The 115343-nt window shown below is 31.7% G+C and carries 114 protein-coding genes and 1 other RNA gene (1 of these 115 running past the window's edge); 49 read left to right on the forward strand and 66 right to left on the reverse strand.

The window, feature by feature from the left end:
* From AC3IF2_RS11340 to AC3IF2_RS11350, 3 genes are all read right to left on the reverse strand, one after another.
* A protein-coding gene (locus AC3IF2_RS11340; protein WP_489167365.1) for a DUF6265 family protein crosses the window boundary here: on the reverse strand, window positions 1-370 show its 5' portion. It extends 137 nt beyond the left edge of the window; 370 of the gene's 507 nt are visible here — the first part of the coding sequence; its start codon is at window positions 368-370; its stop codon lies beyond the left edge, outside the window.
* A gap of 28 nt (window positions 371-398) precedes the next feature.
* Complete coding sequence (locus tag AC3IF2_RS11345; protein WP_489167367.1) at window positions 399-1811, reverse strand: MBL fold metallo-hydrolase; 1413 nt, start codon at window positions 1809-1811, stop codon at window positions 399-401.
* Window positions 1812-1882: 71 nt separating this feature from the next.
* Window positions 1883-3607 carry a SulP family inorganic anion transporter gene (locus AC3IF2_RS11350; RefSeq protein ID WP_489167369.1) on the reverse strand — a complete coding sequence of 575 codons (1725 nt, stop codon included), beginning with the start codon at window positions 3605-3607 and terminating at the stop codon, window positions 1883-1885.
* Between the two features lie 50 nt (window positions 3608-3657).
* On the opposite strand from AC3IF2_RS11350, the gene AC3IF2_RS11355 reads away from it, so the two are divergent.
* A complete protein-coding gene (locus tag AC3IF2_RS11355; protein ID WP_489167371.1) occupies window positions 3658-3897 on the forward strand; it encodes a MoaD/ThiS family protein in 240 nt (79 codons plus the stop codon).
* Window positions 3898-4011: 114 nt separating this feature from the next.
* On the opposite strand, the gene AC3IF2_RS11360 is transcribed toward AC3IF2_RS11355, so the two are convergent.
* Window positions 4012-4287 (reverse strand): DUF3817 domain-containing protein, encoded by a 276-nt coding sequence (locus tag AC3IF2_RS11360; RefSeq protein WP_489167373.1) that lies wholly within the window; start codon window positions 4285-4287, stop codon window positions 4012-4014.
* A 66-nt stretch (window positions 4288-4353) separates the two neighbouring features.
* Here AC3IF2_RS11360 and AC3IF2_RS11365 point away from each other — a divergent pair, with 66 nt between their 5' ends.
* Complete coding sequence (locus tag AC3IF2_RS11365) at window positions 4354-4779, forward strand: molybdenum cofactor biosynthesis protein MoaE (protein ID WP_489167374.1); 426 nt, start codon at window positions 4354-4356, stop codon at window positions 4777-4779.
* Here the strand turns inward: AC3IF2_RS11365 and AC3IF2_RS11370 are convergent, their stop codons facing one another.
* From AC3IF2_RS11370 to AC3IF2_RS11405, 8 genes are all read right to left on the reverse strand, one after another.
* Window positions 4780-6549 (reverse strand): MutS-related protein, encoded by a 1770-nt coding sequence (locus AC3IF2_RS11370; RefSeq protein ID WP_489167376.1) that lies wholly within the window; start codon window positions 6547-6549, stop codon window positions 4780-4782.
* The gene (locus AC3IF2_RS11375) at window positions 6549-7649 is read right to left on the reverse strand and encodes a ThiF family adenylyltransferase (protein WP_489167378.1); all 1101 of its coding nucleotides are present in this window, start codon (window positions 7647-7649) and stop codon (window positions 6549-6551) included. Before AC3IF2_RS11375 ends, AC3IF2_RS11370 begins: the two co-directional genes overlap by 1 nt.
* Window positions 7650-8483 carry a DUF1835 domain-containing protein gene (locus tag AC3IF2_RS11380; protein ID WP_489167380.1) on the reverse strand — a complete coding sequence of 278 codons (834 nt, stop codon included), beginning with the start codon at window positions 8481-8483 and terminating at the stop codon, window positions 7650-7652.
* 3 nt (window positions 8484-8486) lie between these two features.
* Complete coding sequence (locus AC3IF2_RS11385) at window positions 8487-9614, reverse strand: NTP transferase domain-containing protein (RefSeq protein ID WP_489167381.1); 1128 nt, start codon at window positions 9612-9614, stop codon at window positions 8487-8489.
* The gene (moaC, locus tag AC3IF2_RS11390; protein ID WP_489167383.1) at window positions 9607-10083 is read right to left on the reverse strand and encodes a cyclic pyranopterin monophosphate synthase MoaC; all 477 of its coding nucleotides are present in this window, start codon (window positions 10081-10083) and stop codon (window positions 9607-9609) included. Before moaC ends, AC3IF2_RS11385 begins: the two co-directional genes overlap by 8 nt.
* A gap of 2 nt (window positions 10084-10085) precedes the next feature.
* Complete coding sequence (locus AC3IF2_RS11395) at window positions 10086-11276, reverse strand: molybdopterin molybdotransferase MoeA (RefSeq protein ID WP_489167385.1); 1191 nt, start codon at window positions 11274-11276, stop codon at window positions 10086-10088.
* Between the two features lie 66 nt (window positions 11277-11342).
* Complete coding sequence (gene moaA / locus AC3IF2_RS11400; RefSeq protein WP_489167387.1) at window positions 11343-12338, reverse strand: GTP 3',8-cyclase MoaA; 996 nt, start codon at window positions 12336-12338, stop codon at window positions 11343-11345.
* Between the two features lie 53 nt (window positions 12339-12391).
* On the reverse strand, window positions 12392-13621 hold the full coding sequence (locus tag AC3IF2_RS11405; protein WP_489167388.1) for a 3-deoxy-D-manno-octulosonic acid transferase: 1230 nt from the start codon (window positions 13619-13621) through the stop codon (window positions 12392-12394).
* Between the two features lie 93 nt (window positions 13622-13714).
* Between AC3IF2_RS11405 and AC3IF2_RS11410 the strand changes: the two genes are divergently transcribed.
* From AC3IF2_RS11410 to rfbB, 3 genes are read left to right on the forward strand one after another with little or no spacing between them, the layout of a single operon-like run.
* Window positions 13715-14827 carry a DegT/DnrJ/EryC1/StrS family aminotransferase gene (locus AC3IF2_RS11410; protein WP_489168008.1) on the forward strand — a complete coding sequence of 371 codons (1113 nt, stop codon included), beginning with the start codon at window positions 13715-13717 and terminating at the stop codon, window positions 14825-14827.
* A gap of 9 nt (window positions 14828-14836) precedes the next feature.
* Window positions 14837-15847, forward strand: a complete 1011-nt coding sequence (gene galE / locus AC3IF2_RS11415) for a UDP-glucose 4-epimerase GalE (protein ID WP_489167390.1) — start codon at window positions 14837-14839, stop codon at window positions 15845-15847.
* Window positions 15848-15849: 2 nt separating this feature from the next.
* Window positions 15850-16896: a dTDP-glucose 4,6-dehydratase gene (gene rfbB, locus AC3IF2_RS11420; RefSeq protein ID WP_489167392.1), complete on the forward strand. Its 1047-nt coding sequence runs from the start codon at window positions 15850-15852 to the stop codon at window positions 16894-16896.
* 81 nt (window positions 16897-16977) lie between these two features.
* Here rfbB and AC3IF2_RS11425 read toward each other — a convergent pair whose 3' ends face one another.
* The 4 genes from AC3IF2_RS11425 to AC3IF2_RS11440 form a co-directional block, all read right to left on the reverse strand.
* Entirely contained in the window at window positions 16978-18714 is a 1737-nt protein-coding gene (locus tag AC3IF2_RS11425) for a TonB-dependent receptor (protein WP_489167393.1), read from the reverse strand.
* A gap of 46 nt (window positions 18715-18760) precedes the next feature.
* Complete coding sequence (locus AC3IF2_RS11430) at window positions 18761-21787, reverse strand: tetratricopeptide repeat protein (RefSeq protein ID WP_489167395.1); 3027 nt, start codon at window positions 21785-21787, stop codon at window positions 18761-18763.
* A 163-nt stretch (window positions 21788-21950) separates the two neighbouring features.
* Entirely contained in the window at window positions 21951-23177 is a 1227-nt protein-coding gene (locus tag AC3IF2_RS11435; RefSeq protein ID WP_489167397.1) for a peroxiredoxin family protein, read from the reverse strand.
* The gene (locus AC3IF2_RS11440; RefSeq protein ID WP_489167399.1) at window positions 23162-24241 is read right to left on the reverse strand and encodes a Kelch repeat-containing protein; all 1080 of its coding nucleotides are present in this window, start codon (window positions 24239-24241) and stop codon (window positions 23162-23164) included. The genes AC3IF2_RS11435 and AC3IF2_RS11440 overlap by 16 nt, the downstream gene beginning before the upstream one ends.
* 92 nt (window positions 24242-24333) lie before the next feature.
* Here AC3IF2_RS11440 and AC3IF2_RS11445 point away from each other — a divergent pair, with 92 nt between their 5' ends.
* Together AC3IF2_RS11445 and AC3IF2_RS11450 are read left to right on the forward strand one after the other, a co-directional pair.
* Entirely contained in the window at window positions 24334-25005 is a 672-nt protein-coding gene (locus AC3IF2_RS11445; protein ID WP_489167401.1) for a cell division ATP-binding protein FtsE, read from the forward strand.
* 9 nt (window positions 25006-25014) lie between these two features.
* Window positions 25015-25899, forward strand: a complete 885-nt coding sequence (locus tag AC3IF2_RS11450; RefSeq protein WP_489167403.1) for a glycosyltransferase — start codon at window positions 25015-25017, stop codon at window positions 25897-25899.
* Here the strand turns inward: AC3IF2_RS11450 and AC3IF2_RS11455 are convergent, their stop codons facing one another.
* Window positions 25900-27012: a glycosyltransferase gene (locus AC3IF2_RS11455; protein WP_489167405.1), complete on the reverse strand. Its 1113-nt coding sequence runs from the start codon at window positions 27010-27012 to the stop codon at window positions 25900-25902.
* Window positions 27013-27067: 55 nt separating this feature from the next.
* Window positions 27068-27469 carry a hypothetical protein gene (locus AC3IF2_RS11460; RefSeq protein ID WP_489167407.1) on the reverse strand — a complete coding sequence of 134 codons (402 nt, stop codon included), beginning with the start codon at window positions 27467-27469 and terminating at the stop codon, window positions 27068-27070.
* Between the two features lie 219 nt (window positions 27470-27688).
* Between AC3IF2_RS11460 and AC3IF2_RS11465 the strand changes: the two genes are divergently transcribed.
* Genes AC3IF2_RS11465 through preA form a run of 7 tightly spaced genes read left to right on the forward strand, consistent with a single transcriptional unit; the run spans window position 27689 to window position 37132 of the window.
* On the forward strand, window positions 27689-29155 hold the full coding sequence (locus AC3IF2_RS11465; RefSeq protein WP_489167409.1) for a CoA-acylating methylmalonate-semialdehyde dehydrogenase: 1467 nt from the start codon (window positions 27689-27691) through the stop codon (window positions 29153-29155).
* A 21-nt stretch (window positions 29156-29176) separates the two neighbouring features.
* Window positions 29177-30511 (forward strand): aminotransferase class III-fold pyridoxal phosphate-dependent enzyme, encoded by a 1335-nt coding sequence (locus tag AC3IF2_RS11470; protein WP_489167411.1) that lies wholly within the window; start codon window positions 29177-29179, stop codon window positions 30509-30511.
* Window positions 30511-32202 carry an NCS1 family nucleobase:cation symporter-1 gene (locus tag AC3IF2_RS11475; RefSeq protein WP_489167413.1) on the forward strand — a complete coding sequence of 564 codons (1692 nt, stop codon included), beginning with the start codon at window positions 30511-30513 and terminating at the stop codon, window positions 32200-32202. Before AC3IF2_RS11470 ends, AC3IF2_RS11475 begins: the two co-directional genes overlap by 1 nt.
* Before the next feature lies 1 nt (window position 32203).
* Window positions 32204-33589: a dihydropyrimidinase gene (gene hydA / locus AC3IF2_RS11480; RefSeq protein ID WP_489167415.1), complete on the forward strand. Its 1386-nt coding sequence runs from the start codon at window positions 32204-32206 to the stop codon at window positions 33587-33589.
* An 11-nt stretch (window positions 33590-33600) separates the two neighbouring features.
* On the forward strand, window positions 33601-34467 hold the full coding sequence (locus AC3IF2_RS11485) for a nitrilase-related carbon-nitrogen hydrolase (RefSeq protein ID WP_489167417.1): 867 nt from the start codon (window positions 33601-33603) through the stop codon (window positions 34465-34467).
* 3 nt (window positions 34468-34470) lie between these two features.
* Window positions 34471-35796, forward strand: coding sequence for an FAD-dependent oxidoreductase (locus tag AC3IF2_RS11490; RefSeq protein WP_489167418.1), 1326 nt, complete (start codon window positions 34471-34473; stop codon window positions 35794-35796).
* A gap of 4 nt (window positions 35797-35800) precedes the next feature.
* Window positions 35801-37132, forward strand: coding sequence for an NAD-dependent dihydropyrimidine dehydrogenase subunit PreA (gene preA / locus AC3IF2_RS11495; protein ID WP_489167420.1), 1332 nt, complete (start codon window positions 35801-35803; stop codon window positions 37130-37132).
* A 105-nt stretch (window positions 37133-37237) separates the two neighbouring features.
* On the opposite strand, the gene AC3IF2_RS11500 is transcribed toward preA, so the two are convergent.
* A complete protein-coding gene (locus AC3IF2_RS11500) occupies window positions 37238-37798 on the reverse strand; it encodes an MORN repeat-containing protein (RefSeq protein WP_489167422.1) in 561 nt (186 codons plus the stop codon).
* Between the two features lie 156 nt (window positions 37799-37954).
* Between AC3IF2_RS11500 and AC3IF2_RS11505 the strand changes: the two genes are divergently transcribed.
* Both AC3IF2_RS11505 and AC3IF2_RS11510 read left to right on the forward strand, forming a co-directional pair.
* A complete protein-coding gene (locus AC3IF2_RS11505; RefSeq protein ID WP_489167424.1) occupies window positions 37955-38473 on the forward strand; it encodes a TlpA family protein disulfide reductase in 519 nt (172 codons plus the stop codon).
* A gap of 4 nt (window positions 38474-38477) precedes the next feature.
* Window positions 38478-39125, forward strand: coding sequence for a thioredoxin family protein (locus tag AC3IF2_RS11510; protein WP_489167425.1), 648 nt, complete (start codon window positions 38478-38480; stop codon window positions 39123-39125).
* Between the two features lie 57 nt (window positions 39126-39182).
* On the opposite strand, the gene AC3IF2_RS11515 is transcribed toward AC3IF2_RS11510, so the two are convergent.
* From AC3IF2_RS11515 to ssrA, 11 genes are all read right to left on the reverse strand, one after another.
* On the reverse strand, window positions 39183-39473 hold the full coding sequence (locus tag AC3IF2_RS11515) for a hypothetical protein (protein WP_489167427.1): 291 nt from the start codon (window positions 39471-39473) through the stop codon (window positions 39183-39185).
* A gap of 37 nt (window positions 39474-39510) precedes the next feature.
* Window positions 39511-40356: a hypothetical protein gene (locus AC3IF2_RS11520; protein ID WP_489167429.1), complete on the reverse strand. Its 846-nt coding sequence runs from the start codon at window positions 40354-40356 to the stop codon at window positions 39511-39513.
* 163 nt (window positions 40357-40519) lie between these two features.
* Window positions 40520-40810 carry a hypothetical protein gene (locus AC3IF2_RS11525; RefSeq protein WP_489167430.1) on the reverse strand — a complete coding sequence of 97 codons (291 nt, stop codon included), beginning with the start codon at window positions 40808-40810 and terminating at the stop codon, window positions 40520-40522.
* A gap of 133 nt (window positions 40811-40943) precedes the next feature.
* On the reverse strand, window positions 40944-41744 hold the full coding sequence (locus AC3IF2_RS11530; RefSeq protein WP_489167432.1) for an AfsR/SARP family transcriptional regulator: 801 nt from the start codon (window positions 41742-41744) through the stop codon (window positions 40944-40946).
* A 6-nt stretch (window positions 41745-41750) separates the two neighbouring features.
* Window positions 41751-42263, reverse strand: a complete 513-nt coding sequence (locus AC3IF2_RS11535; RefSeq protein WP_489167434.1) for a hypothetical protein — start codon at window positions 42261-42263, stop codon at window positions 41751-41753.
* A 10-nt stretch (window positions 42264-42273) separates the two neighbouring features.
* Window positions 42274-43275: an NAD(P)H-dependent glycerol-3-phosphate dehydrogenase gene (locus AC3IF2_RS11540; RefSeq protein WP_489167435.1), complete on the reverse strand. Its 1002-nt coding sequence runs from the start codon at window positions 43273-43275 to the stop codon at window positions 42274-42276.
* Window positions 43276-43289: 14 nt separating this feature from the next.
* Window positions 43290-46538, reverse strand: a complete 3249-nt coding sequence (locus AC3IF2_RS11545; protein WP_489167437.1) for an HAD-IB family hydrolase — start codon at window positions 46536-46538, stop codon at window positions 43290-43292.
* A 66-nt stretch (window positions 46539-46604) separates the two neighbouring features.
* Window positions 46605-47768, reverse strand: coding sequence for a PGAP1-like alpha/beta domain-containing protein (locus AC3IF2_RS11550; protein ID WP_489167439.1), 1164 nt, complete (start codon window positions 47766-47768; stop codon window positions 46605-46607).
* A gap of 2 nt (window positions 47769-47770) precedes the next feature.
* Window positions 47771-48703, reverse strand: coding sequence for an alpha/beta hydrolase (locus AC3IF2_RS11555; RefSeq protein ID WP_489167441.1), 933 nt, complete (start codon window positions 48701-48703; stop codon window positions 47771-47773).
* Window positions 48703-50529: a WS/DGAT/MGAT family O-acyltransferase gene (locus AC3IF2_RS11560; protein ID WP_489167443.1), complete on the reverse strand. Its 1827-nt coding sequence runs from the start codon at window positions 50527-50529 to the stop codon at window positions 48703-48705. The genes AC3IF2_RS11555 and AC3IF2_RS11560 overlap by 1 nt, the downstream gene beginning before the upstream one ends.
* A gap of 81 nt (window positions 50530-50610) precedes the next feature.
* Window positions 50611-51009: a transfer-messenger RNA gene (gene ssrA, locus AC3IF2_RS11565) on the reverse strand.
* A 140-nt stretch (window positions 51010-51149) separates the two neighbouring features.
* On the opposite strand from ssrA, the gene AC3IF2_RS11570 reads away from it, so the two are divergent.
* The 3 genes from AC3IF2_RS11570 to AC3IF2_RS11580 all read left to right on the forward strand — a co-directional run bounded on the left by AC3IF2_RS11570 (window position 51150) and on the right by AC3IF2_RS11580 (window position 53034).
* Complete coding sequence (locus AC3IF2_RS11570) at window positions 51150-52355, forward strand: NAD(P)-dependent oxidoreductase (protein ID WP_489167445.1); 1206 nt, start codon at window positions 51150-51152, stop codon at window positions 52353-52355.
* Complete coding sequence (locus tag AC3IF2_RS11575) at window positions 52356-52583, forward strand: DUF3820 family protein (RefSeq protein ID WP_489167446.1); 228 nt, start codon at window positions 52356-52358, stop codon at window positions 52581-52583. It abuts the gene before it with no gap.
* Window positions 52584-52668: 85 nt separating this feature from the next.
* Window positions 52669-53034, forward strand: a complete 366-nt coding sequence (locus AC3IF2_RS11580) for a SnoaL-like domain-containing protein (RefSeq protein ID WP_489167447.1) — start codon at window positions 52669-52671, stop codon at window positions 53032-53034.
* A 34-nt stretch (window positions 53035-53068) separates the two neighbouring features.
* Here AC3IF2_RS11580 and AC3IF2_RS11585 read toward each other — a convergent pair whose 3' ends face one another.
* Complete coding sequence (locus AC3IF2_RS11585) at window positions 53069-53647, reverse strand: hypothetical protein (RefSeq protein ID WP_489167449.1); 579 nt, start codon at window positions 53645-53647, stop codon at window positions 53069-53071.
* Between the two features lie 68 nt (window positions 53648-53715).
* Between AC3IF2_RS11585 and AC3IF2_RS11590 the strand changes: the two genes are divergently transcribed.
* Window positions 53716-54081: a DUF1801 domain-containing protein gene (locus AC3IF2_RS11590; RefSeq protein ID WP_489167450.1), complete on the forward strand. Its 366-nt coding sequence runs from the start codon at window positions 53716-53718 to the stop codon at window positions 54079-54081.
* 3 nt (window positions 54082-54084) lie between these two features.
* Here the strand turns inward: AC3IF2_RS11590 and AC3IF2_RS11595 are convergent, their stop codons facing one another.
* From AC3IF2_RS11595 to gldA, 3 genes are read right to left on the reverse strand one after another with little or no spacing between them, the layout of a single operon-like run.
* Window positions 54085-55047: a transglutaminase domain-containing protein gene (locus tag AC3IF2_RS11595; protein ID WP_489167452.1), complete on the reverse strand. Its 963-nt coding sequence runs from the start codon at window positions 55045-55047 to the stop codon at window positions 54085-54087.
* 56 nt (window positions 55048-55103) lie between these two features.
* Window positions 55104-55922, reverse strand: coding sequence for a 3-deoxy-8-phosphooctulonate synthase (gene kdsA, locus AC3IF2_RS11600; RefSeq protein WP_489167454.1), 819 nt, complete (start codon window positions 55920-55922; stop codon window positions 55104-55106).
* Between the two features lie 24 nt (window positions 55923-55946).
* Window positions 55947-56840, reverse strand: coding sequence for a gliding motility-associated ABC transporter ATP-binding subunit GldA (gene gldA, locus AC3IF2_RS11605; RefSeq protein ID WP_489167455.1), 894 nt, complete (start codon window positions 56838-56840; stop codon window positions 55947-55949).
* Window positions 56841-56995: 155 nt separating this feature from the next.
* Between gldA and AC3IF2_RS11610 the strand changes: the two genes are divergently transcribed.
* From AC3IF2_RS11610 to AC3IF2_RS11635, 6 genes are all read left to right on the forward strand, one after another.
* Window positions 56996-57841: a prephenate dehydratase gene (locus tag AC3IF2_RS11610; protein ID WP_489167457.1), complete on the forward strand. Its 846-nt coding sequence runs from the start codon at window positions 56996-56998 to the stop codon at window positions 57839-57841.
* A 242-nt stretch (window positions 57842-58083) separates the two neighbouring features.
* Window positions 58084-58920, forward strand: coding sequence for a prephenate dehydratase (locus AC3IF2_RS11615; protein WP_489167458.1), 837 nt, complete (start codon window positions 58084-58086; stop codon window positions 58918-58920).
* Window positions 58910-60061: a pyridoxal phosphate-dependent aminotransferase gene (locus AC3IF2_RS11620; RefSeq protein WP_489167460.1), complete on the forward strand. Its 1152-nt coding sequence runs from the start codon at window positions 58910-58912 to the stop codon at window positions 60059-60061. The genes AC3IF2_RS11615 and AC3IF2_RS11620 overlap by 11 nt, the downstream gene beginning before the upstream one ends.
* Window positions 60058-60915 carry a prephenate dehydrogenase gene (locus AC3IF2_RS11625; protein WP_489167462.1) on the forward strand — a complete coding sequence of 286 codons (858 nt, stop codon included), beginning with the start codon at window positions 60058-60060 and terminating at the stop codon, window positions 60913-60915. The genes AC3IF2_RS11620 and AC3IF2_RS11625 overlap by 4 nt, the downstream gene beginning before the upstream one ends.
* Window positions 60916-60920: 5 nt before the next feature.
* Window positions 60921-62000: a chorismate mutase gene (locus tag AC3IF2_RS11630; RefSeq protein ID WP_489167463.1), complete on the forward strand. Its 1080-nt coding sequence runs from the start codon at window positions 60921-60923 to the stop codon at window positions 61998-62000.
* A 36-nt stretch (window positions 62001-62036) separates the two neighbouring features.
* Window positions 62037-62753, forward strand: a complete 717-nt coding sequence (locus tag AC3IF2_RS11635) for a glycosyltransferase (protein WP_489167465.1) — start codon at window positions 62037-62039, stop codon at window positions 62751-62753.
* 58 nt (window positions 62754-62811) lie between these two features.
* Here AC3IF2_RS11635 and lysM read toward each other — a convergent pair whose 3' ends face one another.
* On the reverse strand, window positions 62812-63267 hold the full coding sequence (lysM, locus tag AC3IF2_RS11640; RefSeq protein WP_489167467.1) for a peptidoglycan-binding protein LysM: 456 nt from the start codon (window positions 63265-63267) through the stop codon (window positions 62812-62814).
* Window positions 63268-63435: 168 nt separating this feature from the next.
* Between lysM and upp the strand changes: the two genes are divergently transcribed.
* The gene (gene upp / locus AC3IF2_RS11645; protein ID WP_489167469.1) at window positions 63436-64086 is read left to right on the forward strand and encodes a uracil phosphoribosyltransferase; all 651 of its coding nucleotides are present in this window, start codon (window positions 63436-63438) and stop codon (window positions 64084-64086) included.
* On the opposite strand, the gene AC3IF2_RS11650 is transcribed toward upp, so the two are convergent.
* The gene (locus AC3IF2_RS11650; protein ID WP_489167471.1) at window positions 64081-65004 is read right to left on the reverse strand and encodes a DUF6427 family protein; all 924 of its coding nucleotides are present in this window, start codon (window positions 65002-65004) and stop codon (window positions 64081-64083) included. The genes upp and AC3IF2_RS11650 overlap by 6 nt on opposite strands.
* Window positions 65005-65045: 41 nt before the next feature.
* On the opposite strand from AC3IF2_RS11650, the gene AC3IF2_RS11655 reads away from it, so the two are divergent.
* The 5 genes from AC3IF2_RS11655 to AC3IF2_RS11675 all read left to right on the forward strand — a co-directional run bounded on the left by AC3IF2_RS11655 (window position 65046) and on the right by AC3IF2_RS11675 (window position 67783).
* Window positions 65046-65243 (forward strand): DUF6341 family protein, encoded by a 198-nt coding sequence (locus tag AC3IF2_RS11655; protein WP_489167473.1) that lies wholly within the window; start codon window positions 65046-65048, stop codon window positions 65241-65243.
* Between the two features lie 28 nt (window positions 65244-65271).
* Window positions 65272-65943, forward strand: a complete 672-nt coding sequence (trmB, locus tag AC3IF2_RS11660) for a tRNA (guanosine(46)-N7)-methyltransferase TrmB (protein WP_489167475.1) — start codon at window positions 65272-65274, stop codon at window positions 65941-65943.
* A 2-nt stretch (window positions 65944-65945) separates the two neighbouring features.
* On the forward strand, window positions 65946-66557 hold the full coding sequence (locus AC3IF2_RS11665) for a LysE family transporter (RefSeq protein ID WP_489167477.1): 612 nt from the start codon (window positions 65946-65948) through the stop codon (window positions 66555-66557).
* Complete coding sequence (locus AC3IF2_RS11670; RefSeq protein WP_489167479.1) at window positions 66554-66886, forward strand: MGMT family protein; 333 nt, start codon at window positions 66554-66556, stop codon at window positions 66884-66886. Before AC3IF2_RS11665 ends, AC3IF2_RS11670 begins: the two co-directional genes overlap by 4 nt.
* 114 nt (window positions 66887-67000) lie before the next feature.
* Window positions 67001-67783, forward strand: coding sequence for a THC0290_0291 family protein (locus AC3IF2_RS11675; protein ID WP_489167480.1), 783 nt, complete (start codon window positions 67001-67003; stop codon window positions 67781-67783).
* Here the strand turns inward: AC3IF2_RS11675 and AC3IF2_RS11680 are convergent.
* The gene (locus AC3IF2_RS11680) at window positions 67773-68921 is read right to left on the reverse strand and encodes a cystathionine gamma-synthase (RefSeq protein WP_489167481.1); all 1149 of its coding nucleotides are present in this window, start codon (window positions 68919-68921) and stop codon (window positions 67773-67775) included. The two genes, AC3IF2_RS11675 and AC3IF2_RS11680, sit on opposite strands and share 11 nt — an antisense overlap.
* Window positions 68922-69066: 145 nt before the next feature.
* On the opposite strand from AC3IF2_RS11680, the gene AC3IF2_RS11685 reads away from it, so the two are divergent.
* The gene (locus AC3IF2_RS11685; protein WP_489167483.1) at window positions 69067-69414 is read left to right on the forward strand and encodes an arsenate reductase family protein; all 348 of its coding nucleotides are present in this window, start codon (window positions 69067-69069) and stop codon (window positions 69412-69414) included.
* A 1-nt stretch (window position 69415) separates the two neighbouring features.
* On the opposite strand, the gene AC3IF2_RS11690 is transcribed toward AC3IF2_RS11685, so the two are convergent.
* Both AC3IF2_RS11690 and AC3IF2_RS11695 read right to left on the reverse strand, forming a co-directional pair.
* On the reverse strand, window positions 69416-70018 hold the full coding sequence (locus AC3IF2_RS11690) for a DUF4254 domain-containing protein (protein WP_489167485.1): 603 nt from the start codon (window positions 70016-70018) through the stop codon (window positions 69416-69418).
* A 3-nt stretch (window positions 70019-70021) separates the two neighbouring features.
* A complete protein-coding gene (locus tag AC3IF2_RS11695; RefSeq protein ID WP_489167487.1) occupies window positions 70022-70717 on the reverse strand; it encodes a DUF8457 domain-containing protein in 696 nt (231 codons plus the stop codon).
* Between the two features lie 104 nt (window positions 70718-70821).
* On the opposite strand from AC3IF2_RS11695, the gene AC3IF2_RS11700 reads away from it, so the two are divergent.
* The 7 genes from AC3IF2_RS11700 (at window position 70822) to AC3IF2_RS11730 (ending at window position 75921) form a co-directional block, all read left to right on the forward strand.
* On the forward strand, window positions 70822-71457 hold the full coding sequence (locus AC3IF2_RS11700) for a thymidine kinase (protein ID WP_489167489.1): 636 nt from the start codon (window positions 70822-70824) through the stop codon (window positions 71455-71457).
* Window positions 71458-71460: 3 nt separating this feature from the next.
* Entirely contained in the window at window positions 71461-72567 is a 1107-nt protein-coding gene (gene alr / locus AC3IF2_RS11705; RefSeq protein ID WP_489167491.1) for an alanine racemase, read from the forward strand.
* Between the two features lie 51 nt (window positions 72568-72618).
* The gene (mscL, locus tag AC3IF2_RS11710) at window positions 72619-73020 is read left to right on the forward strand and encodes a large conductance mechanosensitive channel protein MscL (RefSeq protein WP_489167493.1); all 402 of its coding nucleotides are present in this window, start codon (window positions 72619-72621) and stop codon (window positions 73018-73020) included.
* A gap of 121 nt (window positions 73021-73141) precedes the next feature.
* Window positions 73142-73678 carry an RNA polymerase sigma factor gene (locus AC3IF2_RS11715; RefSeq protein WP_489167494.1) on the forward strand — a complete coding sequence of 179 codons (537 nt, stop codon included), beginning with the start codon at window positions 73142-73144 and terminating at the stop codon, window positions 73676-73678.
* Window positions 73679-73691: 13 nt separating this feature from the next.
* Window positions 73692-74432 carry a HEAT repeat domain-containing protein gene (locus tag AC3IF2_RS11720; protein WP_489167496.1) on the forward strand — a complete coding sequence of 247 codons (741 nt, stop codon included), beginning with the start codon at window positions 73692-73694 and terminating at the stop codon, window positions 74430-74432.
* Between the two features lie 15 nt (window positions 74433-74447).
* Window positions 74448-75197 (forward strand): DUF4097 family beta strand repeat-containing protein, encoded by a 750-nt coding sequence (locus tag AC3IF2_RS11725; protein ID WP_489167498.1) that lies wholly within the window; start codon window positions 74448-74450, stop codon window positions 75195-75197.
* Between the two features lie 7 nt (window positions 75198-75204).
* Window positions 75205-75921, forward strand: coding sequence for a DUF4097 family beta strand repeat-containing protein (locus AC3IF2_RS11730; RefSeq protein WP_489167500.1), 717 nt, complete (start codon window positions 75205-75207; stop codon window positions 75919-75921).
* Window positions 75922-75956: 35 nt separating this feature from the next.
* Here the strand turns inward: AC3IF2_RS11730 and AC3IF2_RS11735 are convergent, their stop codons facing one another.
* The 10 genes from AC3IF2_RS11735 to AC3IF2_RS11780 form a co-directional block, all read right to left on the reverse strand.
* Window positions 75957-76172: a DUF6515 family protein gene (locus AC3IF2_RS11735; RefSeq protein ID WP_489167502.1), complete on the reverse strand. Its 216-nt coding sequence runs from the start codon at window positions 76170-76172 to the stop codon at window positions 75957-75959.
* 68 nt (window positions 76173-76240) lie between these two features.
* The gene (locus tag AC3IF2_RS11740) at window positions 76241-76798 is read right to left on the reverse strand and encodes an MOSC domain-containing protein (RefSeq protein ID WP_489167504.1); all 558 of its coding nucleotides are present in this window, start codon (window positions 76796-76798) and stop codon (window positions 76241-76243) included.
* Window positions 76795-78288, reverse strand: coding sequence for a GH3 auxin-responsive promoter family protein (locus AC3IF2_RS11745; protein ID WP_489167506.1), 1494 nt, complete (start codon window positions 78286-78288; stop codon window positions 76795-76797). The genes AC3IF2_RS11740 and AC3IF2_RS11745 overlap by 4 nt, the downstream gene beginning before the upstream one ends.
* A 3-nt stretch (window positions 78289-78291) precedes the next feature.
* On the reverse strand, window positions 78292-79155 hold the full coding sequence (locus AC3IF2_RS11750) for a M23 family metallopeptidase (protein WP_489167508.1): 864 nt from the start codon (window positions 79153-79155) through the stop codon (window positions 78292-78294).
* Between the two features lie 67 nt (window positions 79156-79222).
* Window positions 79223-79807 carry a nicotinate (nicotinamide) nucleotide adenylyltransferase gene (nadD, locus tag AC3IF2_RS11755; RefSeq protein WP_489167510.1) on the reverse strand — a complete coding sequence of 195 codons (585 nt, stop codon included), beginning with the start codon at window positions 79805-79807 and terminating at the stop codon, window positions 79223-79225.
* Window positions 79804-80415, reverse strand: coding sequence for a guanylate kinase (gmk, locus tag AC3IF2_RS11760; RefSeq protein ID WP_489167512.1), 612 nt, complete (start codon window positions 80413-80415; stop codon window positions 79804-79806). The genes nadD and gmk overlap by 4 nt, the downstream gene beginning before the upstream one ends.
* 145 nt (window positions 80416-80560) lie before the next feature.
* A complete protein-coding gene (locus AC3IF2_RS11765; protein WP_489167514.1) occupies window positions 80561-81418 on the reverse strand; it encodes a YicC/YloC family endoribonuclease in 858 nt (285 codons plus the stop codon).
* Between the two features lie 39 nt (window positions 81419-81457).
* On the reverse strand, window positions 81458-82357 hold the full coding sequence (locus tag AC3IF2_RS11770) for a DMT family transporter (RefSeq protein WP_489167516.1): 900 nt from the start codon (window positions 82355-82357) through the stop codon (window positions 81458-81460).
* 69 nt (window positions 82358-82426) lie between these two features.
* Entirely contained in the window at window positions 82427-83035 is a 609-nt protein-coding gene (locus AC3IF2_RS11775) for a superoxide dismutase (protein WP_489167517.1), read from the reverse strand.
* A gap of 116 nt (window positions 83036-83151) precedes the next feature.
* Window positions 83152-84423, reverse strand: coding sequence for a hydroxymethylglutaryl-CoA reductase, degradative (locus tag AC3IF2_RS11780; protein ID WP_489167519.1), 1272 nt, complete (start codon window positions 84421-84423; stop codon window positions 83152-83154).
* Window positions 84424-84580: 157 nt separating this feature from the next.
* On the opposite strand from AC3IF2_RS11780, the gene AC3IF2_RS11785 reads away from it, so the two are divergent.
* From AC3IF2_RS11785 to AC3IF2_RS11800, 4 genes are all read left to right on the forward strand, one after another.
* Complete coding sequence (locus AC3IF2_RS11785; protein ID WP_489167521.1) at window positions 84581-86791, forward strand: S9 family peptidase; 2211 nt, start codon at window positions 84581-84583, stop codon at window positions 86789-86791.
* Window positions 86792-86804: 13 nt separating this feature from the next.
* Entirely contained in the window at window positions 86805-88190 is a 1386-nt protein-coding gene (locus AC3IF2_RS11790; RefSeq protein WP_489167523.1) for a peptide MFS transporter, read from the forward strand.
* Between the two features lie 67 nt (window positions 88191-88257).
* Window positions 88258-90042: a peptide MFS transporter gene (locus AC3IF2_RS11795; protein ID WP_489167525.1), complete on the forward strand. Its 1785-nt coding sequence runs from the start codon at window positions 88258-88260 to the stop codon at window positions 90040-90042.
* Between the two features lie 88 nt (window positions 90043-90130).
* The gene (locus AC3IF2_RS11800) at window positions 90131-90676 is read left to right on the forward strand and encodes a thioredoxin family protein (RefSeq protein WP_489167527.1); all 546 of its coding nucleotides are present in this window, start codon (window positions 90131-90133) and stop codon (window positions 90674-90676) included.
* A gap of 24 nt (window positions 90677-90700) precedes the next feature.
* Here AC3IF2_RS11800 and AC3IF2_RS11805 read toward each other — a convergent pair whose 3' ends face one another.
* A complete protein-coding gene (locus tag AC3IF2_RS11805) occupies window positions 90701-92377 on the reverse strand; it encodes an ABC transporter ATP-binding protein (RefSeq protein WP_489167529.1) in 1677 nt (558 codons plus the stop codon).
* 115 nt (window positions 92378-92492) lie between these two features.
* On the opposite strand from AC3IF2_RS11805, the gene AC3IF2_RS11810 reads away from it, so the two are divergent.
* Window positions 92493-94352, forward strand: coding sequence for an ABC-F family ATP-binding cassette domain-containing protein (locus AC3IF2_RS11810; RefSeq protein WP_489167531.1), 1860 nt, complete (start codon window positions 92493-92495; stop codon window positions 94350-94352).
* Here AC3IF2_RS11810 and AC3IF2_RS11815 read toward each other — a convergent pair.
* The gene (locus AC3IF2_RS11815; RefSeq protein ID WP_489167533.1) at window positions 94349-95062 is read right to left on the reverse strand and encodes a 3'-5' exonuclease; all 714 of its coding nucleotides are present in this window, start codon (window positions 95060-95062) and stop codon (window positions 94349-94351) included. The two genes, AC3IF2_RS11810 and AC3IF2_RS11815, sit on opposite strands and share 4 nt — an antisense overlap.
* A 78-nt stretch (window positions 95063-95140) precedes the next feature.
* Window positions 95141-95488, reverse strand: a complete 348-nt coding sequence (locus AC3IF2_RS11820) for a T9SS type A sorting domain-containing protein (protein ID WP_489167535.1) — start codon at window positions 95486-95488, stop codon at window positions 95141-95143.
* Window positions 95489-95686: 198 nt separating this feature from the next.
* Here AC3IF2_RS11820 and AC3IF2_RS11825 point away from each other — a divergent pair, with 198 nt between their 5' ends.
* Together AC3IF2_RS11825 and AC3IF2_RS11830 are read left to right on the forward strand one after the other, a co-directional pair.
* The gene (locus AC3IF2_RS11825) at window positions 95687-96373 is read left to right on the forward strand and encodes a response regulator transcription factor (protein WP_489167537.1); all 687 of its coding nucleotides are present in this window, start codon (window positions 95687-95689) and stop codon (window positions 96371-96373) included.
* A 273-nt stretch (window positions 96374-96646) separates the two neighbouring features.
* Window positions 96647-97414: a sensor histidine kinase gene (locus AC3IF2_RS11830; RefSeq protein WP_489167539.1), complete on the forward strand. Its 768-nt coding sequence runs from the start codon at window positions 96647-96649 to the stop codon at window positions 97412-97414.
* Here the strand turns inward: AC3IF2_RS11830 and AC3IF2_RS11835 are convergent.
* The 14 genes from AC3IF2_RS11835 to rnpA all read right to left on the reverse strand — a co-directional run bounded on the left by AC3IF2_RS11835 (window position 97379) and on the right by rnpA (window position 113551).
* A complete protein-coding gene (locus tag AC3IF2_RS11835; protein ID WP_489167541.1) occupies window positions 97379-98428 on the reverse strand; it encodes a glycosyltransferase in 1050 nt (349 codons plus the stop codon). The two genes, AC3IF2_RS11830 and AC3IF2_RS11835, sit on opposite strands and share 36 nt — an antisense overlap.
* A gap of 2 nt (window positions 98429-98430) precedes the next feature.
* Entirely contained in the window at window positions 98431-99705 is a 1275-nt protein-coding gene (purD, locus tag AC3IF2_RS11840; protein WP_489167543.1) for a phosphoribosylamine--glycine ligase, read from the reverse strand.
* A gap of 49 nt (window positions 99706-99754) precedes the next feature.
* The gene (locus AC3IF2_RS11845; RefSeq protein ID WP_489167545.1) at window positions 99755-100513 is read right to left on the reverse strand and encodes a glycosyltransferase; all 759 of its coding nucleotides are present in this window, start codon (window positions 100511-100513) and stop codon (window positions 99755-99757) included.
* A gap of 2 nt (window positions 100514-100515) precedes the next feature.
* Window positions 100516-101826 (reverse strand): undecaprenyl-phosphate glucose phosphotransferase, encoded by a 1311-nt coding sequence (locus tag AC3IF2_RS11850; RefSeq protein WP_489167547.1) that lies wholly within the window; start codon window positions 101824-101826, stop codon window positions 100516-100518.
* Between the two features lie 43 nt (window positions 101827-101869).
* Window positions 101870-102964, reverse strand: coding sequence for a glycosyltransferase (locus tag AC3IF2_RS11855; protein ID WP_489167549.1), 1095 nt, complete (start codon window positions 102962-102964; stop codon window positions 101870-101872).
* Window positions 102964-103863 (reverse strand): O-antigen ligase family protein, encoded by a 900-nt coding sequence (locus tag AC3IF2_RS11860; RefSeq protein ID WP_489167551.1) that lies wholly within the window; start codon window positions 103861-103863, stop codon window positions 102964-102966. The genes AC3IF2_RS11855 and AC3IF2_RS11860 overlap by 1 nt, the downstream gene beginning before the upstream one ends.
* Before the next feature lie 436 nt (window positions 103864-104299).
* A complete protein-coding gene (locus AC3IF2_RS11865; RefSeq protein ID WP_489167552.1) occupies window positions 104300-105364 on the reverse strand; it encodes a glycosyltransferase family 4 protein in 1065 nt (354 codons plus the stop codon).
* Window positions 105361-106602: an O-antigen ligase family protein gene (locus tag AC3IF2_RS11870; protein ID WP_489167554.1), complete on the reverse strand. Its 1242-nt coding sequence runs from the start codon at window positions 106600-106602 to the stop codon at window positions 105361-105363. Before AC3IF2_RS11870 ends, AC3IF2_RS11865 begins: the two co-directional genes overlap by 4 nt.
* Complete coding sequence (locus AC3IF2_RS11875) at window positions 106599-107855, reverse strand: oligosaccharide flippase family protein (RefSeq protein WP_489167556.1); 1257 nt, start codon at window positions 107853-107855, stop codon at window positions 106599-106601. Before AC3IF2_RS11875 ends, AC3IF2_RS11870 begins: the two co-directional genes overlap by 4 nt.
* A 47-nt stretch (window positions 107856-107902) precedes the next feature.
* Window positions 107903-108634 (reverse strand): class I SAM-dependent methyltransferase, encoded by a 732-nt coding sequence (locus AC3IF2_RS11880; RefSeq protein ID WP_489167558.1) that lies wholly within the window; start codon window positions 108632-108634, stop codon window positions 107903-107905.
* A 60-nt stretch (window positions 108635-108694) separates the two neighbouring features.
* Window positions 108695-109729 carry a hypothetical protein gene (locus AC3IF2_RS11885; RefSeq protein ID WP_489167560.1) on the reverse strand — a complete coding sequence of 345 codons (1035 nt, stop codon included), beginning with the start codon at window positions 109727-109729 and terminating at the stop codon, window positions 108695-108697.
* Window positions 109730-109752: 23 nt separating this feature from the next.
* A complete protein-coding gene (locus tag AC3IF2_RS11890) occupies window positions 109753-111429 on the reverse strand; it encodes a DUF6909 family protein (RefSeq protein WP_489167562.1) in 1677 nt (558 codons plus the stop codon).
* A gap of 78 nt (window positions 111430-111507) precedes the next feature.
* A complete protein-coding gene (locus AC3IF2_RS11895) occupies window positions 111508-113142 on the reverse strand; it encodes a S41 family peptidase (RefSeq protein ID WP_489167564.1) in 1635 nt (544 codons plus the stop codon).
* Between the two features lie 25 nt (window positions 113143-113167).
* Window positions 113168-113551, reverse strand: a complete 384-nt coding sequence (gene rnpA, locus AC3IF2_RS11900; protein ID WP_489167566.1) for a ribonuclease P protein component — start codon at window positions 113549-113551, stop codon at window positions 113168-113170.
* A gap of 90 nt (window positions 113552-113641) precedes the next feature.
* Here rnpA and AC3IF2_RS11905 point away from each other — a divergent pair, with 90 nt between their 5' ends.
* The gene (locus tag AC3IF2_RS11905; protein WP_489167568.1) at window positions 113642-114820 is read left to right on the forward strand and encodes an acyl-CoA dehydrogenase family protein; all 1179 of its coding nucleotides are present in this window, start codon (window positions 113642-113644) and stop codon (window positions 114818-114820) included.
* Window positions 114821-114839: 19 nt separating this feature from the next.
* Complete coding sequence (locus AC3IF2_RS11910; protein WP_489167569.1) at window positions 114840-115241, forward strand: hypothetical protein; 402 nt, start codon at window positions 114840-114842, stop codon at window positions 115239-115241.
* Window positions 115242-115343 lie beyond the last annotated feature (102 nt).

A 115343-nucleotide genomic window follows, 5' to 3' on the forward strand; every position in this document is an offset into this window, starting at 1 on the left:
CCAATGGAAAATCTACAGTTTCATCTTTGGTTTCCCATCCTTTTAAATCTGCATGAAAATGTTTCAATTGTAAAATCAAAGATTCTTTTATTTCTCTGATAATTTCAATTTCATAAAAGGACACTTTTCCGTTATTAATTAACTTAAAAGTTGCCATCATAGAATCTCCTGATGGTTCGCTCCAGTTTTCTTCAGTTATACCTCCAAATGCTTCTCCCTTCCAGTTACCGGCTATCCAGGCAACTTCTGTAAGTTTGGCTTTTGGTGAAGCTGTTAAGCTGTCTAAACTGTAAATATGTTCCGTAACCTTAGTTTGGGCACTAATACTAAAAGTTAAAGTGATTGCGAAAAATAGAATAGAGTATTTCATGATCTAATATATTTATACTAAAGACGAATTACTTTAAAGTTGTTGGACAAACATACTCTGTTTTTTTAATCCCTGTACTCTTTATAGCTCCATATCCTCCAGCAACATCAATTACATTATGAAAACCTCTTGCTTTTAAAATAGAAGCTGCAATTACCGAGCGATAACCTCCAGCACAATGTACATGGAATTTTTTATCCGCTGGAAATTCAGAGATATGTTGATTGATAAAATCTAATGGAGTATTCGATACACCTTCTATATGTTCGCTTTTATATTCGCCTGGTTTTCTAACATCAAAAACTAAGGCATTTTGTTCATTTATTCTTGCTTCTAATTCTTTAGCAGAAATAGATTCTAACGAATCTATTTCTTTACCAGAATTTTTCCATGAAACAAAGCTTCCATTTAAATAGCCAATGGTATTGTCGAAACCAACACGAGACAATCGTGTAATTGTTTCTTCTTCTCTCCCTTCTGGTGCTACTAGCAAAATTGGCTGTTCTATATCCATAATTAAAGCACCGACCCATGGTGCAAATCCACCATCAATTCCAATAAAAATTGAACGAGGAATAAACCCATTTATAAATTCTGATTGATGACGTACATCTAATACCAAAGCATCCGTTTCGTTGGCTAATCTTTCGAATTCATCTGGGCTCAATGGTTTGACTCCTTTATCTAGTACTTTATCAATACTTTCATAACCTTCTTTGTTTAACTTAACGTTTAAAGGAAAGTATTGTGGCGGTGGTAACAAACCATCTGTCACTTCTTTTACAAATTCTTCTTTGGTCATATCATCTCGCAATGCATAATTCGTTAGCTTTTGATCACCTATTGTACCCACAGTTTCTTTACTCAAATTCTTACCACATGCAGAACCCGCTCCATGAGCTGGGTATACGATTACATCATCTGCCAAAGTCATAATTTTAGTTCGTAAGCTATCATACAATATACCTGCCAATTCTTCTTGAGTCATACTAGCAGCTTTTTGCGCTAAATCAGGTCGCCCTACGTCACCTAAAAACAAAGTGTCTCCACTAAAAATAGCATGATCGTTACCGTTTTTATCCTTTAATAAATAAGTAGTACTTTCTATGGTATGTCCAGGAGTATGTAGTGCTGTAATGGTAATATCACCAATCTGAAAAACTTCACCATCCTTAGCAATATGTGAATCGAAAGATGTTTGAGCTGTTGGTCCATAAACAATCTTTGCTCCTGTTTTTTCAGCTAAAGTTACATGACCACTAACAAAATCAGCATGAAAATGCGTTTCGAAAATATATTTGATTTTAGCATTGTCTTTTTGAGCTCTTTTAATATATGGTGCTACTTCCCGTAAAGGATCAACAATTGCAACTTCTCCATTACTTTCTATATAATAAGCTCCTTGTGCTAAGCACCCTGTATATATCTGTTCAATTTTCATAATCTTTTCTTTATACTACAAATTTAATGACTATTTCTACTAATGAATCTGATTTTTGTCATAAAATACTGTTAATCAAGATTAACTTGATTCACATATTTGGTATACTTTCTTTCTTTCTTTTCTTTTTTATGATAGTAATCAACAGCCTCTTGAATGCTCATAAAGAAGTTCTTAGCTCCTATTTTCTCAATTAAGTTACTTTTTGCGAGAGCATCTCTTACGGGACCTTTAACACTAGTGATGTAAACCTCAATTCCTTTTTTATAATACTTTTCTTTTAATTCACTTAACGTAGATGTACCGGTGCTATCGATGCTGTTTATAACCTCAGCATCTATAACAATTGCTTTTAAATCATCTCCTTTAGCCTTAGCAAATTCATCTATTTTCTCTTTAAAATAATTGGCATTGGCAAAATATAGACGAGCATCAAAACGAACAATCAAGATTTCAGGATGTTCTTCTACATCATCGAATCGTGAAATATTTCTATAAAAATGTGTTGTTCCAGGTACTTTACCAAGTACAGCCATATGTGGCATTGATGATTCAAAAATTACAGAAAAAATGGAAACTAAAACCCCAACAATTATCCCTTCTTTTACCCCAATAGTTAAGGTTACAATAAAGGTTACCAGCATCATTAAAAAATCTTTTCTATTAGTTTTCCAAAGGAATTTGATGTCATCAATTTTAATCAAACTAAACACTGCAACAATAATAATTGCCGCCAAAACTGTATTTGGCAAATAATAAAAAACTGGAGTTAAAAACAACAGTGTTAATGCTACAAATAGTGCAGCAAAAGCATTTGCCATAGGGGTTTTAGCCCCAATTTCTTTATTAAGAGCTGACCTGGCAAAACTACCTGAAGATGTGTACGAACTCATGGTAGATCCAACAATATTACTCATGCCTAAAGCTATTAATTCTTGATTGGCATTCAGTTTTGGTTTTGTATAATCTTCATCAATCGCTTTTGCTATTGAAATTGCCTGTAGAAATCCTGTAAAGGCCAATGTTAATGCTAATGGGATCAATTTGTAAAAAAGATCATAATTTAAAGTAGGAATTTCAAAAGCAGGCAAACCTTTTGGTATCTCTCTTACTATTTCTATACCACCAAAATAATCTTTGAATGAGCTTACTAGTAAAATTCCTAAAATGACCACAATCAAAGGTCCTGGTATTCTTCGATTTACTCTTCTTAAGCTATACACTATTAAAATAGATATTCCTCCTAACAATAAACTTTTTAAATGAATAGATGATAAGCTATTAAAAATATCGAAGATCAGGTTTTGAATTCTATTACTGCGCTCTATATCAATCTTCAATAATCCTTTAAATTGGTTAAAACCAATTATAAGTGCAGCAGCAGTTACAAATCCTGTTAAAACAGGTTTAGACAAAAAGTTTACTATGAACCCTAACTTAAAGACACCTACAATTACTTGAATACATCCTGTAATTAAGGTTAGTGCAAAAACAACTGCAATATAGTTTTCCGGCTTTACCGATGCAATCGCCGAAACTCCAGCAGCAATAATTAACGAATCAATAGCAATTGGACCCGTTGCTAACTGTCTTGATGTGCCAAAAATGGTGTATAATATTTGCGGAATCAACGCCGTATATAATCCATAAATTGGTGGCAAACCTGCAATTAATGCATAGGCTATGCCTTGTGGAATTAATATAATACCAACCGTAAGACCAGCAATAAAATCACCTTTTAAAAAAGAAAAAGAATAATTAGGGAGCCAATCGAGTATTGGTATATATTTTTTCAATCAGTTAGTTATTATGTAACAAATGTAGCAGATTTTAATAACTTTGAATTATGAAGATACAAGTGTTATTTTTTGGTATTACCAGGGATATTATTGGTAAAGGTGCTGTTGATTTCGATGTCTCGGAAAGTACTTCGGTTTATGATTTAAAACAGCAATTGAAACAACAACATAACGAACTAAATAATTATAATTTTTCTGTAGCGGTTAACGAAGCTTACACTGAAGAAGGTCAGGTTTTAAAAGATAATGATATTGTTGCTTTGATACCTCCTGTTAGCGGAGGATAGTTCTCATTTCTAGTGAAATTCCAATATATTTAGTATCTAGAAGTAAAAAACATGAAATTTATTTGTTTTCGATACATCAAATCAAAGATTTGACACTCAAACTGACATAAATTTCTAAGCGCGTAAATACTTTTTATCTATATAAAAAGTACCAAAAGGAATAATTGACGCCACTAGTACTGTCCAAAAAGTTTTTTTATCCCATTTTAATTCACTTTTTAGTAAAAAAGCTAGCGCTATATAAGCAACAAATAATAAACCATGCGGCATCCCTAATAGTTTTACATAGGTTTCGTCACCACCAATATATTTAATTGGTGTTGCAATAAACAGTAACAAAATATAAGATAGTCCTTCTAAAATACTTACTACTCTAAATGTATTCTTCATGATTGTATTATTTCGACTGCAAAAGTACAACCCGATTCGCTAACTTTGTAGTGAAATTTGTTAAAAATGGGTAATAATAGTTCTGTTAAAATAACTTCAGATAAACTTAATTTGCAAGCGTGCTATGAGTTTGTACAAGACGCTTCTTGCGGCGGCATTGCTTTGTTTGTTGGTACGGTTAGAAACTTAACGCTGAATAAAGAAGTAACACTATTAGATTTCTCTACTTATCAAGCTATGGCTTTAAAAGAAATGCAAAAAATAGCTGATAAAGCGTTGGTAGATTTTGATGTTTTAAAGATTGCTATTCATCACGCAGAAGGAAAGCTCAATATTGGTGATATACCTGTTATTATTGCAGTTTCTGCGCCACATAGAAAAGCTGCTTTTGCTGCTTGTCAATATGCAATTGATACGTTAAAAGAAACAGTGCCTATTTGGAAAAAAGAGCATTTTATAGATGGTGAAGTATGGGTAAATGCTACGCCTTAATTAAACAATCTCCATCTTTTTTAGTAAAAACGAAGCATTCATATTTTTACAAATACCCTCTTTGAGCTTATAATCAAAATGAAGTTCATTATTGATGATTTCGGCATCAAAATAATAGTTTTTAACTTCGTTTAAATCTTTTTCTATTTCGCATAAACTCAAATCGTGTGTAGCGATAATCCCTGTAGAATTAGAATCAACCAATTTTTGCACAAATTTCTTTGAACCAATAGCTTTATCGGTACTATTGGTTCCTTTTAAAATTTCATCTAAAATGATAAAATAGTCCTCATTTTTAATTTCTTCAACTATAAACTTTAAACGTTTTAACTCAGAAAAGAAATACGATTCATCATCAGCCAGTGAATCTGAAGTTCGCATACTTGTTATCAGTTTAATTGGCGAATAGTCAAAAGACTTTGCACAGACAGGTAAACCGATATTAGCCATTAAAATCCCCAAAGAAACTGTGCGTAAAAAAGTACTCTTGCCAGCCATATTCGCGCCTGTAATAATAAAAAACTGCTGATTTTCAATTTTAAAATCATTATTTATTCTTTGTTCTGATCTCAATAACGGATGCCCTAAATGTTCTGCATTAATAACATCTGAATCACTATTTATTGACGGAAAAACATATTCTGGGTGATTAAATGCAAAGTTAGCTAATGAATTTTGTGCATCAAAAAAAGCAATCACTTCAAACCAACTTTCCACTTTAGATGCATATTTTAAAATCCATTTTTCAACTTTAAAGGCTTCATGTGTATCTCTTAAGAAAAACGCGTTACCCAATATGACAATAATCACATTGTTTCGTTGATCTAACGCATCCAATACCTTAGAGAATTTTGCAAAAATTACTGAAGCTTTTAACTTTTCGGTCTTAATTTCATGTTGCTTTTGCTGTAAAAGTGCTGCTGAAAATGTTTCAGATTCTATTTCATTTAATAGTTTGTGGTATTGCTTAAAAGTGTCTTTTGCCTTATCTGCTTCTTGGTAAATAGTATTTACTCTTTTAAAATAGATTCCTGAAACTCCAAGGCCTACAAAAAACCAAAGTAATATGGTCGAAAAAGGAAGTACACTAAAGCTTAATAACGTAATTAAGATTATAGAAATAACAGAGAAAATTAAAGGCAAATACGTAATAAATGATGGAAAAACAGCTTTGTAGTTTGTCATCCATGACGTTATCGATTTCGCAGAATGCTGCACTTTTACTAAACGTGCAATTGCAGAGAATTGCTGCCTCCATTTTGGCTTTGCAGATAACTCTTTAATCGCTTCTTGTTTTTCTTCAATTTCTAAAATATTGTTTGAAGTTAATAATAAAGCTAATCTCTTTCTGCCTTCATCGATAGTGGTTCTATTAGTATATTGAAAGAAAGATCCTCTACCAAAAAGGTCTATATCGTAACTATAAAAATGTGTTGGATCAATAAATTCTCTACCTTCATCTAACTTTAAATAATTTCCTTCTAAAGCATCAATTTCAACTTGATTGATTTTAATTAATTCTGTTGTTAGATCTCTTTTGTATTGTAAATCTGTATGGCGTAATAATAAATACACAAAAATTGAAATTCCTAGCAAGGCTATGAAGCCCATTATAGTATAATTACCGAAAAAGAAATAGATTCCGAAACCTGTAAGTAAAAATACTAGTAATCGTAATGTGCTCGAAGTTGTTAATTGCTTTTTTAACACAGCTAATTCGTTTGTAAATTTCTGTTTTTCTGTACGGTAAAACTCTTTTGGATGCTGCATTAGTAACTTGTAATTCCACCTTTAAGGCTCAACACATTTAGGTGAGGATGCTTTGCTTTTATTCGTTGTGTGGCAATATAGCTCGAAATCCCTTTGTTGCAAACGATCACATACTCGTTATCCTTTACAAAATCTTGTTGCTCAACATTCAATACCGATAATGGTATTTTTTGTCGAACCTGAAACGGTAATTTGGTGTTTTTGTCTTCTATAACAGAAATTATATTTAGATTTCTAGATGCCTCGCCATGCAGTAATTTTTGTCGTAATGCTTTCGCGGAAATTAGCAGCGATTCTTCTTGAAGTTCACAATTAGGATCGTGATATGTTTCTGTTTTAAACAGTTCTTCTATTTTCTCTTTACTAAAGGATTTTTTAAGCTTCATTTTAAACTGAGAGCTCTCTAAACTATTGTAGATCAATAATTCATTAACTAGTGGTTTACCTATACCAGTGACTAATTTTAAAACTTCATTGGCCTGCATTAAACCTATAATACCAACTATGGTATTTAATGTCCCAACCTCAGAGCAATTCGGCACTCTTTGCTTTGACATTTCAGGAAATGCATCCCTCAAATTGGAGGCATAGGTTGTTTTGGAAATCTTAATATTAAAGCTGGAAACATAACCATCGAACTTGTAGAGAGAACCATAAATCAAAGGTATATCTTTTAACACACAAGCATCATTAAGTAAATATTTTATTGGTAAGCTATCGGTACAATCTACTATATAATCCGCTTTAGAAATTAAGTTAAAAACATTCTTTTTAGAAACAGGGGTTTTACTAGTAGTTACTTTTACAAAAGGTGAAATTGTGTTTATATGAGCTGCCAATACTTCTGCTTTCGACCTACCAACATCTTCTGTTTTGTAGAATACTTGACGGTGTAAATTTGACTCAGAAACTTCATCAAAATCTACTAAATGTAAATACCCAATTCCACTTGCGGCCAAGTAAACCGCCGCCGCATTTCCAAGCCCACCACAACCAACCACAACAACTTTAGTCTGCAATAATTTTTGCTGACCTTCTTTACCAATTTCTTGCAAAGTAGTTTGTCTTAGATATAGCTCTTCTTTTGTAACCTTCTTCATTTATGCTAATACTTCTTTCCCTTTTTTATTTAAAAAATATATACTCTCCTTTATATCATAATAATCTTTCAAATCATTTAATCGTACTACATATTGTAAGTCACCAAACCCATTTACTGTTTCATTCCTTTGCCAATGTAAGAGTTCTCTAATAATACTTTTCTTATCATACTTGCCGTTTTTAATTATTCTTAATGTATTATAGGCAATTGAATCTAATCCATTGGTTTTCTCTAAATTCTTTAAATGCTGTTTGATAGCTACATCTAAATATTTGAGTTTGTAATTTTTCTTAAAATTGAATTTCTCTAAATCATCTTTATTTCCTTCAACATATACATTCCAACATTCATTAACAAATAAGAGGTCATTCTGCGAAATTTTTACTTTTTTTTCATACAAATTTTGATATTCTTCAGGTGAGTAATCTGCCAAAGTTTGCCAACCTTCTCTTCCTTTTTCTTTACCAACACAAATCAAGTAATACGAAATATCTTTTTTATAATGTTTTAGCAAATAAGAACACAAAGCCATTAAATTGACTTGGCAAAAAAGATCATATTCAAACCAAAGTACCACTTCTTTATAATCGGATAAATCTTCAATTGCTATGAGTTCTTTGATCGTTTTATCGTAATATTCTAGCTTATCTACTTTTAGTTCTTTTTCGAAAAACTCGTATCGTTTCATCCAAAACTCGTCGCTGCCAACATCTCTAACCAAAGGCCCATCACATAATAGTTCACGCCAGATTATAGAATCTCCTCCAAGTTCACTTTTCTGTAAAAAATACGAAGTACTATCACCATTTAAAATATGAACAGTCGAATTCATTGATTATGCTTTTTGAGCAATTTCCTTAAGTGCCGCCTCGTATTCTTCAGGGGTATTTACATTACGGATCAAATCATCGTCAACTTCTACAACCTCTACATCTGAATTGATCAATACTTTACGTGGACATGAATAGCCCTGCGCCAAATAACTCAATAAAATAGGATAGGCCTTTGGTTCATAGATCGTAATGATTGGTTCTACAAACTCTTTTGATTTTCCTTTTACTGCTGTTGCTACTTTTGAAGGATTACGGTTTTTAAGAAGTTCTTTTATTAAATCATTATTTACAAAAGGTAAATCTGTAGCAAGTACTAACCAAGCTTTATTTGGGTCTTTCATAAAAGCTGAACAGATCGCCCCAAAAACACCTAAACCAATGAATTTGTCTTGAATTATTTGGTAATCGTCTAAATTTTGATCTTCAGCTAATGAAACATACGTGTTAAGTAAGTTACTTTCTAACAATTCAAACGTATGTGTTAATTGCGGCTTACCATGATACTTAATTTTGGTTTTATCTTGACCCATACGCTGACTTTTTCCTCCGGCTAAAACCAATCCTTGAATTGGAGCAATAGTTTCTTGAATTAAATTATCAATATGTTTCGCAATAGCATCAGTCTCATCAATATGATATGATCTAAGGTTTTTTATAGAAGGATATTTCTCTACTAGAAAATCAAAATATGTAGCATCATCATTTAATTTTACAACAAATTGAATTCGATCTAATTGCTCAAGCCTTTTTTTAACCGAAGCCTCTTTTTCATTATCTAATATGAGGATTTGTTTCGCTCCCTTATAGTGATTACCGTTGATAAAAAGCAGGTCATAATCCGAAAAGCGAATACGTTCATTATATTCATTTAATTCATGCTGTGTTGTAACCGATAAATTACCCGAATGGTGCGCAGTAAATTCATCTAAAATAGGTGCTTCAATTGTATCAGAATGCGAAGCATCTAAATAACCAATTTTAGCTCTTTTTTGTAGTTTTTTACTGATTTTTTGAACAAAATCAGTAATAATTGAGCATTTTGCACCCAAAATAGCAATTTCGTTAGGCGCAAAATTATCATTAATTCTGCGTTCTAACTTAGTATGCTTATGATGTTTTATATCACCCATTTTTGATATCTGATTTACCACCTGTTTTTTCAACTAATTTCACTTCTTTAATAGTCATATTTTGTGAAATAGACTTACACATATCGTAGACTGTAAGTGCTGTAATCGAAGCTCCTGTTAAGGCTTCCATTTCGACACCTGTTTTACCCTCAATTTCAACCGAACAAAGGATTTCGATATTCTCGTTATCTAAAATATTGATATCAATATCTACTCCATTAATCATTAATGGATGGCACATTGGTATTAAATCTGATGTTTTTTTAACCGCTTGAATTCCGGCAACAATAGCTATTTGAAAAACAGGCCCTTTCTTTGTTGTTAATTCATCATCTACAAGTCTAGAAATAATTTCGTTACCTAAAAACATTTCTGCTCTGGCAACTGCTGTGCGTTTAGTGACTTTTTTATCACCAACATTCACCATTTTGGGTTGATTTTTATCTGTTATATGCGAAAAATCACTCATTATTATCTAAAAGTTATTAGCGGGTAGACTTCACCTGCTTTAAAATTAGTTTTATCTGCTGACAATTCTAAAAACCCATCTACGTCTACTAAATTAGCTAAATCTCCTGAACCATTACCCATAACCGGTTTTGCGACTTTAAGCCCATCGTTATACCGAAGTTTCACTTGTAAAAAATAAGTTAACGACGGTTTAAATTCAAAATCTTCTCCTAAAATTGCCTGATTACCTCCGTTATACGGAATACCAACAGATTTTTTATACCATGGATAAAAATACTTTAAACATCCTACAAATGTTGATACAGGGTTTCCTGGAAAAGCAAAAACGCTTACACTATCCTTTTTGCCATACCAAAAAGGCTTTCCTGGGCGTTGCGCTACCTTATGAAATAATTTTTGCACACCTAGTTCACTTAAAACTTCTGGTAAAAAATCAAACTTTCCTTTACTCACCGCTCCGCTAAATAACAAAACATTATAATCATTTAAATACTGATCTATTTTTTGCTTTAAGATATCCTTATCATCCTTAATATGATCTGTTTCTGCTTTAATATTTAAATTCCGCAGTAGAGAAACAAGTGTATAAACATTGCTCCTTCTTATTTGATGTTGCAATGGCTTTTCGTTAACATCAACTAGCTCATCACCCGTAGAAATAACCATCACTTTAGGCTGCTGGGCAACTTTAACTTTTGATTTACCCACTGTACTTAAAACACCTATTTCTGAAGCTGAAATTAATGTGTTTTTCCTAATAAGTATATCATTTTGTTTTCGATCTTTTCCTCTTAAATGGACATTCTGTCCGTTAGAAACAGCATCTATATTTAGTACTGCAGTACCATCTTTAATAGTTATATCTTCGTAACGAATGACCATATTGGTATTCTTAGGTAATATAGCGCCTGTCATAACTTCTAGACAATTCTCTGAATTCTCTAAAGTTTGCTTCTCGGCTCCAGCCGCTTGAATTCCTTCAATTTTAAAGTTTCTGTTTCCTTTCTCGAAAGCAGTATAATTAATTGCTATACCATCCATACTCACACGATCGAATGGTGGAAAGTCTCTGTCTGCCAAAATAGCTTCTTTTAAAACACTGTTTTGAGCATCTAAAAAAGAAACTTCTTCAACACCAAAGTCTTGGGTATTGTCAAGTATAATATCTAATGCTTGCTGTGATGAGATCATTTTTAAAAATAGATTCCTGCCTGCGCAGGAATGACATTATTATATTTTCAAATTATCTAATTAAAGTTATCCTCCTATTGTAGACATACTTTCAGAAACGTTTTTGTTTTGTTTTCGATTGGCTTCTGCTACAAAGCCATTTTCGGGTTTGTCTTTAACAATCGACAAAAACAATTCTTTTAAACCTTCATTACTTGCTCCTTTACGGATAAAGTCTCGTACATTAAAAACACCTTCATCAAACAAGCAATTCTTAAACATGCCAGTTGCAGTAATACGAATGCGATTACAGTCACCACAAATTGTTCTGGTAAAAGCAGGAATAATTCCAAATGTTCCTCTATAGTTTTGAACTTTAAAATTCTTGGAAGTTGAAGATTTTTCTGAAATCAACGGTTCAATATTCTTAAAATTTGATTGAATTTCTGTCAAAATCTTATCGTAATTCCAAGTTTCTTTTATTTCTCGCTGACCTGTTCCGTTAAATGGCATTTCTTCAATAAAGCGAACTGCAATATCTTTTTCTTTTGTCAGCTCAACAAAGTCTTTAATTTCATGTGTATTTACACCAGATTGAACAACTATATTCAACTTTAGGTTAAGTGAACTTTGTTCTAATAGCTCTAATGTTTTATAGACCTCATCAAAAACATCACGTCGTGTTATTTTCGCAAAATTTTCTCGATCCAAACTATCAATGCTTAAATTAATTGACTTAATCTTGAGTGACTCTAGTTTTTCGATATGATTAGAAATAAGCGCTCCATTTGTAGTGATATTGATTTCATCTAGCTGGTCATTAAAAGAAAGTATCTCTAAAAACTTGATGAAATCTTTTCGCACAAAAGGTTCACCTCCCGTTAAACGGACTTTATTCACACCTAGCTCACTTAAAGTACGTGTTATTCTGTACATTTCTTTGTAAGTAAGTAGATCTTTTCGGTCAACAATATCAATTCCATGTGCAGGCATACAATACTGACAGCGCAAATTACAACGATCTGTAACCGCCAATCTTAGGTACGAGATTTGCCTACCGAAATTATCTTTTAACTCACTCATAATGGAAGATGCAAGTTACAAAAGAAATTAGGAAGAAAATTGTTAAAAGCTTCTTAGTTTTCTAGCAAATAAGTAAGAACTTTATCTGATGCGCCAGTATTTTCTTTTACATAATTGCCTGCAATTTTTCCTTTCTCTTTTGCAAGGCTTTTGTTTTTATAAAGATTCTTTATTGTAGTACTAAATTCCGACTTATTATTAACGGCTAAACAAGCCCCTAACTTCACCAATTCTTTTGCTTCGTTAAACTTCTCATATTGCGGTCCAATTACAATTGGAATCCCATAAGTTGCTGGTTCTAAAATATTATGCAACCCAGTTTTAAATCCACCACCCACATAAGCAACGTCGGCGTAACTATAAACTTTAGTTAATATACCAATTGAATCAATTATCAACACCTGATTCTCTTGTGTCTGTTTATTATTTGAAAAAAGTGCGGTTTCTTTATTAAAGGATGCTTTTAATTTCTCTATGTCTTTAGGGTTTATATTATGAGGGGCAATTATAAATTTTTCATCTTCTGAAGCCTCATTATTTATATAATCAATAAGTAATGATTCGTCCTCTGGCCAAGTGCTTCCCGCTACCAATACATGTTTACTATTTACAAAATTTTCAATCTCTTTTATTGAATTATCTTGATTTAAAATATCATAAACTCTATCAAAGCGTGTATCTCCGCTGATTGTGACATTATTAAAACCAATACTATTTAATAAATTTTTCGAGGATTCATTTTGAACAAAAAAATGATCGAAAGTATGCAGAGATTTCAGCATCCATTTACCATAGGGTTTAAAAAAGGGCTGGTCTTTTCTAAAAATACCTGATACTAAAATAGTCTTAATGTTTGCTTTTTTGAGCTCTCTTAGTAAGTTTGGCCAAAATTCATATTTAACAAAAATTGCAGCTTTTGGTTTTACTAAATCAATAAACTTTTTCACATTAGCTGTTGTATCCAATGGTAAATAGCAAACCACATCCGCGTAAGCGTAATCCTTACGAACTTCATACCCTGAAGGCGAGAAAAAAGTAACTAATATTTTAAAGTTTGGCTTAAGAGATTTTAGTTTTTCAATAATCGGTCTCCCTTGTTCAAATTCTCCTAATGACGCGCAATGGAACCAAATTATATGGTCATCAGATGAAATTTCATTTTTTAAATAAGAAAAAACGTCTTTTCTTCCTTTAACAAAGAGGTTAATTTTTTTATTAAAAACTGCTATGAATTTCAATAAAAAAGAAGTGATATAGATAGCTATATTATATAAAAAATACATTGACGTTTGCTAAAATATAAATTTAGCCTAAGAGCACTCAAATAATTCGTATTTTTGTGCGTTTACGATTCAAAACTAACTATGAATATACCTATGGTTGACCTTAAAGGTCAGTACGAAAAAATTAAAGATCAGGTTGATAAAGCAATAATTGATGTCGTTGAATCTTCTGCTTTTATCAATGGCCCGCAAGTAAAAAGCTTTCAGAAAAATTTAGAAGACTATTTAGGTGTTAAACATGTGATACCTTGTGCTAACGGAACGGACGCTTTACAAATTGCAATGATGGGTCTCGGTTTAGAACAAGGTGACGAGGTAATTACCGCTGATTTCACATTTGCTGCGACTGTAGAAGTGATTGGTTTGCTAAAGTTAACGCCTGTGCTTGTTGATGTAGAAAGAGACACCTTTAATATCGATATTGATGCTCTTAAAAGAGCAATTACTCCTAAAACAAAGGCAATTGTACCTGTTCATTTATTCGGACAATGCTCTAACATGGAAGCTGTATTAGCAATTGCAAAAGAGAATAATCTGTATGTTATTGAAGACACAGCCCAAGCAATTGGTGCAGATTATACTTTTTCTGATGGAACTAAGAAAAAAGCTGGAACAATGGGTGAAGTAGGCACTACATCTTTCTTCCCATCAAAAAATTTAGGCTGCTATGGTGATGGTGGTGCTATATTTACTAATGATGATGACTTAGCTCATACGCTAAGAGGAATGGTAAATCACGGTATGTATAAACGTTATTATCATGACGTGATTGGTGTAAATTCTCGCTTAGATACAATTCAGGCGGCGGTTTTAGATATTAAATTACCTCATCTAGATGAATATTGCAATGCTAGAAGAAAAGCCGCTGAGTATTATAATAATGCTTTCGCGGAAAATGATAAAATTGAAACTCCTGTAACAAGTGATTTTACAACACATGTTTTTCATCAGTATACCTTAAAGTTAAAAGGTATTGATAGAGATGCTCTTCATAAGCATTTATTAGAACAAGGCATTGCAAATGCTATTTATTATCCTGTACCATTGCATGCTCAAAAAGCTTATAAGGATAGTCGCTATAAGGAAGGGGATTTTAAAATAACAAATGAATTAGTGCAAACAGTAATTTCTTTACCGATGCATACAGAATTTCAAGAAGAAGAGTTAAAATTTATTACGCAAACTGTGCTTGATTTTGTAAACTAAATAATTTCTGTGAAAAAGATTTTAGTAACTGGTGGTTTAGGTTTTATTGGATCTCATACTGTAGTTGAACTACAAAATGAAGGTTTTGAAGTTATTATTATTGATGACTTATCTAATTCTTCTATAGAAGTTCTTGACCGAATTACTTCAATTACTAATATAAAACCAGAATTTGTTCAATTAGATCTAAAAGATCAAAATTCTTTAAAACAATTTTTCAAAAAGCATACTGGTCTATCAGGTGTTATTCATTTTGCAGCTTCTAAAGCTGTGGGAGAAAGTGTTGAGAAGCCCTTATTGTATTATCACAATAACATTTCTACTCTTGTGTATTTGTTAGAGGAAATGTTAACCAATAATATCTCTAACTTTATTTTCAGCTCATCGTGTACTGTTTACGGTCAAGCTGATGAATTACCTATAACAGAAAATGCCCCGACCAAACCGGCTGAATCCCCTTATGGAAACACAAAAAAGGTTAGTGAAGACATTTTAAAAGATACAGCTAAAGCTACTAACTTAAATTCAATAGCATTACGCTATTTTAATCCAATTGGAGCACATGAAAGTGCTAAAATTGGTGAATTGCCAATTGGAGTTCCTCAAAATCTGATTCCATATGTTACACAAACCGCTGCAGGAATTAGAGAAGAATTATCTGTATTTGGAGGAGATTATCCAACAGAAGACGGCACTGCAATTCGTGATTATATTCACGTAGTTGATCTAGCAAAAGCACATATTGCAGCTTTAAACAGATTGCTAGAAAGCAAGAATAAAGCTTCTTTTGAAGTTTTTAATGTTGGCACAGGTAAAGGATCCTCTGTACTTGATGTGATTAATGCCTTTGAAAAAGTATCAAATCGTAAGCTCAATTACAAAATTGTCGACCGTAGAGAAGGCGATATAACTGCTGCATATGCCGATACTTCATTGGCAAATAAAGAATTAAATTGGGAAGCTAATCTTTCTTTAGGTGAGGCTCTTGCCTCAGCATGGAAATGGCAATTAAACTTATAAGAATGAAGAAGATATTAATTACTGGTGGTGCGGGATTTATAGGATCACATGTAGTTCGATTATTTGTAAAAAAATACCCTAGTTATCACATTTATAATCTGGATGCCTTAACCTACGCAGGAAATTTAGAAAACATCAACGATGTTGCTCAAGCTGATAATTATACTTTTGTAAAAGGAGATATAAAAGATGGTGATTTTTTAAATGACCTATATAATAAGTATCAATTTGATGCAGTTATACATCTTGCTGCTGAGAGTCATGTAGATCGTTCAATTACTGATCCAAATGCTTTTATAGAAACTAATGTAATAGGTACAGCAAATTTGATGAATGCTTTTAGAGATAGTTGTGGTGACAGTTATGAAGGTAAATTATTTTATCATGTTTCAACTGATGAAGTTTATGGCTCTTTAGGAAAAACTGGGCTGTTTACAGAAACAACATCTTACGACCCTCAATCACCATATGCAGCTTCTAAAGCGTCTTCAGATCATTTAGTTAGAGCGTTTGGTAATACTTATAAGATGCCATTTATTATTAGTAACTGCTCAAATAATTACGGGGCTAATCAGTTTCCTGAAAAATTAATTCCATTGTTCATTAATAATATAAAGAATAATAAATCATTGCCTGTTTATGGTGATGGTCAATATACGCGTGATTGGTTATTTGTTGAAGATCATGCTAAGGCGATTGATCTAATTTTCCATAAAGCAAAACATGGAGAAACTTATAATATTGGTGGTTTTAACGAATGGACGAATCTTAATCTTATTCACCTATTGTGCGAGCAAATGGATGAAAAATTAAGTCGTGAAAAAGGATCATCAGCCAAATTAATTACATACGTAAAAGATAGAGCAGGACACGACAGACGTTATGCCATTGATGCATCTAAACTAAACAAGGAATTAGGTTGGGAGCCTTCTGTAACTTTTGAAGAAGGTTTGTCGAAAACTATAGATTGGTATTTAGAAAATGAAAATTGGCTTAATAATGTAACTTCTGGAGCTTATAAAGAATACTACACTAAAATGTATTCTTAATGTCACTTAAGCAGCGTTATGTAAAAAGGGAAAAGGAGTAAAACACACAACGCCACTTAAAATGACTATTTTTTTATACTATCAAAAATCGAATTTATAGGTCAACCCCGCAAAGAACTGTAAGCCTTGCACTTCAAAGTTCGTGTATTTTTGGTAATTACTTCCAAAAACATTGTTAACTTTTGCAAAAGCTGTTAGTCTATCTGTGAATTTATAACCTCCGTTAAGATTTAAATCCATATAATTTCCGTTAGTAATAGCAATTGATTCTGGTTGCGTAATTACATTCGGAATTAAGAAAGTAACCTCGTCTTTTCGTTCGCCAACAAAAAATAGATTTGCTCCAGCAAACCATTTATCGTTGGTATAATTAGCAAATGCCGTTGCTCTTAATTCTGGTAAGTTCCAGGCTTCTGCTTGATTAGTCGTAGAAAAGCTATTAAACTCTACATTTCCGCCAAACTTTAACGTTTTAGAAAAGTCTACACTTACTTCCGCGAAAGCATACATCGTCTTTATATCATCATAAACTACTTGAAATGAATTGGCTGCTTCATAACCCTTTACAACAATATCATCGCCATCTGTTTTTGATGGATTTAATTTAAATAATGGCTTCGCTTTTTCACTTTTATAACCTCCTTTAAGATTGTAGCCAACGTTTGAAGCTAGCTTACCTTTTAGGCCTCCATAAGCATTGTATTGCTCATCCGTTCTTAACACATTTAAAGTTGGTGAAACAAATGAATTTTCATTAGTAAAACCTCTAAATGAGTTTTGATGTAAATCACCAACAACGCCTGCATAAGCCGTTAATACCTGGTCTATTAAAATATATGAAGCTGTTATTTTAGGATAAATAAATCCTTTACTTTCGCTAACCCCAGATGCAGCACTATAAACTAAATTTGCTCCTAAATTAATCGTTAAATTATCTCTTAACACTTCAAAATTAGGATTAAAACCAGCATTAAAATAAGTATAGCTTAAATCGTCTGTAGCTTGATAATTTTGAAAGAATTTACCTCTTAAAAATTCTATCCGTGCTTCTGCATTAATCAATTCTGTTACTATAGGAAATTCGATTTTAGGTTTTGCCAACAAATAAATTTCTGAACTAGCTTCGTCATCTGTAAAGCTATAAGCCTCAACTGTTCCTCCTTGAAAGAAAGAATCTTCATAATTAACCATTCCACCAAGGTAAACATCGGTATAGCTTAAATCTTCTGTGATATTATTAATTACATCTGACGTATAGTTTATCTCGTCAGACAAACCATACCAATTATATTTTTGTAATCTAAAACCGCCATTTAATTGCCAATCGAAATCACGCTCCTCTTGCTTATAAAACAAATCTATTCTGGCATCTGAAAAATCATCATCTAAAACTACGTCGTCAATTCCTCCTTTAGATGAATGATAATTAATAAATCCACCAAAATTATTATATCGGGTGTTACTGGTTCTAAAAAAAGCTTCAGCTTGGGGTGTGCCAAAATTACCAAATCCTCCAGTTATAAAGTTATCATAAACAGGAGCACTAGGGTCTACACGAAGTACTTTTGCTTTTCCTTTAGCAGGAGTAAAAGTTGAGGCCACTGGAATCGAAAAAATAGAATAACTCACACTTTTTTTCTTCGTAATAGTTGAATCATTTATTTCTGGATTTGCCTTAATCTTAAATGCATCTGAAACCGTAGGCGAATATGGTCTAACTACATTAATTACCTCGGTATCAATGGTGTCTTTTTGTCTTTTTTGAGCAAAAGAAATTGATGCAATTAATATGAATATGATTAAAATTTTATGTTTCATGTTTCTTTTTGATTCTTCGTTAACACTCAGAATGACAAGTTGATTTTTAGTTTCCGTCTGGGTTTACAGACTCATTGGTTTTAGATTCTTCAGTTTTTATACGTTGTAATTCAGCTTTAGCTTCTTGCACAACATCATCATAATCTTTAAAATTCTTAATTACACTCTCTAAAATATAGGTTGCTTGAAATGCATCATCTAACTCATAAAAATTCTTAGCCATAATGATCAATCCTTTCGCTCCAAAATATTTGTAAGCTGCGTAATCTGAAACTAATTTTTGTACAACTGTATTAGAATTTTTGTAATTGCCTTCTTTGTTTTTAAAATAAGCATCATAATACAATGACTCTGCCTTTAACTCACCACTAGCAATTTTTTCTACTTCTTTATAAGCTTGTTGCGCTTTAGCCTCATCACCTGTTTTAAAAGCTGATCTAGCAATAATAATCTTGGCATCTGAACGCACACGCTTTTCTAATTTTGGACGTTTTAGAACTTTTTCTGCATAAGAAACAGCATCTTCGTAATGTTCTAATGCGTAATGCCCTTTCATTAAATTACTTTGAGCAAAAGTGATATTTTGAGGAAAATCTGCTTGTTCCTCTAAACGCTCAAGTACTGGTATTGCTAGCTTCCAATTATCACCTTCTAAGTAGACTTGAGCAAGTTTTGATAAAGCCTGCTCAGTAAATTCATTCCGCTCTTGGTCTATTACATATTGGTAATGTCTGGTAGATTCTGATTGTTGTTTTTCTGCAAATAAAGATTCTGCTAAGTAGAAATTAGCATTTAAAGCATGTGCCCCATTAGGAAAACGTTCTATATATTTTCTAAATGCAGAAATTGCTCTTTTTCTATTATTTTGTAAATATTGTTTTTCGGCAGATTCGTACATATCATTATCAAGATCATTATCTGTAACCTCAACAAAATCGATATCTTTTACCCAATCTGCGTATTCATCTACACGGCCTAAATCGACATAAACCTGACGTGCGTTTGCTACTGCCTGCTTAGCTTCATCTGTATTGGGGTATTCTTTTACAACACGTCTGTACTTATCTAGTGCCTGATTATCTTGCTCTACATTATAATAAATCAATCCTTGTTTTAATAATGCCTTCGGCACATACGAACTACGTTTGTAATATTTCATTAAGTTATCGTATGCCTCAATTGCTTCATCTGTTTTATTAGCTTTTGTGTATGAATTCCCTAACTCATAATAAGCATCGTCTCGTAAAGATGAACCTCTATGTGTCGCCAAAAACTCTGTGAGATCAACTATTTTATCATCGTTTTTACCTATCAAACCATAACTCATAGCGCGCTGAAAATGTGCGTAGTCTATTGCTTGTCCTTTTGCATTAATAACCTTGTTATACTCGTCTATCGCTCTTCTATATTTGCTATCTACAAAATAAGTGTCTCCTAGACGAACTTGGCTATCGCTTAATCGCCCTTCATCACTAGGGCTTGAGCTTATATAATTTCTGAATTTATTTCCAGCTTGACTGTAATCTTTCAATTTAAAATGCACATAACCCAAGTTATAATCTAGTTGTCCACTTTCTGAAAGATCAGCTACATCGTTCATGTTTTCAAACTGAGTAAAACCAACCAATGCATCATTGTAATTTGTTTGCTGATAATCGGCTTCGGCTTTCCAATAGGTACTTCTAGCCGTTATTTTAACATCTCGGGGTTCATTAATAGCAATGTCGAAATGTTCTTTTGCCCCATCTAGATCGTCTTCATTAAACAACTGCATACCTCTATACAATGCTACTTTTTGATATGTTTTTCTATAATCAGCATCTTTTTTATCTTTTAATGCTTCGAGTGCTCCAGCGAAATCTTTTGAGGTGACATAAGCACTTATCTGTAATGCCTCTATTTCATCTTTTACTTCAGATTGAGGATATAGATCCAAATATTCTTGTAAAACATCTGGCACACTTTTGTATGGATTACCTACTTCGTAACTCAACTTAGCATAGTTTAGCCATGCATCTTTCTTAATATCATTATTAAACTCCATTGAAGATGCATTTCTAAATGCATTTAGAGCTTCTGTTTTTTGTTCTGTTTTTAAATAACACTCTGCCAAATGATAATAGGCGTTTTGTGCAACTGCATCATTACCTCCAACAATTTTATTGAAATATGAAATGGCATTCTCGTAATCTTTTTGCTTATAATATGCGTATCCTAAATAATAATAATCAGTATTCTTAAATCTACGACGCTTTCCTTTATAATCTAATAAATAAGGAATCGCTTCTTCATACTTTTCTAAGTTGAAATAACTTTCACCAATAATTTTTGATATTTCTGAATGTTGATTTCTATCTGCCTTAGCTAGAAAAGGTTTTGCCACTTCGATAGCTTCTTTAAACTCGCCAGTCTTGAATTTGATGTTTGCCATATAGTAAGGTACATCATCACCTAACTCTGAATCATCGGCTATTTCACTCAAATAGCGATTAGCATTATCGAAATCATCAGCTTGATACGCTATGAATCCATAATAGTATTTTGCTTGCGAACCGTATTCGTGAGAGTTTAACAGTTTCTGAAAATATTCTTTAGATCGTTTATAACTACGAACCGCAAATAAACCATAAGCATACTTAAAATTATAATCTTCTTCTTGACCAATCGATAAATTTCGAGTTTCTACACGACCATACCATTTTAGAGCGTAAGGATAATTGGCATTTTTAAAATAATAATCACCTACTTCTAAAAATGCAGTATTCTGTTTTGTACTTGTTGGATAACGTTCTACAAAATCACGCATCATTTTATCACCATCACTATCGCCCAATTGTATCGTGCTAAAAGCAGCATAATACTCACAATTCGCTTTGTGCTCAGAATCGTTACTAAAATCTGATTTTACTTTATTAAATAAGTGTTTAGCAGCTACAAAATCTCTATTATTATAGAGTTCTACCGCATGATTGTATTCTTTAAGTGAGTTTGTATAAATGTCAGATTTCTGAGCAAAAACTAAAAAAAAAGAGAACGCGAAAAAGATTGCCAAAAGGCGATTACTATGCTTCATTTTGAGGGTATCTTTTTTAAGCACGATAAAATGTATCATACCTAAATTAAACAACGCTTAATTATTTTGAAATTGTATAATTGTTAATTAAAATAACATTTTGTTAAGAAAAAAATGTTAAAATTAACGATAGCTGAAATACATATATCGCGCCAAAGTGTCTTTATTCAGAAATTAATTGATTCATAAAGTTATTGAAATCATCTACAAAATCTTCATAATATTTATCAGTTGCAGGTCCAGAAAAACCCGTATGGATTCTGCGGACTTCTCCTTTTTTATCAATAAATATAGTGGTTGGAAAAGATAACACATGATTAAGCATCGGTAATGTTTTAGCTGCTGTTTCTTTATCGTAAACACCAGCGATTACATAATCATAATCGACATTGTATTTCTCTTTCATTTTTTCTACGCGAGCTTTAGCATACTCGAAATTATCTTTGGCTTCGTATGCCAAGCCAATAATTTCTACGCCTTTATCCTTATTCTTATTATACCAATCTGAGTAGAATATGGTTTCGTCCATACAATTAGGGCACCAGGTTCCAAAAATTTGTAATAGCACTACTTTATTTTGATATTTTTCATCGTTTAGAGTAACAGAATTTCCATCTAACCCAGGGAATGAAAACTCTACTTTGTTATAACCTTCTTTTAAAAAGGTTAATTTATCTGCATCTGTCAGTTTTGCATTTTCATCTTTATATCCTGTAAACGTAGCTCGATAATCTTTACCAGATAAGAATTCACCTTTAATAGAGTCTCCTTCTACAGCGGTATTGAATATAAAAGCATGATTCCCATCGAATGTATATAGACTCATAGACTCATCTGATGCTTTACCTTCCAAATAACGATAGTCTCCTGTTTCCGTTAAAAAAGTGCCTTTCATGAGATCTCCTTCTTGTTTGAAAATCCCTACAGCAGGAAACGTCTTACCGTCATCTTCTGTAAACATGATCTGCCATTTACCATCAAAATTTGAGGAGCTTTTTAAATCGTCAAATCGCTTAGTTTTATTATGGGTTGCGGTAAAAGGTAGTTTATAATTCTCTTTATAGTTCTTAATATAGTAACCATTTAATGAATCTTCATTTATTTTAGCTTTTAAGTCGATATCAAAAATATGTAACCTTATAAATAATGAGTCATCAACTATATTAACTTCATCTAAAGCAAAATTCTCTTCTGCATTAATTAAATTAATTGTATAATCTTCATTAGCTTTTAAAATTTCGAAATTAAAAGGTAATTTTTGATCTTGCATGTGTATTTCACCTCGCCAAATACCTTCATTTAATTCAACTGATTTTATCTCTTTTTTACATGAAAATGATAATATTGCTAAAAAGATGATAGCTATAGGCTTTATTATTTGTCTGTCCATTCTAATAAATATACTTTGTTGCTTACTTGTTGGTTTTTTTCTATGCCTCCAACAATGATTTTTGTTGAGTCGTTAATTTCTGCGATTCCTCTCAAATCCATTGGAAATTTATTTGAAAAATCTTGCTTAAACTTTCCATTCTTATAAATTAAATCTCGATTCGAAGGACTCACTTTGCCTGAACCATTATATGCAATAGGATTATAATTATAGGTAATTGTGCTACCGCCGATCCAATGCAGCGAATTTTTAACTGAAGTTGAAGCCATACGATAACCAACTATTGACGAATCTAAAACCTGATGCGACCATGAAATCTCTGATGGAATTTCTGGATTTATTACTCCTTTTCGTAACACATTCTGAATAGGATAATACTTACCCATAGAGGCTCCGCCAAAATAGAAAATAGTATCGCCAACTATAGTTCCTGAAGCTCCAAAAGATTTATACGTGTGATTATTTGGTGTCGGTGTACCCTGAGTCCAGTAGTTATTTTTAGGGTCATATATCTGCACATTAGGCATGTTTTCTTTATCTGACCAACCTGTAACAACATATATCAATTTGTTTCGCCATACGGCCTGTACTTGATCATCTATTGGAACCGGAACTGGAGCACCATCTTCTAAAAAACGGTTATTTGTAATATCATATCGGTGAACTTTATTAGAAGACAATTCTGTATGATCTTTAAATACATGATAACCTCCAATAATATAAATGGTATCTTTTACTCTGCTCGCTGCACTGGCAATTTTACCGAGCGTGTCTGGTAGATTAGTTATTCTTTTCCAAACTTTATTTGTGACATTGTATTTATATGATCGTAAATGTATTCCTGTATATTCTTTGCTGCTATCCAATCCTGCAAAAGAATAAACATACGGTTTACCATTAATAAACCCCTCAGAAACAGCATTGTTTGTTATCGCTTCTGGTATATTCTTTAATAATTGAACTTTCCAATTTTTTGGTAGTTCTTCTTGCTCTCTATTACAGCTTAAAGTACATAGCGCAAGTGCCATAACAAGAAAAAATATTATTCTTTGTGATGCTTTCATAAAATCAAATATAGAATTATTAGCATTCTAAAAATGCCTTTTATTATTTAAAATTTTAACAGTAAGTTTGTAACTTCAAATTACAAAATTGTATGCCTAAACCCATTTTACATCTTAAAAACGCCTTTATTTTTCAGCAAGAAAATATGGTTCTATCTGATATTAGTTTAGATGTTTTTGAAGGTGACTTTATGTATTTAATCGGTAAAACCGGAAGTGGAAAGAGTAGTTTGATGAAAACTCTTTATGGAGATTTACCATTGCAAAAAGGTGAAGGAAACATTGTCGGGTTCGATCTACCTAAATTGAAGGAAAAGGACATCCCTTACTTACGCAGAAAATTGGGTATAGTATTTCAAGATTTTAAATTATTGAATGACAGAAATGTACATGATAATTTATTATTTGTTTTAAAAGCTACTGGTTGGAAAGATCTTGGAAAAATGAAAATAAAAATTAATGAGGTATTAGAAAAAGTAGGCATGAAAACCAAAGGATTTAAAATGCCTTTTCAGCTTTCTGGTGGTGAACAGCAAAGAGTTGCAATTGCTCGTGCTCTATTAAATGACCCTGAATTGATTTTAGCTGACGAACCTACTGGGAATCTTGATCCGAAAACTTCTCTAGAAGTTATGAGTGTTTTAGAAGATATAAGTAAAAGTGGTAAAACCATTTTAATGGCTACACATGACTATGCTTTGATCCTAAAATATCCTCACAAGACTATAAAATGTGAGGGAGAAAAGGTTTTTGAGGTAGTTTGATCTAATCTTGTGATTTCAGTTCTCATACCAACATACAACTATAATTCCTTTGACCTAGTCAAAAAAATTCACGTCCAATTAATAAACTCTAATTTAGAGTTTGAAATCATTTGCTTTGATGATGCTTCAAACAGTGAATTAAACACAAAAAACGAACAAATAAATACATTAAGTTTTTGCAAATTCAAGGTGTTAAATGAAAATATTGGAAGAAGTAGGATTAGAAACTTGTTAGCTGAGAATGCTAAATATGAAAAATTACTTTTTTTGGATGGTGATGTTATTCCTAAAAAGTCAACTTTTATAAATGATTATTTAAATAAAAAAGATAAACGAGTTTTATGTGGAGGCGTGTTATATGTAGATCAAAAACCTGAAAAATCAAAATTATTACGATGGGTTTATGGTAAAAACCGAGAAGAAATAAAAACTTATATAAGGAATACAAATTCATATCGATATTTTTTTTCTTCAAATTTCCTTATCGATAAAATAACTTATAATCAAGTTAAATTTAACGAAGATATTGTTGATTACGGATATGAAGACCTTCTTTTCTCTAATGATCTAAAAAATAGAGGGATAGAAATTAAGCATATTAATAACCCCATTATTCATTTGGGTCTTGAAGACGCCTATACATTTATTAATAAAACAAATAAAGGCATTAAAAATTTATTGAAGCTTTACAGAAAAGGATTAATAAAAAAACAAAATGTGAAATTATTGCACTTCTATTCTAAGCTACAATCGACTAGATTAACAAGACCTTTTGCATTTTTCTTTAAAGTCACTAAAAATTCACTTGAAAAGAATTTAACTTCTAACAGACCATTTTTGTTTTTATTTGATTTTTATCGATTGGGATATTTATGTAGTATCGCTAAAAAATGATCATTTTAAATTATTAAATATCTCCCTTAGTTTTATCGACTCTTTTCCCCAAGTATATTTTTCAGAAGTTTTTTTTACATTAAGCTTATATTCTTCTATTAAAGCTTGATTATTTATAATCCCTGAAATTTCTTTTGCCATTTTTTTTGGTTCTTGGCTTTTTACAACAAAACCAATCTTGTTTTCCTTAACCAAGTTAGCTACTACCTTTCTATTAGAAACTATTAAAGGAGTTTGAGCTTGTATGTAATCAAACACTTTATTAGGCAAAGCATATTCATAATTAAGGTTTGTTCCTTTATCTAAAGAAAGTCCAAAATCTGCAATTTGAGTATATTTCATCAATTCGTCATAGGGCATTTTATCCTTAATAAAAACGCTATTACTTAAATTTAGACTCTTAACCATTTGCTTTAACCTATCAAAAACATCTCCTCCTCCAATAATATATAAAATAACATTTTCAAGGTATTGCATCATTTCTACAGCTTCTTCTGCACCACGATCAATATTAATCCCAGATCCTTGTAAAATGAGCATTTTTTTATCACCTTTTATGATCTTAGAAAAGTCTTCTTCAATTTCATTCAACTTGTATTTAGCAGCAATATTTCTGATAACCTTTACATCAACTTTATACTTATTCTTATATATTTCAGCTATAGTTTTGTTAACCGTATATACATTTTTAAGTTTTGGTAAAATATTCTTTTCTATAAATTCCCATACCGCCTTTATTCTTGGTCTACTTACAAGCTCTGGTATTTCAGTAAACAATTCATGACTATCATAAACTAATTTTTTTCTAGAGATCTTACTCACTAAAAAATTGGGCAATAAGGTATCAAGGTCATTTGCTAATAAAATGCCTTTTTTGATAAAAAGAAGTTTTAAAAATAGCCTCAAGTTATATTCAGCGTAAAATAAAAATCCTTTATTAAAAAGCAATTGCATTCTAACTGTCTTATATGGCCTAGATATTGGTAAACTTTCTGGTAATTTTCTTCCAATTAGTAAAACTTCATAATTCATTTCTGTTAAAACGGCACAGACTTTAGCTACTCGTTGGTCGGTAACAAGATCATTAGTAACAGAAACTAGTATTCGCTGCAAAACAGGTTAAATTGATTTAAGCGAATGTAAAAAAAATTATGTGAGCGAAAAATGTTTAATAAAGAGGTCTACCACAAAAATCATAACCTTTTAGAATTTTCATTTCTCCTTGTAGGTTATCTAAATGCTGCTTAGCATATGGTGAAAAGTTTGTGAATTTTGGTATAGATTGGTTTAAGTGATTTAAATTAATAATTGGAGCATACTCATTTGTTATCTCCCCAAATTTCCAAGTTTCTTTTTCTTCTTTTATCGGAAACTCTACATAAGAAATAAAGGATAAAACTGGGCTTTTATTTACCTTAGTATAAAAATTAGTTGACGTGAATTTATAATCTTCATTTTTACTTTGTTCTAAAATTAATGTAAAATCAAATTTCTTATCAAATACTAATTCTTGAGACCAACTTGTAAGAGATAAAAACAAAATAATTAAAAGGAGTGCCGTTCTTTTCATCGTTAAATTATTTCAAATAAATATATCAAAAATCACACCATAAATCCTCTAAATATCTGTCGTTATTATTATGAATATATTTCAAATAGATTATTATTTTTATATATTTGATAAACATTGAAGCAAAAAATTGCTTTTTTACAGATGTTTAATTCCGACCAAAAGTCAATCACATCTTATTTATTAAAAAAATAACAACACATTAAATCTACTAGTGTTATGGAGGCAATTGCGAAACAACCAGAGGTAAAGAATTTTATAAACGGAAAATTTGAAAGAAACGGACATAATTCTATGGATGTAATGAGCCCGTTAGACGGGAGTGTTATTTCAAATTTACCTTTATCAACCTATAATGATGTTGATGAAGCGGTCAAAGCTGCTGCAAAAGCTTTTCCTGAATGGTCGTCTATGACTTTTAAAGAAAGGGTTCAGATATTTTTTAAGTATCGATCGCTATTAGAAAAGCACATGGATGAATTAACAAACCTTGTTCATATTGAAAACGGAAAAACCTATGGCGAAGCCAAAGCAGAAGTAGAAAAGAGTATGGAATTGTGTGAGTTTGCTGTTTCTATTCCACAAATCATTGTCAATGAAATTCAGGAAGTGAGCAAAGGTGTTGAATGTAGAATTGAGCGCAAACCTTTAGGCGTAGTTGCGTGTATTACACCATTTAATTTTCCGAATATGGTACCGCATTGGACAATGCCTAATGCTTTGGTTTTAGGAAATACCATGGTGATGAAACCTTCAGAACTAGTTCCTTTAAGTACTATGCGTATGGCTGAATTACTAAAAGAAGCTGGTCTCCCTGATGGTGTTTTTAATATAGTAAATGGTGGTAAAGAAGTCGTTGAGGCCATTTGCGATCACCCAAAAATTGAAGCTGTTTCTTTTGTTGGCTCCACAAAAGTGGCAAAAATTGTATATAAGCGTGCTACTTCAAACCTAAAAAGATGTGTAGCGCTTGGTGGCGCAAAAAATCATTTATTGGTGTTGCCAGATGCTAATCCTGAAATGACTGCCAACAACGTAGTGGCATCTATGTCGGGTTGTGCTGGTCAACGTTGTATGGCTGCTTCGGTTATGGTAGGTGTTGATAATGTACAGCACATTATTGATAAAATGGTCGACGAGGCTAAAAAAATAGTTCCTGGTGATAATTTAGGTTCTGTAATTAGTGCTGAAGCTAAAGAACGTATAGAAAGTTATATCGCTGAAGCGGAAAAAAATGGAGCTAAGATTTTGCTTGATGGAAGAAATACAACCGTAAAAGGAAAAGAAGATGGTTTCTATGTTGGGCCTACAATAATTGATTATGTAACGACAGATATGTCGGTAGCCCGAGAAGAAATTTTTGGCCCTGTAATTTCCATACTTCGTGCTAAAAACTTAGATGAAGCAATTGAAATTGAAAACGGTTCTAATTATGGTAATGCAGCAGCTGTGTTCACACAAAGTGGTGGTTTGGCCAAACAAGTGATGGAGCGCGCCAGTGCAGGAATGATCGGTGTAAATATAGGTGTGCCCGTTCCACGTGAACCCTTTTCTTTTGGAGGCTGGAACGAATCTAAATTTGGTGTTGGTGATATTACTGGAAGGAGTTCTATTGAATTTTGGACTCAAAATAAAAAAACAACTACTAAATGGAATCCTGAAGCGCAAACCAATTGGATGAGCTAATAATTTAATGAAATCAACTTAATGGATAACCAACAAATCATAAAAAACAATCTTGATTACACGCTCTTTTCTTGGTCAAAGCAAGGGGGTTTAAACCTTATAAATGCTTCCCATGCTAAAGGATCATATATTTACGATAGAGATGGTAAAAAATATTTGGATTTTTCCTCTCAATTAATGAATGTAAATATTGGTCATGGCAACCAACGTATTACGGAAGCTGTTGCCAAACAAATGCAAGAAGTGAGCTACGTCTATCCTGGTATGGCAACTGATATTCGTGGTCAATTAGGTAAAAAAATAGCCGAAATAACTCCTGGTAATCTTACCAAAACGTTTTTCACGTTAGGTGGAGCTGAAGCTATTGAAAACTCGATCAAATTAGCCAGAATTTATACTGGTAGACATAAAATAATTACACATTATAGAGCATATCATGGTGCAACCTACGGTGCTGCTTCGGCAGGAGGTGATCCTAGAAAATTTCCCATAGATAGTCAGGCAATGCCAAATGTAGTCCATGTCGAAAATCCATACGCGTATCGTTGTCCTTGGAACTCTTCTTCAGAAGAAGAATGTGGTGAGCGTGCCATTGCACACTTAGAGCGTGTGGTAAAATTTGAAAACCCGGATAGTATTGCTGCTATTCTCTTTGAAGGAGAATCGGGTTCTTCAGGGTGTATCAAATATCCACCAATGTATTTAAAGAAGGTAAGAGGGTTATGTGATAAGTATGGTATTCTTTTTATTGATGACGAAACCATGAGTGGTTTTGGTAGAACCGGAAAAATGTTTGGCATAAATCACCACGATGTGGTGCCAGATATAATGGTAATGGCTAAAGGGTTAACTTCAGGTTATTTACCCTTAGGCGCCATGGCTATAACTGATACTATTGCAAATCATTTTAATGAAAACCCTATGCTATTAGGGTTGACCTATTCAGCACACCCTATTTGCTGTGCAGCTGCTTTAGAAAATCTAAAAATTATCGAAGAGGAGAATCTAGTTGAAAAAGCTGCTGAAATGGGTAAATACATTGAAGTTGAAGTTGAAAAATTAAAAGCAAAACATCCTTCTATTGGTGATTTCAGAAATACAGGATTATTAGGTTGTATAGAACTTGTAAAAAATAGAGAAACAAAAGAACCTACAACACCTTGGAATGCCAAGCCAAGTGAAATGGAAGCCACATTAAAAATGGCTGCCAAAATTCGAGAATTGGGTATGTTCACCTTTGTTCGATGGAACTGGATTTTCATTGCTCCACCATTAAATGTATCTAAAGAAGACGTTGATAAAGGTTTAGAAATTATTTCTCAAACAATTTCTATAGCTGATCAATACTGTAACTAATGAGTAAAGATATTGTAGAATTACACGAAGATGTTTCTAATTCGCCATTATATAGCGAAGATTTAGCACCTGTACCTCCACATGAACGTACTTGGAGTAAATGGCACTTAGCTGCTATTTGGGTGGGTATGGCAGTTTGTATTCCAACTTATTTATTGGCTTCTTATATGATTAAAACAGGATTGAACTGGTATGAGGCCTTAATTATTATTGGTTTAGCAAATCTAATCATTACTGTGCCTATGGTTCTTAATGGCCATGCAGGCGTAAAATACGGCATTCCATTTCCGGTAATCGGGCGAGCATCCTTTGGTACCAAGGGAGTCCATTTAGCATCTGTCGCTAGGGGAATTATCGCCTGTGGTTGGTTTGGTGTACAAACATGGATAGGCGGCCTCGCGATCTATGCTATTTTTAACGCCATTACTGGTTCAACAGGAGAATTAGGGTTATCCATAGGTAAATTCGTTGGTTTTGCCGTTTTCTGGATTATCAACATGTATTTTATCTGGAAAGGAACCGAAAGTATCAAATGGCTTGAAACCTATTCTGCTCCCATTTTAATTATCATGGGTCTGGTTTTAATTTATTGGGGTTATAGTCAAGCTGGTGGTTTTGGAATTGTATTGAAACAAAGTCAACAGTTGGAAAATGCAGCTGCCACAATTACTTCTCATGAGGACGAGGGTTATTCAACCATTTCATTTTTAACGTTAGATGTGTTAAACAACAAGGATGGAAGTTTAAAAGTAAATGAATATAAAATTGTTTCGGACGAAAATAGTTCTTGGGAAAATATTGTAAATAATCCAGTGCTAATTTCTAATACTGAAAATGTAAAAGTGCAATTCAGAAATACTGAAGGTGGTTCTGAAGTTTTATCAAGTGTTGTAACGGCAAACCTTATAAATAATTCTAATTCATCTTCAGGGAGTAAACTATGGAGTTATCTGCTATGGCTTACGGCTATGGTTGGCTTTTGGGCAACCATGTCAATTAGTATTGCTGATATTACACGTTATGCTGCCACTCAAAAAGATCAGGTAGCTGGTCAATTTACAGGATTGCCATTAACCATGATGCTCTATTCGTTTGTAGGCATTTTTGTAACCTGTGCTGCCGTGATAAATTTTAAAGATGTTTTGATCGCTGATGACGCGCCATGGGATCCAGTATCCTTAATTGCGCGATTTAAGAATCCTACTGTAGTTATAATCGCTCAAATATTTATGATTATCGCAACCTTAAGTACCAATATTGCGGCAAATGTAATTGCTCCATCAAATGCATTTTCCAATTTATGGCCTAAAAAAATTAGTTTTAGAACTGGTGGAATCATAACTGGTATCATTGGTATACTCATTATGCCATGGTGGTTATTAGATGTCATTACTACGTTTTTAATAATAGTAAGTGGTTTGTTAGGCCCTGTTTTAGGAATTATGATCGCCGATTACTTTTTTATCCGTAAAAAGAACATGGATCTCGCCGAGCTATTTAAAGTAGATGGAATTTATTCATATGGAAAAACTGGTTTTAATCGAGCAGCGATGATTTCGCTATTTGTGGGGGTTTCTTTGGCTTTAGTAGGTTATTGGGTACCATCTTTAAATTTCTTATATTCATTGTCTTGGTTTACAGGATTTATCATATCATTTATTTTGTATTTACTATTAATGAAGAAAGCATAATATGTCTATACTTATAAAAAATGGCCATGTTGTTACGGCCTCCGAAAGTTATAATGCCGATGTTTATATTGAGGGTGAAAAGATTATTGCTATCGGTCAAAATCTTACTCATAAAGCGAATAAAACTATTGATGCATCTGGTAAACTGGTTTTCCCTGGAGGGATAGATCCTCATGTACATTTAGATATGCCTTTTATGGGGACTTGTTCTAGCGATGATTATGAAACCGGAACTCGTGCTGCCTTACATGGTGGTACAACTATGGTTATCGATTTTATTCTGCAAACCCAAGGCGATACATTATATAACGCTTTAAAGACATGGCAACAGAAGTCAGAAGGTAAAGCTATTGGTGATTATTCGTACCATATGGCGGTAACAGATTTTAATGATGATGTAGCCAAAGAGGTTGTTCAAATGATTGAAAAAGAAGGTATTATTTCCTTTAAGACTTTTATGGCTTACAAAGGTGCTTTAATGATCGATGATGGGCAGATGGTACAACTTATGAAAGTGGTAAAAAAACATGGTGGACTGGTAACTGTGCATGCTACCAATGGTGATATGATAGATTCATTAATTGCTAAGAATAGAGCAGAAGGAAACTTGTCGCCATTATATCACTATTTATCACAACCAGAAGTTACCGAAGCAGAAGCCTCAGCTCGATTTACAGATATGTTACATTATACTGATTGTCCAGGATACATTGTGCATATGACATGTGAAGGCGCATTAAACGCTGTTCGTACCGCGACGAAACGAAATCAAAAAGTATTTGTAGAAACCTGTACTCAATATCTAATGTTGGATGCTTCACTTTATGAAAAAGATTTTGAAGGTGCTAAATGGGTTATGAGTCCTCCTTTGCGGGAAAAGAAAGATCAAGAAGCACTTTGGTCTGGTATCAATCAAGGTTTAGTGCAAGTTGTAGGTACAGATCACTGTCCATTTATGTGGGAACAAAAGAAAATGGGTAAAGATGATTTCTCAAAAATACCAAATGGGCATCCTGCTATAGAACATCGTATGGAATTGCTATATTCTGAAGGTGTTCACAAAGGAAAAATCTCATTAACAAAATATGTAGAAGTAGCCTGCACCAATGCAGCAAAAATATTTGGCATGTATCCCAGAAAAGGAACCATTGCTATTGGTAGTGATGCTGATATTGTAATTTTTGATCCTAAAAAAGAGCATACGATTTCTGTAGAAACACATCATATGAATTGTGATTATTCAGCGTATGAAGGGCAAAAAGTGGTAGGTAAAACAGATACAGTAATCCTTAGAGGAGAAATTGCTATAGAAAATGAAGAGTGTAAATTAAAAGCCGGTCATGGTCAATTTATTTCAAGAGGAAAAACATCAAAAACAGTAATTTAGAAAAGAATATTATGCCAAGAAAAGTAAAATCAGGATTGATACAAATGAGTCTTCCAATGACAGAAGGTGAAGGAACGATTCAAGAAATTATGAATGCTATGTATGATAAACATATACCGTATATAGAAGAAGCTGGTAAACAAGGTGTTCAGATCTTATGCTTACAAGAAATTTTTAACACACCCTATTTCTGCCCAGGTCAAGATAGAAAATGGTATGCGTCTGCAGAATCTGTCCCTGGTCCAACAACAGAAAAAATGCAAGTACTCGCTAAAAAGTACGATATGGTCATTATAGTACCTATTTATGAAAAGGAGCAAGCGGGTATTTTATACAATACAGCAGCTGTAATAGATGCTGATGGAACTTATCTCGGAAAGTATAGGAAAAATCATATTCCTCATACTACAGGGTTTTGGGAGAAATTTTTCTTTAAACCTGGTAATTTAGGTTATCCTGTTTTTCAAACAAAATATGCTAAAGTTGGGGTTTATATTTGTTATGATCGTCACTTCCCTGACGGAGCAAGAGTATTAGGCTTAAACGGTGCAGAAATTGTATACAATCCTTCAGCAACAGTAGCTGGATTGAGTGAATATTTATGGAAACTCGAACAACCTGCACATGCTGCCGCTAATGGTTATTTTATGGGTTGTATTAATCGTGTTGGTGAAGAAAAACCTTGGAATTTAGGGAAGTTCTATGGGCAATCATATTTTGTAGACCCTAGAGGTCAAATATTTGCAGAAGCATCACGTGATGATGATGAATTATTGGTTGCTGAATTCGATTTAGATCTAATTGAAGAAGTACGTTCTACTTGGCAATTCTTTAGAGATCGAAGACCTGAAACATATGGAAAATTAACTGAGCTTTAAAATATGGCAGAATATAAAAGACCTACTACACAAGAGGAGTTTGATAAAAACTTCAAACAGAAAAAACAGTTAATGAACGATACCGAAGCGTATTATGAAAGTTCTCGCTGTTTATTCTGTTATGACGCACCTTGTGTACAGGCTTGCCCTACTCATATCGATATTCCATTGTTTATAAAGCAAATACATACAGATAATGTAACGGGTGCGGCGAAAACCATTTTCGATGCTAATTGGCTTGGCAACGCCTGTGGAGTAGTCTGTCCAACAGGTGTTTTATGCGAAGGTGCCTGTGTATATAACCATCAAGATGTACCGCCTATTCAGATTGGTCGTTTGCAAAATTATGCAACTAATAAAACGATTGATGCTGACAAAACACTTTTTAAAGTCGGTAAGTCAAATGGAAAGAAGATTGCTGTAATTGGAGCTGGGCCAGCTGGTATTGCATGTGCTTGTGAAGCCAGAACCTTTGGTTTTGAGGTTGATATTTATGAAGCCAAAGAAAAACCTTCTGGTTTAACCGTTTATGGAATTGCCCCATATAAAATAACAAACGAAGAGGTTTTAAAGGAGATTGACTATTTACAAAATCAGTTGGGTTTTCAAATTCGTTATGAATCACCTATCAACTCAAAAGAGCAGTTAGCACAACTAGAAAATGATTACGACGCTATATTCTTAGGTGTTGGATTAGGACAAACTCGTGAATTACAGTTAGAAGGTGAAGATAAGCAAGGTGTTGTAGGTGCCGTAGAATTTATCGAAGAACTACGTATGAAACAACATCATATCTCTGTTCCTGACAAAGTGGTTGTAATAGGTGGAGGAAATACCGCGATGGATGCTGCTTCAGAATCAGCGCGGATGGGCGCCAGAAAAACTGTTTTAGTGTATAGAAATGATAAAGAACGTATGGGTGCCTATGGTTTCGAGTATGATCTAGCGATTAGTTCTGGTGTTGATAGTCTTTTTAATGCTACACCGATTGAAATTATTGGCGACAATCATGTTGAAGGTGTAAAGTTCTTAAAAACTAAATCAATTGATGGTCAGTTAAAAGAAATTGATGAAAGTGAGTTTATTATTGCTTGCGATCTAGTTATTAAAGCTACGGGGCAAGCAAAACAAGGGCATTTTTATGAGCTCATTGAAAACCTCAATATCGACAACAAAACAAGAATAAAGGTGAATGAACATTTTCAAACATCAAATGCGATGTATTTTGCTGGTGGAGACGCCATTAATGGTGGTGCAGAGGTTGTAAATGCAGCCTATGATGGTAAAATGGCAGCTCAAGGAATGTTTCAACATCTAATTAAAAATTAAGATTATGATCGATTTATCTATAAATTTTGCAGGAATTAAAGCTCCTAATCCATTTTGGTTAGCATCTGCGCCGCCAACAAATTCAGGGTATCAGATCATGAAAGCTTTTGACGCAGGTTGGGGAGGTGCTGTTTGGAAAACATTAGGTGTACCGGTAGTAAATGTCTCAAGTCGTTATGGATCAGTAAACTATCGAAACACCCGTATGATGGGATTCAATAATATCGAGTTGATCACCGATCGTCCATTAGCGGATAATCTTAGAGAAATTGAAGAGGTTAAAAAATATTTTCCAGATCATGCTGTGATTGCTTCACTAATGGTAGAAAGCAAGGCTGAATGGGAGCAGATTATCAAAGATGTTGAAAATGCTGGAGCAGATGGAATTGAATTAAATTTCGGTTGCCCTCATGGAATGTGTGAACGCGGTATGGGTTCCGCCGTTGGCCAAGAACCAGAAGTGTTAGAAACTATAGTTGGCTGGGTAACAAAGGCTGCTAATATTCCCGTTATTACAAAATTAACGCCGAATATATCTGAAATTACTGACTCTGGTTTAGCAGCCGTTAAAGGTGGTACAGATTCTATTTCATTAATAAACACTATAAAAAGTATTGTAGGTATTGATCTTGATACTTATGCTCCTTATCCAATTGTTGATGGCAAAGGTTCTAATGGTGGTTATTGCGGTCCTGCGGTAAAACCAATTGCTATGCATATGATTCGAGAACTAGCACAGCATCCTGAAATTAACAAAGTGCCTATTTCTGGCATCGGAGGTGTAGAAACTTGGCGTGATGTGGTAGAGTTTATTTTGTTAGGAGCAACTTCAGTTCAAGTCTGTACAGCTGTAATGCACTACGGTTTTGGAATTGTTCGTGAAATGGAAGCTGGTTTACGTCAATTTATGGAAGAAAAAAATTATAATACTATTTATGATTTTGCCGGAAAAGCTTTACCAAATGTAACAGAGTGGAAACACCTCAACTTGAAACATAAAGTTGTAGCTGAAATCAACTCGGATAAATGTGTGGGTTGTGAATTATGCTATATTTCTTGTGATGATGGCGCCCATCAAGCAATAGCGTTATCAGAAGATCCATTAAATAGGATACCAAGCATTATAGAAGAGAACTGTGTTGGCTGTAACTTATGTTCTCTGGTTTGCCCTGTAGAAGATTGTATTACTATGGTTAAACGAGATGATGGAACTCAACATATAACTTGGGATGAGCGCACTCAAAATGATGATATTCCTGTAACCTTTGATGATGATAGGGCCGGTGGTAAAGGGCATTATGTTCCAAAACCTACAGACGCCCTTAAGGCAAAATAAAAAACCCACCTTCGTTAAAAGGCGGGAAATTGCTATGAAAAAGATTTGTAAATCGAATGATTTACAACTTTTATAGTCGTAAAGTTATAAAAAAACTTACACTTTTTATTTTTCTGGTTTGTGTTTATATGTTTCCTGGTTAACTCCAGTTCCACTCACGTATTCGTTATTGTGATATCTTCCTCCTATATTAACACTTTCTTTATAGTAAAAATTGGCAATACCATGTTTTAAATTATTTTGCCATGTTCCTTCATAAATTGTTCCATTGGTATAATAATAAATTCCATAACCACTTCTAATACCATGACTATAGTTTCCCTTATATTTTGAGCCATCATTCCAAATGTATGTTCCTTGTCCATGGCGTTTGTCATTATCCCATACACCCGAGTAAGTATCTCCATTATTCCATGTGAATTTTCCAAAACCATGTCGCAAACCATTTTTCCAATCTCCTTCGTAAGTTCCACTAGTATATTGCATCACTCCTTTTCCTTCCTTACAATCACCATTTACACATGTTGGTTTTTTAACTTTCGTTTTAACTTCTTTAACCTTAGGTAGAGAATCTTCTAGATCACTTTCATTAACTGCTACAGAATTATTAGTCTGAGCAATCATAATTATTGGGAAAGCGAATAAAAAAAAGAATAGCTTTTTCATGATAAATTTGTTTATATAAATGTTAACGTAATTTATAGTGCTTTAGTATACTTGATAATCATTGAAAATGAATTAGTTATAATTCTGTTAAACTTTAAAATTTTATTCTTTTACAGGAGTATAAATTTTTAATTTAGCAAGAATCAAAATTGAATAATGTTAAAAAATCTTTTTTTAGTAGTTTTTGTAATCATATTAGGCTCTTGTAAAGGAGAAAAAGAAAGCGAAAAAATTACCACCTTAGAATCAAATCGTACCATAGAAACAGTTGATTTTAGTGGGTTAGAAACATTTCTAAATAAAAAAGATGATAAAACCTATGTGGTTAATTTTTGGGCTACTTGGTGTAAACCGTGCATAAAAGAATTGCCTTACTTTCAAGAGTTAGAGAAAGCTTATGAACATGATGAGTTAAAGGTGTTATTAGTTAGCTTAGATTTTCCTGAAAAATTAAATGACAAATTAATTCCTTTTGTTGAAAAGCATAACCTAACTCCAGAAGTATTATTATTAGATGCTCCAAATGAAAATGAATGGATTCCTAAAGTTGATTCAACATGGTCTGGTGCAATACCAGCCACAATAATTTATAACAAAAATAAAAGAACTTTTTACGAGCAATCTTTTACTAAAGAAGAATTATTTAAAGAAGTAGAAAAATTCACAAAAACTTAAAATTATGAAACACTTAAAACCTATTTTACTAATTGCGGTAATAGCTATTATGTCTGCTTTTACATTCGTAGAAAAAAATATAGAACTAGGAAACGGATACGAAATTGGTGACATAGCAACAGATTTTAAACTTAAAAATATTGATGGTAAAGTGGTGTCTATGGCAGATTATAAACATGCCAAAGGATTTATAGTTGTTTTTACCTGTAATACCTGTCCATATTCTGTAGCTAATGAAGATCGTTTAATTGCTTTAGATAAAAAATACAAAAACAAAGGATATCCTGTAATTGCTATAAATCCTAATGACCCCTCTGTACAACCAGGTGATAGTTTTGAACTAATGAAACAACGAGCTAAAGAAAAAGGGTTTACTTTTCCTTATTTATTTGATGAAGGACAAAAAGTATATCCTGCTTATGGAGCAACGAGAACTCCACATGTTTATATTTTAAAACGTGAGGATGAAAGATTGAAAGTAAAATATATAGGTGCTATTGATGACAGCTCAAGAAATGAAGCTAATGTGAAAGCCAAATATGTAGAAAATGCGCTAGATAAGTTACTGAGCAATAAAGAAGTAAAAATTACTAATACAAAAGCCATAGGGTGTTCAATTAAAGTGAAGAAAACTTCTAATGGTTTAGATTAATTTATAAAAAAAGCCAAGCAAAATTGCTTGGCTTTTAATTTTTGAATAAAGATCAAATTAAGCGAAAAGCTTAGTAACCTTTTTTCTTCCGTATTTGTATTGACCTTTAACTGTTTCTAATGCATCAAATACTAAATCTTGTTGATTAGAAGCTAATTTGAAACCTCCGTTAATTGCTTTTTTAACAACTTTTTGCCATTGATCAGCAATGGTTAACGATTCTGTTACAATCTCATCTGTTGTATTTAAAGCAAACTCATTTGAGTTTTTTATAGCCTTTTTTGTTGCATTAAAAGCATTATTAATTCTAGTCTTAATAGCTACTTTCTTTGTTCTTTTTGTACTCATTTTATCCGTTTTTTATAATTTAAATCTCTAAAAAGATTTATTTTTTTAATAATTCTTTAGCTTGTGTTTTCCATTCAGATGCGTTATACATCTTAGTGTTCATGCCTGCATCGGTTAATATTTTTTCAACACTCTTTAAAGTAGCGCTAGCTAATCCTTTGTAAGAAGTGATACCAGCAGCATTTAAAGTAGCTTCCATTTTAGGTCCAATACCTTTGATCTCTTTAAGATCATTCTTTTCAGCTACTTTTTTCTCAACTTTCTTAGTAGCAGTTTTTTTAGGAGTTACCTTCTTCTTTGTTGGAGTTTTCTTAGCTTCTGGTTTAATGACTTTTTCTACTTTTTCTTGAACGTCTTCTATTACATCTTCTACCTTTTCTTTTACGTCTTCAGCAGCTTCTTTCACATCTTCGGTAACATCCTCTACTTTGTCTTTTACATCTTCGATTGTTTCATTTAATTCCTTTTTTAGTTTATCAGCCATTTTTTCAGCTTTTTTAACATAAGGATTTTTTGAAATTTCTTTCTTTAGTTTATCAGCAGTTTTTTCAGCTTTCTCAACTAAAGGATGACTTGTTACCATTTTTTTAGCTTGCTCGATCATTTTAGGATCGTAACCCACTAAGTTTTTTAATCGATCAGTTCCATGCTCTAATTGACCTTTTATTGTCTCTGCTGTATCAACAACCATATTGATCTGTTGTTTAGATAATGGTTCTGCTTTCTTGATCAATTTAGAAGTTAACTTTTGCCATTTTTCTCCAGTTTTAACTGTAGTTTCAATGGCATTGAAAGAAGCGTCAATTAAGTCATTGTTTATTTTCTTAACGATCTTTTTAGCGTTCTCTAATTTTTTTGATTTTTTACTTTTCTTAGCTGTCATAATATATTGTTTATGTGTTTATTCTTTTATTTATAGTGCAAATGTAATTATGTGTAGTTACAAATGAGTTGCAATCAACTCTCATACTTTTTCTTTTAATAAAAAAAGGTCAAGAATCTAATTAGAAACCTGACCAATTTTAACTAACCTAACTAACTATAATCTAATTTTTACCAAATAAAGCTTTGGATCTTTTAACACCATTTAAAATGTGTCCTTTAGCAGTTTCTAAAGAATCGAAAACCATATTTTGCTGAGCATCTGCTACTTTTAATCCGCCTTTAACAGCTTTAGAAGTAACATTTTGCCATTTACCAGCAGCATTAATCATTTCTGTAACTACTTCTTCAGTAGATTTTAAAGCAAATTCATTTGTTTTTGTTGCTACTTCTTTTACAGAATCTACAGTTTTAAAAACCATATTAGTAACTGCTTTTTTATTTTTTGTTGCCATCTTTTTATATTTTAATTTGTTTAAAGTTCTAAATTTTTGGCAAACATATAATCTGCGAGTTACAAATGAGTTGCAAAGTAATTCTATGATTAATTTTTTGAGGGATTTCGCTTTAGCGAAAGGGAAGTTAAATTTAACTAATCTCTTCTATTTCTCTAATAAGTTTTTTCGTTTCTGGTAATGGGTCGATGCCATATTCTTCATCTAAAATAGCAACACATTTTTGATAGGCTTTGATGGCTTGGGGGCGATTACCTTTAGAAAGATAGGCTTGCATTTGTATACGATAAGCTTCTTCCCAAGTAGGGTCAATAGCTAATGCTTTTTGTGCTAATCTGGTACTTTCAAGTGGATTATTATCAAGTAAAATCTCTGCTAACGTAACATAAGCGCCTAGTATAAGTAATTGAGTTTTTTCTCGTTCTTCAGATGACCAATCTTCATAGATTCGGTTAGGTAAATAAATCCCTTGGTATAGATCAATCGCATTTTTATATGCTTCTTTAGCAATGCTGTTGTCAGAATTATAAAATTCATTGCCAATAATTATAAATTTTTCTAGAGCTTCTGCATCTATCCAAACTTTATCCATATCTAATTGATAGCTCAACCCTTGTCTTACTAGATATTTGGGTTCCGTTCTTGGTGCTCTGTTTGGCTCTAATGTTTTATTTACACCATGTAATGCTACTTTAAAATCTCGGTCATCTCCTTCTTCCCAAAGATGGTCCATAATTTTCTCTTTATGGAGAGCGTGTCGTTGTCTATTAGAAATTAGGTATTGTAAAAGTTGTACCGTTTTATCTCTGCCCCATCTTTTTGTATCTACCTTTTCACCCTCAACCCAAACATTAAACTGTCCTAAGGTCTGAATACGAACTTCGGCCTTATTATAAAAGTCTTTCAATTCCTGTAATTGGGTAGAAAGCGACATACACAGTTACTTTTTACTTAAAGCATCAACTTTGCTATTAAGTCTTTTAATTTCTCTTGCTAACTTGCTAATGGAGTCTTGTATTTCTTTGAAATCTGATCGTGAAGCGTTACGCCATTGATCTATCTGTACTTTTTCGCTTATTTCTTCACCAATAGTACTAATTTGATCTTGTAATTGGTCTTGAATATTGGATATTTGCTTCTTTGGGTCTTTAATGGTTTCCTTAATAATTTGAGGAGCAACTTCTTTCATGGTCTTCCACATCGATAAGCTCTTTTGAAGAATATTATCTTGTTCTTCAGAAGATTGATCTTTAGTAGCTTGACTTGTTAATTCAGATAACTTTTTTTGCATAAATTTTAAAGCATCATTAAAATCGGTAAATCGTTTTTCATCTCCATCTTGTACATGCGATATTCTACCTCTCCATTGAACCTTAGATTCTCCTTCTTCTTCATAAATTCTCTGATTAAATCGCACCATAAAAGATGCTGTTTGATCTGCTTTTTTTGCCATGACTTTATTTTTATCCTGGTTCTTTTTCTGAACCAACTTCAATTTTTAACAATCCTCTAAAGGCGTCATTTACATTATTCCCATCGTACAAAACCTTATACACTTCTTCCGAAATAGGCATTTGTACATTATAATCTTTTGCTAGTTCCATTACTACTTTTGCCGTTTTTACACCTTCGGCAACTTCATTCATCTCTTCTATAATTTGAGCTAGGCTTTTCCCTTGACCTAACTGAAAGCCTACATGGTGATTTCTACTTTTGGCACTAGAACAAGTAGCCACCAAATCACCCATACCAGCTAAACCTGCAAAAGTTCTACGTTTACCACCCATAGCCACTCCTAAACGAGTTAATTCAGATAATCCTCTTGTAATCACTGCTGCTCTGGTATTGTCACCAGCATTGGCTCCGTCTCCCATACCAGAAGCAATAGCCATAATATTCTTTAAAGCCCCTCCGAGTTCACATCCAATAACATCATCGTTTGTATACACTCTGAATAATCCTGAACTGAAAACAGGTTGTAATTTTTTAGCGATTGTATCATCTACCATTGCAATTACTGCTGCCGCTGCTTTACCAAAATGGATTTCCTTAGCTAAATTTGGTCCAGTTAAAACTCCTGCGGGATGCCCGGGCATTTCTTCCTCAATAATTTCAGTCATGCGTTTTTTAGTGCCTATTTCCAGTCCTTTTGCCAAACTTACAATTGGTATCCAAGCACGAATATGTGGTTTAGCTTCTAACAGCACATTTCTAAAGCTCTGAGAGGGGATGCCCATAACCACTAAATCTGCATTTTTAACTGTTTCTTCAATAGAATTTGATGCTTTTAATGATCTAGTTAATTTAGCGTTTGGTAAATACTTACTATTTGTGTGCTGTTCGTTGATTTCATCTACAGTTTTGGGATTTCTAGCCCAAATAGTCGCTTCAGCATTTTTAGCAACAATTGAAGCTACAGTTGTTCCCCAAGATCCACCACCAAGTATACCTACTTTAAGTTTCATGTGTTATTTTTTAGTTAGTCTTCTAATTCTTTTAAAAATAAATTACGCACCTTATCAACATATTTTTCTACATGTTTTGGTTTCCATTCTGAAGTGTCAACCGGGTCTAATACTACAACTTCTATATGTGTGGGCTTAAATACCGAACTTCCCTTTGGTAGTGCCATGTATGCATTCTTAATTACAATTGGAATAATTGGTACGCCTGCTTTCATCGCTAAATGAAATGCCCCTTTTTTGAAAGACCCTAATTCTTTGCTGCCACTTCTTGTACCTTCTGGTGCTATTGCTACTGACATTCCGCCTTTTAACACATCAGCTGCATGATTTAGTGATTTAATTGCTTTCTCTTTATTTGATCTATCGATAAAAATTGCTCCGAAAGCTTTAAATAAGGGTCCCATCGGGCTCATTTCTAACTCCTTTTTAGCAACACCTGTAACGTCTTTTCTTAGTAGCTTTGATAGGATAAAAAAGTCTGCTGAACTTTGATGATTAAAACAAAAGACTGCTGGGCGATAATCTTCTAGATTCTGTTTTCCTTTTATAGCAATATCTAAACCAGCAAACTTAGTTCCTAGGTCTCCAATACTTGCAACCGTTGCATTTACTGCCTCTTGTCGAGACATTGTCATTGCTCCTTTGATTAATCCTTTAATTGCTGAAGGATAAATACTTGCGGCTGCTAAACCCGTTCTAAATCGGTTAACTATTGGCTGATCATTTCTCTCATCAAATCGTAAAATTGGCCATCCACTTTCAAAAGCCACTTGAGATAATCTACTATCCGGATTTGTAGCACATGGGTTTCCAACAATTTCTAGTAAAGGATAATCATCAAAACTATCTGTATAAAAGAAACTCTTTGACAAATCGATATTGTTTTCCTTTGCAAATTTTCTTCCTGCCTTGGCTTTTCCTTCTCCCCAACACATCTCCTGAATTTTACCTGTAAAACGACCTTTTTTCACCTCCATTTCGGTACAGAAAACGTCATCAATACCTAATTCATTTGCAATAGGTCTAATTTGATATATTGTTGCTGCTGAAACGATTACAACTCTATGACCTTTTTCTAAATGCGAAGCAATTAATGTTCTAGATTCTGGATATATAGTGTCTGCTAAGTGTTCTTCATATACTCCTTGACCTAGTAATTCAAACTCTTTTTCTTTAATTCCTTTTACGCCTAGTGCTGAAACCTTTGTTAAAATTTCAAAATCCCTATTCCCTGCTGAGTATAATAAGACTATAGCGAATTGTGATAGTAATTCTTTTGTTGTTGATTTACCACTTAGTAACCTACCTTGCACAAATTTTTTAGCCGAAAAGTCATCAATTAATGTCCTATCTAGGTCGAAAAAAGCAGCTATATGCGAGCCTTCTTCTTGACGCAATACTTTTTCTGAAATAGTTTCAATATCAGATCCAGGAACAATCTCTTTTTCTTTTTCCTCTTCTTCCTCCTCTACTCCTTTGGTTTTGCGTATTGCCTTAATTTCTAATCTTTGTAAAACATTAAATCGCTCTGTTAGTTCGTCTAATTCTTGCATCCAACCATCAAGAAGATCATAATCAATTTGTTTGTCTGTTGGTGTTAGTCCTGCATTTTTTGCATAGCGCAAGGCACTAATTAAAAAAGGTTTAGATACGCTATCTAATCGTGTAATGCGAGATTGCCAATGCAGTTCCTTTCCTTTAAAAAGGCATAAATCTATAAATTCTGAATCAACAAAATCATCATCAAGATCCCAAGAATTGAGTGTGTGACATACTACTTTATTGGCTTCTAAATAAATAAGTAAAATTCCTTTAGAAACATACAATTCTTGCCTTTTTAATAACCCGTATATATCTTCTTCTGGGTTTGCAATTATGTTACGCCAATCTTTATCAAATAAGCTTAGTTCTTCTTCTATTTCACTACTAAATTGAGGTTTATTCGTATAGAAAAATTCGAATTTAAAAAGATTGCGTAAACGCATAATTTCTTCCCAGAAATGGATAATCCTATCTGACGAAGTATCATCTTTAATTTTTACTAGAGCCATCTCTATAAAAGCTCTATGGTACAAATGCCCTGATGACATATTTGCATAATAGGTAGCTGATAAATATTCATTCGCCCCTAGGCTATACTGAGTTTTACGACCAGCTTTGCTCTTTTGAATAATATGAGCGCTTAATAATAAATTTAGTGCTTTTTGAACAGTAACACCTATTTTGTTCCCTCGGTCTAGCAATACATCTTCTTTGCGTTGTTCTATGTAATTCATTAACTTAATTACATTTGTCTCTATCTCTTTTTTAGTTAATGCAAAATTGTTTAGAAGCACATTACAAACCAGAGAAACCGTAGTTACTGGTGTAATCGTATTAGCTTTATGTATTAATTCGAATGCAAATCTAGGTAAGGTATTTTTATCTGCATAGCTCTGTTCTTCATCATCTGGAATGATGGCACTTCGATGTGCTGTTACATCTACTGGTTCACCAAAACGAATGGCTGCGCGACCATATTGATGCCCTAATTTTTTTAAATAATTAGCAAAGACGCCTAAATCTTCCGATCGTTTTCCTTTACCTCCTTTTCCTTCTTCAGTCATTTCTTTCACATCAGGAATCAAATCATATACAATAGAAACTGGAACATATTTAATATCTCTAGAACTCTCTTGTTCACCTTCCATGATGTATTTAAGAATTCCCATCTTAGGATAAACGATCTTACCTGTACGAGATCTTGTTCCTTCAATATTCCACGTTAGGTGATCTCCTTTTTCAATGAGATATGAAATGTAGTGTCTTAATGATGCTTTGTAAACCTCATCATCCTTAAAGCTTCTACGTAGAAAAATTAATCCAGAGTTTTTACCTAGTTGTTTAACCCCTGGCATTGCTAAATTTATACCTCCAAAAAAATATGGAATCGGCATACCATAACCTGCAAGGGTATTGATAAGTACAACGGTATCAAGATACGTTTTATGTGTAAGAATAAAAGCAACAGAATTCTTCCGCATCAGCTTCATCAACCACTTAATTTCTTGAGGATCTACATCTATCTTATCTTCATAAGCTTTAGACATCATATACTCAAACCCTTTAAGTGTAGCTATGTTTGCAAAAGGATCTTGTTTGGCATACATTTCTGCAACACAAGCTTCAGCCTCTTTTTGCACATCTTCAAGCTTACGCTTTTGCAATTTAGCTATTTGCTTTAGCTCTTTTTGAAATTTGGGTTGGTCAATGACTTTTTGCACTCGTCTTTATTTTAGTACACTAATTTACACATTTGAAATAAGTTGTATCTGAGTTGGTAGTGGCTGCTAGTATTTAACAAACAACAAATCTCTTACAATATCCATTTTTTTACGCTCCCAAAATTTTGGAAAAAATAGATTTTCGAGCTTAGTAATAAAACCTTTTGGTGCTTCACCTTGAGTATTCTTTATAAGTGTATTTGCCACAGTTACTAGTACTGATGCATTTGCGCCTAAGCCAATATGACTGCCGTACACTTCTACATTTTTTATATCATCACGAAGCGTTTCTGCCTCCATACAATGTTTCCAAGGTACAAGGCCGTCTGTCTTTGTATAGATACAGGTAATTGGTACTTGCGGAATCTCTTCAAGTTCTTTTAAGAATTTAGCATTACGTTCACGTAATGTTTTCCCACGTAAAAACTCTAACATTTTTACCAATGGGGTTTCCATGTTTTTTACGCCCCATACTGGGGAACCAATAGTTATTAATTGTTCGACCTTGTCAGGGCATCTGTTAGCGATGATCTTAGCTAAGATACCTCCACCACTCCAGCCTACAAGACTTATTTTCTCTTGGTGTATTTCGTAAATTTCATCTAAACGTTCAATAAGTTTAGGTAAATATTTTGAATTGATCATATTGACTCCTAAATCCCATTTGTAAGTATTGAATCCAACTGCCTTTAGGTATTTTCTGACGAATTTAGTAGAATGATCGTTCCCTAAATATGGGGGCATTAATAACACGGGTTTTCCTTTTCCTTCTTTTCTTTTAGGAATCAAAGGATACAAACCAACCATAGTGCTCCATTCTATAATAGAGCGGCCTTCTAAGACCATATTAAACAATGGAGGTGCGTCTATTTTTTCATTAATCTGTATTATTTCTTTTCCGAAATGTTCTACTATTTTGGTAGAAATATCTTTATGGTTTTTTTTAGATTTTTCATTGTTTACGCTCTCTAAAATCTGTACTAATGTTATATAATCTCTGTCTGGTCCAAAATCTTCGCAAACTGAAATGCAATTATTTAACAACGTTATCAGTGTTTCTTTATCAAATTCATCATTCTTAATTGATTTTAAAATCAGTTTTTCATAAGGATGATCTTCAAACTTACTTGCAACTAAATCTTTAGCTTGCTTAAGCGTAAAACCCTTAGATAAAGCAACTTTAATTGCCAATTTAGTAAATGATTTGTAGAGTGTTTTGTTGTTTTCCATAATTAGTTTTTAGCATCAATACGTTCATTGAGCCAATTAATAAAATCGCGTTCTACTTCTTCTTTGTTGATTTCATTTAGCATTTCGTGTCTTCCACCTTCGTAGATTTTTAAGGTGAGATCACTAATACCTGCTTTTTTATATTGTTTTGCTACTTTTTTTATGCCTTTACCCATTTCGCCAACGGGATCTTTATCGCCTGAAAAAATATAAATAGGTAGATGTTTTGGTGTAGCTTCAAAGGTTGGCTTTTCGTTTATTTTTTTACTTCCTTTTAAAATGTCGATAAATACACTAGTTGAAAAATTTTCTATCCGTAAAGGATCAGATTCAAACAAATCTACTTGCTTTTCGTCTCTGCTAATCCAATCAACTTTTGTTCTGTTTGGTTTGAATTTTTTATTAAATTCTGTAAAAAAAAGTGATTTAAGCGTTTCGCTACTATGTTTTTTCCCTTTAAAAAATTTGACAACATTGGCTCCTGCAAGCCCAACTGTACCTAAGCCTTTCATGAAACTTGCAGTTCCTGATAGTACTAATGCTTGTAAATCATCACCATATTTAGTTACATATTCTCGACTCAATAAAGATCCCATGCTATGCCCAAATAAAATGATTTTTTGATTTGCATGTTGCTCTTTAATTACATTTGTTAGCTCATGCATATCCTCAACTGCGTCGTTAAAATAATTCTCACCATCATAAAAGCCTAGCTGTTCTTTAGATTTTACTGAGTTACCATGGATTCTATGATCGTTTGCATACACTTCGTAACCATGTTCTTGTAGTAAGGTTGCTATAGGTATATATCGCCCAGCATGCTCACCAATACCATGTGCTATTTGTACAATTCCTTTTGGTGTTTTGTTCTTCCAGTGGTAATAAAAAATTTTCTCGCCATCTTTAGCGATATATGTATTTGTACTATAATTCATTAGTTATTCTTCAAAAAATCTGCTAGTAATCCTATCAACTTCTTTTGATGGGTTACAGTTCCGTCTGCTAATATTCTTCCTTGTATTTTAAGTTCTTCAAACAACAATTCTTTATTATATAACGCTGTTAAAACCTCATCTCTTATCTTTAAAGTAGCTTTTGGTTTTGATAATTTTTGTTTTTTTAATACTCCATCTTTTATTTGCCATGTCGCTTCAGACTCATCGCTCAATAACACTCTAAAACCAATAGTGTCTTTGTATTTTTTACTATTTTTAGGGTTCACTTTTAAGTGCTTTCTTAATCCATTAAAAAAAGTGGTACTTTCTATTTTTATAATTTTTTGTTCTTCTTTCTTCTTCCCTTTTTTCTTAATAATTTCTTCTAACTCATTAGCAGATTCGCGGATATATCGTGAAAATTTATCGGCATCTGGCATTGTACTAGCATCAGAAGTTGTTGTAATGGTTACCTGGCCATTGTAGCTAAATGCAGCAATAATCAATCCGAAACCATCTAAAACCGGCGTTAGACCAAAAGTGGTAACAATTTTATGACCTCTTAAATATAACATTCCTCTAGGCCCAGGAACATTTGTAATAGTACAGTTAAAAGGTGGACGAATCAACTCTTTAATATCGTATCTACTATATAAACCTGCTGCCAAATTTGCCAAACCAAACGGTACACTTTCTGCCATTTTCATTAAGCTTTTAGCACCAACAGCTTTATGTTTGCTTTTACCAACTTCAGTTTGTTCTTGTATATATTCTAATCGTTCTATAGGATCTTTAATATGCGTAGCTATTGGTATAAGCATATTAGAAATCTTATTTTCCATCTTTTGTTTTTCTCCTTCAATACGAATTGATATAGGCACATTAGCAACTAATGACTGCGATGGTAATTTATCTTTTTCAAGAAGGTATCTTCTAAGTGCTCCTGAACATATAGCCAAGATCATATCATTAACACTTACGCCCATTATTTTACGCAATGTATTTACCCTATTAAAAGATAGAATAGCTGTACCCCAGGTTTTTTTTGGAGATACATTATTATTAAAAATGGTACGAGGTACAGAAAATGATCGTTTGTTAAATGCTCTTTTTCCTTTTAATTTTTTATTGGCTTGCCCTTTTATGAGAGTTAAAGCTGTTTCGCCTATAGCTACTGGTGCTTTTAAAGGATCTTTTATAAATTTAGAAGAGCTTTTTAACAGCAAACTCAATTCATCTGGTAATGGGTCTGGTTCAAAGGGTTTTGGCGATGGAATTGTCTTTCTTCTGTCCTCTTTTTCACTATCAAATAGCATTCCCATAAGTCCAACACCAGATGCACCATCAATCATTACATGATGTATCTTAGTTACAATAGCGACTGATCCTTTTGGTATCTGCGAAATTTCATCTAAACCCTCAATAAAACTTATAGACCACAACGGACGCCTTAAATCTAAAGAACCACTAAAAATAGACGCTGTAATTTCTCTTAATGTTTTCCAGTTTGCTGGATCGGGTAACTTTATACGATCTATATGAAGGTCAATATCAAAATTAGGATCATCTACCCAATATGGATAATCTAAATTAAAAGGAACATTTAGAAGCCGTTTTCTAAATTTTGGCATTAAGTGTAGCTTAGATGCTAGAATAGCTTTAAAGTCCTCAAAATTAAGAGATCCTTCAACAATGGTTAACGAGCCAATATGCATTGTGCTGGTAGGTGATTCTGCATATAAAAAAGTGGCATCTTGAGCTGAAATCTGCTCAATGGAACTATCTAAAGCATCGTCTAAAATGTCTTTAATTACCTTTTTTGCCATAAATTATTGCTGAAAATTTTATTTGAAACCATGCCAGCTCTGCAATATAGAGAATTTTTAGAATAATTCTCTATAATTTATAAGTGGAGACGGAGGGACTCGAACCCTCGTCCAAACAAGCAACCAAAGTGCTTTCTACATGCTTAGTTATCGTTTATTTTTCGATTAAAAGCTGACCGAAAACCGCCCACTTTTAACTTAGCTTCTTAAATTTCGAATTAGTATCGAAGCACTACTAATTCTAGGTTTACTTTTACGATGCCTCAAATTAGAACGCCATAAACCAAGGCTTTCAAGAGACATAAAGCTTCTCTACCTTGTAGAGACTAGGCTAAAATCTTACTATAATTCAGATTATTAAGCAGCTAAAGCGTAGTTATTCTCGCCGTTTAAGTTTTAAAATTGATTTTTACGAGTACTATTTTATTGCTCGACATGCTTACAGTCCGATTGATCTTGCAGTCAAAACCAGTCGTCCCCAAAATTTCAAAGAAAAGTTTACAAATCTAGCTATTTTTTATCAAATCTAAACTTGCGAAATCCTATTATTCATAATACCTTTCGGCAAATTTTATACCAAAGGCATTTTGTGCCATTTTATTACTAAAAAAGATATTTTAATGAAGATAGTCCTAATAAAAGAGCGTAAAAATCCGCCAGATCGTCGTGTTGTTCTTACACCTAATGCCTGTAAAGATTTACTTGAGAAATTTAGTGATCTCAAAATAGAAGTAGAATCATCTGATATTAGAGCTTTTACAGATAATGATTATGCAAAACTAGGTTTAACCATAGATACAGACGTAACCGATTGTGATGTTTTATTAGGTGTAAAAGAAGTGCCTATTGATCATCTTGTCCCTAATAAAAAGTATTTCTTTTTTAGCCATACGATTAAAAAACAACCCTATAATCGCAAACTGCTTAGAGCTATTCTCGATAAAAATATTGAGCTGTATGACCATGAAACCATTACTAAAGAAAACGGTGTGCGTTTAGTTGCATTTGGTCGATATGCAGGTATTGTAGGTGCGTATAATGGTATTAGAACCTATGGTTTAAAATTTGATCTTTATAATCTGCCTAAGGCTGAAACACTTGCTGATCAACAAGCTTTGATTGGCGAATTAAAGAAAATAAAGCTGCCAAATATTAAAATTGTTTTAACAGGAAAAGGTCGAGTGAGTAATGGTGCTAAAGAAATGCTAGATGGTATGGGTATAACTGAAGTTTCGGTAGATGATTATCTTAATGAAACTTTTAATCAACCTGTTTATGTGCAACTAGATGTACTAGATTATAACAAACGCATGGATGGAAAAATAATCGATATGTATGATTTTTTTAATAATCCGACCGAATATGATAGCGATTTTATGCGTTTTGCTAAAGTCTCTGATCTTTACCTTGCATGTCATTTTTATGGAGATGGAGCTCCTTTTTTATTTACAAGAGATGATGCCAAATCACCTGACTTTAATATTAAAGTAGTAGCAGATATTAGTTGTGATATTGATGGGCCTGTAGCTTCTACTATTAGAGCTTCTACCATTGCAGAGCCTAATTATGGTTATAATCCGCAAACCGAACAAGAAGTAGATTTTAAGGATAAAGATGCAATAGCTGTTATGGCTGTAGATAATTTACCATGCGAATTACCTAAAGATGCTTCTGACGGATTTGGAGAAAACTTTTCTAAATATGTAATTCCTGCATTTTTTAATAATGATAAAGATGGTGTTTTAGCTCGAGCATTAATGACACAAAATGGTAAGCTAACAGAACGTTTTGCTTATTTACAGAATTATGTAGATGGTAAAGAATAAATGTTACAGGACAAACAATTTCTATTAGACCTTGCAAAAACAAAAATGCCTTACGGTAAGTATAAGAATAACTATCTTATTGATTTGCCAGAGCATTATATAGTTTGGTATCATAATAAAGGGTTTCCGAAAGGTAAATTAGGAATGATGCTAGGTTTAGTTTATGAATTAAAATTAAACGGTCTCGAACATTTAATTAGGGAGATTCGTACAAAAGAGAATCTTTAATATTTTGTTAAATCGGATTCTTGTAAAGGTTATCTGCATTGATTTTTTTAACTTTAGAACAACAAACAGTTCTAAATTTTAAAAAATGAGTACACAACAAGTAGCTGATCGTTTGGTAGAATTATGCCGGAACGGTCAAAACATGCAAGCTCTCGAAGAGTTATATGCAGACAATATTGTAAGCAAAGAAATGCCTGGATATCCTGGGGAAGTAACAGAAGGTATTAAAGCTGTTTACGAAAAAAGTGAAAATTGGTATGCAAATGTAGAAGAATTTCATGGCGGTGAGGTTTCAGATCCTATTGTTGCTGATGATCATTTTTCATGCACAATGAGTATGGATGTTACATTTAAAGACAGAGGACGACAGCAATTTAGTGAAGTCTGTGTATACGGTGTTAAAGATGGAAAAATTGCATCTGAACAATTCTTTTATACGATGCCAAGTTAAAAATCTATTGGCAAAAAAATTAAAAGCAATATCGTTATGATGTTGCTTTTTTGTTCTTACTAAGAGTCAATAAACCATAAAATATATTTAACACTCCAAATCCTAAAATTAAAAATAGTATTTCGTTATCAGTAACAAAAAAAGCAGCTACTGCTAGTAAAATTTCTATCAATCCTAAATATAGTAGCGTTTTAGAGTAAAATCTACTTAAGTTTATTAGTAACAATCCATAAAATGATAAAAGTAAAGGAGTTACCAAGCTATAATAACCTTTGTTAGCAATTAAAATAATAATGACGCCAAGTATTAATATTGGTAACAATAAATTCAGTCGCTGATTTTTAGATACTGTATTCCATAAAGTACTATTATTTCTTTTTGCTTTTCGTTTCCCTCTTATCCATAAAATGAAAAGTGAAATAAGTATAATTACTACTACAATTACAATAACTGCAATTTCTAAGAAAGCAATTGGTAAGGTTGAAGAACCATCAAAACCTTGACCATAATCTGAGGTTAAAAAGTCTACAAGGTAAATTCCCAATAGAAAAAAGATTCCTATTAAAATTCCTGACAAACCGCTTAAAGAAAAATATGATTTGAGTTCTTTCATTAATCATAAAAAATATACAACAAATTAAGTGAATATTTTTTGAGTGTGAAAAGCAGTACTTTTATATCATGAATCCTGCTGAAGATTATATTTTAAATCAATTAGGGCCTTATAAATCAATTTTATTGCATTTACAGGTTTTGATTGAAGGTAATTTCAAAGATGTTGAGCTTAGATATAAATATAAAATACCTTTTTATTATTTAGATGGTAAGCCTTTTTGTTACTTAAATGTTCCTAAAAAGAAAAACTTTGTTGAAGTTGGTTTTTGGGCTTCGGCGCATTTATCAAAATATAATGAGTTTTTAATTTCTGATGGCAGAAAAGTAGTAAAGTCATTTAGGTATAAGTCTTTAGATGATATCGATCAAGAAATTTTATTAGCCGTTCTAGAAGAAGCTTATGAAGTGAACCATAAAGGTTTTTGGAAGTAGTTTCTACTTTAAATCTACCTTATATTGCAAGGCAGTTCTTCGGTTAGCTATGATGAACAATTCAGTATTTTTATTTTGAGTAAAAGGGATGGAAAAAGTACATGTTAAGCCCAAACAATTAGTTTTAATTTCTTTTGGTATACGTTCTCCTTTAAAAGCATAATGTAATTTTATAGTACTTGGTATTTTACCCATTACAAAAGTTATTTTACTATTTGCTTTAGCTGTAAGTTTCCCTTGTAATGGAGAAATTAATTCTAACTTTTGCTTAAAAAAAGTTCTACTAAAAACAGGTGTATTAAAAAACTCTTTCTTCGAAAAATTTTTCCTAGAGAACGATAAATCTGATTCCGTTGGTAGATGAGATAATATAAATTCATCAGCATCAGTAAAAAAATAGTAGTCATTAAATTTTTTCACCCATCTATTTCCATCCATATAGCCTGCTCCCCACGTAGCATCTAATAAGTGCCATTTATTATTAATCCTCACTGCATTCCAAGCATGATTTCCTTGATTCGGGTTGCTTCCTATATCATTAATATCTGTCTTAGAATATCCATCAATAAATAAACACGGTATTCCTAAATACTCTGAAATTTTTTTAAAGGTTTGCGCATATCCTTCACAAACTGCTTTCTTATTTGCCAGTGTAGAATTTACTGTATGCTCATTTACTGCTGCCAATTTTCTGCGTAAGTCTTCTTGATCGCTATATGTGAAATTAATTTGAGTATTACCATTATATAATGCTTGAACATCATATGAGATATTAAAAGTCAACCAAGTATAAACAGCACGAACTTTCTCTTTGTCTGACTTAAAATCTTTATTTATTTGATTAGCTATCGCTTCCGCGGAAGCAAAAGCAGGATACGTACGAACTTTAACATCAACTTCATTATAGTTTTGGCTTAAACCAATTGAACTGTAAAGGAAAAACAGAAAAACTAAAAAAGGCTTCATAATATAAAGAAAACAAAAATGATGCTAAAAAGTTGTTGAAAAATGTTAAAATTAATTTACAACGAATTCACCACTCTTCTAATAGCCACCAAATTGGTTAATAGTGATTTTAGATGATCTAAATGCAGCATATTCGCGCCATCAGATTTTGCATTGGCAGGATCAAAATGAGTTTCTATAAACAATCCATCTACTCCAGTAGCGACACCTGCTCTTGCAATAGTTTCTATCATGTCTGGTCGACCGCCTGTAACCCCAGAAGTTTGATTAGGTTGTTGTAACGAATGTGTTACATCTAAAACTGTAGTTGCATATTGTTTCATTGTAGGGATTCCTCTAAAATCTACAATCATATCTTGATAGCCGAACATTGTTCCTCTATCGGTTAGCATTACATTTTCGTTACCAGAATCAATTACTTTTTTTACAGCGTGCTGCATACTTTCGGCACTCATAAATTGCCCTTTTTTAAGGTTAACTACTTTACCTGTTTTAGCTGCAGCAACAACCAAATCTGTTTGGCGAACTAAAAAAGCAGGAATCTGTAATATATCAACATAATCTGCTGCTTTCTTAGCATCAGAAACTTCATGAATATCTGTAACTGTTGGTACTTGAAATTTTTCACCTACTTTCTGTAAAATTTCTAAGGCTTTTTCATCTCCAATTCCTGTGAAACTATCTACACGTGAGCGATTAGCTTTTTTAAAACTTCCTTTAAAAACATAAGGTATCTCTAGTTTATCTGAGATGGAGATTACGCGTTCTGCAATTCGCATTGCCATATCTTCTCCTTCAATAGCGCATGGACCAGCCAATAAAAAGAAATTACCGCTATTAGTATATTTTATATTAGGAATTGAAGAAATATTCATCTTGCTAAAATTTTAGCAAAGATACTACTTTGTTAAACTTCTAAAGAGGCTTTCTAAATCTTGGCTTTTAAGTTGAGATTGCAACAATTTTAGACCATTTTCTTGTGCAAAATCAAAGATTGCTGATCGCATATCTTTATTTGTATCGAAAGTTAATTGCCAAGTATTATCGTGTAGATTAATCGCTTTTATTAGTTTAGGTATTTGCTTTAATAATTGTTCTTCAACCCTTAGATTAAACTCAGCTTCTATTAATTGTTCTTTGCCCGATCTTAGATCTGAGAGTTTTTTATCGGTTACTATTTTACCTTTATTAATGATAATTACTCGATCACAAACCGCTTCAACTTCTTGCATAATATGTGTAGAAAAAAGTACAGTTTTAGTTTTGCCAATTTCTTTTATTAAACTTCTGATCTCTACCAACTGATTTGGGTCTAATCCAGTAGTCGGTTCATCTAAAATTAGAACTTCTGGGTCGTGCAATAAAGCTACAGCTAATCCAACTCTTTGGCGATATCCTTTTGAAAGTTGTCCTATTTTTTTATGTGATTCTGATGTTAAACCAACCTCTTCAATAACTTCATTAACCCTGTCTTTTGAAATATTATGAACCGAAGCATTAAACCCAATATATTCCTTAACATACATGTCTAAATATAAAGGATTGTGCTCGGGTAGATAACCAACGGACTTCTTTACTTCTTGTGGATTTGTAATAACATTATAACCATTTACGATAACTGTACCATTAGTTGGTGAAATGTAAGTGGTAATAATCTTCATCATAGTAGATTTTCCAGCTCCATTAGGGCCAAGAAACCCTACAATTTCTCCAGACTCTATTTTAAAACTAACAGTAGCTAATGCATCTTGCACTCCGTATGTTTTAGTGATCTCTTGTACTTCTATCGACATTTTAAGAATTTATAAAGCAAAGAAAAGAAATTTTAAATACTAATATTTCTCTTTTAAATGATTAATGTTAAAATTTTTAAATACAAAAATAAATCTATTACTTTTGGCGTTATGTCATCGCTAAACATTACTAACTTTTTAACCTATCCCTTCTTATGAAAATTGCCCTACAAGGTGTAAAAGGATCATTTCATGATATTATTGCAAATCAATATTTTGGTAATGATATTACTATTACTGAATGTGATACATTTGCGGAAATACCTAAACTCGTTATTAGTAATACTGTTGATGCTGCTGTAATGGCAATTGAAAATTCGAATGTTGGTGCTATCCTTTCTAACTATGCTTTAATCGATCAAAATAACTTAAATATACATGGAGAGGTTTATCTACCAATGATTCATAACTTAATGGCGTTAAAGGGGCAAGCTATAGAAGATATTGAAGAGGTTTGGTCACATCCTATTGCAATTCAACATTGCGAAAATTTTTTTAAAAATCACCCTGGTATTAAAATAATTGAAGAAAAAGACACCGCCTCTGTAGCTAAAATAATAAAGGAAAATAAGTTAAAAAATGTCGCAGCCATTGCCAGTAAAAAAGCTGCAGAGATTTACGGGTTAGAAATTCTCGAAGAAGAAATACAAAATGATCAATATAATATTACTCGATTTTTCATTCTAACAAAGAGTAGGGAGCATCATCCAGAAGATTATTTAAATAACAAAGCTTCATTAAAATTTATAACACATCACCAACTAGGTAACTTAGCAGAAATATTGAACGTTTGTGTTAAGCATAAACTTAATTTATCCAAGATTCAATCGATACCCATAACCGATGAGCCTTGGAATTATGCCTTTTTTATAGATCTTATTTTCGAAGATTACCATCAGTATTGTAAAGCTTTATTAATACTAGAAAAAAAGGTAAGTCATTTAAAAATACTAGGTGAATATCAGGAACACAACCTTAAAACCAATCTTTTGACAGCTTAACGAAATCGTTATAGCAGTTTAAAAAATAATAATTTTACAAAAAATTTGTTTTTTAAATTTTTACTTCTAGTTTTGTCTTGATTATATAGCAAGATGAATTTATTAAATACTTGGCAAGCTTATTTTTACTTCTTTTATTTTTTTAAAATGAAGCGAGGCTTTATGGGTGTTTATTAATTATAAAAATAAGTACAATGCAAAGGCCTCGAATAATCGAGGCTTTTTTTATACAATAAATTTAAATGAAAATAGCCATACAAGGTATACAAGGATCTTTTCATCATATAGTCGCCAATCAATATTTTGGTGATAATATTCAGCTAGATGAGTGTATGTCTTTTGTTGAAATTCCTGAGCTTATTAACACAGAAAAAGTAAATGGCGCTGTTATGGCTATAGAAAACTCTTTGGCAGGTGCTATTTTACCTAACTATGCTTTAATTGATGAATTTAATTTAAGTATTCATGGCGAAGTCCATCTACCAATTCATCATCATTTAATGGGATTAAATGGACAAACACTTAAAGATATTAAAGAAGTATGGTCGCATCCAATGGCTATTTTACAGTGTAGAAAATTTTTTAGAGAACATCCTCAAATTAAATTAATAGAGGCGGTAGATACTGCCGAAGTTGCTAAACAAATAAATGAACAGCAACTAGAGGGAATTGGAGCTATAGCTAGCAAAAAAGCTGCTGGTATTTACAATCTTTCAATTATTGAAGACAAAATACAAACCAGAAAGCATAATTATACACGTTTTTTCATCCTTAAAAAGAAGAACGGCAAACTAAATTCTTCATTAGAAATTAATAAAGCATCACTAAAGTTTATTACAAAACATCAAACGGGCAGTTTAGCAGAAATTCTAAATATATTTTCAGACAATGATCTTAATTTAACTAAGATTCAGTCAATGCCAATTATAGATGAACCCTGGCAGTATGCCTTTTTTGTAGACGTAATTTTTGATGATTATATCATTTACAATGAGGCATTAAAAAAAATTGAACAAAAAGTACATAGTTTAAAGGTCTTGGGGGAATACAAGCAAAGCAAACGAAAATATGATCTCTAAAGCAAATAGATTACAGAATGTTGAGGAATACTACTTTTCTAAAAAATTAAGAGAAGTACGAGAGCTCATTGCTCAAGGAAAGCCTATAATAAATATCGGTATAGGTAGCCCTGATTTACAACCTTCTGAAGAAGTTATACTAGCACTTAAAAAGTCAACACAGTTAGAAAATATTCATGGTTATCAAAGTTATCAAGGATTGCCAGAATTAAGAACTTCTATGGCCGAATTTTATAAAAGATATTATAATGTCTCTGTAAATTCTGAAAACGAAGTTTTACCATTAATAGGGTCTAAAGAAGGTATTCTACATATTTCTATGGCCTTTTTAAATGCTGGTGATGAGGTTCTAATTCCAAATCCAGGATACCCTACCTATACTTCAGTTACAAATTTAGTTGAGGCTAGACCTGTTTTTTATGACCTAAAAGAGGATGGAAATTGGTTTCCAGACTTAGACATATTATCTAAAAAAGATTTATCTAAGGTAAAATTGATGTGGGTTAATTATCCGCATATGCCAACTGGTTCAAAAGCAACTAAAAAACAATTTAAAGAGTTGATTTCTTTTGCAAAAGAACATCAAATTTTAATTGTAAATGACAACCCATATAGTTTTATATTAAATGAACATCCTCTAAGTATTTTATCGATTGAAGGAGCTAAAGAAGTTGCTGTTGAGTTGAATTCTTTAAGTAAAACTTTTAACATGGCTGGCTGGAGAGTAGGTATGGTTCTTGGCGGATCCCAATATATTAAAAGCATACTTCAGGTAAAAAGTAATATGGACTCTGGTATGTTTTATGGAATTCAACAAGGAGCAATTGCTGCTTTAAATTCTGATAAAAGCTGGTTTAATAATCTAAATGAAATTTACTCTAAAAGAAGAGAAATTGCTTGGCAAATAGCAGACATTTTAAAATGTAGTTATAATAAAAATGCATGCGGTTTGTTTGTGTGGGCTAAGCTTTCTGAAGGAATAAAAGCTGAAGAAATGGCTGATAAATTATTATATCAGTACAATGCTTTTTTGGCTCCAGGAACCATTTTTGGCAGTAATGGTGAAGGGTACATTCGTATTTCATTATGTGTGCCAGAAGATAAATTAAAAAAAGTATTAAAAAGAATATCGAACAAATGAAAAAAGTAGCTGTTATAGGTTTGGGGTTAATTGGTGGTTCTTTAGCACTAGAGTTGAAAAAAACTTCTTGGGCTACAATTTATGGCATTGATAATAACCTAGATCATTTACAAAAAGCACTTGAGCTAGGCATCATATTCGAAAAAGCCACTATCGAAATTGTAAAAAAAGTAGATACAGTAATTGTCGCTGTTCCTGTAGATAAAATACCAAAAATAACTATACAAGTTTTAGATCTAATTCAAGAAGACACATTAGTTTTTGATGTGGGGTCAACAAAACATGCTGTATGCCAAGCTGTAAAGAATCATGAAAAAAGACAAAATTTTGTAGCACTACACCCAATTTCTGGTACTGAATTTTCTGGCCCAGAAGCTGCTATATATGATTTATTTTCAGGCAAAGTAAATATCATCTGTGAGCAACATCTAAGTAGTAAAAAAATGATTGATAAAGCTGTAAAGTTATTTGAAACTTTAAATATGCGTAATGTGTTTATGAATTCTGCTAAGCAGCACGATGAACATATTGCTTATGTGTCGCATTTGTCACACATCAGTTCTTTTATGCTAGGAAAAACCGTTTTAGAAATTGAAAAGGATGAAAAAAATATTTTTGATATGGCTGGTAGTGGTTTTCAATCTACCGTTCGGCTAGCAAAGAGTAATCCAAATACTTGGACTCCAATCTTTTTACAGAATAAAGAAAGTATTCTAAAATCATTAAACGAATACATTAAAAATTTAGAACTATTTAAACAATTAATCGAACAAGAGTCTGCTAATAAAGTACATGCTGTTATGCAAGATACTAACAGAATAAAAGATGTCTTAGCGGGAATAAAAAATAAATGAAACTAATGAAAGCAACGAATTTTTCAACATGGTTAGACAAAATGGAATTATCTCACCCATTAGTAATTGCTGGGCCATGTAGTGCAGAAACAGAGGAGCAAGTACTAAAAATAGCGCATCAATTAAAGAAAACTGATGCAACTGTTTTTAGAGCTGGTGTTTGGAAACCTAGAACTAGGCCTGGTAATTTTGAAGGTAATGGGGCTAAAGCATTACCATGGATTGCTAAAGTTAAAGAAGAAACTGGCTTATTAACTGCTATTGAGGTTGCCAATGCACAACATGCAAAACTCGCTTTAGAATTTGATATCGATATTATTTGGATAGGCGCTCGTACAACCGTAAATCCTTTTGCGGTTCAAGAACTAGCTGATGCCTTACAGGGTACTGATAAAATTGTATTAGTAAAAAATCCTGTAAATCCAGATTTAGCTTTATGGTTAGGTGGAATTGAGCGCTTACACAAAGCAGGTATTAAAAATTTAGGAGCTATACATCGTGGGTTCTCATCATATAAGAAAACTAAATACAGAAATAATCCGCAATGGCAAATACCAATTGATCTAAAAAATCAATATCCTACACTTCCTCTTATTTGTGATCCGTCACATATTTGCGGTGAGCGAGATGGTATTTTTGATGTTTGCCAGACAGCATTAGATCTAAAATTCGATGGCTTAATGATCGAAACACATAATGACCCAGACAATGCATGGAGTGACGCTAAGCAACAGATTACACCTGAGGTATTAGATCAGATTACTATTGATCTTAAAGTTAGAAAACCGCGATTTGAAGATAAAGAACCGTTAGAAAAGCTCACCAATCTTAGAAAAGAAATAAACAATATAGATAAACGATTAATTGAATTGTTATCAGACAGAATGGATGTCGTTGAAAAAATTGGTAATGTTAAAAAAGAAGGAAACGTAGCTATTTTACAACGAAGCAGATGGCAAGAGGTAATTAGGGGAATGGTAAATCTCGGTGCAGAGCAGGGATTAAGTTCTGACTTTGTTGAGAAAATTTTTAAAGCAATTCATCAAGAATCTATACAACATCAAGAGAAAATAGTTAATAGTTAGCTTATTATTACCTTTGCACAAATTTAGGTACTACCTATGGCTCAAAAATATATTTTCTGCATGAAATGGGGCACCTTATATGGTGCTGAATATGTAAACAGATTGCATTCTATGGTTAAAAGAAATTTAACATACGATTTCAAAATGGTTTGCTTTACTGATGATGAAAAGGGCATTATTGATGAAGTTGATTGTTATCCAATTCCTGAAGTCAATATCTCTGGTAATTTACCCGAGCGTATGTGGAAAAAACTAACCACTTTAAAAGGTGATCTTTACGGATTAAAAGGAACAGCTTTATTTCTTGACTTAGATGTAGTAATTGTAGATAGTTTAGATCCGTTTTTTGAAATAGAGGGTGAATTTTTAATTATAAAAGATTATTTAAAACCAACGGGTAATTCTTCTGTGTATAGGTTTGAAATAGGTAAACACCCTTATGTGTTTAATTATTTTGTCGAAAATTTTGACACTATTAGAAAGCAACACAGAAATGAACAAGAATATTTAACTCAATCAATAAAAGACCATGGCAATCTAAGCTATTGGCCTAAAGAATGGTGCCCTAGTTATAAATATGATTGTGTCTCTAGAATTCCTTTTGCTTTTTGGGTTACTCCTAAAATTCCTGAAGGTTCAAAAGTTCTTATTTTTCACGGAGAGATTAATCCTCACAAAGCAATAAAAGGTGGTAGAGGTAAATGGTATCGCTATGTAGCTCCTGCTCCTTGGGTAGCAGATTATTGGAAATAGAAAATAAAAAAACCTCAGCTTTTTTAGCTGAGGTTTTTTCCGCGAAAGCGAAATTCTTTTAAGATTCTAATACAGGTATACGTAATACTTGACCAGGATAAATCTTATCTGGGTCAGAAAGCATTGGCTTATTAGCCTCGAAAATTACCGGGTATTTCATAGCATCACCATAATATACTTTAGCAATTTTACTTAAAGAATCACCACTAACAACAGTGTGAAACTGAGCTTCTGGTTCTTGAATAGCTGTTGTCATTTGATCATCTACACTTGCAATACCTTCTGTATTACCAACAACTAGTATAACTTTTTCTCTTGTAGCTTGGTCAGCAGCTTCACCATAAACTGTAGCAGTATCATCGTCTACGTTAATGCTTAAATTTTCTACTTCTAAACCTAATACGTTAACCGCTTCTGCTAATTTTCCTGCTTTCTCTGCAGCTTCTTCAGCGTCTGTTTTACCGATTCCGAAAATTTTAGCTCCTGCATTTTTAATGAAAGAAAATAATCCCATAATTTAATTTTTATTTTAATTGATTAATAAATAGTTTTAATGATGTGAAGATACAATTATTTTCACAATATTTTTTGAAAAATAGTCTTAGATATGGCTATAATTCGAGTTGAAGTTGGCAATTTTTATGCCAAATTTTAATATTATTGTTGTCTAAACAAAAATCTTGTGGTTGTACATAACTTAGAAACTGAAAATTCGATCTTAAACACTTTTGTTACTCAGCTTAGAGATGTTTCTATTCAAAAGGATAAAATGCGTTTTAGACGAAATATTGAGCGCATTGGTGAGATTTTGGGTTATGAACTTAGTAAATTTTTAGAGCAAGAAATTATAAAAACTACAACTCCATTAGGTATTAGAAATACATCTGTGCCAAAAAATGATCTTGTTTTATGTTCAATTTTAAGGGCTGGTGTACCATTGCATAATGGTGTACTCAATTATTTTGACAATGCCCAAAATGCTTTTATTTCTGCTTACAGACATCATTTGAATAGTGATGATTTTGAAATAGTTGTTGAATATTTTGCAAGCCCATCTATAGAAGACAAGACGGTGGTTTTAATTGATCCAATGTTAGCTACTGGTAAATCTTTAGTCGCAGTTAATGAAGCAATTAAAAAACATGGCGAACCGAAACAGGTACATATTCTATCAGTTATCGGGGCTAGGCAAGGAGTAGAATTTGTTGAACAACATTTCCCTAAAAATACTCATTTATGGATTGCTGCGATCGATCCAGACTTGAACTCTAAAGGATATATTGTGCCTGGTTTGGGTGACGCCGGAGATTTAGCTTTTGGTGAAAAATTATAAGAAATAAACTACAACGGTTAAAGTCAATAAGCTATATAGAAACACTTCTTTAAACCACCTTTCTTCTACAATCTGTAAATAGTTTGCGAGTATTAACGCCATCGGAAAAAATAAAAAAAGTAGTTCTGAGCCATTTTTAGAAGGCCATGGTAATACTACTAATACCAATATAAAAAAATGCGTAATCAATAGTTGCCACGAACTTCTAAATTCGTTATTAACCGTAATTATTTTTAATGTAGTTGGAAATATTGCCCATAACATTAAGGCTATTATAATCGCTAAAGGGATTAAGAGTCTAAATGAATTATAACTATCAAAACTCGATTGGTAGTTAAAGTTTAATATATCGCTAAATACGACATCCTTATCAAGTAAAAATAAATATGCAAAGTAAATTATTATTGGGCATAAAAATCCTGTTAAAGGGATGATGACATTACGCAAAGTCCATTTATCAAATAGAAAAGTAGCAATATAAATAAGTATTAAAACTAAAATACTCCATGGATATATTAATGTGGCGATACCAATCCAAAACGCACTATCAAATAATTTTTCCTTTGTATCTTTTTGTGTTCTTAAACTATATATTCGCCTGTAAGAGAGTAATAAAATAAAATTTACAATTACTAGTTTAAAATTAATCACTGACAAAGGAAACATGCCTAAAAACAACACAAATAACAAGAGTGTGTAAGAGTTATCCTTAGTTAAATTGTTCTTCCTTAAAATAAAATTTACGGTAAATAAGGTAATTAATAACAACACAAAATAAGATGCACTGCTTAACGCGAAAGAAAGTGTAAGATCTCCTATAAAATTTAATACTGTAGAAAAAACATAGATTAAAAACAATAAGGCCACGATAGCCAAAGTATTAATAGGTTTTGTTTTATTAAAAAAATTGGCAATCATTGCTTTATTTTATATTTTTGCTCGGTAAATATAATTAAGATATGATTGCTAACAATATTTTTAGGGCTATAGGTAATTTTTGTACAGAGTATGCATTTGCTATTTATGATGCTTTTCGTTTTACTAAAGGTTGGTGGGCTTCAAATTTGGTGAATACAGTAATTATCTTAATTGGTTTTATAGCTATGTTTTATTGGTTAGGCCAAATGGCTGGTCATGCAAAATCTAGCAACTCTTAATAATTCTTTTCTTTTTTAAACCTACATTTTGGGCAGCAAGAATAAATTGAAGCGATTTCGTGAAAATGAAACTTTTGCTAACGTTATTCAACCTTCGCGTGACGACGTTTTAGGTAACTTTCATCTAAAAGGAAAATGGTCAGCTTTTTTTAAAAACAATAATCCTATTATTTTAGAATTAGGATGCGGTAAGGGTGAGTATACCTTAGCTCTTGCTAGAAAAAACCCTCAATTCAACTATATTGGTATTGATATAAAAGGGGCTCGTTTTTGGCGAGGTGCTAAAACTGCTTTAGAAGAAAACTTAGAAAACGTAGCCTTTTTAAGAGCTCAAATAGAATTGATCAATCTTTGTTTTGATGAAAATGAAGTCTCTCAAATCTGGATTACATTTCCTGATCCACAAATAAAATATACAAGGATGAAGCATCGCTTGACAAATCCTGATTTTCTTAAAAAATATCAATATATTCTGTCTAATGAAGGTTTTATTCATTTAAAGACCGATAGTGAATTTTTGCATGGTTATACTTTAGGGTTGTTACAAGAAGGTAATCATGAAATTATATACTCACATCATAATATTTATAATAACCATCACTCACCCACAGAAGCTACTCTTACACAAACCTTTTACGAAAAACAATTTCTAGAGAAAGAAAAAGCAATTACTTACGTCAAATTTAGAACTAAATATTAAAGGTGACTCTAGCTATTCATTTTTTACTAGGTTTTGCAACTTCATTTATCGGAACAATTCCTCCTAGTATGCTGAATATGACAGCGGCTAAAATTAGTATACAAAAAGCAAAAGCCGAAGCTATAAAATTTGCATTAGGGGTGTCATTAGTAGTTTTTGTTCAAGCCTATATTGCCATTTATTTTGCAAAATATATTCACAATAATGCAAATATTGAATGGTATATTACAGTATTCGGAATTATAATTTTCGCCGCTCTTTCTATTTACTTCTTTCTTCAAGCTAAAGCAGAAAAAAAAGAAATAAAAAAGTTCAAATTAAAATCAAATTTTTTAGCGGGCGTTATTCTCTCTTCGTTGAATATGTTTGCTATTCCTTTTTATTGTGGTGTAAGTAGTGCACTAAATATGTCTGGATGGATTAATTTTAATGTAACAAACATCTTGTTTTTTGTGGTAGGCTCTTCCTTAGGAACTTTTACTTTATTGTACATTTATGCACAATCAGCTGTAAAAATTAACCAAAAAGCAACTATATTAACCAAAAATCTTAATTATATTTTAAGTGCTTTGACAGGAACTGTTGCATTAATTACACTATTTAAAATTATATGAGTGAATCAAGTAATTTTTTTGAGAAAGTTTATGAAGTCGCAAAGCAAATTCCTTACGGAAGAGTAACTTCTTATGGCGCCATTGCTAAATATCTAGGGGCAGCACGTTCTGCTAGAATGGTAGGTTGGGCCATGAATGCCTCTGGTAAAGATGATACTGTACCAGCTCATAGAGTAGTAAATAGAAATGGTTTGCTATCTGGGAAGCATCATTTTCAAGGAACAAATCTTATGCAGCAATTACTTGAAAGTGAGGGTGTTTTAATTAAAGACAATAAAGTTGAAGATTTCGAAAATCTTTTTTGGAATCCTGGTGATAATCTTGATTAAATGAACACACTGTTACAATATTTTTTTATATTTTTAGTTTTTATTTACGCTTAGCGTCTGTAATGGATTGGCTTTGCTTTTTTTTTTATAAATTGCGCACAAAAAGGGACCAACATGAAAACATGTTCAAAATTATTGCTATTAGTCTTTATCTTATCATTTTCTAAGTCTTTTTCTCAATTAGATATTAGTCATGAAATTGGAATAGTAACTGGTCCTTTGAGTATGCAAACTGACTATGGGGAAAGACATCACTTTCCTAGTAGTAATGCCACTACTTTTGGCGTTGCTGTGGTTCATTACCTTAGTTTTTATGGAAACAACTATAATTGGAGAAATGGTGCTAGTTATTTTTCTGATCATTTTAAATTAAGAACTGAATTTTCTTATTATTTTAACAACGATCTAAAGCATAAAGGTCGCTATATTGAAGAAAATTCGGCAATTGCTCCTAAGTTAAGAGCTATGACTGGTGCAACAAAAATCTATAATATTGGTACCCAACTAGAGTATTACTTTAAAAACCTTGAAGATTATGGTTTGTTATTTAATACCGCAGATAAATTTGCGCCCTATATAAGCGCTGGAGTCCAATACAGCAGATTTGACGCTGAACTTACTAATACTCCTAACGGGGGATTAGATGAGAGTAATTTACCTGAAAAATGGCAAGGCAACTTCTATATAGAACCCGATAATACTTTTTCATTTACTTTTAGCGCAGGTACTAGGTATAAGCTCAATAATGTAGATCTTGTGGCTGATGCTCGATGGCAATATTTTTTATCTGATAAAGTAGACGGATTAGATCAAGTAGATGGGTCTAGTAAGTTTAACGATACACTTATTTTCTTTAGTGTGGGTGTGATATTCGACTTATCAAATATTAATAATTAAGAGCTTGTTCTAAGTCATTAATTAAATCTTCAATATCTTCTATTCCGACACTTAATCGAATTAATGATTCATTAATTCCTAATTTTTCTCTTTCTTTTTCTGGAATTGATGCATGAGTCATTGTTACCGGGTGATTAACTAAACTTTCTACACCTCCTAAAGATTCAGCAAGCGTAAACACTTCAAAATTTTCTAAAACTTTAAAAGCAACTTTTTGACTTTTGTCTTTTAATCTAAAAGATACCATTCCTCCAAAATCTTTCATTTGCTTTTTTGCTATTTCATGGTTTTTATCACTTACTAATCCTGGATAATAAACCTCTTCAATTTTAGGATGCTTCTCTAAATACTTGGCAATAGCAATACCGTTTTCGCAATGACGTTGCATACGAATATGTAATGTTTTGATTCCACGTAATGCCAAAAAACTATCCTGAGGCCCTGCAACACCTCCACCAGCAAATTGAATAAAATGTAAATCTTCTGCTAATTTCTCATCTTTTACCATTAAAGCACCCATTATTAAATCAGAATGCCCTCCTAAATATTTAGTTGCCGAATGCATTACTATATCCGCTCCTAAATCTAATGGTTGTTGTAAATAAGGTGTCGCGAAAGTATTGTCAACTGCAATTAAAATATCTTTACTAATCTTCTTTGTAAGTTTACTTATTGCTTCTATATCAGCAATTTTCATTAAAGGATTAGTTGGTGTTTCTAACCAAATTAGTTTAGTTTTATTATTAATGTATCTTTCAACGCTTGAAGCTTCTTCCATATTAATGAAATGAAATTTCAATCCATATTTTTCGAACATTCGAGTAAACATTCTATACGTTCCGCCGTATAAATCATCACCTGCCACAACCTCATCTCCTGGGTTCAATAATTTCAACACACAATCAATAGCCGCTAAGCCAGATGAAAAAGCAAAACCACGTGTACCGTTTTCAATAGCTGCAAAATTGTTTTCTAAAGCAGTTCTAGTTGGATTTGCTGCTCTAGAATATTCATAACCTTTATGCTTACCAGGGCTACTTTGAGCATATGTAGAAGTTTGATAGATAGGGGGCATTACTGCACCAGTAGCTGGGTCGTGTTCTTGACCACCATGTATAGTTTTAGTATTAAATTTCATCCTAATTTGCTTTGTTTGAAGTTGCTTAGACGTTAAAACTCAGAATTATGTACAACAATTATATTAATCTCTAAATGTTTGTGTAAAAGTATTGATTTTTATACTTAAAACAAGCTATTTTTACTTCACTAAAAATATAAAATAAATGAAAAAAATATATCATCTAAAAACTTGTGATACTTGTAAGCGAATTTTAAATCAACTAAACCTGAATGGTGTTGAGTTACAAGAAATTAAAACTAATCCTATTAAAATAAGTCAGCTTGAAGAAATGTATGACTTAAGTAAAAGTTATGAAGCATTATTTAGTAAAAGAGCGAAAAAATACAAGGAAATGGATTTAAAGAATCAAGAACTTGCTGAAATAGATTATAAGCAGCTAATATTAAATGAATATACTTTCTTAAAAAGGCCTGTAGCTATTATTGATGGTCAAATATTTATAGGAAACTCTCAAAAAAATATTGAAGCTTTAAAAAAGGCTCTAAATTAGATTATTTCTTACTATATAGCATCGGATTTAGCTCGTCATCATTATACATTTTCATCTGCTTATAGACTTTCATATACTTCTTGCCCTTAGATATATCCTCTATAAGATCGTCTATAGCCGAAGATAAGTCTTTACGTTGATCTAAAAGAACATTCAATTTTTCTTGACATTGTACTCTATGTTCTTTAGACGCTGTTTCACGCGTAGCTTCTTCATTCATATGGTAAATTTTCAAAGCTAATATTGACAGTCTATCTATTGCCCAGGCTGGACTTTCTGTGTTAATTTTCGCATCATTGTTAACAGATACATTCTTATACTTGTCTAAATAATAACTATCAATATACTCAACCATATCGGTTCTATCTTGATTTGAAGCATCAATTTTTCTTTTAAGCGTTACTGCTTCTGTAGGATTAATATCCGGTAAGCGAATAATATCTTCATAATGCCATTGAACTGTATCTATCCAACATTTTCTATACAATAAATGTTCTAGTTCATTGGGTTTATAAGGGTTATTAAATACTTGATCTACATCATCTACCACATGATACTTATCTATAACTTTATCGAAAAGCTTGTTAAAATCGGTTGATTTCATTTATTAGTTAAATTTTCTTTCAATTAATGCCAAAAGTCTTTCTTCGTATTCTTCCTTATTAGACCAGTCATAATCAGGTTTTACATTAGAATTTAAGAACTCTTTTGCTTCTTTCTCGGTTTTAAATGTGTTTAATTGCGATAAAACTCTATTGAATTCTGATTGATTGAAGTTAAACAAGTTATTTACAAATGCTATTCGATCATTTAATCCAACAGTAATAGCTTTATTTATAAGCTTTTCATTTAATGTTTTCTTTCCAGAACTAGTATCATCATTATCATCAAAAAGAGTAGCCGTTTTATCAGCAGATATAGCATCTCTAAATTCTTCTTTAGAACTAATTTGATTAGATTTTAACCCTTGAATATCTATTTTAACCGATTCAAACTTAGGCTCAAATACTGTATCTTCTTTTTTTTGCGATTCGTCTGTTTTTTTAACTTCTTGACTCACTTCTTTTTGAATTTTCCTAGACGGTTCACTTTTTAACGTTTTATCAATTTTTTTAAGTAAATCTTCTTTAGATGTCGTTAAATTTGGTGTGGTTTCTATATATTCATCAACATAAGCCAATACTGCTAACTTCTCGTATACTTCTTTGGCTTTATCGCGCAATGCAGCAGCCTCATCTTTATTCTTCATCTGTAAAATGCGGTGGGCTAAACTCACTAATTCTGCTTCCAGTTTTTTGTGCATAAATTGAAGTATTTAATTAAAAAAGGACTACTATTTTTAATACTTTTGTTTCTTATACTTAGAAAAATAGTGTAGCTAATCTTTTAAACGCCGAAAATTACAAAATGTTTCTTGAAAATACAGTAAATCATGTAGAACAATTTGGATGGATTGAGGTAATTTGCGGTTCAATGTTTTCTGGTAAAACCGAAGAACTCATAAGAAGACTTAAACGTGCTCAATTTGCTAAGCAGAAAGTTGAGATATTTAAGCCAGCTGTTGATGTTCGATATGATGAAGAAAAGGTTGTATCTCATGATTCTAATGAAATACGCTCAACACCTGTTCCTGCGGCTGCTAATATCCGAATTCTAGCTAATGATGTGCAGGTAGTTGGTATTGATGAAGCTCAATTTTTCGATGACGAAATTGTTTCTGTTTGTAACGACCTAGCTAATAGAGGAATTCGTGTTATTGTTGCCGGTTTAGATATGGATTTTAAAGGAAACCCCTTTGGGCCAATGCCAGCACTAATGGCTACAGCTGAATATGTTACAAAGGTACATGCGGTATGCACTAAAACAGGAAATCTAGCACATTACAGCCATAGAAAGGTTAAAAATGATGATGTCGTTTTTTTAGGAGAAACTGAAGAATATGAGCCTTTAAGTCGGGCTGCCTATTACAAAACCATGTTAGAGGAAAAAGTACAGCAAATGGAGGTAAAAGATATAGAAGAAATTGTTCCGAAAGAAAAATAATCGATGCCTTTAGCTAAAGAAACTATTTTAGAAATAGACTTAAATGCACTACAGCATAATTTTGAGTTTTTTAAGTCTAAAATTAACTCCTCCACTAAGTTTTTAGCTGTTGTAAAGGCCTTTGGCTATGGGAGTGATGCCGTAATTATAGCTAAACATTTAGAAAAATTAGGGGTTGATTATTTTGCGGTCGCGTATACAAAAGAAGGTGTTGCGCTTAGAAATGCTGGCATTTCCACTCCAATTTTAGTGTTACACCCTCAACCAATTAATTTTAAAGAACTTATTAAAAGGTGTCTAGAGCCCAATCTTTATAATGCTAGAGTATTAAATGTTTTTTTAGATGTTACTAAGGATCAGGGGCAGAAAGATTATCCTATTCATATTAAGTTTAATACAGGTTTAAATCGATTAGGGTTTTGGGAAAATGATGTAGATTATATTATAGATAAACTCAAGAATGATCCCTCTGTTAAAGTAAAATCTATCTTTTCTCATTTAGCTGCCAGCGAAGATTTAAATGAAAAAAAGTTTACATTAAATCAAATCAATATTTTTAAAAAAATTGCTTCCGGATTTGACCAAAAATTAGGTTATAAGCCGTTGAAACACCAATTAAATACCTCTGGCATTCTCAATTATGCGAAAGATGCTCAGCTAGACATGGTTAGGTGTGGAATAGGGCTGTATGGGTTCGGTAATAATCTACTACATACTTCTCAATTAAAAAATGTTTTTAATTTAAAATCTGTTATTTCTCAAATACATACGGTTGAACCTAATGAAAGTGTGGGCTACAATCGTGCTTTTAAAGCTAAGAATTATATGAAAACTGCAACAATACCTATTGGTCATGCCGACGGTATTCATAGAGCATTAGGAAATAGTAAGGGTTATGTAACTGTTTGTGGGAAAAAAGCATCAATTTTAGGGAATGTTTGTATGGATATGATTATGGTTAACATTACCAATATTGATTGTAATGAGGGCGATGAAGTGATTATTTTTGATTCTCAGCAAACTATAAATGATCTCGCAAAAAATGTAAATACAATCTCTTACGAGGTTCTTACCGCCATTTCTCAGCGTATAAAACGTGTTATTAAGTAATACGTAATTTTACTATATTGCGCTTATTATTAACCAAGTAAATAAAAAAACATGTTAAAAGAGTTTAGAGATTTTATTATGACTGGCAACGTAATTGATTTTGCTGTTGCAGTTATTATGGCAGGTGCCGTTGGTCTCGTTGTAAATGGTTTTGTAAATGATATTGTAATGCCTTTGGTTGGTGAAGCCGTAGGTGGCGTTGATTTTGCAAGCTTGAAAAAAGTGCTATCTCCAGCTGTAGTTGACGCAGATGGTAATGTTACAACACCAGAAAATTCAATTCGCTATGGTGCATGGATTAATACCATTGTAAACTTACTAATCGTAGGATTTGTAATGTTTTTAATTGTTAAAGCTTATAATAAAGTCAAGAAACCTGAAGAGGCTGCTGCTCCAGATGGCCCGTCGGAAATCGACTTATTAACTGAGATAAGAGATTCTTTGAAAAAATAATCTTTAAAATAAGATTGAATAAAAAACCTCGCAATTAATTGCGAGGTTTTTTATTCTTAGATGTAACTTTTTAAAAAATATAAAGTATTTAATACAGAAGCTAGCCAAAATGACCAATAGTTTGAATCATTTAACAGATGAAGAATTGATGCAAAAAGTATCTAAAGGCAACTTAGATATAATGAGAATTCTATTTGATAGATATAATGTTCGCATTTTTAACTTCTTCAATAAAATGATTCATAATAAAATGGTAAGCGAAGATTTGACTCAGGATGTATTTGTTAAGGTCTTAAAATATAGGGTATCCTATAAAAACGGAAATTTTGCTTCTTGGATTTATACTATCGCAAGAAATATTTTTTCCAGTTATTATCAGAAGCGAAAAAAAGAACAAAACAATTTTTCTGATCAAGACCTTCTAAATAATCCTGCAGATTTAGTAACTGAAGATAATCAAGATGAAATTGATCACTTACAGAAAGCTCTGTTAAAGCTGAATAATTCAGATAGAGAATTGATTATCATGCATCGGTTTCAAGAAATAAAATACGAACAGATAGCTGAAATCTTAGGAAGTAATGAAAACGCTGTTAAGGTAAAAACACATAGAGCAATAAAGAAATTAAAAGCACTCTATTTTAAAACTATAACGTGATAAAAGCATAAATATGGAATGCAACACAGTACAAAATAAACTAATTGATTTTTTAGAAGATAAGTTATCAGAAAATGAACATAAATTAATTTCTAAACATCTAGACAATTGCGCTGTTTGTCAAAAAGAAGTTAATGATATGGGGATCTTTTTAGGATTGTTGGCTAAAAATAATCAAGAAACTCCTTCGGAAAGTTTGCGCTTAAATTTTGAAGAGTTTTTAGACAGTGAAAAAGAAAATCAACAAAAAGTTGTAACACTAAAGCCAAAATTTAATTATAAGGTGGCTTTAAAATATGCAGCCGGAATTGCTTTATTAGTTAGCACATTTTTGTTTGGTAGATATATACAAACAAAACAGCTTGATAAACAAGCAACGATACTTGCTCTAATGGAAAATGAATCTGCAAGTAAGAGAATCCAAGGAGTTCAATACATTGAAGAGTATAAAAACCCTGACCCTAAAATTGTAGAGGCATTAGTAAAAAGAATGCTTTATGATGAAAATACTAATGTGCGTTTAACAGCTGCAAATGCATTAGAATTATTTATTTCTTCTGAATCAGTAAAAAATGGGTTTATAAAAGCTTTAGAAATTGAAAAGGATCCTGCTATTCAAATTAGTATTATCAATTCATTGGTGAAAATTCAAGAGAAAAAAGCATTAAAACCAATGCAAAAATTATTAGAAGAAGAGGAAACACAATCTTTTGTAAAAGACGAAATAAGAACAGTATTAACAAACATTATATAAATAAAACGAATAATTATGCAAAAATTAAGAATTTTTTGTTTGGCTTTTATCATAGCCTTTGCAGTAAAAGCTCAAGAATATACACATTCATTAAATGGTGTACAATGGGTAAAAATTGAATCTAAAGCTGATTTAACCATAAAAACTCACAATGGAAATCAGTTGTTAATTAAAAGCAAACATACTTACAAAACTCCCGAAAAGGCAAAAGGGTTAAAATTAGTTGGTGAAGTTGGTACAGCTAACACTGATGTAGGATTTTATGTAATTAAGGAAGGTAACTCATTAATTGTAAAGAATTTAAGAAAATCGAAAAGTGCGGAAGTGTATCTACCTGCATCTCAAAATATTTCGGTTGTTACAACTTGGCATGGAGATATTAAGATTCATGATTTTAAAGGTGAAATTGAGGCTAGTGCTAAACTTAACGGTGGTATTGTAATTAAAAATGTAAGTGGACCACTAACTGCTAATACCTTGAATGGCGGTATTGAAGTTATTTTTGATAAAGTAGCTCAGAGTTCTCCAATTACTATATTTTCTACCAACGGCGCATTAGATATTAGTTTGCCTGAAAATACACCAGCTGATGTTTCTTTAAGCACAATTAACGGAGAAATTTATACCAATTTTGATATAAGCTTACCAGATAAAAATGGCCTACGTGCGATTGCATCTAAAAAAGTAAGAGGAGCAATTAATAATGGTGGTGTAAACTTTCAATTGAAAACTACCAATGGAAACATTTACTTACGAAAAAAATAAAAATATCATGAAAAATATAGTTATCTCTTTATTTATAGTCGTGTCGTTAAACTATGTTAAAGCACAAAAGATTATAGAAAAAAATATTAGTTATAAAAATCAATTTATAGAACTAGACGCAAAGTTTGCATCAGATATTACAGTAAAAACATGGGATAAGAATATTGTTTATTTTAAGGCAGATATTTACATAAAAGATAGTAAATATTTAGAATTATATGAACTAGATTTGAATGAAAATTCTTCCTCTATTACCTTCGAATCTAACTCTGAAGCCATTTTTAAAAAACAATGGGAAGATTATAAAAAGAAATATCCGAACAAAAAGCATTGGTCTAATTCTAGTGAAGATCGATGGTATGAATTTAATTATACACTATATGTGCCTAAAAATGCAAAATTTAAAGTGAGTAGTATTAATGGGGATCTATCATCTGAGCTTATTGAAGGTAATTTTACAGCAGACCTTATAAACGGAGATATAAATATCTCTAAATATGCGGGTGACTTTAATCTTAAAACCATAAACGGCGAAATTGATCTTAAAGTTATAGATGCTGAGCTTGTGGCAGAAACCATTCACGGTGATATTTTTGCAGATGAAAAGTTAAGCTTAACTACTAAAGATAGGCATGTTGGTCAAAAAGTATATGCCAAAACCAAAACTATTAAAAACTCCCTTAAGCTTAAAACTATTAATGGAAATATGTATTTAAGGATATAAGAAACATAAAACCCGAACAAAAGTTTGGGTTTTATTTAAACTCTTACAACTACAAATCCTTTTCGTGTTTTTTTGTAATATTTCCCACTCCAAGTATAGTATCTTTTGCCTTTTATAACCACAACTTTATGGTGTCTTGGAGCCTTCTTAATAACTAGAGCATGTGTATGTACTGGTCTTGTATGAACAACACAAGAATTACCTAAAAATAATAATGCACACCCAAATAAAATTAGAATTAACTTTTTCATTTTTCTAGATTTTTAATTTGATTCTATGACTGGAAAAAACAAAAAAGGTTTAATTAAAACATGAAATGTTACATTCCTTTTTGGGTTCTTTTAGAAGTATAAACCTCTGATATTGTAGGGTTATCGTGCTTATTTTCAATTAAAATAAGCTCATCGTTAACCTTAACATTTCCTGTTTCTAAAATTTTAAAGTAAATACCACTTTTCGTGGAATTCCAGAAATCTTTGATAATTTTTGGGTTATTGAATCTAATTCCGAGTTTATAACAAGGTTGGCGTGGTTTAGTTACTTCAATTTTAGCTTCGCCCAATTGATAAATTGACCCAACGTGAATTTTTGTCTCATCTAAATTAGAAAAGGTGATATTTTCGCCAAACATTCCATAATTCCAGTCTTGATTAGTATACAATCCCATCCAATACTCATAATGCTGTTCACCATAGCCATAAACAGCTTGATCTATACCTCCATGATGTACTCTATCTACAACATTGTCTCCTTTTACATCTTCTCGATCTAGAAATATAGGATGATCAACAGAATATTTATAAATCCCTGTCTCTATTATTTTCTTTCTCCACTGTACCTGTTTTTTTTCTCCGACATTTACAGAAATAACTTTCATAACTTAAACCTACTTAGTACATCAGCTATTTTTCGATCATTAGAAAGTCTTGGCACCTTATTTTGTCCTCCTAATTTTCCTTGAGATTTCATATAAGCTTGAAATCCATCTTTCTGAATTCTAGTGATTTGTAATGGATTTAATACATTTCCTTCAATAAGATCAAAATAATAGGAATTCTGCTCTTGCAAAGATTTATCAATAAAATCTGCAAATTTTTCTAAATCTTCTGGTGCTTTATCAAATTCTATAAACCACTCATGATAAGGTAGTCCTTTTTCAGGATTAATTTGAGGAGCGACTGTAAATTCATTCACTGAAATATCTGTGCCTTTTATTGACTCATTTAAGGCTTGCTCTACTTCTTTACCTATAACGTGCTCCCCAAAAGCCGAAATGAAGTGCTTAATACGACCCGTTACAATAATTCTATGTGGTTTTAATGAAGTAAATTCTATAGTGTCACCAATATTATATGCCCATAAACCCGCATTTGTAGAAATGATCATTACATAATTTACTCCCAACTCAACTTCAGAAACGGTAATTCTAGTTGGGTTATCATCAAAAAACTCATCTGCTTTAATAAATTCATAGAAAATACCATTCTTAAGTAACAATAGCATTCCTTTCTCATCTTGTTTATCTTGAAAAGCAAAAAAACCTTCTGAAGCAGGATAAAATTCTATTGAATCTACCTTTTTACCTATTAGGTTTTCAAATTTATTTCGATAGGGTTCATAATTAACCCCTCCGTAAACGAACAAATTAAAATTCGGAAAGATCTCTGTGATCTTTTTACCCGTTTTAGTCATTAATTTTTCAAAATACATCTGCACCCAAGATGGTATTCCACTAATAAGTGTCATATCTTCAGCTAATGTTTCCTCTACTATAGCATCTACTTTGGTTTCCCAATCTTCAATACAATTGGTCTTCCAGCTTGGCATACGGTTATTTTGTAAATAACTAGGAACGTAATGTGCTACAATGCCTGATAAACGACCTGTTTTAATACCTTTTGTCTCATCAATTATTGGGCTCCCTTGTAAAAAGATCAATTTTCCATCTATAAAGTCTGCATTACCTGTTTCTGCTATATACATTAACAAGGCATTTCGGGCTGCTTTTACATGAAATGGCATAGAAGCCTTTGTAATCGGTATATATTTTGCTCCTGAAGTAGTTCCAGAGGTTTTAGCAAAGTAAAGTGGCTTTCCTTTCCAAAGGATGTTTTCTTTTCCTTCTAAAATTTGCTCAACATAAGGTTTCAAAGCTTCATAATCACGAATGGGAACTCTTTTTCTATAGTCTTGATAGGTTTTTATATTTTGAAAATCGTGATCTTTACCAAAAGTTGTTTCTTTTGCTTGCCTAATTAACTTTTTAAAAACTTTTTCTTGTGTTTTTTCTGGATTAACTGCCCATTTATAGATGCGCTTTTGAACACGCTTAGCTATTGGCTTCGCAAAAATAGATTTTACCTTCATAGACTATTCGAAATCTATATAATTAGTTGGATTTACTGGGTAACCATCATTCCAAAGCTCAAAATGTAAATGTGGACCAGTAGTTAAGGTGCCTGTGGAGCCAGCATTCGCAATTACTTCACCAGACTTTACCAAATCGCCTTGCTCTTTATGTAGAGTAGCATTGTGCTTGTATACTGTAATAAAGTTCTTAGCATGTTCTAAAATGATCACAAAACCTGTATCTGCTGTAAATCCTGTAAAAATAACTGTTCCGTCTGCAGCAGCTTTAACAGGAGCATCTTTTGTTACCGCAACATCTACTGCATAATGTTTTTCTTTTGGGTTATAAATGTCTGTAATTTGACCTTTTATCGGGGTAAAAAAGACTAAATCTGCTTTTTTGGTAGCTTTTTCGAATAAACTATAGCGATCTTCTCGCTCTATCTCTTGCCTAAAGATTGAATCTTCAATTGATGGCTGTAAATTCGCATCCTCTATACGTAGTTGTTCAATAATTGAGTCTTTATCGATATTTACATCTTTTATTTTTCCTGTTAAAACTTCACGAATATTATCTATATAAATATCATTAACTGCAAGTTGCTGTTCTAAAGAATCAACCTTATAAACTAAGTCTGTTGCTTGTTTTTTTAATTTTGAAGAAGAATAACCAGGAATATATTCCCGTAAAGGTGTAAAAGCTATTAAAACTGCCGTTACCCCTACTAACAAAATGGCAATAATACCAGTTAATACAAATACATTTAACCGATTTAATTTAAAGGAAAAGCGTTCTTCAAAAGTATCTTCATTTAATACCACCAAACGGTATTTATTGGTCAGTTTTTCTTTGAATTTGCTCTTATTTTGTTTCTTTTTTGCCATTTTGAAGGAAAACAAATATACAACGGATATTTGAGTTTAGAAGTATGGAAAAATTGCTATAAAAAAGTTAATTTTTATAAAAATTCATCTCATCTATATATTGCCAAACATTGCATGGCAACAAAGCTCTAATATTCTTCTTTTCTTTAATCGCTTTGCGGATGAATGTAGAAGAAACTTCCATTATTGGAGCATCAACTTTGTGAACTTTAGGATTTTCGTCAAACTGGGTTTGAGTCACGCGATCTTTATAAATTCTAGGGTATACATAAATGTTATGATGTTTTAAAATAACCTCATAATTTTTCCATTTATGAAAAGATTTAAGATTGTCTTCGCCCATAATTAGATTGAATTTGCACTCAGGGTATTTTTCGGTAATATGTGCTAATGTGTTTACAGTATAATTTGGTTGGGGTAGTTTAAATTCAATATTAGAAGTCTTTAATTTAGGGTAATCTTCTACTGCAATTTGTGCTAATTGATATCGATGATTATCATCTAATAACGAAGATTTCTTTTTAAAAGGGCTATGTGGGGTGACTACAAACCAAACCTCATCGAGATTAGAAAACTCAACCATATGGTTTGCAATAGCCATATGACCTACATGAATTGGGTTAAATGTACCGAAATACAAGCCTATATTCATTTTTCCTTTTTTTTTACTTCTACAAAATCAGCAACAAGCTCCTCTGCCTCTTTTAAAGCCACATCAAGATCATAATTTTTTATTACTACATCAAACTGTGGCGCAGTAGCCATCTCTATTGAAGCTTTAGCCACACGCATATTGATCTTATCATCGCTTTCTGTGCTGCGCTTTTTTAATCGAATTTTTAATTCATCTACGCTAGGGGGTTTTACAAATACCGCCAAAGTTTCTTCAGGAAACTTTTTCTTTATACGTAATCCACCAACAACATCAATATCGAAAATTACATGCTTACCTAAGGTCCAAATGCGCTCTACTTCAGATTTTAATGTACCGTAAAAATTATCACGATAGACCTCTTCCCACTCTAAAAATTCATCGTTTTTGATCTTATTTTTAAATTCTCGCACAGAAATAAAATAATAATCTTTTCCATCCTTTTCTTTGTCTCTTTTTTCACGAGAAGTTGCTGAAATTGAAAACTCAAGATTTAAATGCTTTTGTTCTAGTAAATGCCGTACAATAGTTGTCTTTCCTGAGCCTGAAGGTGCCGAAAAAACGATTAATTTTCCTTTATTTTTATCCAAATTCTTATCAGATTTCATTTTTTTCTAAAAATACTAAATGGTATCCTATAAAAAGTAGCATAAAGATTGTTGGTTGCTGATAATCAACCTTTTAATTTAACTTAAATACTAAATAGTATGTTTTTAACTCCTATAAAATCAACAAAATTTAGCTGATTTAATCTTATAAAACGTTTAATAATTGCTCCTTTATCTTTTCTAGCTCATCCTTCATTTGTACAACTATCTTTTGCATTGGTGCATAATTAGATTTTGACCCAGTGGTATTAATTTCGCGACCAATTTCTTGAGAAATAAATCCTAATTTTTTACCATTAGAGGTTTGCCCATTTAATTCTTCTAAAAAATAGTCCAAGTGATTTTTTAAACGAACTTTCTCTTCAGTTATGTCTAGTTTTTCCAAATAATAAATCAATTCTTGTTCAAACCGATTTTGATCTATATCTTCTTTAAGTTCATCTACTGCCTTTTTTAGCTTTTCTCGCACATAATCTAGACGTTCTTTATCTAATTCTACTACTTCAATAGATAACCGTTGAATTGACTGTATTCTATCCTTAAAATCTTGTTCTAATGCTTTCCCTTCATCCTTTCTATAAGTAACTATTTTTTGAATAGTTTCTCTTATACCTTTTTCTATAGCTTTCCACTCTTTCTCATCTAATTCTTCTCGTTCAGTTTTTAACGAATCTGGTAACCGCATAGCAATTTCAAGTGTGCTTTCTGGTGAAGTTTCTGCTATATTTCTTAGTTGATCTATATAACTGTTTACCACCTCCCTATTAATCTTAGTAGTTGTCTCTTCACCTGTTACCTCAATAAAAATAGAGCTCTCCACCTTACCCCTAACCAAGTGCTTCGACAAAATTTTGCGAATTTCTAGCTCTTTTTCTTTATAAATGGCTGGAATACGAACGTTTAAATCGAGGTTTTTACTATTGAGCGATTTTACCTCAATAGTCACTTTTTTTTGAGGAAGTTGTACTATGGTTTTACCATAGCCTGTCATAGATTGAATCATAGATTTCTATAAAAATTACGCAAAGTTAACACTTTATAACTAGACCTTAGTTGTGCTATTTGCATTGCTCTTTGTAACTAAATATACACCTAAAAAGATTAATATAGCTGCTATAATTTTAACACTATTTAATTTATCTGTGTCTGTAATTAAAGCATAACTAGAAGCAATTAACGGTTGTAAATATATAAAGGTGCTTAATGTAGTAGGTCTTAACTTAGATAAGGCAAATAAATTTAATAGATAGGCAAAAAATGTAGTAAATACTATAACGAAGGCGATATTGAAGTATATGTTTTGAGGAATTATTGTCCACTCAACTTGTTGTAATTCAAAAAACCCAAAAGGAATTACCAATATAAGCCCAAAAAGATATAACCATTTAATCAGTGTTATTGAATTATACTTTAAGGTTAACTTTTTAATAATAATTAAATACAAAGCATAAGAACTGGCATTTACAAAAATTAGAAAATTACCTATTAATGGCTTATCGCCTGGAATTAAGCTTTTACCATACATAATAATAAGTATAGCCCCAGCTAGACCAATAAGTATTCCTAAAACTTTAATTATGGTTATTTTTTCTTTTAATATAATTGCTGAAAGGATAAGTACTAAAATAGGACTCGTAACCATTATTACAGAAGCATTTATAGGGCTTGTAAGACTTAATCCCTTAAAAAACGCTAACATATTAATACAAACACCAAATAAAGCGGCGAGGAAAATTATTTTATAATCTGATTTTTCAATTTTTTGTTTAATAGTAAATAAGCTCAGAATCCAAAATAAAATTGCTGCTCCAGCTACGCGCAACAAAATAAAGCCATAAGGTTTTACATAGGTCGGCATAACTTCTTTAGCTATTGTATAATTTACTCCATAAATAATGGCTACAATAAATGCCGTAATAATAGCTATAGTTTTGCCTTTCATAGGTTTGATTAAAAGAAAAAGTGCCTGAAAATTACTCTTCAGGCAGCTTTAAAATATTTTATCTAAAGGTTATTTAGCTTCAGCATAACGTCTTTCTACTTCGTTCCAGTTAATGACATTAAAAAATGCTTGAATATAGTCTGGTCGGCGATTTTGATAGTTTAGATAATAAGCGTGTTCCCAAACATCTATACCTAAGATTGGTGTTCCGCCACAGCCAACACCTGGCATTAATGGATTGTCTTGATTTGGAGAAGAACATACCTCAACTTTACCTCCTTTATGAACACATAACCAAGCCCACCCAGAGCCAAAGCGAGTAGCAGCAGCTTGAGCAAATGCCTCTTTAAAAGCGTCAACTGAACCATATTCTGCTTCGATAGCGTCTTTTAACTCTCCTGAAAGATATCCTTTATCTTCTGGGTTCATCACTGACCAAAACAAGCTATGGTTATAAAAACCACCTCCGTTGTTTCTAACAGTTCCATTATTCATATCTAGATTAGCTAAAATATCTTCGATAGACTTTCCGTCTAGATTAGTGCCTTCTATGGCTGCATTTAATTTATTGGTATAACCAGCATGATGTTTAGAATGATGAATCTCCATAGTTCTTGCGTCTATATTCGGTTCTAAAGCATCGTAAGCGTAGCCTAATTGTGGTAATTCAAAAGCCATAATTTTTATATTTTAAGATTAAACTTCTTTTAATTTTTGCAACTCAAAGATAGAAACTTTGAGTTGAATCTATGTGTAATAAAAATAGATTATTGTTATTAGATTATTAATTTGAACTATTGAGCTTTAATTCTTTCAAACTCTTCAACAACTGCATTATGTGTTACAGGTCGTTTCTTAAAATGTTCAATAAGCTGTTGTTTTTCATCTTCAGAAGCACCTAGTTGATTTAAAATATTTTGCAGATGCATTTTCATGTGTCCTTCTTGAATTCCTGTAGTTACTAAAGCACGCAATGCTGCAAAATTTTGCGCTAATCCAGCAGCAGCTACTATTTGCATCAATTCTTTTGCGGATGGCTTTTGCAGCATTTCTAAAGACAATCGTGCTAAAGGATGTAAAGCTGTTAATCCACCTACTGTACCTAGAGCAAGTGAAATTTCAATCCAAAACTTAAATATTCCGTTATCAATAGAACAATCTGTTAAACTTTTATAATGACCATCTTTAGCCGCATAGGCATGACACCCAGCTTCTACTGCTCTAAAATCATTACCAGTTGCTAAAACTACAGCGTCAACACCATTCATAATGCCTTTGTTATGGGTAACTGCGCGATATGGTTCTACTTTAGCAATTTGAACCGCTTGATAGAATTTCTTTGCAAACTCTTGAGCATCTTCGCCTAATGCATCAATATTACAACTAACCTCAGCACGTACTAAACACTCAGGAATATAATTAGATAAAATACTCATTACAATCTCAATGTCTTCCTTTCTAAACTCACGGGCAATGGCCTCTAAGCATGAGTTTATAAAATTAGCCCCCATACTATCTTTTGTTTCAAAAGTTACATGAAGCTGATAATAGTTGTCTAATTTTGATGTTTTGTCCTTTAATTCTATATCTAAAATGCCTCCACCGCGTTTCCGCATATTTTTAGTAATCGGCTCTGTAGCTTTTAATAATTGCGCTTTCATAGAAGAAAAGTATGATTTTAGTTCATTCTTGTCCCCTTTATACATAAAATGAACCTGCCCAATCTTAGTAGTAGAAAGTACTTTCGTTTTAAATCCGCCTCTTGTGCTCCAAAACTTTGCAACTAATGAGGCAGCAGCAACAACGGAGCTTTCTTCAACCGCCATGGGTATTACGTAATCTTCTCCATTAATAATGAAATTAGGCGCTACTCCATAGGGTAAGTAAAAATTAGAAATGGTATTTTCTATAAACTCATCATGCAATTGTTGCAATTGCTCGTCTTTATTCCAGTATTTTTTAAGTGTTTTTTTGGCTTCTTCTGCTTCAGTAAAAAAAGTTTTAGCCAGCCAATTGATCTTTTCTTTCTTGGTAAATTTTGAAAATCCTGAAATGGTTTTGGTCATTAAAGAGGTCTTTTAAAAAGCAAATCAAATATACTAATTATTGAAAGTTTAAATAGTTAAAAAATGCCTGCAAATCCTATTTTGTAAGCATTTTGGGATGATTTTTGATGAAATTTCCGTAAACTTGGCAAACTTTTTCGAAATTCTCAATTTTATAATGAAAAAAATTTTACTACTGTTTTTAGCGTTTACAGCAACTCTTTCTGCACAAAAAAAGAACATTACATTAGAAGATATTTGGTCTAACGGAACCTTTAGAAGCGAATCTCTGAATTCTTTCCATTCAATGGATAAAGGTGATTTCTATACTATTTTAAATTTTGATAAAAATTCTAAAAATACAAGCTTAGATAAATATGATTATAAAACTTTAGATAAGGTTGAAACTATAGTTGATAGTAAAGACCTTGATAAAATGACTTATTTCGATAGTTATGAGTTTGATAAAAACGAAAACAAGCTTTTACTAGGTGCTGATTCAGAAAGAATCTACAGACATTCTTCTAGAGGCACATATTATGTATATGATATTGCTTCAAAAAAATTACAATTAGTCTCAAAACATAAAATACAGGAGCCTGCTTTCTCACCAGATGGCACAAAAGTCGCTTTTGTATTCGATAATAATATTTATGTAAAAAATCTAACAAACGATATAACCATTCAAGTTACTACTGATGGTAAAAAGAATTTTATTATTAATGGTATTACAGATTGGGTTTATGAAGAAGAATTTTCGTTTGTAAGAGCTTTTCAATGGAATGGAAATTCAGATAAAATAGCTTTTTTGCGTTTTGATGAGTCTGAGGTTCCAGAATTTTCAATGGATGTTTATGGTAAAGCATTGTATCCTTCACAAGAAGTATTTAAATATCCTAAAGCAGGAGAAAAAAATGCAGTTGTAACGTTACATATGTTTAATCTTAATGAAAAATCTAGCAAGCAAGTAAACTTAGGCGAATCAACTCAACATTATATACCAAGAATAAAATGGTCTAACGAGCCAAATACTTTAGCTGTTACTACTTTAAATCGACACCAGAATAACTTGAATTTGGTTTTTGTTGATGGAAATACTTTAGAATCAAGATTAGTCTTAAATGAAAAAGATGATGCATACGTAGATATTACTGATGATCTTACTTTTTTAAAAGATAATAGCTTTTTGTGGACAAGCGAAAAAGATGGTTTCAATCATATTTATCATTATGATGCATCGGGAAATTTAAAAAATCAGGTAACTAATGGTAATTGGGAAGTTTCTAATTACTATGGTTTTAACCCTAAAACGAAGCGAATTTTTTATCAATCTACAGAAGGTGGTTCTATTAATCGCGCTGTTTTTTCAATTAAATTAAATGGTAAGGATAAGAAATTATTAAGTTCTGCTAGTGGAACAAATAGTGCTGCTTTTAGTAATAGTTTCAACTACTTTGTTAATACATTTTCTAGTGCGAATACTCCAAATATTTACACTTTGAATGAAGCTAAATCGGGTAAACAATTAAAAGAAATAAAAAATAATAAAGGCCTATCTGAAAAACTAAATGACTACAAGATTGCCAAAAAAGAATTCTTCACTTTAGAAACTGAAAACGGAGATTTTAATGCTTGGACGATAAAACCTACAGATTTTGACCCTAATAAAAAGTATCCTTTATTAATGTATCAATATTCTGGTCCAGGTTCACAGTCTGTAGCCAATCGATGGGGCGGTAGTAATGATTATTGGTATCAAATGCTTGCCCAAAAAGGCTATATCATTGCTTGTGTAGATGGTCGTGGTACAGGTTTTAGAGGTAGAGATTTTAAAAAGGTTACTTATATGAATTTGGTAAAGTTGGAAACCATTGACCAAATTAATAGTGCCAAAAAATTAGGTGAATTACCATATATAGATAAAGATAGAATCGGTATTTGGGGGTGGAGTTATGGCGGCCATATGGCAACTAATGCGTTGTTAAAAGGTTCTGATGTCTTCTCTACTGCTATTGCGGTGGCACCAGTAACTTCTTGGCGCTTTTATGATACTATTTATACCGAACGTTACATGCGCACTCCTCAGGAAAACCCTAGTGGTTATGATGATAATTCTCCTTTTAACTATCCTGAATTATTAAAAGGTAATTATTTATTAATCCATGGCTCTGGCGACGATAATGTACATTTACAACACACTATGCGAATGGTTGAAGCCTTAATACAAGCTGATAAGCAATTTGATTGGGGAATTTATCCTGATAAAAATCATAGTATTTATGGCGGTAATACTAGATTACATTTGTACAAAAAAATGACTAGTTTTATTGATGAACATTTAGGTTCATCTAAAGGTCAATTAACTCAAAATAAAGAATTTAAAAATTAAACCCTTATAACTTATGTCAGCACTAGTAAAACAACCTCATCAAAGAGAACTTTTTGGGCATCCTGTAGGTCTATATGTATTATTTTTCACAGAAATGTGGGAGCGTTTTTCATACTATGGTATGCGTGCTATTTTAGTGCTGTACTTAGTAACTAAAACTACTGAACAAAATGCTGGTTTAGGTTGGTCAAACGCTGAAGCGCTAGCTCTATACGGGTGGTATACTATGTTGGTTTATGTTGCTTCTATACCTGGTGGTTGGATTGCTGACAACATCTTAGGTCAAAAAAAATCTGTAATAGTGGGTGCTATTCTTTTAGTAATTGGTCATAGTGTTTTAGCAATTGAAGAAATGTGGGCCTTTTATACTGGTCTAGGGTTTATTATTGCAGGCGTAGGCATGTTAAAACCAAATATTTCTACAATGGTCGGTGGTCTTTATAAAAAGAACGATATAAGACGCGATAAAGGTTTTACTATTTTTTATATTGGGATTAATGTTGGAGCTTTTCTATCAAGTTTAATTGTAGGCTACGTGGGTGAAGTTCATGGATGGCATTACGGTTTTGGTCTTGCTGGTATCTGTATGCTGTTTGGGTTGATTCAATTTATAGCAGGTCAAAAATATCTTAAAGGTGTAGGTGATTTTTTAGGGAAATCTGAAAATGAAGAAGAAAGAGCTTTATTAAAAAAGCCTTTGACTAAAATTGAAAAAGACAGAGTAATCGTTTTAATATTATCTTTTTTAATGGTGATTGTGTTCTTTGGAGCTTTTGAGCAAGCTGGTGGTTTAATGAATATCTACGCAAATGATAATACCAATAGAATGTTAATGGGTTGGGAAGTTCCTGCTTCTTGGTTTCAATCCCTAAATGCTTTCTTTATTATTACATTGGGTACCGCTGTAGCTGGATATTGGGCTAGAAGAAAGTTAAAAGGTAAGCAAGCATCATCATTATTTAAAATGATTATGGGTTTAATTATAATGGGTGCTGGGTTCTTATTTATGTCTGCCGCTTCAATAGAATTTCAAAATTCTGGATCTTCAGCTATGTATTGGTTAGTATTAGCTTATTTATTCCACACCATTGGTGAATTAAGTTTATCGCCAGTATCACTATCATTTGTAACAAAATTAGCTCCTGCTAAATACGCATCTCTTATGATGGGGTTATACTTTGCAACAACCGGACTAGGTAATAAAGTTGCTGGTCTGTTAGGAGAATCTGCTTCAAAATTTGGTGAGTTTTCTGTGTTTACAGGAATTGCTGTTTTCTGTATTTTATTCGGACTTTTAATTTGGGCTTTCTTTAAAAAATTAAAAGCCCTAACTCATGGAGCTGAGGATAATGAAAGAGAAATGGATAACTCAGAATTATCTGAAATAGCAAGTAATTAAATTTTCACAAAGCCTTACCTTATATTTAGTGTAAGGCTTTCTTTTTTATATAATCAAAACAACTTTTATGAATACAGATATCGAAAATTTATTTAAAGATAAAGTGCTAGGGCATCCTGCTGGATTATTTATTGTCTTTTTTACAGAAATGTGGGAACGTTTTTCGTTCTACGGAATGCGTATTTTATTAGTTCTATTCTTAACTGCTCCGTTTGTAAGTGACAATCCAGGTTGGGAATGGCCGCGAGAACATGCTCTTGCTTTAATAGGTACTTATGCTTCCTTGCTTTATCTAACTCCTATTATTGGAGGGTGGATTGCCGATAAAATTACTGGATATAGAATGGCGGTTGTTATTGGTTGTTTGATTATGACCTTAGGGCACGCATCAATGGCTTTTGAAACTCAATTCACTTTCTATTTAGGTTTAGCCCTTTTAGTAATTGGTACAGGTTTCTTTAAACCGAATATTGCGTCTATTATTTCTGAAATGTATAAAGGTAAAGAAGAGAAAAAGGATGGCGCTTATACCATCTTTTATATGGGTGTAAATGCCGGTGCATTTTTCGGGATGATGCTCTGTGGCTATTTGGCTGAAAATTTTGGTTGGGCGTATGGTTTTGGTCTTGCAGGAATTTTTATGTTAATTGGTATGCTACAATTTTGGTTAGCTGGTCCACTTTTCGGAAGCATTGGTGCTAAACCAAGTAAAAAATATGAAGTTGAATTACCTCAAAATATAAATGAAGAAGCTCCTGCCGAGCAAGAAGATGCAAAAATTGATGAAAAACTAAACCCCTTTACATTATTTGATAAAATATTAATTGCTTTATCTTCTATTGGAGGTTTATTATATCTGTTTAATGATCCTTTAGAAAAAATAGGAGGTAAGAGTTTAGCTCCATTTGAATTATGGGGTATGAACGGTTCAAATGTAATTGTACTTGGTGCTCTTGCATTATTTTTAATTTTATTAGTCACAAGGATATCGAGATACTTGCCTATAGTACGTGATCGAATTATTGCCGTGTCCATTTTTGGTGTCTTTACTGTATTTTTCTTTGCATTCTTCGAGCAATCTTTAGGTTCAATGACCTTATTTGCCAGAGATTATACAGATAGAGAATTAGTAGGCTCCTCAGGTATGATATTTAAAGTAGTAGATGCTATTTTAACTATTGGCCCTTTAGCAATTATAACATGGGTGCTATACTTGCTATTTACAAAAACTTATTCAAAAATTGGTCTTTCAAATATAGTTTTAGCTCTCGCATTTGTTGGTATTTGGGCATTGGTTTTATATCGAGTTTATGATAAATTTTCAGCTGATGCTGCTGAAATTGATGCCACTTGGTTTGGTATCTTGAATTCATTCTTTATTATAACATTAGCTCCTTTCTTTTCCCGTTGGTGGGAAAGTAAGTATAACCCTAGTGCAGCTATGAAATATGGCTTAGGGTTAATTTTACTCGGTTTGGGCTTTGCTTTTTTATCCTATGGAAGTTCAGATATTCCTCAAGGTGCAAAAACAGCTTCGGTGAGTATGATCTTTTTAATTGTGGCTTATTTACTACATACTATGGGTGAGTTATGTTTATCACCGGTAGGATTATCTTATTTAAGTAAGCTGGTGCCTGCACGTATGATAGGATTTATGTTTGGTGTTTGGTATTTAGCTATTGCTGTTGGTCAGAAAGCTGCAGGAACTATGGGAGGTATGATCGATAAAATTTCTGAACAATATTCTATGGGCACTTTTTTTTTAATCTTCACATTAATACCAATAGGTGCAGGGTTAGTGTCAATATTATTGAACCCTTTGCTTAAAAAATTAATGCACGGTGTACGTTAAATAATATACGAAACGCTCCAATCGGAGCGTTTTCTTTTTGTAATTTAGGCATGCTATTTGCGTCTTAAGAAAACATAAAAGAGATTTAATGAAGAAATTATTTGTATTAATAGCAATTGTTGGATTTTCCTTAGCAGGAACAGCGCAGGATCATAAGATTAATTGGATGACAGTTGAAGAAGCCCTTGCGGCTCAAGAAAAAGAACCAAAAAAGTTAATTATTGATATGTATACTACTTGGTGTGGTCCGTGTAAAATGCTTGATAAATACACATTTCAAAATAAAGCTGTTGCTAAATACATCAACGAAAATTATTATGCTGTAAAGTTTAATGCGGAAGGTGATGATAAGGTGAAATTTAAAGGTAATACTTTTACTAATCCTAATTATGATGCTTCTAGACGAGGCCGTAATGGAACTCATCAGCTTACAAGTTATTTTGGGGTAAATGCATTTCCTACTATATTGTTTTTAGACGAAAATGCAGATTTACTAACTCCTGTTAAAGGCTTCCATAAGCCAAAGCAATTAGAAATCTTTTTAAAAATCTTTGCCACTAACGATTATAAGTCTGTTACTTCTAAAGAACAATGGATAGACTATCAAAAAAAGTTCAAGCCTGAGTTTGAATAATTCTTATTTGCTCAAAAATATTATTCAAATTCCCTTAGGAATAGCATCTATTAGTTTTTTTGTGTATGTTGTTTTTGGTGAACTATAAATAGCATCAGCATCCCCAATTTCTTCTATCTTCCCTTTGTTCATAACAACTAATTGATCTGCCATATATTTAACAACTGCCATATCATGAGATATGATTATATAGGAAAAATTAAATTCCTTTTTTAGTTGATTTAATAAATTTAAAACTTGTGCTTGAACAGAGACATCTAATGCAGATACCGACTCATCGCAAATAATTAGTTTAGGTTTCAAAACAATAGTTCGCGCTATGCCAATACGCTGGCGCTGACCTCCAGAAAATTCATGTGGATAACGATTATAATGTTCTGCATTCAGTCCTACCTTTTCGAGAATTTCTAGAACTTTTACTTTTCTTTCTTTGTCTGAAGAATACAACCCATGTACTTTCATTGGTTCTAAAATTGCTTTACCAACTGGGATACGCGGATTTAAAGACGAAAAAGGATCTTGAAAAATAATTTGAATTTCTTTTCGTAATTCTTTTAGTTCTAAAGATGATAATTTAGTTACATCTCTTCCAACATATAGTATTTCTCCTTCAATTGCTTTCTCTAGCTGCATAATTGTTCTCCCTAATGTAGTCTTACCACAGCCTGATTCGCCAATTAGACCCAACGTTTCTCCTTCATAAAGTTTCAAACTTACTTGATCAACAGCTTTCACAACATTTCTATTCTTTGAAAACCAAGAAGCACCTGTATTAAAATATGTTTTTAGGTTTTTAATTTCTAATAACGGTGATTTATTATAAATTTTGCTATGATTTTCTTCTCGCTCTTCTGCTGAAATAACTTCACTACTTTCAGATTTATTTAAAAAATTTTCAACAGTCGGTAATTCTTTTAATCGTTTATCTAAGCTAGGTTTAGAGTTTATTAATGCCTTAGTATAATTATCTTGCGGCTTTTTAAAAACTTCATTTGCATTACCTTGTTCTACAATGCGCCCCTTATGCATAACTATAACCTTGTCTGCTATTTCTGAAACTAATGAAAGATCATGAGAGATAAAAATAATACTCATTTGTGTATCTTGTTGCAGCTCTTTTAGCAGCTTAATAATCTCATTTTGTACAGTAACATCTAAAGCTGTAGTTGGTTCGTCTGCTATTAAAATGTCTGGCTTACAAGCAATGGCCATTGCAATCATTACGCGTTGCTTTTGCCCACCAGATAATTGATGAGGGTATTGATTATAAATCGTTTCAACTCTTGGTAATTTAACTTTTTCAAAAAGTTCTAAAACCTTCGTTTTGGCTTCTTTTTTTGAAATTGATTTATGTTGAAGTAATATTTCTTGAACTTGGAAACCACATGTTAAGCTTGGGTTCAATGAACTCATTGGTTCTTGAAAAATCATTGATATCTTATTTCCTCTAATCTTCTGAAATTCTTTCTCGCTAAGTTTAAGTAGATTTAGATCATTAAAAAGTATCTCGCCTTCTAATACTGTCTTTTTCTTTGGTAGTAATCCTAAAATAGCTAATGAAGAAACAGATTTACCTGAGCCAGACTCGCCTACAATGCCTAAAATTTCATTCTTTTTTAAACTAAAAGATGAATTATAGACAACTTGTGCGGGTACTTCTTCGATTAAAAATGAGATCGAAAGGCTCTTGACTTCTAACATTAAAAAGATGTAATTATTAGTTATAAATGTACACTTTTTAGTCTAAATTTAAATACCGTAATTACTTAAATAAATACACTAGTTTTAATTACTTTGCACCATAATTTAAGGGTTTATGAACTATCTTTCTGTAGAAAATATCTCAAAATCATATGGTGAGCGTATCTTGTTTGAAGATATTTCTTTTGGTATTAATAAAGATCAAAAAATAGCCTTTGTTGCTAAAAATGGTACCGGTAAGACTACTCTTCTAAATATTCTTATCGGAAATGATTCTCCTGATAAAGGACAAATTGTTTCCAGAAAAGGATTATATATTGCTTATCTAGCCCAAAATGATAGGTTAAATGGGCAACAAACCATTGAAGAAGCCATTTTTGACTCTGAAAATAGAACTTTAAAAATTATTAAACTATATGAGAATGCATTAGAAAACCCTAATGATACTGAGGCTTATCAGAAAGCATTTGAGTTAATGGAACAACACAATGCTTGGGATTTTGAAACTCAATACAAGCAAATACTTTCTAAGTTAAAACTAGATGATCTCTCTTTAAAAATAAATACATTATCTGGTGGGCAACGAAAACGCCTTTCATTAGCCATCATGCTTATCAATAAGCTCGATCTACTCGTTTTAGATGAGCCAACAAATCATTTAGATCTCGAAATGATAGAATGGTTAGAAGACTATTTTAAGAAAGAAAAAACCACCTTGTTTATGGTAACGCATGATCGTTATTTTTTAGAACGTGTTTGTAATGAGATCGTTGAATTAGATCATGGAAAATTGCATACATATAAGGGTAATTACTCTTACTATTTGCAAAAAAAGGAAGAACGATTAGCTATTGAGCAAACTACTGTAGAAAAGGCAAAGAATCTATTTAAAAAAGAATTAGACTGGATTCGTCGTCAACCGAAAGCGAGAACTACTAAGTCAAAATCTAGGATTGATGATTTTTATGTGATAAAAGAAAAAGCTCACCAGCGTAGAAAAGATCATAAAGTTCAGCTAGAAATTAATATGGAACGTTTAGGGAGTAAAATTTTAGAGCTTCATAATGTTTCAAAGGCTTTTGGTGAAAAGACCGTCTTAAATAAATTTGATTATGTGTTCAAACGTGGAGAGCGCATTGGTATTATTGGAAAAAATGGAACTGGAAAATCAACCTTTTTAAATATTATTACTTCAAAAATTCCTGTTGATTCAGGAAAAGTTATTACAGGAGAAACCATAAAATTTGGTCATTACACTCAGAAGGGGATATCTATTAAAGAAGGTCAAAAAGTTATTGAAGTTATTAAAGAATTCGGTGAATATATTCCTTTAACTAAAGGGCGAAAAATTTCTGCGGGTCATTTGTTGGAACGGTTTCTATTTGATCGAAAGAAGCAATACGATTATGTAGAAAAACTTTCTGGAGGAGAATTAAAACGTTTGTATTTATGTACCGTCTTAATTCAAAATCCAAATTTTTTAATTTTAGATGAGCCTACTAATGATCTAGATATTTTAACACTAAATGTATTAGAAAATTTCCTCTTAGATTATCCTGGTAATCTTATTGTTGTTTCTCATGATCGTTACTTTATGGATAAAATAGTAGACCATTTGTTTGTATTTGATACAAACGGAAATGTTACTGATTTTCCTGGAAATTATTCAGATTATCGTGCTTATGAAGACTCTCAACCAAAAGAAAATTTCCAAAAAGAGAAGAAAAGCGATTCACGTGTAAAATCTTCTTCAAAAAATAAATTATCATATAACGAAAATAAAGAATTTCAGAATTTAGAAAAGGATATTGCAAGCCTTGAAAAAGAAAAAATTTCAATTGAAAAACAGTTTGAAAATGATGGAATCAACAGCGAAAATATTGCCGAGATTTCAACCAAGTTACAAGAAATTATTAATACTATTGAAATGAAAGAAGAGCGCTGGTTAGAGCTTTCGATGAAATTAGAAAACTAAACATTTATAATTTCTTCATCTTTCAGTAACTCTAGATTATTAAATCTTAATAATAATTGAGCAACTGCTATTGTATCTTTTTCGCAATAATTCACAATTTTTTCTAGGTTGTTTTCTTGATAATATACTCTTGAGACATCGCTGCCATCAATATCATCTTTAGGTGATGGAATTCCTAAAATATTAGTTAGCAACCTCAAAGAAGTATAATGTTTATAATCTCCGAACTTCCAAAGATCCATGGTGTCTAAATGAGCAACCTCCCATGGTTTTTTCCCAAATAAATTTAATTTTGATGGTAGTTCAATTTGATTAATAATCATTCTTCTTGCTATATACGGAAAATCAAATTCCTTTCCGTTATGAGCACATAATAAATGTTGAGGTTTACCAAAGTGATTGTCTAAAAGGTCTTTAAAGTTCTGCAATATCTCAATTTCGCTCCCTATGAAAGACTTTATTCTAAAATTTCTATTTCCATTTAAATCTGTAAAATAGCCAACAGAAATACATATTATTTTGCCAAATTCTGCCCAGATTCCCGCTTTTTCATAAAATTCAGCTGCAGAAACCTCTCCTTTTCTTTGATATTCTGTCTTTAAAGCAAATAGTTCTTGCTTTTCTTCAGATAACTCTGAAAACGATTCAATTTCTGGTACTGTTTCTATATCTAAAAACAAAATGTTTTCTATGTTTATTTTTTCTAACATTGTATTTTAAAGATATTAAATTTTAATCAAAAAAAGCGAGCTTTTTTAGCTCGCTAATAATAAAAGGTTTGGTATATATTATCTAATGACTAGCTTTCTTGTGACTGAATATTTATCCTCTAAAACTTTTAAAATATAAACTCCAGAACTTAGTTTTGAGACGTCTATACGGCTTTTATTGATTTGTAAATTTTTAGAAAAAATCAATTTTCCTAAAACATCAAAAATTTGAATATTCTTTTGCTTATTCTGAAGAGTAGTAATAAATAAATTGCCATCTGAAACAGGGTTCGGGTACATTTTAAACCCTTTAATTTCATTCTGTTTAACAGAATTCTCATTGTTAGTGTTCTGTTTTTCAGCGCTCTGCGCAAATGCAAAAACACTAGATATAAAAAAGAAAATAAGAAAGTAAAATTTCTTCATAGTTACTATTTCATTTGCAGATAGCTGATTAGCAGTAAAATTATAAAAAATTCCTTTTCAAAAGCGAAACGAAACGTTATTTTTTTAAGATTATTGTATTAGTGAGCAAATTTTGCAATTGTCTATAGTGTTATCAAATTGTTAAGTTTGTAAATCTAAAGATATAATAGCTACTTTTGATTATCAATAAACATACCAATGAAGAAAAAAGACATCAAAGTTTTATTAGTTGATGATGAGCCAGATATATTAGAAATTGTTAGTTATAACCTCACTAATGAGGGTTACCAAATTTTTACTGCTGCAAATGGTGTCGAAGCTGTAAAGATTGCAAAAAAAATAACCCCTCATCTTATTCTATTAGATGTTATGATGCCAGAAATGGATGGTATGGAGGCTTGCGAAAAAATTCGAAACACTAAAGGGTTAGAAGATGTAATTATTGCCTTCTTTACAGCTAGAGGAGAGGATTATTCTCAAGTTGCAGGATTTGAAGCTGGTGCTGATGATTATATTACAAAACCTGTTAAACCTAAAGTATTGGTTAGTAAGGTAAAATCTCTTTTAAGAAGATTAAAAAATTCTGATAACGAAACCGATAACATTCTCACTGTTGGTGATATAGTGATTAATAAAGATGAATATTTTGTTCAGAAAAAAGACAAACGTATTTCATTACCTCGAAAAGAATTTGAATTACTTGTGCTACTCACCTCTAAGCCAGGTAAAGTTTTTAAACGCGAAACTATTTTAGAAACAGTATGGGGTAACGATGTTGTTGTAGGAGGTAGAACTATTGATGTGCACATTCGTAAACTTCGCGAGAAAATAGGCGACGATTATTTTAAAACCGTTAAGGGTGTTGGCTATAAATTTAATAGCTAAATGAAATTAAAGCGGACATATAAATTTGCATTTAAATCCTCTTTATTTTTAACTGTTTTAGTGGCTCTTTTGGTCACAATTTTTATTTACTTTTTTTATAAAGAAATCAACTTATGGTTGATTTTTTTAATTTCATTATGCTTTTATATTTTCTCATTTCTAATTATACAATTTAGAGTTGAACTTTTTATTTATAAGCGTGTAAAAAAAATCTATGACGAAGTAAAGCTGCTTGATGTTACTGATTTTAATAAAACATCCATAACATCAGATATGGAGACACTTTCTAAAGAAGTGAAAAAATTTGCTGAAGATAAGCGTCTAGAAATTGAAATGTTACAGATACGAGAAGAATACCGGAGAGAGTTCTTGGGTAATGTTGCTCATGAGTTAAAAACGCCCTTATTTACAGTTCAAGGGTATATTTTAACTCTTATAGAAGGGGCAATTAATGATAAAGCTATAAGAAGCAAATACTTAAAACGAGCGAATAAAGGTGTAGAACGCCTTATAGATGTTGTTAAAGATTTAGATATGATTTCAAAATTAGAATCAGGTAATCTAAATCCTTCTTTTGAACGAATAAACATTATAGAGCTAATTCAAAATGTATTCGATCTTCTAGAAATTAAAGCAAAAAAAAGACAGATTTCTTTGTTATTCGATAAACCATATTCAACGCCAATATTTGCTTTGGCAGATATTAATAGAATAGAACAGGTGCTGATTAATTTAATTGAAAATTCTATTAAATATGGAAAGGTAAATGGTAAAACTATAGTGTCTGTCACTAATTACGATGAAAATAAGTTTGTAATAAAAATAAAGGATGATGGTGAAGGAATTGAAGAGGTTAATTTACCTCGTCTGTTTGAGCGATTTTATAGAGTAGATAAAAGTAGGTCACGTGATCAAGGTGGGTCTGGTCTTGGGCTATCTATTGTAAAGCATATTATTGAAACACATCATCAACGTGTTTTTGTTGAGAGCGAAATTGGCAAGGGGTCAACTTTCTCTTTTACGCTTGAAAAGGTCAAATAAATCACTTTTGAGCTCTTCAGTATAATTATTTACAAAGCCAGTGTAGTTTTCTATTTCTTCAATTAAACTGCCCTTAAAATCTTTTTCTGATGAAAATGGAGCTATCTTTTTATGTTTTAAGTGTTTTGCTAAATATTCTTGTTCTTTTTGGCCTTCGGTAGGAATAAAAAAAGCTTTTTTACCAAGTTTTGCCAGATCCATAATTGAAGAATAACCGGATCTACAGATGATTAATTCTGATTGATTCATTTCTCGAACTAAATCATTTGATAAAAGGTAATTATAAATAGAGATGTTTTCTTGATTATATTCTTTTTTATTACCCTCTATTTTTCCTTGAGTTAAAACAACTTTTCCTTTATAGTTTCTAAATTGTTTTAGGAGTTTTATTTCTAGGTTTGTTCGGTTAGGTTCTGGACCCGAAAGAACAATTAAAATATTATTCTTATTTGGTAATTCTTCTTTTTTAGCTCTACTTAAAATGCCAATATATTTAATATTATTCTTTTTATTAATAAAAGACAATTTTCCAGAAAGCTCAGATTTTTTAGTGTCAGGAATCCAACATTCATCAAATTTTTTAATAATTTTTTGATGAATACTACTTGTTAAAACTGTACTCCATCCAGAAAGTACATTTAATTGATGTGTTATATAAACTGAAGGTATTTTCTCACTTCTAACTCCAAAGCGATTATCAGAAATAATTCCAACTACATCGTTGTTTTCATTTAAAAAATTATCTATGAGTTTTTTTTCGTCTTTAATTACTTTTAAAATTCTAGGTACTTGCCAAAATAAGTTCCTCTTAAGGCTTCTTTTGTACTTAATATTATATGATGGTAATTCTATTGTTTCGAGTTTAGGAAACTCTTTTTTTAAAATATCTAGTGAGCTCCCATCAGAAGCAATTATAGGAGTGAAATCGTTTTGTAGTAGTGCATTGATAATAGGAATGGAGCGCGTGGCATGGCCTAATCCCCAATTTAACGGAGCTACAATAACCTTATTCATTTTTAAATTAAATCAAGTCCTATATCTTTTCGATAATTCATCTTTTCAAAATGAATCTTATTAATATTATTGTACGATTTTTGAAGTGCTTCTTCTATAGAATTTCCAAGAGATGTAATTGCCATCACTCGACCGCCATTTGTTAATATCTTATCATTTTCGCTTTTTGTGCCTGCATGATATACAATAGAATCTTCAACATTATCAAGACCAATAACTTCTTTGTTCTTTTCATAAGCTTCTGGATATCCTCCTGATACTAACATAACCGTGGCAGCTGTTTCAGGGGTAACTTCAAAGGATTTTTCATGTAATGTTTGATTAGCAGCTCCTTCAAAAAGCTCAAGCAAATCTGATTCTATTCTCGGTAATACTACTTCAGTTTCAGGATCGCCCATGCGAACATTATATTCTATTACATATGGGGCTCCATTAACATTCATTAATCCTATAAATATAAATCCGCGATAATCAATTCCGTCCTCTTGCAGGCCATTTATAGTAGGTTTTACGACTCGTTCTTCAACTTTACCCAAAAAGCTTTCGTCAGCAAAAGGAACAGGTGAAATTGCCCCCATACCACCAGTGTTTAAACCTACATCTCCTTCTCCAATACGTTTATAATCTTTAGCTGAAGGTAAGATTTTATAGCTTTTGCCATCTGTTAAGACAAAAACTGATAGTTCTATTCCGTCTAAAAATTCTTCAATAACAACTGTAGAGGATGCTTCTCCAAATTTTTGATTGGTAAGCATTTCCTTAAGTTCATTCTTAGCTTCAATTATATTATTAATAATGAGTACCCCTTTACCAGCCGCTAACCCGTCTGCTTTCAATACAAAAGGCGGACGTAACGTTTCAAGAAAAGAAAACCCCTCATTTAAAGTTTCACTTGTAAAAGATTTATATTGCGCTGTAGGAATACTATGTTTAAACATGAATTGCTTAGAAAAATCTTTGCTTCCTTCTAGTAAAGCTCCATCTTTTTTAGGACCAATAACTGGAATCTTTTTTAGCTCATTATCTGCTAAGAAAAAATCATGAATACCCTCTACCAAGGGCGCTTCTGGACCAACAACAACCATGTCAATTTTATTATTTATAACAACTTGTTTTATGGCATTGAAATCTGTTGGATTTAAATCAACGTTTATAGCAACTTTGGCTGTACCTGCATTACCTGGTGCAACAAATAATCTGTTAATTTTAAAGCTTTGAGATAATTTTAAAGCAAAGGCGTGTTCTCTTCCTCCTGAACCTAAAATAAGGATTTTCATTTTGTCTTATTTTGTATGCAAATATACATTCTCTAACATGGTTCTCAGTTTAAAATTCCCACTTTTTAAAATACTTAATGCTCGAGCTTAAATGCACAAAAAACAAACGCAATTTTTTAGAAGATTCCTTTTTAAGTAAATGGGTTATTTGTACATGTGGGTAGTACATCTTCTTTTTGCCTATTTCATCAATTTTTCGACAAATATCTACATCTTCCATGTAAAGAAAATAACGTTCATCAAAACCTCCTATTCTAACAAAATCTTCTGTTTTAAAAAGCATAAAACAGCCATGGATAAAATCTGGATAAAATGGTTTAGATAAATCTTGATCTCTATACTCTTTGTGTTGCGTATACTTTTTAAACCACCCTAATCTTCTAAGCATCATTTCAAAAAAAGAGGGATACTTTCTGCATGTATATTGCAAGTCACCGTCTGGAAAAACAACTTGAGGTGAAATCATCGAAACGGATTCTTCACTATCTAATTTATTCAATAAAGTGAGGATAACATTCGAATTAAATTCTATGTCTGGATTTAAAATTAAATGATATTTGGAAACATTTTTAATCTTATTTAAAACCATATTGTGGGAAGTGCCAAACCCTAGATTTTTATTGTTAAAATGATATTGGATTTTGGGGTTGTTAAATAAATTCTTCCGTTCATTGTTAGATGAATTATCAATTAAAAAAAGTTTCTTTGAAGTTTTTGTGTTTAAAAAACAATTAACTGTTTTTGATAGTTCATTTGTATTCTCATTATACAAGACTATAGATGCACTTATATCAACCCTTTTCTTCATGCTTAATAAGCTTTTTCTTCTCCTCTAAATATATTCGCAATAGTTTGTAAAACAATTCTTAAATCAAGTAATATTGACCAATTTTCTATATAGAAAATGTCTAGTCGAATTCTATTTTTAATATCTGATTGATTGGTTACTTCACCTCTATAACCGCTCACTTGGGCTAAACCTGTTATACCAGGCTTGACGGCATGTCGCTCCATATAATTATCAATTTCTTTTTGATATTCCTCAGAAAATGAGCTAATATGAGGGCGAGGGCCAACAACACTCATATCGCCTATCAATACATTAAAAAATTGAGGCAATTCGTCAATGCTTGTTTTTCTTAAAAACGACCCTATTCTAGTTACTCTTTCATCATTTTTTTTAGCATGAACTTTTTCAGACAGTTTATTCATTTTCATTGATCTAAACTTATAACACGTAAAATGATAGCCTCCTAAGCCTTCTCGCTCTTGTTTAAAGAAAGCTGGACCTTTAGATTCTATTTTTATCAATATTGCCAATATTGGGACCAACCAAGAAAGTATAAAAACAATAATCAAAACAGATAAAATAATATCAAAAACTCGTTTCATTACTCTGTTTTCCGCAACATCTAAAGGTAATCTATTGACATTTAAAACTAGTGTATTACTATAATACTCTGGACTTACGTTTTTACTGTAAAGCTCGTTTGAATTAGGAATTAATTTTATAACTCTAGAGTGTGTATTGGCAAATTTGGTAAATTCTTTTACTTGCTCTTTCTTTAATACTGATACTGAGCAATAAATTTCATCAACATTATTCTCAATAATATAGTCAAAACTATCTTGGATTTTTCCTAAACACTTCTCTTCACTTTTAGATTTATCCGAAAAAAAACCATGATAATTATAACCTAAAGCTTCTTCTTCATTAAATATTTTCGCAACATTTTTAGACGTGTCATCCTCACCAATAATAACAACATTTCTATAATTTTTACCTCCTTTTCGATATAATTTTAGCGCATAAAAAGATAAAAATTTAAAAACGCCTATTCCTATTAGAATTGAAACAAGAACTTTAAATTGATTGTGTACTACATCACCTTCTCTAAAAACTCCGAAATAAGTAAAGTATGCTAGTGTAAATAGAAAAAATTGAACAAATAACAAGCTAAAAATTCTAAAAACTTTTGTAAACCTATATACTTTATAAAAGTTAGAAAAAATAGAGATTATTATCCAAAAAACATTAATGTAAGCTATAAACTCTGCGTTGAAAAATTCTTTATCGTTTATATAAATAATCACTCCATTTATTATGAGTAAATCTGCCATTAACAACAATGGAGTAATTAGATATGAATATCGGCTTTTCAATTTATAACATATAAATGTCTTCTAAAGAACTAATATTATTTCGAATATTATATTTTTTTTCAAACTTTTCTCGAGCGTTGATGGACATAAATTTTAAAAGCTTTTCATTTTTGAAAAGGTGTATTATTTTTTGAGCAATTATTTTTGCATCTTCTTTAACTAAAAATCCGTTTAGTTTATTCTGAATTAAATCTTTATTACCATCTACATTAGTAACTACACATGGTTTTGAAAGTGCCATCGCTTCAATAACAGCATAAGGTAAACCTTCATATCTTGATGTTGAAATATACAATTTACTCTTTCTTAAAATGTTAATTACTTCTGATCTTTTCAACCACGGTATTAGTATAATATTATTTTCAAGACCATTATTTTTTATAAATAATTTTACCTTTTCTAAATCTGGAGCGTAAAATCCAACTCCTAAAATCACCAACTTAATATCTTTTAATTCTTTTTTAGCTTCTAAAATTGCTTTAATAAGTAATTCTGTATTCTTTTGATATGAAGGCCTTCCAATTGAACATATAAAGTCTTTTGGCAATGTGCTGAATATTTCAGCTTGATATTTTTCTAAGCTATCTTCTATAGAATTGTTCCATAGTAAAACCTTGTTTTCTTCAAACTTAAGTTCACTTACAGTTCTGTTATATTCTGATGGAGAGCAAGCAATAGTTTTAGAGGGGAGAAAACGAAAAAAAATTTCTAATTTCTTAAAAAAAAACTTCTTAATATTTGACTCTGCACTCAAATACGAGTAAGCATGTGGTGTATAAAATGTTGGAATTTTTAAGTAAGCGCCTGCTATTCTCCCTAAAATCCCCGCTTTAGCACTATGACAATGTATTATGTTTGGTTTTATAGTTTTTAAAGTTTTAATAATACTCAATAAACACTTTATGTCGGTCACTAGGTTTATTTGCCTAATTAGTGGAATATTATAAACATTTTTAAATTGAAGGTCTGAAGATTTGTTTTCCGAATTACATAAAATTAAATGCTCAAATTTGTTATTATTAGTATAACAAATAAGCAAGTCTAAATAGACACCCACACCCGCAACTGGATTCGCAATATGGGCAATTTTTAACATTAAACTATATTTTTTTTGAGTGAAAAAATTAGTGAAAAAAGAAAAAATAAAGATATACCTTTTACCCTAACCAAGACAGATTCGGTAAGCATAATAATTAGAAAGAATAGTAAGAAATATGGGTTAGAATGATGCTTAAAAAAGTATATAATCATTGTTATAAAAAATAAGAATGGTACAAACCCCATACCTAACCAAGTATTAAAATATTGATTGTGTGAATTTATTGGTTCAAAATATTTATAACCATCATTAAGAATTTTATCGCTAACCTTCTTTTTAACATTTTGTAAACCAATACCGAGTAGCCAATTTTCTTTTATTTCATTAATAGTATATTCTGTTATTAAAAAACGTTGATACATATTTTGCCACGAATGATGTACTAAATCTTTTTTATCATTATTTTTTAATGAGATATAAGCTTTTTCAATACTACCAACTCCACTTTTTATTCTAGGGATTCCATGATAAATCACTAATGATAACCCAGAAATTAATAGTATAAACAAGGTAATTTTAAGATAGGTTTTTAACTCAATTTTTTGATAAAGAATTAATAATAAAACAAGAAGTAGTGCAATTAATGACATTCTTGCGCCAATGTAAATAATTAACATCAAAAAAATAATAAATATTGTTACATCTATGGGGCTAGATATGAATTTTTCTTTCTTAGCATTTAATGTTAGTAAAAAGCAATTAGCGACTGCTAAAAACATTCCATAATAAGCATGTGTTAAATCTAAATATTGAGCAAAAAAAGTATTTGCTTTTAATGTTAGCTCGCCATTATAGATATTAATTGCAAGCAAAAAAACAGTTGTGGCTAAAACTGATGAAATAAACACTTTAACAGATTTTATTATTGGTATTTTTAATGAAGTTCTTTTAATCATTAAAAACATTATCGGGTAAAATAAGAGATATAGATATGTGTCTATTCCTTTAAGTCTTGGTGTAAATAATACCAGGTTAAATAAAATCAGCAAAAAAAAGATCAATATTATAATCTCTGTGGTGATGTTTTTCTGTTGTATATTCTTCTTGTGTTTAAAAAACAGGAGTGTTAAAAAAAGTAAAAGTGTTATTAAGATTATTGTATGAATGCTCCTGAAAAAAACAATAGAATAAATAAGTAAATAAAAATATGTTTGAAAAAAATATTCTTTAGAAACTTTACCATATAAAAAACGTATGAGCTGGTAAACACTTATTATAATTACTACAGGAAAAACTAATTTATAGGTAAAAGGGAAAGAAATTGACACCAATAAAAAAAGTAATAATGAGAAAATATCAATTTGATAATTATCTCTTATGTCTATTAGGTTACTAAGCATTCAAATATAGTTCATTCAATTTTTTAACGTAATTATCTATATGATATTTCTGTGTAAAACTTTCATATCCTTTTTGAGCTATTTTTTCCCTTAAGGTAGTGTCATTTATAAGTAAATAAATCTGCTCAGCTAATTGTATATCGTTTTTTGGCTCAAACAATAATCCATTTTTTTTATGAATGATTAACTCTGATGGACCTTCTATATTACTTGCTATCACCGCAGTTTTAGCTCTAAAAGCCTCTAAAATAACCATGCCAAAGCCTTCCCAAATTGAGGGTAGAATTAGAATATCTGACTTTTCGTGTAATGAATTTATATCTTGTTGTTGTCCTAAAAATTTAACTCGTTTCTCTAAGCTTAATTCCTTTGATAGTAGCTCTAAATCCTTCCTTAAATTTCCTTCTCCTGCTATAATTAATTCAAATTTAATAACTGAGTTACTTTTTGAAATATGATGAATAGCTTTTAATAAAGTATCAACAGACTTTTGTTTCACTAACCTACCTACAAATAATATCCGAACTAAACCTTTTTCCTTTTTATTAACTAAATCTCTTGATGGAATAGCATTATATAAAAGAAAAGATCTTTTTTTAGAAATTTTCATTTTTTCAATAACGTGCTCTTCTACAGATTTAGAGATTGAAATTACAAAGCTTTTTTTAGATGTTTTATAAAATAAAAATCTATATATTCTAAAAAAAAAGATATCAAATAAGTTCTTCTTGAAATAAATGTTATGCATCGTGCAAAAAATCTTAGTATTTAGTTTTCTTGCGCTCCAAATGCCAAGAATATCTGCATGTCCTAAATGGGTATGAATAATATCTGGGTTAGTATTTATAAAATATTTTTTTAGTTTATTGATTGTAAAAAAAGATAATGGAATTCTTTTGATAAAAATCCTCTCGTCTATATTTATAATTAAGTCATCTATTGGTTTAAAATAAATCAAATGAACTGTATGTTCTTCTACTTGTCTATTTATAATATTAAGCAATAGCTTTTCTGCTCCGCCAATACCAAAAGCTGTTATAATGTGAACCACCTTCATTCTACAACAGTTTTTTGTTCTTTGTAAATAAGTTGGATTAAAGCAAATAAAATCCATAAAGGAGCATGATAAAAATCTGATACAATTATTAAGTGTAAAAAAGAAGTAATTGCGCTAAACAATATAAAATTGCGAATATGTGTACTAAGCTTTAAAATTTTAGCTATCATTCTCATTTGAAAAATAATGAAAAAAGCAAATGCTATTAAGCCAATATCTGATAATATCGTTAAATAAACACTTAAATAGCCCTCTGCATCTTCATCTACCCCATACCCAGGACCATTACCAAAAACAGGGTGTTTAATAAAATTATTTAGAGCTCTTGACCACTGTTTCAGCCTTTGACCACTAGAGGAATATTTTTGAGTTTCCTCATTGAAAAATACTTTATTAAAAAACTCTTCTAATGCTCTATTTGTGTGTTCAACGTCTAAAAAGATTATAGCAATAGTGGTTAAAATAAAAAACAATGTAATGCCAAAGACCCAGTTTAATTGTTTTTTACTTATTGTGATTCTATTTAGTTTATTTATTATAAAAATTACTAGTATGGCTACAAATGGCAAAATCACTCCAGCATTCGATAACATGGAGTATTGAGAAAGTATAAATAAAATAATTATCCATTTAATAAGTGATTTTTTGTTTGCTTGATATAAATAAAACAGTGACAATCCAAAATATAAATTATAAAATAAAGCCATTGTTCCTGGTTCTTCGGCAACACCGCCAACTCTAAATGTCCCAAACCTTATATAATAATCCATGTTACTAATTTTACCGTCTACTTGCGTATATATTTCTCGTAAGCTTACATTAAAATAATTCTTGCCTATAAAGTCAGTGATTATTAGAATAGATGTAATAACAAAAGACCAATGAATAACTTTAGTGATTTTTATCGATGAGATATTAAAAAGGTTAATAATATATTTGGAAACAAAGAAGTAGAAAATAATAGCATTAGTATATGCTAAGGTATGGTTAAAACTTCTTTTTTCTAAGAAGCCTAATACAAAGCTTATCCATACTATACCTAAAAAACATAGTAGAATCAAGTCTTCTTTTAATATCAATTTTATTTTTACTTTATTTTTCTGTAAAAGAGCAATTACCAGAGTTATAAAAAGAACTTGATTAATAACTACTGGTAATCTTAACCAAGCAGATATTGCAAAAAAGCTGGTAAATGGAGCAAAAAATATAAATAAATAAAAAAGCTTTTTTATCATCATTTAGCCCATGAAGGTATTTTAAAAATCTTATTTCTAAATATCTGAAAAAGGATAATGAATAACAATAAGTAATCTGAAAAAACTCTTAAATACAAAAGCTTAATGAAGTCAATCTTGTTTGTGAAAATCAATACTAAAACTATCAAAATATAAAAAACAGCGACAATAATTAAAGAATAATTGTATGCTTTATCATGCCCTAACGCAATTAATCCTGTTTGTCCTAGAAGAAAAGTGATAGGCACTGTTAGGGTTATAAAAGATAAACTTCTTAATACGTTTGAATATTTTACAATTTCATCGCCTCCAAACAACATTAATAATTGATCTGAAAATAAATTCAACCCAACAAAAATTATCACTCCTACTAAAAAACTAATATAAGCTAAGTTTTTTAACTGTTTTATGTTTTGATTTTTGGTTAATTCTGGTAGAAATGCTGCCTGTAATATTTCAAATGGTAATAGTGTAAACATTACTATTTTAAGTGAAATATCAAATCCTGTTACTTTTTCAAATGAAACATAAACTCCTATAAGAAAAATAGTTAATGCATTAAAAATTAGCATTGAAAGGTTTCCGAAAAAATAGAGTTTTGCTTTGTTAAAAATCGATTTAAAAAAAAGTTTTTCAGGAATTACAATCGAAAAATTTGAGTGTTTTTTTAATAAATAAAACCCTAAAAAACCCATTAATATTTGGCAAAAGCTAAACAGGTAAATGTATGAATATAGATCTTGTTCTGTTTTTACAAAAACAAAAACACTTAATAGTAATAAAAATCTTGAAATGGCTACAACCTTAGTTAACGAATCTATCTTTTGTACCCCTTGAAAATACCAGATAGGAAATAATATATCACCTAAAGCAGAAATTAATAACAAGAATATAATGCTAAAGTTGATGGTAAATATATTCAGACTATAAACTAAGAAAAGTAGTAAAAAACTACTTATAAAGAAAAAGATTTTTATAAGATAAATGGATGAAATTATATGATTAAGAGTATGTTTTTCGTCTTTAAATTTTACTATATATTTTGCTCCATAAATATTAAACCCAAAATTTATAATAATGATAAAATATTGTAAAATTGACTCTGACCAGCTTAATAAACCAAATGTTTTTTCACCAAGAATTCGTACTAAATAGGCTACTAAAAAAAACTTAGTGCCAATATTAAAAGCCCTTAATACTGAAAAGTAAAAGAAATTATTAATTAGCGATTTATGTTTATAGAATTCTTTAAGCATTTATTACTTACTTTGAGAAGTTTCAATGGTATTCGATTAATTTAAATCTACTGGTTTATTAAACGCTTATAATAGGGTTTTAAAAATTGAAGTCTATCTGTAATTACATGAATAGACTGCCAATACAAAGAATTAAATAGTTTTTTTTGACATTCACTTATACTAATATTTCCTTTTCTTTTTTCTGGTTTTAACAACACTAATGCTAAACCTCCCCACATTTGTCTATATAAATTTCTTGGGTTAAAAACACCGCTGATAAAATCTACTTCAACATAATGAACATAAGGTGAATCATTATAATTTACAGCCTTTATGCCTTTTCTACAAATGGGATTAAAACTATCATGAAAAACAACAAAAAGGTTAGATTTTGGTTTTAGTTTTAGAAAGTGTGAAATATCATCTTTTACCGCTTTATAAGTATGTTCTCCGTCTATAAGAACAAATTCTAATGCTTCATTATTCTGCTCTATCTTATCTAGTATATATGGAATTAAATTAGAAGATTTACCAATATGAATTTCAGCATTTTCAAACTTTCCATTTAAATTTTCTTTTACTTTAGGATTTATGTCTATAGAATATACTTTCTTAGAGTATCTACTTAATATCTCTAAGCTTCCTCCTTTAAAACAGCCTATTTCAATTGCAGTTTTTGGTTTTATTTTTTCAAGTAATTTTATGAAGGCATATCTTTCATTACGGCTCATATGCCATTCTAAAGAAAAGTCGTCCTCAAAAAAATTAGGAAAACTTATATCCTTTTGTAAAAACATAGGCAAGATTGTATAGAGTCTGTTTTTTGTTGATAAAAAATGTTTGATTTGGGTTATTATTTAATCTCTGTAATTATCTAAATAGTTATTCATTTGCTTTACTAAAATATATAGGAGCATTAGCCCAAAAAAGATACCAGCCAGCTGAAGAGTGTTCTTTTTAAATATACCTCTCTCTCTAGCTCCAGTTCTATTAAATGAAGAAACTACATTTAAAATCTCAGTAGTATTGGCTTTTTCTTTATTGTTATCTATAAGTTCTTTACCAAGTCTTAGTCTTTGGTTAAACAACTCTATTTCTCCTCGCTTTTTTGATCCCTCTGCTAAAGAAATGTTTGTTCCTTGTTCTATTTTTTTAGCTTCTGCTAATAAAACTTCATTATAAACACTTCGAAGAGTGTCTACTTCTACTAATGATTTTTTTAGGAGCCTTTCATTCTCTATTAGGTTCTCATCATTGATAAACTTTTGGGTTTTAAAATAATTATTGTTAGCTACTGAATTAATAATTGGGCTACTAATCTTACCAAAAACATCATTGATTTCAGACCTAACTTTTACTTTATGGTATTTATAATCATAATCTGTAAAGTTTCGTTTAAAATCTTTTATATCAATATTCTTAACCGTTGTGGTATCTACTTCTTCAATAAACTCATCAAACAATTCTAGCTTTTCATTTTTATTTCTAATCGGGCTTATATAAAAACCTTTTAGTTTTGAAGCTTCAGAACTAGAAATTCCTAGCACATTAGCTAATACTACACTATCTTTCTGCTTAACCAACTCATGATAAAAATTTATATTATTATACAGTTGTTGTGTACTTTTAAAATTGGGTTCAACAATCATTGTAGAACTATAAACTTTTGGTTTGGTTAAATCTAAATACAAACCTAACGCTCCACCTATAATAGTTGCTAATCCAAGTTTTATAATATTATTTCTTAGGAATAACAGTAGCAATATTAGGTAATGAAAAATTGCTTTAAAAAAGTTGCCGATTGCTTTAAAAAGATTGCTAATGCCCTTACCAATTACCTTAAACAAACTTCCTAAATCTACTTCTTCGTTATTTGCTTGATTTGTTGCCATAATAATAAATCAGTCTAAAACTGTTAAAAAATTTGTTCTAATATTTTTTGTGTAATTGCATATGTTGGTCCAACACCTGAGGTTCCCAGACCTCCAGATGCTAAAGTTGCTCCGGTTTCTAAAGGATTATCAGATGCATAATATGCATATCTTACTTTTACATTTTCTGATATGTTTCCTCGAATCTTTGATGCCGATTGTATTGCTTTTTGATAATGAGCTCCTTCCATTTCTAAGCCAATAGCCCTCCAGGTTGAATCATGAAAAAAAGTTAATAAATCTTTATTCTGTAAAGAGGTTCCCAATACTGTTACCATAGATCCTTCATAAACGTCTATACCAAAACCTTCTAGATCTTCTTTTTTTAATTCATTCTCGAAAGGATAATTATCTGCTGTCCCTTCAAAAATGTGAGCTGAAGGAATCATAATATCGCTTTTACCTCCTTCTAATATACCAGCCTTACCCATGATTGAAACTGAATCTACATTCATATGATGTAAATTATTATTCTCGCAAGTATATGGTTTTAGTAATTCATCCATAGTTTCATAAGCTTGCTCACCAAAAGCATAATCCATAACAATTATTACTGGCATATTATTGATATTAGCGTTAGATAACTTATAATTAGATTTACTTAAATCTATTTTAGAAGTATCTATTACTTGAACGTTAATATTTGTGCCTGAAGTATCTTTTACATAGTATAGGCCTGCTTTTGATGCCTTTTCTTTTACCTTTTTTCGTAAAGCTTCATTTGCATCATTACTAAGTAATTCAAATAGTTTTAGACCTTTGTTATCTTTTGATTCTTTTATTAAAAACATCGGAGCATAGATTGAATTCATTACGCTATGCATATTTGCGCTAATAATATGTATTGGTCTGTTAATTAAGTCTTCTTTTTCTAGGACTTTTTTGATATTATTTGCCCAAACCTCTCCGTAGATATGATGCCCAATGCTTTCTCGTAATGTTGAGCTAAAAGTAATCGTTCTCTTTTGATTCTCTAGTGTTTCGTTTAAAGCTAATTGGCCTAGCCAGAAAATGGTATGGAAGAACTTATATTTATTCTTATTGGTAGAAAAAACTCTGTCAACACTATGAACTTCATCAAAAGTACGGCCAAGAATCGTAGCCACGTGAGTTAGCAAAACTTCATGCTCTTCTTTAGTGAGTTTCTTGTTATTTACAACAACATCTTTTAAATGATTCCACTCTCTTATGGTGCTTTCATCTTCGTCAATAATTACCTTGTCTTTAATCTTATGAGATTCAATAAAAAGAAAGGTTAAGTGTGTTAAAATATCGTAGATTTCTGAACGCCCTCGAGTGATCTCAATATTCATTTGATCTTTATCTATACGATAACAATTACGACGCCTTTTAGGTGGTATTATCGGTTTAAAATGTGAATTTTTATAACCCTCATCAGCTGTTAAATTAATAAATTGACACTCTTCAATGCCTTCTGGTAAGCGATCAATTACATAAATTAATCCATTTAATTCTATCTTTTCTTCGGCGATAGATCCATAAATTTCTGGTCTTAGTAGTAATAAAGATTCTCTAAGCGTTTTGCCTGAAACACCCATTGGTTTATAGAATCCTCGATTGAATAAGTGACGCATTGTAATATACAGGCGTTCAATGGCGTTCGACGATTCTCTAGATTTGGTTTTTACGACTTTACTCATTCAAAATAATTTGACCAAAGATATCAATTCTTTAGCGAATATTCTTTTGTAAAACTTCAGCTAAAAAAGAAACTGAGGCTATTTTAAAATACGATCGTATTTAGTAGTATTATTTAGCAACTCAACAGCTTTTGTGATGGCAAGATCTTTATTTACTTTATTAATATATTCACCTTTTTTATAGTAATACCTTTTAACAATTTCATCTTGCAGGTTTTGTTTAATTTCTTCTTTGTTGAGAGTAAGTTCGTTAATTTTCTTGGACTTTAACTTATTTATTAATGATTGATAATCTTGTTGAATTACACCATTATAATCTTCTTCAGATGCTTTTTCTAAAGCAGCATTAAAGAACTTTTCGGTAGATGTATCAAAGGTTGTTTTATCAGATTTTAAGTATTCAATAAATGAATTGTAATCTCCATTTGAAAAAACAAAATCTTTTGATTCGTCAATTGAAGAATTTAAATAATAATATTGAGTAGCAAAATCAAATATTGCATTTGATTTTAATAGCGCTTCTGTTGCTTTGGTTCGATCTGGTTTTTCAAATTTAATATCTGGCTGAATTCCACCTCCATCATATACCGTTCTACCATTTTTTGTTTTAAAAGGATTTCTTCTTTCATCAGAAAATTTTGGAATATCGCCTTTGTTATCTCTATGGGAATAGTCGAGCTCTTGAATACTTCTTCCGCTCGGTGTATAATATTTAGAGATTGTTAGTTTTAACTGCGTTCCATAGGTCAATTTTCTATAACGTTGGACTAATCCTTTTCCGAAAGATCGTTCGCCCATAATAACGGCTCTGTCTAGATCTTGTAAAGAACCAGCTAAAATTTCGGATGCTGATGCAGAGCGTCCATCAATCAACACTGCTATAGGTATTTCTAAATCTATAGGCTCTTTTCTGGTTTTATAAGTATCACTCCATTTCTTAACTTTTGCTTTGGTAGTAACGACAACTTCATTTTTAGGTATAAAAAAGTTAACTATCTCTACGGCTTCATTAACTAGCCCGCCACCGTTTCCTCGAATATCTAAAATAAGCTTGGTCATACCTTGCTCTTTTAAATCTTCGTAAGCATTTTTAACCTCAGCTGATGCTTTCTGGTTGAACTTTATAAACGAAATATATCCTACCTCATCATCAATCATTCTATAATATGGAACAGGATTAATAACAATTTTCTCTCTATTTAATTCAACATCTAAAATTTGATTTTGACGTTTAATTTGTAATTTAACTTTTGTGTTTGGTAGCCCTTTTAGTAAAGAAGATGCGGCGTCATTTTTATCATTAGTTACTAAGATATTATCCACTTTAAGAATTTGATCTCCTGCCTTTAATCCTGCTTTATCAGCTGGAGCTCCTTCATGAGGTTCAACAATAATAAGTTTTCCATCAATATAAGTTGAAATAGCGCCTATTCCTCCATATTCACCTGCTGCATTTATTTTAGCATTCTCGACACCTTGCTCATCATAATAGACTGTATAAGGATCTAAGTCTTTTAACATATTTTCGATAGCCGTATCCGTTAGCTCTGCAGGGTTTGTTTCGTCTATATAATACATATTCAATTCTTTGAATAATGTAGTATAGATTTCTATTTGTTTTGCTACTTCAAAAAAATCTGACTTATATGAGAGAGATAATGTAGTAACAACAACCAACAGCGCAATAAGGCTTAATTTCTTATACTTTTTCATGTGATGTTGTTTGATTATATAACCGTTAATCTGGCTTATTTCCTAGTTTTGCAATAAATTTTTGCAATAAATTTATCATTTTTCCTTCTAACACAACGTATTTATGCTCCTTTTCGTCTAAATACAAGAACATAAAAATATACTTTTCATCTACTTGGTCGTATACATTATGTTTGTGCTTACGATAGCTTTCTCTTAATAAACGCTTTATTCTATTTCTCTCTACGGCTTTTTTAAATTTTCGTTTAGAGACAGAAAAACCTGTTTGCACAGTATAATCACTTCTGTGATCAATCTTAAGATATATCAATTTTAAAGGGTATTCTGAAACAGATTTTCCTTTAGAAAACAATTGTTCAATAAGCTTCTTGCTTTTCAGCTTTTCTTGTTTGTTAAAGGAGTATCTCATTAAAGCAAATGTAGCCAATAAAATAGTTCTCAAAAAAACTTTTGTAGTATGCTATTATTAGTATTTTTGGAGAAATTTAAACATCTAAAAATGGGTCAAGATTTATTTCAAGCTCCTGATTATTATCAATTAGACGAACTACTTACAGAAGAGCATAAACTAGTACGAGATGCAGCGCGCGAGTGGGTAAAAAGAGAAGTTTCTCCGATTATAGAGGATTATGCTCAAAAAGCAGAGTTTCCAACACAAATCATTAATGGATTAGCAGAAATAGGTGCTTTTGGCCCTTATATACCTGAACAATATGGGGGCGCGGGGTTAGATCAGATTTCTTATGGATTAATAATGCAAGAAATTGAGCGTGGTGATTCTGGTGTTCGTTCTACAGCTTCTGTTCAATCTTCTTTAGTAATGTATCCTATTTGGAAATATGGTAATGAAGAGCAAAGAAATAAATACTTACCAAAACTTGCTAGTGGGGAATGGATGGGTTGTTTTGGTTTAACAGAACCAGATCATGGTTCCAATCCTTCTGGAATGATTACCAATTTTAAAGATATGGGTGATTATTATTTGCTTAACGGAGCTAAAATGTGGATATCTAATGCCCCTTTCGCCCAGGTAGCTGTAGTTTGGGCTAAAAATGAAGAAGGTAGAATTCACGGATTGATAGTTGAGCGCGGTATGGAAGGCTTTACAACGCCTGAAACGCATAATAAATGGTCGTTACGTGCAAGTGCAACTGGCGAATTGATTTTTGATAATGTTAAAGTTCCAAAAGAAAATTTATTACCAAATAAATCTGGATTAGGAGCTCCTCTTGGGTGTTTAGATTCTGCTCGTTATGGTATTGCTTGGGGTGCTATTGGAGCAGCCATGGATTGCTACGATACAGCTTTAAGATATAGCAAGGAACGTATTCAGTTTGGTAAACCTATTGGTGCTTTTCAGTTACAACAAAAGAAATTGGCAGAAATGATAACAGAAATTACCAAAGCTCAAATATTAACTTGGCGTTTAGGTGTGTTGCGTAATGAAGGAAAAGCCACTTCAGCTCAAATATCTATGGCTAAGCGAAATAATGTTGATATGGCTATTAATATTGCTCGTGAAGCAAGACAAATGTTAGGGGGTATGGGTATTACTGGTGAATACAGTATTATGCGTCATTCTATGAATCTCGAAAGTGTTATTACTTATGAAGGCACCCACGATATTCATTTATTAATTACAGGTTTAGACATTACGGGCTTAAATGCTTTTAAATAGATTTTACTATTTTTAGCAAATGAAAAAGATTATAATATTATTATTTATTGGAGTTTATTGCAGTTCTTATTCTCAACCTATTTTTTCTGAAAGAGGTTACCCTGAGCATTTTATTGCCGGGGCATTAATTGGAGGAGCTACTTCTTATTTCGTTTTTAAAAAAACTGATAATAAATTCAAAGCTTGGGCATTTGGTACTTTAGCAGCATCGGCTGTCGGGTTTTTAAAAGAAGCTGTAGACCCAGATCTTTTAAGTGGTGTGAGAAGTACAACCGATGCCTTATATACTTCTCTTGGTGGTGCAGTTGGGGCTAGTATTGTTATACCATTAAAAAAAAGAAAGCCTAAAGAAACTCCCAATATTTCTGCAGCTTTTGAGAATAATTTAAATCTAGAGTTAGTAACTATAAACTCTGAATAATACTTCAGAAAAACTAAGAAGCTTTTTGTATCAAATCGAAACAAGGGCATCGTTTACAACGATTATCCTTTTTGTATTTTTTACAACACTTTGTTTTTATTT

This window comes from Maritimimonas rapanae (genome assembly GCF_057837205.1).

Coding starts and splice junctions, on each gene's coding strand:
- moaA (WP_489167387.1), bottom strand. CDS start 12,338: ATGAGTGAGTTAAAAGATAATTTCGGTAGGCAAATCTCGTACCTAAGA.
- AC3IF2_RS11855 (WP_489167549.1), bottom strand. CDS start 102,964: ATGTTAAAAATTGCCCATATTGCGAATCCAGTTGCGGGTGTGGGTGTC.
- AC3IF2_RS11685 (WP_489167483.1), top strand. CDS start 69,067: ATGAAAAAAATATATCATCTAAAAACTTGTGATACTTGTAAGCGAATT.
- AC3IF2_RS11445 (WP_489167401.1), top strand. CDS start 24,334: ATGCCTAAACCCATTTTACATCTTAAAAACGCCTTTATTTTTCAGCAA.
- AC3IF2_RS11475 (WP_489167413.1), top strand. CDS start 30,511: ATGAGTAAAGATATTGTAGAATTACACGAAGATGTTTCTAATTCGCCA.
- AC3IF2_RS11870 (WP_489167554.1), bottom strand. CDS start 106,602: ATGATGATAAAAAAGCTTTTTTATTTATTTATATTTTTTGCTCCATTT.
- AC3IF2_RS11615 (WP_489167458.1), top strand. CDS start 58,084: ATGAAAATAGCCATACAAGGTATACAAGGATCTTTTCATCATATAGTC.
- AC3IF2_RS11365 (WP_489167374.1), top strand. CDS start 4,354: ATGGGTAATAATAGTTCTGTTAAAATAACTTCAGATAAACTTAATTTG.
- AC3IF2_RS11405 (WP_489167388.1), bottom strand. CDS start 13,621: ATGTATTTTTTATATAATATAGCTATCTATATCACTTCTTTTTTATTG.
- AC3IF2_RS11470 (WP_489167411.1), top strand. CDS start 29,177: ATGGATAACCAACAAATCATAAAAAACAATCTTGATTACACGCTCTTT.
- AC3IF2_RS11385 (WP_489167381.1), bottom strand. CDS start 9,614: ATGGGTGATATAAAACATCATAAGCATACTAAGTTAGAACGCAGAATT.
- AC3IF2_RS11490 (WP_489167418.1), top strand. CDS start 34,471: ATGGCAGAATATAAAAGACCTACTACACAAGAGGAGTTTGATAAAAAC.
- AC3IF2_RS11790 (WP_489167523.1), top strand. CDS start 86,805: ATGTCAGCACTAGTAAAACAACCTCATCAAAGAGAACTTTTTGGGCAT.
- AC3IF2_RS11785 (WP_489167521.1), top strand. CDS start 84,581: ATGAAAAAAATTTTACTACTGTTTTTAGCGTTTACAGCAACTCTTTCT.
- AC3IF2_RS11655 (WP_489167473.1), top strand. CDS start 65,046: ATGATTGCTAACAATATTTTTAGGGCTATAGGTAATTTTTGTACAGAG.
- AC3IF2_RS11650 (WP_489167471.1), bottom strand. CDS start 65,004: ATGATTGCCAATTTTTTTAATAAAACAAAACCTATTAATACTTTGGCT.
- AC3IF2_RS11590 (WP_489167450.1), top strand. CDS start 53,716: ATGAATCCTGCTGAAGATTATATTTTAAATCAATTAGGGCCTTATAAA.
- AC3IF2_RS11815 (WP_489167533.1), bottom strand. CDS start 95,062: ATGTTAGAAAAAATAAACATAGAAAACATTTTGTTTTTAGATATAGAA.
- AC3IF2_RS11745 (WP_489167506.1), bottom strand. CDS start 78,288: ATGAAGGTAAAATCTATTTTTGCGAAGCCAATAGCTAAGCGTGTTCAA.
- AC3IF2_RS11560 (WP_489167443.1), bottom strand. CDS start 50,529: ATGGCAAAAAAGGTAATTAAAGACATTTTAGACGATGCTTTAGATAGT.
- AC3IF2_RS11540 (WP_489167435.1), bottom strand. CDS start 43,275: ATGAAACTTAAAGTAGGTATACTTGGTGGTGGATCTTGGGGAACAACT.
- AC3IF2_RS11345 (WP_489167367.1), bottom strand. CDS start 1,811: ATGAAAATTGAACAGATATATACAGGGTGCTTAGCACAAGGAGCTTAT.
- AC3IF2_RS11530 (WP_489167432.1), bottom strand. CDS start 41,744: ATGTCGCTTTCTACCCAATTACAGGAATTGAAAGACTTTTATAATAAG.
- AC3IF2_RS11800 (WP_489167527.1), top strand. CDS start 90,131: ATGAAGAAATTATTTGTATTAATAGCAATTGTTGGATTTTCCTTAGCA.
- AC3IF2_RS11740 (WP_489167504.1), bottom strand. CDS start 76,798: ATGAAAGTTATTTCTGTAAATGTCGGAGAAAAAAAACAGGTACAGTGG.
- AC3IF2_RS11850 (WP_489167547.1), bottom strand. CDS start 101,826: ATGGCAGATTTACTCATAATAAATGGAGTGATTATTTATATAAACGAT.
- AC3IF2_RS11795 (WP_489167525.1), top strand. CDS start 88,258: ATGAATACAGATATCGAAAATTTATTTAAAGATAAAGTGCTAGGGCAT.
- mscL (WP_489167493.1), top strand. CDS start 72,619: ATGTTAAAAGAGTTTAGAGATTTTATTATGACTGGCAACGTAATTGAT.
- AC3IF2_RS11460 (WP_489167407.1), bottom strand. CDS start 27,469: ATGAAAAGAACGGCACTCCTTTTAATTATTTTGTTTTTATCTCTTACA.
- AC3IF2_RS11810 (WP_489167531.1), top strand. CDS start 92,493: ATGAACTATCTTTCTGTAGAAAATATCTCAAAATCATATGGTGAGCGT.
- AC3IF2_RS11430 (WP_489167395.1), bottom strand. CDS start 21,787: ATGAAGCATAGTAATCGCCTTTTGGCAATCTTTTTCGCGTTCTCTTTT.
- AC3IF2_RS11410 (WP_489168008.1), top strand. CDS start 13,715: ATGGTTGACCTTAAAGGTCAGTACGAAAAAATTAAAGATCAGGTTGAT.
- AC3IF2_RS11585 (WP_489167449.1), bottom strand. CDS start 53,647: ATGAAAGAACTCAAATCATATTTTTCTTTAAGCGGTTTGTCAGGAATT.
- AC3IF2_RS11435 (WP_489167397.1), bottom strand. CDS start 23,177: ATGGACAGACAAATAATAAAGCCTATAGCTATCATCTTTTTAGCAATA.
- AC3IF2_RS11595 (WP_489167452.1), bottom strand. CDS start 55,047: ATGAAGCCTTTTTTAGTTTTTCTGTTTTTCCTTTACAGTTCAATTGGT.
- AC3IF2_RS11880 (WP_489167558.1), bottom strand. CDS start 108,634: ATGTTTTTACAAAAGGATATAAGTTTTCCTAATTTTTTTGAGGACGAC.
- AC3IF2_RS11510 (WP_489167425.1), top strand. CDS start 38,478: ATGAAACACTTAAAACCTATTTTACTAATTGCGGTAATAGCTATTATG.
- AC3IF2_RS11675 (WP_489167480.1), top strand. CDS start 67,001: ATGAAAACATGTTCAAAATTATTGCTATTAGTCTTTATCTTATCATTT.
- AC3IF2_RS11625 (WP_489167462.1), top strand. CDS start 60,058: ATGAAAAAAGTAGCTGTTATAGGTTTGGGGTTAATTGGTGGTTCTTTA.
- AC3IF2_RS11465 (WP_489167409.1), top strand. CDS start 27,689: ATGGAGGCAATTGCGAAACAACCAGAGGTAAAGAATTTTATAAACGGA.
- rnpA (WP_489167566.1), bottom strand. CDS start 113,551: ATGAGATACTCCTTTAACAAACAAGAAAAGCTGAAAAGCAAGAAGCTT.
- AC3IF2_RS11555 (WP_489167441.1), bottom strand. CDS start 48,703: ATGAATTATAGTACAAATACATATATCGCTAAAGATGGCGAGAAAATT.
- AC3IF2_RS11375 (WP_489167378.1), bottom strand. CDS start 7,649: ATGAAGAAGGTTACAAAAGAAGAGCTATATCTAAGACAAACTACTTTG.
- AC3IF2_RS11885 (WP_489167560.1), bottom strand. CDS start 109,729: ATGGCAACAAATCAAGCAAATAACGAAGAAGTAGATTTAGGAAGTTTG.
- AC3IF2_RS11360 (WP_489167373.1), bottom strand. CDS start 4,287: ATGAAGAATACATTTAGAGTAGTAAGTATTTTAGAAGGACTATCTTAT.
- AC3IF2_RS11865 (WP_489167552.1), bottom strand. CDS start 105,364: ATGAAGGTGGTTCACATTATAACAGCTTTTGGTATTGGCGGAGCAGAA.
- AC3IF2_RS11695 (WP_489167487.1), bottom strand. CDS start 70,717: ATGCACAAAAAACTGGAAGCAGAATTAGTGAGTTTAGCCCACCGCATT.
- gmk (WP_489167512.1), bottom strand. CDS start 80,415: ATGAAATCTGATAAGAATTTGGATAAAAATAAAGGAAAATTAATCGTT.
- AC3IF2_RS11890 (WP_489167562.1), bottom strand. CDS start 111,429: ATGAGTAAAGTCGTAAAAACCAAATCTAGAGAATCGTCGAACGCCATT.
- nadD (WP_489167510.1), bottom strand. CDS start 79,807: ATGAATATAGGCTTGTATTTCGGTACATTTAACCCAATTCATGTAGGT.
- AC3IF2_RS11610 (WP_489167457.1), top strand. CDS start 56,996: ATGAAAATTGCCCTACAAGGTGTAAAAGGATCATTTCATGATATTATT.
- AC3IF2_RS11620 (WP_489167460.1), top strand. CDS start 58,910: ATGATCTCTAAAGCAAATAGATTACAGAATGTTGAGGAATACTACTTT.
- AC3IF2_RS11550 (WP_489167439.1), bottom strand. CDS start 47,768: ATGGAAAACAACAAAACACTCTACAAATCATTTACTAAATTGGCAATT.
- AC3IF2_RS11910 (WP_489167569.1), top strand. CDS start 114,840: ATGAAAAAGATTATAATATTATTATTTATTGGAGTTTATTGCAGTTCT.
- AC3IF2_RS11775 (WP_489167517.1), bottom strand. CDS start 83,035: ATGGCTTTTGAATTACCACAATTAGGCTACGCTTACGATGCTTTAGAA.
- preA (WP_489167420.1), top strand. CDS start 35,801: ATGATCGATTTATCTATAAATTTTGCAGGAATTAAAGCTCCTAATCCA.
- AC3IF2_RS11765 (WP_489167514.1), bottom strand. CDS start 81,418: ATGATTCAATCTATGACAGGCTATGGTAAAACCATAGTACAACTTCCT.
- alr (WP_489167491.1), top strand. CDS start 71,461: ATGCCTTTAGCTAAAGAAACTATTTTAGAAATAGACTTAAATGCACTA.
- AC3IF2_RS11770 (WP_489167516.1), bottom strand. CDS start 82,357: ATGAAAGGCAAAACTATAGCTATTATTACGGCATTTATTGTAGCCATT.
- AC3IF2_RS11440 (WP_489167399.1), bottom strand. CDS start 24,241: ATGAAAGCATCACAAAGAATAATATTTTTTCTTGTTATGGCACTTGCG.
- AC3IF2_RS11535 (WP_489167434.1), bottom strand. CDS start 42,263: ATGGCAAAAAAAGCAGATCAAACAGCATCTTTTATGGTGCGATTTAAT.
- AC3IF2_RS11485 (WP_489167417.1), top strand. CDS start 33,601: ATGCCAAGAAAAGTAAAATCAGGATTGATACAAATGAGTCTTCCAATG.
- AC3IF2_RS11860 (WP_489167551.1), bottom strand. CDS start 103,863: ATGATTAAAAGAACTTCATTAAAAATACCAATAATAAAATCTGTTAAA.
- AC3IF2_RS11515 (WP_489167427.1), bottom strand. CDS start 39,473: ATGAGTACAAAAAGAACAAAGAAAGTAGCTATTAAGACTAGAATTAAT.
- AC3IF2_RS11720 (WP_489167496.1), top strand. CDS start 73,692: ATGGAATGCAACACAGTACAAAATAAACTAATTGATTTTTTAGAAGAT.
- AC3IF2_RS11505 (WP_489167424.1), top strand. CDS start 37,955: ATGTTAAAAAATCTTTTTTTAGTAGTTTTTGTAATCATATTAGGCTCT.
- AC3IF2_RS11895 (WP_489167564.1), bottom strand. CDS start 113,142: ATGAAAAAGTATAAGAAATTAAGCCTTATTGCGCTGTTGGTTGTTGTT.
- purD (WP_489167543.1), bottom strand. CDS start 99,705: ATGAAAATCCTTATTTTAGGTTCAGGAGGAAGAGAACACGCCTTTGCT.
- lysM (WP_489167467.1), bottom strand. CDS start 63,267: ATGGGATTATTTTCTTTCATTAAAAATGCAGGAGCTAAAATTTTCGGA.
- AC3IF2_RS11370 (WP_489167376.1), bottom strand. CDS start 6,549: ATGCAGCATCCAAAAGAGTTTTACCGTACAGAAAAACAGAAATTTACA.
- AC3IF2_RS11580 (WP_489167447.1), top strand. CDS start 52,669: ATGAGTACACAACAAGTAGCTGATCGTTTGGTAGAATTATGCCGGAAC.
- AC3IF2_RS11690 (WP_489167485.1), bottom strand. CDS start 70,018: ATGAAATCAACCGATTTTAACAAGCTTTTCGATAAAGTTATAGATAAG.
- AC3IF2_RS11725 (WP_489167498.1), top strand. CDS start 74,448: ATGCAAAAATTAAGAATTTTTTGTTTGGCTTTTATCATAGCCTTTGCA.
- AC3IF2_RS11735 (WP_489167502.1), bottom strand. CDS start 76,172: ATGAAAAAGTTAATTCTAATTTTATTTGGGTGTGCATTATTATTTTTA.
- AC3IF2_RS11835 (WP_489167541.1), bottom strand. CDS start 98,428: ATGAATAAGGTTATTGTAGCTCCGTTAAATTGGGGATTAGGCCATGCC.
- AC3IF2_RS11700 (WP_489167489.1), top strand. CDS start 70,822: ATGTTTCTTGAAAATACAGTAAATCATGTAGAACAATTTGGATGGATT.
- AC3IF2_RS11805 (WP_489167529.1), bottom strand. CDS start 92,377: ATGTTAGAAGTCAAGAGCCTTTCGATCTCATTTTTAATCGAAGAAGTA.
- moaC (WP_489167383.1), bottom strand. CDS start 10,083: ATGAGTGATTTTTCGCATATAACAGATAAAAATCAACCCAAAATGGTG.
- AC3IF2_RS11845 (WP_489167545.1), bottom strand. CDS start 100,513: ATGAAGAAAAGGGTTGATATAAGTGCATCTATAGTCTTGTATAATGAG.
- AC3IF2_RS11680 (WP_489167481.1), bottom strand. CDS start 68,921: ATGAAATTTAATACTAAAACTATACATGGTGGTCAAGAACACGACCCA.
- AC3IF2_RS11570 (WP_489167445.1), top strand. CDS start 51,150: ATGAAGATAGTCCTAATAAAAGAGCGTAAAAATCCGCCAGATCGTCGT.
- AC3IF2_RS11820 (WP_489167535.1), bottom strand. CDS start 95,488: ATGAAGAAATTTTACTTTCTTATTTTCTTTTTTATATCTAGTGTTTTT.
- AC3IF2_RS11750 (WP_489167508.1), bottom strand. CDS start 79,155: ATGGCAAAAAAGAAACAAAATAAGAGCAAATTCAAAGAAAAACTGACC.
- gldA (WP_489167455.1), bottom strand. CDS start 56,840: ATGTCGATAGAAGTACAAGAGATCACTAAAACATACGGAGTGCAAGAT.
- AC3IF2_RS11630 (WP_489167463.1), top strand. CDS start 60,921: ATGAAAGCAACGAATTTTTCAACATGGTTAGACAAAATGGAATTATCT.
- AC3IF2_RS11395 (WP_489167385.1), bottom strand. CDS start 11,276: ATGATCTCATCACAGCAAGCATTAGATATTATACTTGACAATACCCAA.
- rfbB (WP_489167392.1), top strand. CDS start 15,850: ATGAAGAAGATATTAATTACTGGTGGTGCGGGATTTATAGGATCACAT.
- AC3IF2_RS11780 (WP_489167519.1), bottom strand. CDS start 84,423: ATGACCAAAACCATTTCAGGATTTTCAAAATTTACCAAGAAAGAAAAG.
- hydA (WP_489167415.1), top strand. CDS start 32,204: ATGTCTATACTTATAAAAAATGGCCATGTTGTTACGGCCTCCGAAAGT.
- AC3IF2_RS11875 (WP_489167556.1), bottom strand. CDS start 107,855: ATGCTTAAAGAATTCTATAAACATAAATCGCTAATTAATAATTTCTTT.
- AC3IF2_RS11380 (WP_489167380.1), bottom strand. CDS start 8,483: ATGAATTCGACTGTTCATATTTTAAATGGTGATAGTACTTCGTATTTT.
- AC3IF2_RS11830 (WP_489167539.1), top strand. CDS start 96,647: ATGGAGACACTTTCTAAAGAAGTGAAAAAATTTGCTGAAGATAAGCGT.
- AC3IF2_RS11825 (WP_489167537.1), top strand. CDS start 95,687: ATGAAGAAAAAAGACATCAAAGTTTTATTAGTTGATGATGAGCCAGAT.
- AC3IF2_RS11670 (WP_489167479.1), top strand. CDS start 66,554: ATGAGTGAATCAAGTAATTTTTTTGAGAAAGTTTATGAAGTCGCAAAG.
- AC3IF2_RS11425 (WP_489167393.1), bottom strand. CDS start 18,714: ATGAAACATAAAATTTTAATCATATTCATATTAATTGCATCAATTTCT.
- AC3IF2_RS11730 (WP_489167500.1), top strand. CDS start 75,205: ATGAAAAATATAGTTATCTCTTTATTTATAGTCGTGTCGTTAAACTAT.
- AC3IF2_RS11525 (WP_489167430.1), bottom strand. CDS start 40,810: ATGGCAACAAAAAATAAAAAAGCAGTTACTAATATGGTTTTTAAAACT.
- AC3IF2_RS11575 (WP_489167446.1), top strand. CDS start 52,356: ATGTTACAGGACAAACAATTTCTATTAGACCTTGCAAAAACAAAAATG.
- AC3IF2_RS11500 (WP_489167422.1), bottom strand. CDS start 37,798: ATGAAAAAGCTATTCTTTTTTTTATTCGCTTTCCCAATAATTATGATT.
- AC3IF2_RS11355 (WP_489167371.1), top strand. CDS start 3,658: ATGAAGATACAAGTGTTATTTTTTGGTATTACCAGGGATATTATTGGT.
- AC3IF2_RS11905 (WP_489167568.1), top strand. CDS start 113,642: ATGGGTCAAGATTTATTTCAAGCTCCTGATTATTATCAATTAGACGAA.
- AC3IF2_RS11520 (WP_489167429.1), bottom strand. CDS start 40,356: ATGACAGCTAAGAAAAGTAAAAAATCAAAAAAATTAGAGAACGCTAAA.
- AC3IF2_RS11635 (WP_489167465.1), top strand. CDS start 62,037: ATGGCTCAAAAATATATTTTCTGCATGAAATGGGGCACCTTATATGGT.
- kdsA (WP_489167454.1), bottom strand. CDS start 55,922: ATGAATATTTCTTCAATTCCTAATATAAAATATACTAATAGCGGTAAT.